This is a genomic window from Nocardia sp. NPDC049220 (genome assembly GCF_040647855.1).
Taxonomy (GTDB): Bacteria; Actinomycetota; Actinomycetes; order Mycobacteriales; family Mycobacteriaceae; genus Nocardia.
In genome coordinates this window covers 1-96,523 of record NZ_JBEZDA010000020.1, presented here as the reverse complement: position 1 = coordinate 96,523, position 96,523 = coordinate 1, and the positions used below count along the sequence as shown (strand labels likewise).

Below are 96,523 nucleotides of genomic sequence, written 5' to 3'. Positions count from 1 at the left end.
CAGATTTGGTCGGCCATGGTGATGTGGTCGGTGTCGGTGAGGGGGTGGTCGGTGAGTTCGGCGCGTTGGCGGAACAGGGCGAGGGCTTGGCGTTGTGGGAGTGGGGGGACGACGATGAGGTGTTCGTCGGTCCATCCGATGGGTTCGCGGCTGGTGGCGAGGATGGTCAGTGCTGGTACTGCGTCGAGTAGTTGTGCGATGAGGTGTCCGGCGCCGGTGAGGACGTGTTCGCAGTTGTCCATGACCAGGATTGTTTGTCGGGTGTGTCCTGAGGGGTCGGTTCTGGTCAGGGTGTCGATCAATGCTGTCCAGCTGGAGCGTCCGGAGAAGTCGGCTTCGACTATGGCGGCCGCGGTTTCTTCTTCGATTGCTGCTGTGTCGGATCCTTTGGCGAGTCGGGCCAGTCGTACCCAGAACACGGGGGTGTTTCTGGCTTTGCCGTAGCGGCGGAGGGTTTCGGTCGCGAGTCGTGTTTTCCCGATGCCGCCCGGGCCGATCAGGGTGATCAGTCGGGCCGAGCCCACCAGCAGGGCACTGATCCTGTCCAGTTCTGGACCACGGCCGACGAAATCATCCGTGGTCGTCACCGAACCCCCGGCACGCACGCGTCGCGTCGCCGACATAGCACCCCAGCGTAGTCGTCCCAGCTCTGTGGTCGAGGGGTTCCGCGTCGCGAAGGGGCCGGGAACTGGCTACGACGTGCTCTGGTCACCCGGGAGGAGGTGATCCGCGCTTGTACGATCTGCCTTCTGCGGGCCCTTCCCGAAGGCTTCCCCTGCATATCGGCAATCGGAGCGATGACCGCGGCGGTCATCCGACGCGATGCCCTCGTCGGACCGGGTCCACCCTCGCTGGAGGCTAGTTCAGTTGGTTCAGGCGCACATGAACACGGACGCGCCCTTTGTCATCGCGTCGGGCGACGGCATGTCCCGATCGGTCGGTGTTGTCCAGCTGCAGCGAGATGGGGCCGCCCGCCCCGAGAAAGTTGCGCCACCACGTCTTCTGGTCCGGGATGGCCACCATGATGGTGATCTCGTCGCCACTACGTCGAAAACTCACCGGGGTGCTGATCGTCTGTCCGGATCGTCGGCCGAGGTAAGTGATCTCGGTAATGGTCCGGCTGACCCGGGATCCGATCCATGGCGCTTTCATCAACGCCATGACCCCGGCGTTGACCACGCGCGCAACTGGTTTCAGCACCGTTCTCAGTTCCATCACATCTCCTGATTGCCGAACAGGTGTCAGCACCAACCTAACGGACCGCACGTCGATACAGCAGGTAGCGCGGTACCGGCTGACTCGTCTCCGGCTGGCTGGAGCAGAACTGGCCAGACGCTGACGAACCGGGTATTGCGTGATCTTTTGCATACGCCGAGCTCATCGCGATCACGGTAGTTGGGCGCTTCTCCAGGTGTATTGCCGATGCGGAGTCGGCTCCCTCGCCGCTGGCGAGTGTGACGTAGCGAACACCGTAACGGTGGCGCACCGAGTGAACCGGTGGTCGCGGCAGTTCGTAGTAAGGGTGACGAGATGCCAGTCTGCGCGGCATCGAACAGCGATGGAAGGTTCGAAACATGATTTCAGCCAAACGATTTCAGCGTGCCGCAGTCCCGCTCGCAGCGGCCGCGGTCGTTCTCGCCGGCCTGCTGAGCGCCTGTGGTGGCGACAAGAGCGGCCAGGCCGCGCCAACGGCCTCGACGGTGTCGACGGTGGCGCAGGTGGCATCGACGACCGCGGTCGTCCCGGCGCCGGTGCCCGCGGCAGGGCAGGCTCCCGCAGTGGCGAAGACGCAGGGTTGGCTGAAGGTCTACGGCGCAGCAGCGCCGACCGGGACCGTGAACGCGGTACAACTCACCGCGACCAATGACCCGAACATCGGGCAGTACGTGGCGGACGGGTCGGGCCGGTCGCTTTACCGGTTCGACAAGGACACCGCGAAGCCGTCGGTGTCCAACTGCGCTGGGCAGTGCGCCATGACTTGGCCGCCGCTGACCGTGGCCCGTGACCAGTCGGTCTATGTCTCGGGTGTCGATCCTCAGCTGGTCGGTTTCATCGAGCGTGCCGACGGTGCGTGCCAAATCACCATTGGAGGGTGGCCGGTGTACTTCTTCTCGAAGGACACGAAGCCCGGCGATCTGCTCGGTCAGGGCGTTGGCAACACGTGGTTCGCGGTGGCGCCGAATGGCGGCAAGGCCCTCTCCAGGTGACCGTCCGGTCACACATCTGATCAGTCGGCGGACCGGCGATCGGGCCGGTCACGGAGGTTCGAACACGGCAGCGGCTCGGCTGCCGTCGAGGCTCGGCGAATTCGTCTCCGGATTCGCCGAGCCTTCCTATCCGCGCGGGACGACGACTGCACATCGAGCGCGTTCAGAAACATCGCACCACCCGGGGGCCGACGCCAGTGACCGCGGAGGCTGGGGCAGCCTCAACTTCACGCTATCGTTCAACGATCTGGGTGAACTTTCGGGCGCGACGCCATGGGAAATGACATGAAACTCTCACATTCCAGAATCTGGCGACCGATCGACCTGGCACGCGAGCACGCGCTGTCCACCCAGGCAGTACGGAATTACGAGGACCTCGGTGCGCTCCCGTCGGCCGAACGCACCGCCAGCGGCTACCGCCGTTACACCGACCTGCACGACCAGGCCTTGCACACGTTCTTGGCGTTGCGCGCCGGCTACGGTCACCAAGCAGCCGTCGACCTCATGCGCAGCGCGAACCGCAACGACCGGGCTGGCCTCTATCGTCTATTGGACGAACTGCACGCGGGCTTCCTACAAGAACGCCGGACCCACGCCGAGGTCAGCGCAGCGCTCGAAGCCCTGAACAGCGTTCCGTCACCCCGGTATCCCTCCGAGCCGCTCACAGTCGGGCAGTTGGCGCGTAGCCTCGGCATCCATCCCGCAACTCTGCGGCAATGGGAGCGAGCAGGCATCACCGTACCGCCACGCCACCGAGCGACCGGCTACCGCACCTACAGTGCCGAAGCCGACGACAAGGCGTGGAACTACGAGTCGGTGCTGAACATCTACCGTCGCATCGAGGACTGGCATGGTGCACCCGACCCCGACTTCCGGGGAACCGGGGGGCCGGTCTTCGTCGAACCGGCGCCTGATCCCATTCCCCTCGTACCCGCCACGCTGGAGGCCGCCGGTTCGGTAGGGATTCCGACCTTCGAGAATCAGAACGGGCGCATGATGGAGAGCGCCGGCGGCATATCCATCGCGGATATCCGCGTCCGCAATGGATATCGCCAATCGGTATTCCGTTCTTATGTTTTTCCGTACCTGGATCGGCCCAACTTAACGGTGCTCACCGGCGCCTTGGTGACGCAAGTGACGTTCGATCGCAACGTGGCCACCGGCGTAAATTTCTCATACAACGGAACGATGCACCACGCCGCGGCCGGTTCCGAGGTGGTGCTCTCGTTGGGTGCGATCCATACACCCAAGGTGCTGCTCCAGTCCGGCGTCGGCGACAATGCCGAGTTGCAGCGGTTCGGCATCCCCGTGGTGCAGCATCTTCCGGGGGTCGGTCGAAACCTGCAAGACCACCCAGCTTTCGGCTGCATCTGGGAGTATCGGCATCCGCTGCCGCTGCGAAACAGCGGATCCGAGGCAACGTATTTCTGGAAGAGCGACCCCCGTCTCGACACACCGGACTTGCAGACCTGTCAAGGTGAATTGCCGATATACAGTGCCGAGACCGGTGCCCGATTCGATGTACCCGAATCCGGCTGGACGTTGTTCGGTGGCGTCGTTCGCCCCAAAAGTCGCGGCCATGTCCGTTTGACCGGCCCCGATCCCACCGACCCGGTAGAAATCGACACGAACATGTTGTCGCACCCCGATGACCTCGCGGCCGCGATAGCCTGCGTCGAACTCAGCCGCGAGATCGGCAACTCGGCGCCGCTCAGCCCCTTCGTGAAGCGCGAAGTCATGCCCGGCAATGTGCAGGGCGCAGAATTGGAGCGCTTCGTGCGCGATGCCGCCTCGAGCTATTGGCATTTGACGTGCAGCGCCAAAATGGGTCATGACGCCATGTCGGTGGTCGATGGTGTGCTGAAAGTCCATGGGATAGAAGGCCTACGGATTGCGGATGCTTCGATCATGCCTCGCGTGACCACCGGAAACACCATGGCGCCCTGTGTCATCATCGGTGAACGCGCCGCAGATCTCCTCAAGTCCGACCACACACTCTGACATCCGGACAGCGGCGATGACGCGTGATGAGCGCCCGCGCACAGACTGTCCCTCCGTACCGACCGAGTCGCAACCCAGTGGTGCGGCTCGGGTCACTGACGATTCATTGTCGGCTGACTGGACTTCGGGCGGGATGCCTCGCGGGTTGTCGGTACCTGCAGCCGTGCGCTGATCCGGGCCCCGGTAGCGCGGGTCGCTCCCAGCAGCCCGACCGGGGGTCGGCTCCCTGGAACGAGTGTGGTCACCGCTGCCACCTCACCGCCGAGCAGGGGAACCGTCACCGTGACGCAGCTGAGATCTGGCCGCACGGCCCCGGCATCCACAATCGGTCCGGGATGCCCGAATTCGATATGCGCGCGGGCCGGGGCAGATCCCGGTGGCACCATATTCCCCGGTTCGAGCATGGCAATCGGCAGTGGGACGCGAGCATCCAGTGTGTCCAGAAACACCAGATCATTCCCGATTCTGGCGCTGAGCCCTACGCCGGCGCCGGTGGCGGCGGCGAGTTCAGCCATCGGTCGCCGAGCGACGACGCGCAGCCGATGCTCGGGCGTCACCCGAGAACCCAGTCCCAACAAAGTCGCTCCGAGCCGGTACAGGGTGCCGTCGCGTCGCACGGCGTCCACCTCGATCAGTTGCTTGAGCAATCGGTGCACCGTCGGATGCGGGATGCCGGTTGCCTCCGCCAGGTCGACCAGCCGCGCTGGTTCCAATACGCCTACGTACTCCAACAGATCGAATGCGGTGCCGATGATGCTGCGACCGTCATTCTGCGGGCGGGGAGCAATATCTTCTACGTCCAGATCACGAGCCATAGCGTCCAACCGCTTCACCAGCATCGTCGGCACAGCTGACAAACCGACCCCGAAAATCATCACCGTACGTCGAGAGGACGAGGTCGTCGTTCTTCTGCGCATTCACTACATAGCACAAACGTGCGTCGGACGCGACTTGTTCCCTTCGGCGCCGTGGTGACGTGGTCGGAATTCACTGTAATCGGGCCGTATGGCACCGCGCACCACCGAGCCAAGCGCGTATGCCGCCGCGCGGAGTCGACTGCCCTGATTCGTAATTACGAAGTTTGCCCGGATTGTTCATTCGCACTGCGCACAACTGGAAAAGAATCCGAAGCGGCTAGTAGATCAGATCGCCGGCGACGGATGTCCGCACCGACGTGCCGGCTGTCCGGAGCAGCCGGCACGCCCAGCCGCCGATGACGGCTGGTGGAACGCGTCGTTCTGATCTCACAGCAATCCGAGCAACCGCAGGTTGCTGATGTACTTGAGGATGATCGCCGCCGAGACGTGCGGGATATCTTTGTCCGGGCCGATTTTCGCGGCCTGCACCGCGGAATGGAACCGCTTGGTCGACCCGATGGACCCGCGGATCGGCTTCTGGGGTTGTTGATAGCTCTGAATCAGGGGTAGGAGCGAATATTGACGCTGCGGTTCCGGCAGGGACCGCATGGTCGTCTCGAACCTCCGCAACCAGGCGTCATAGTCGGAAATCCGCTGGATCGAGTAGCCGCCTTCGATCAGCCAGTCGACGTATTCGTCGAGCCCGATGCCGTCGTCGTAGGGGTTCATCACGTGGAAGGTCTCGAACTCGTCCACCACCCCACCGAGAGTCGAGATCGCCTCGGCGATGAAATCCACGGGCAGTCCGTCATAGTGCGCGCGTTGACGATTGCCGTCCGCGTCGAGCTGGTAGAAGGAACCGGGTGCGATGCCGGTGGCAACCAGGCTCAACATCAGTCGGGTGAACATGTCCGGCACGTTGAGCTGGCCCTGATACTTGGTGTCCACCAGGATCAGGTCGCAGCGGAAGACCGAGGCCGGCAGACCGCACAGGTCGTGGGCCTCCCGCAGTAGCACTTCGCCCGCCCACTTGCTGTTCCCGTAACCGTTGGCGTAGTTGTCGTTGATCGCGCGCGTCGGGCTGATCACACGCACGTCGGCGTCCTCGACGAATGCCGAGGGCGCGATCTGATCGCCCACGCCAATCGTCGATATGTAGATGAACGGCTTCAGCTTCGTGGTGAGCGCAATCCGCACCAACTCGGCGGTGCCCACGACATTGGGGCCGAACAGCTGGCTGTAGGGCAGGACATGGTTGACCAGCGCCGCGGGGTCGACGATCAGATCGACCGTGTCGGCCAATCGCTGCCAAGTCTGCGGATCGAGACCGAGATTCGCCGCACCCTTGTCGCCGACAACGACCTCCAAGTGATCGGCGGCCATTTCCCGGTAGTGCCGCAGCAACTCCGGATCGCTGTCGAAGACCTCGTCGAGGCGTTCACGCGCCGCCTCGTCATCCTTGGCGCGCACCAGGCAGATCAGCTTGCCACCGACAAAGGACAGTCGTTCGAGCCACTCCAGCGCCAGGTGCCGCCCGAGGAAACCGGTCGCACCGGTCAACAAGACGGTCCGCACCGGGCCGGTCGAACGCGGCAGCGTCGCAGCGGCGGCCAGCGTCTTCGCGTCGATGAACTTGTCGAGGGTCAGATCACTGGCGTACACCTCGGTGGCATCCCGGCCATGGACCGTCGCGAAGGTCGGCCGCTCGGCGCCGGAGGACCGCTCTGCCTTGATGTAGTCGGCGAGGGCTCGCAGGTCGCTGGCCGGACTAACGATGACGTCGACCGGTACATCGATGTCGAAGATCTCATGCAGCAGGTTGGCGAACGTCAGCGCGGACAGTGAGTCTCCACCCAGGTCGGTGAAGTGCGCATCCGGGCGTAGATCGCCGGCCGCCGCACCCAGTAATGCGCCTGCGGCGCGGCTGACGGCCTCCAACACCGGAAGGTCTCGGCCGCTGTGGCGCAACACGCGCAGTTCGTTGCTCTGGGCGTCGGCCAGTTCGGCATAGAGCTGCTCTAGACGGCCGCTGTAGCGGTCTTTGAGAGTCGGCCGTGCCAGTTTGCGGACGCCGGTCAGCAGACCGTTCTCCGGCGTGAACGGCGTCGTCTCGATGATGAAGGCGCGCGGGATCTCATAGGACTGCAGCCCGGCTGTTTTCCCGACATGCTGCAAAGTTTTGCTGATCATCGGCTCGAGCGATGCGATGTCGCCGCCGCGCGACAACGCGTCTTCGGTGGGCACGACAACCGCGAGGAGGTAAGCACGTGCGCTGTTGCCGTAGACGTAGATCTGCTCCACCAATGGACTGTCGACGAATACCGCCTCCAACCGCGACACGGTGACGAACTCGCCCTGCGAGAGCTTGAGCACGTTGTTGCGGCGGTCGAGGTACACCAGATGGTCGGGACCGACTTCGGCCATGATGTCTCCGGTCCGGTAGTAGCCGTCCGGGTCGAATACCTCGGCGGTAACCTCCGGTCGCTTGTAGTAGCCGGAGAAGATGTCGTCCGATTTGACCAAGAGCTCACCGCGCGGATGCGGCCGGTCGGTGTGGAAGTAGCCCAGATCGGGCACATCGACCAGCTTGTAGTCGACCACCGGTGGGCGTCGTGTGCGCCCGTCGACAAAGACGACCCCTGCCTCGGTAGAGCCATAGCCGTCCACCAGATGCAGGTCCAGATAGGACTCGACGAACGTTTGCAGTTCGGCCGAGGTCGGCGCGGAACCGGTGAACGCCGAGACGAACCGTCCACCGAGCAAATTCTGTCGCTGCTCAGCCATGACCTCCGCCGCAAGCGCCGCTCGATCGGCGCCGTCGGACAACCGTCGGTCCAACTCGCTCTGGAACTCTTGGAACAGCATGTCCCAGATCCGCGGGACGAACGCCAACTGGGTGGGCCGCACCAACGCAAGGTCTTCCAAGAGCGTCGAGAGATCGCTCTTGGCCACGAAATAGGTTGTGCCGCCGAGGCCGAACGTCCCATACAGGATGCCGCGGCCCATCATGTGGCTCATCGGCATGAAGCTGAGGGTGATCCACGGCTCTGCGCCGTAAACGCCCAACGCCGAAATGAGTGTCCCGCGCCAGAAGTTGGCGACCAGGTGTTCCGGGTACACCGCGCCTTTGGGTGCGCCGGTGCTGCCGGAGGTGTAGATCAGCAACATCGGAGGATCGTCCCGCTCAGCGCGGTAGGGCACGGCGGGCAGCGACTTCCCCTGTTCGAGCACGTCGGCGAGGGTTTCCACCATCACCTGGCCGCCGGCGCGCGCCAACTGTGACCTGGTGGCCGCCAACGCCTCGCGGTGATCGTCCACCTCGGCGTGGTAGTCGAACACGATCAGTCGCTCGACCGTCTGTCCCGTCAACACAAGTTCGACTGCCTCGGCGAGGTAGTCGACGCTCGCGGCGAGCACCTTCGGCCCGGTCTCCGCGACGATGGGTCGCAATCGGGCGGGAGACCCGCTGTTCTGTAGCGGAACAGCCACCGCGCCGAGACGGATCAATGCCACATCGACGGTTACGTAGTCGACGCTGGCGAAGCCGAGGACGCAGACTCGATCGCCGGGCCGCACGGAATGCGCTGGATCGCCTGCCAAGGCAGCGGCGATCGCACCGGCGCGGTCCCCTAGTTCGCGGTAGGTGATGGTGTCGAACCGGGGCAACAACTCCAGTGCGGTACGACCGGTCTGCGGGTCGTCGACGAATTGCCGCGCACGCTGTCCGACCGCGGGACGGTCGGCGTAACCCTCGATGACGGTTCGCACGATCTCCGCCAGCCCTACCCCGGGGCGCCCGATCGCCTCGGTGATCGCCTCGTCAGGTCGGGCGGCCGCAAACTGTTGGTCGGTGGCGTACAAATCGGCGACGCGGCGTGCGAGCCGCTCTTCACGAATATCAGTAGACACTGCTAGGTCCTCCTCGTCCGGGCAATCGCGGATAAATTGAGGGTTGTCGTTCCACCCGACAAATACGACGTTAGAAGAACTAATATTATTTCCGGCGCACAGCGCCCGGGTCCGGGCTCGCGCTGCGCGGGGGGCGATCCGGGATGATGTGCGTCCGTCCGCGGAGAAAGTGTGCGAAAACGGACAGAACACCCGAATGATAGCGTGCATCGACAATTCGGAATTCTCGGAAATTCAGGGTGGACCCGACTTCCGCTCATGATAAGCGGAGAAATCGGCATCGTCACGCGGCGCCGTCCCGTTGTGATTGGGTGCGCAAGTGCATCCCGGCTGGAGCCGGACGCGCCTTGCTACGGCTAGATGAACGCCACGGCTCCGGTCGATGGCAGTACGAGGAACACGGCCGACCGGTACCCGGCGGCGTGTCCGCACAGAAGTGCCGCCTGCCCAACCTCGCGCGGGACGAACCGTCTGCCCTCGTCCACGAGGTAGGCGGCCGCCACTTCTGGGAACTCTCGGTGCGGTGGTCTGCCGAGCGCCTGGCGTACGGTTACCGGGCTGCAAGTCGGATATTTTTGCTGCGCAACCGAACGACTCGCGCGCGGGACCGTTTGCGCCGCCTGCGGCGAACGATTCCGCGCGGCGAGATGTCACGCGGCCATAAGCGGGCGTCGGTCGTGTTGCCGACTGTTGGAACGAGGGAAATGATCGCAGCCGCGATACTTGTGTGGGGCTTGGTTGCGGGCCTGTTCCACGCGATCGCCATGGTGGTGCTGTACGGAAATCCGTGGGTGGCGCGGATTCATGCGGCACGCGGTGGGTCGACCGCTGCCCCGCAGGGCAGGCGATCCGGACGTCACAATTTCACCATTCAATTTCTAGGCACCCAAATCGAGGTGTATGTCATGACGATCGGATATGTCTGGTTGCATCCCCTACTGCCATTGAATGGACTGCTCGGGGCAATTTTACTGGCCATGCTCTTCGCGGTATTGCGGGTGTGCGCCCCGGTCTGGGCACTCTGGATGCAGCACAGATACTCCAACAGCTACCTTCTGGTCGAGACAGTCGGTGGGTTCCTCGGCAGCATTGTCGTTGCGCTGACGCTTTATGTCCTGATGTGATGGGCATCGCGGCCGCTAGGCATTCGCACCACCTCGAACCGATTCGCGGCAGCGCACAGGGGTCTCGGTGGGAGCTGCGCACAACTGACCATCAGCGGCCGGTACATGGTCCGCGAACCTACATGGTCGTCTCGTTGCGGTTGGCGATCAGCGCTGGCAGGCTAATTGTTTGTGGACCAAGCGCCGGATTTGCCGGCCGCAGGCGATTCGCTCGATCGACAGTTGGACCGCCGAGAAGATCTTCGGATGCTGGCATTGAGCAACCTCGAGCGGCTGGACGAGGAGGTCGACTCGTTGGTCGCCCGTTTGCGTGATCAGATGCCGGAGTACGCGACCGTTCCGATTGCGGAAGTTCGGACCTACACGGCGGCAATCCTCCGGTCCGCCCTCGAGCAACTGACCGTGACGGCCACCGCTCCTGATGCCGGTCGCATCCGGGCGTTGTCGGAGCTCGCACGGCGGCGCGTGGCACAGGGCTTTCCGCTCGAAGCGCTCACCCGAAGCATCCAGCTCATCGCGCGGTTCGTGTTGGCCGCCTTCGATGAGGAAGCCGCGAAGCGCGGAATTGCGCCCCAGGTCGTTTTGGAAGCGCACGACATGGCATGGCAGTTCGCCACCGACGCCGCCGGAGTGATCGATCAAGTTCGGCACGAGATGGCCGTCGAGGCAGTGCTACGAGAAACCCAGCAGCGAGCCGACTTCCTCCATGCACTCCTGCATGGGCAGCTGTCGGCGGTGCGCGTGGCCGTCGAAGCCCGCACATTCGGTTTGGACCCGTCTGCGAAGTATCGACCCTTGTGCGCTCGGCCGGCCACCGAGCGTGACCGTGCCGCCCTGACCGCGGTGGTGCGCCGCACCAGCGCAACACCAGAACACCAGCCGCTTCTCGCCATCGTCGACGGGAATCTGGTGGCCGTGGTGCCGAGACGCCCGGTGGTCGGGGATCGATGGCTGGTCGCCGTCGCGGAACCAACAGTCCTCACCGACCTCGCCCCGTCATTCGACGAGGCAGTGTCGACCCTGGAAGTCGCACAGACCTTCGGACTGACCGGTGTGGTGACCATCGCAGACCTGGGACCGCTCCCCCTCGCCATGCTGGGAGCCGACACGATCGCCCAGCTCGAACGCCAACACCTGCATACACTCGACGACGGTCAACCCGGTCGCCGGGACGTGGAGAACACCGTGTGGAGATTCCTCGAGCATGATCGAAACCTCGACCAGACCGCGCTCGAGCTGCATGTCCATCGCAACACCGTGCGGTACCGGCTCACCCGCTTCCACGAGTTGACCGACCTCGACCTACGCCACACCCGCGATGTAGTACTGGCATGGTGGCTGCTTGCCCACCGCCGTGTCCGCAGCTCGTGACGGTTTTGGCCAATCGTGCTAAACAGACACCTCCACTCGCTGTCCCGCCGAACATGGTCCAGTGACGTGCCATCCAGGAGCATGGGGACATGCGCGCCCGATTTCAATCCGACATCAAGGCCGGCCTGTCCCAGCTGAAACGTGCTATCGGCAGCGACCGCACGGCCCGGACCGGGCGATGCGCACAGACTTTCACATCAGGTGAGCGGGCCGCCGCAACGACCGGCAATCAGATGCGAGAACCTGCGACGTCATCGGGTCGCACTCATGGCGAGCTGGTCGCCGAGTACATCACTGCGCTACAGGTCAAGAAGCGCACCATTACCAGCCCCAACTCCGCTGGATTCGCGGTAAGGATCGCTGACGGAACCAACCGCCACCGGTGGATATTGAGCTGGCTGCCCGATATGGTGCTCACCCACGACCAAGCGCTCAGTGCGATGGTTATCGACGAGATTCTCCTCGCCCGCGAGCTCGACAGCGCGACCATGTTGCAGATCATGAGTGACCTCGCCGCCGATCTCACGATGCCGCTGCACCAGATCCTCGGCCGCCTGTCTTCGGGCAAGAAGAATGCCGAACGGTACGGAATTGCGGATTGGCAACGTCGGGTCGATAGCTATCGGAGCACAAGCCCAACCGGCATCATCACCACCGTTGGTGCTGCCGCACGTCGTCGAAGCGCTTGAACTCCGCGGCGGCGTCGAGAATCCTCGGCGTGGGCCCGACGGCTCGGGAACCCGACTCGACTGTGTGAATGCCCCTCGCCCCGCATGCCGCCGAGGAGCACCGAGAGCAGTGACCTGGGGGTATGCCGGTGAGGTTGTGCTCATCCCAACCCGCTCGTCGATTTCGGTCAGGGTGGATACTGAGATGATGCCGGCAAGTTTGGCACGACTTCGGCACAGGACATGGATGCGCGGTCGGCCTTCGGGTAGCACCACTTACCGGGCTCTTCGGAGGTTGCGACTGCGGTGGCTGTGGCCGGTGGTACAGCGGCCGCAACGCCACCGCCGGGCGGCGGCAGCAAACACACAACCGCCGCGCACCGGCCTGATGTCGGTGTTGCTGCGTCCAAAGGCGCCGGCGCTGGCATTGGGGATCGTGGTCGCCACTGTGGCCATTGCACTCGAGACCGTCGTGGTGGGGCTGGTGCGGCAGCAATCGCCGGGTGAGACGATCGAACCGATCTATCTCTTGGGCATCATGGTGATCTCTACTATGTGGGGGTTGGGACTGGCGGTGGCCACATCCCTTGCCAGCACCGTCGTCTTGACCTACATCTATCACCGACCGGGCGAGCACTTCGTGCCTTTCGACCTCCAAAACGGCGTGATTGTCGTCGTCTTCCTGGCGGTGGCGTTGAGCACGAATATCTTCGCCGGATCGGCCCGAGCGCGTGAACTCGAAGCCCAGGGCACGGCGGCCAAGCTGGAGGAGAGTAGCGAGCGACTCAGGGCACTCGCCGAGCAGCAGGCGGCGCTGCGGCGGGTAGCCATACTGGTGGCGCGCGGCGTGCCGTCCTCCGAGGTCTTCTCCACAGTGGCGCAGGAGTTGGCGCGCGCGGTCGGCGCCGCCAACGCAGCGCTATGGCGATACGAGTCCGACGGCACAGCCACCCTCATCTCGGCTCACGACGACCCGTTGCAACGGACCGCGATGCCAGTGGGTTCACGCTGGCCGTTGCAGGGCGCGAACATCGTCGCGATGATTCGCGCGGACGGCTGTCCAGCCAGGATGGACACGCATGTGAACGCGCCCGGGTGGGCCGCCGCGCACATTCGCGAACTCGGCCTCTGTGCCGGAGTGGGGGTCCCGATTATCGTCGAGGGCAGTTTGTGGGGCGCCGCCGTCGTTGCCTCCGCTCAGCCCCGACCATTGGCATCCGATACCGAGGCGCGTGTCACCGACTTCGCCGATCTCGTCGCGACGGCGATCGCGAACGCCGAAACGCGTGCCGAGCTGACCGCATCACGCGCCAGGATCGTGACGTCCGCCGACGACGCGCGACGACGCCTTGAACGTGATCTGCATGACGGAGCCCAACAACGCCTGGTCACCCTCGGATTGGAACTGCGCTCCGCGCAAGCGTCGGTGCCGTCCGACCTCGGTGAACTCCGCGAACAGATCGACCACATCGTGACGGGCCTGGCCACGGCCTCGGAGAGCCTGCAAGAACTTTCGCGAGGAATCCACCCTGCGATTTTGTCGAGAGGCGGACTCGGCCCGGCGCTGAGAACGCTGGCACGCCGCTGCCCGGTTCCGGTCGACCTTCACATCGCTGTCGAGCACCGATTGCCCGGCTCGGTCGAGGTCGCCGCCTACTACGCAGTGGCCGAAGCGCTCACCAACGCCGCCAAATACGCTCACTCCTCGGAAATAACGGTCAGTGCGGTAACGGAAGGCGCCAATTTCTCGCTGTCTATTCACGACAACGGCGTCGGCGGAGCCGACTCCCGCAAAGGCTCCGGGCTCATCGGGCTCAAGGACCGTGTCGCAGCCCTCGGCGGTCACATGCAGATCGCCAGTCCGCAGGGAAGCGGCACCTCGCTGCACATCACCATCCCAGTGGAGCACTGACCGCTCGCGGGTCGCGGCCACGGAGCGATCTCGTCGGTTCGGTACCACGTCGCCTTGTCGACAGATCTCGACGGCATACTGTTGCGGTGGAATACACCGATCGGTTGTCACTGTCGTGCGGACCACCGCCATGCTCGCAATCGGTTCATTAATGCGCCGTTTCGGAGCAGATCGTCGGCTCGGTGGGTACATCGGAGGACCTCGCTCGTGATTCGCCGGACCACAGTTCGTCGAGTTGCGACCAGCTATGCGCTGCTACTGCCGAGTCTGATCGGGGTCGGCTTTTTTCTGCTGCTGCCGATCGTGGCAGTGCTGTGGTTGAGCGTGCACAGCTGGAACCTGTTGGGCCCCATTGATTTCGTCGGGATGCGCAATTGGCGGGCCGTGCTGAGCGATCCGCAGTTCGGTCACTCACTACTGGTGACGATCACACTCACCGCGATCGTGGTACCGGTACAGACTGCGTTGGGATTTCTGATCGCCACACTTCTCGCGCGGCCGATGCGCGGTGGCACCACACTGCGCGTGCTCTACGCACTGCCATGGGTGTGCGCTCCGGTGGCGGTCGGTGTGGTGTGGCAGTGGATTTTCGCGCCGACCGATGGTGCGTTGAACGCCGTACTCGGGCAGCGGATCGAATGGCTCACCGATCCTGGACTCGCGCAGCCCGCGGTCGCGGTGGTGAGCGTGTGGTCGAACGTGGGTTATGTGGCACTGTTCTTCGTCGCGGGAATCCGCGCCATACCGCAGGAGATCCTGGACGCGGGCGAACTCGACGGCGCCGCCGGTTGGCGGCGTACCCGTTGGCTTGTGCTGCCGTTGCTGCGACCGACGATGCTGTTCGTGCTGGCCACCGGGGTGCTCACCACCTTTCAGACCTTCGACACGGTGTATGCCCTGACCAAGGGCGGGCCCGACCATCGCACGGATGTGGTCGCCATGCGGATGTATTCCGAGGCGTTCGATGCCGCGCATCCCGGCCGGGCCGCGGTGATGGCCCTTGTCGTGTTCGCCGTGGTGTTCGCGATCACGGTGGCGCAGCATCGGTACTTCCGTAATAGGACAAGCTATGAATTCTGACTCGCGGCGCCTCACACTGCGGGCGACTATGACGTATCTGATCCTGATCGCGGGCGCATTGCTGACCGCGGCACCGCTGGTACTCAGCGCGCTCACTGCGGTGAAGTCTCCGGAGCAATTCGCGTCGGGCTCCGCATTGGCATTGCCGGCCCCGGCGTCGGCTACCAATTTCCACGTGGCGGTCGACGCCGGCATCGGGCGGGCCCTCCTGGTTACTGCCTTGATGACGGTGTTCATCACGTGCGGTCAGCTGATCACCTCGGTGCTGGCCGCGTACGCGTTCGCGCGCACCGAATTTCCGGGGCGGGATCTGCTGTTCTGGGTCTATCTCGGCACGATGATGGTGCCGACTGTGGTCACCTTGATCCCGTTGTATCTGATGTTCGCGCGGCTGGGCTGGTTGAACACCTTCTGGGCTTTGGTGCTGCCGTTCGTCTTCGGTTCGCCCTACGCGATCTTCCTGCTGCGGCAGTACTTTCGAGCCGTCCCGGAGGAACTCGTCGCCGCCGCGAGGGTTGATGGCGCGAACACCCTGGACATCATCTTTCACGTGATGGTGCCGATGAGCCGGCCCGTCCTCGCCACCCTGACGCTGATTACGGTCGTCTCGCATTGGAACAGCTTCATGTGGCCGCTCGTGGCCACCAGTGGGCGGACCTGGCAGGTACTCACAGTGGCAACGGCGAACTTGCAAACCCAATACAACGCCCAGTGGACGACGGTGATGGCGACAACGACGCTCGCGATCGCACCACTGATCGTGCTGTTCATCGTCTTCCAGCGCCAAGTCCTGCGCTCCGTCGCGTGGACGGGACTCAAATGAGGGATTCGACTCGTGCGGCGCTGGGCATGATCTCGGCCGCGGTGCTGCTGGTCGCGGCGGCGCTGTGGCTGCGCAATGACAGTGACGGTTCGGAGCACACCGTCGTGCGGTTGCGGATCTGGGACCAGAGCTTCGCACCCACCTATCGGGCCTCCCTCGATGCTTTCCAGGCCGCGAATCCGGACATCGAGGTGCGGCTCACGGTGGTGCCCTTTGCTGCCTATCCGCAAAAGCTTCGTCTGGACGTGGCAGGTAACACCGCGGACGACCTGTTCTGGACCACGTTGTACGAGGACTATGCCGACAACGGACACCTCCTCGATATCGGTCGGGAACTAGGGCCTGATGCCGCCCGCGGCTGGGATGCGTTCGCGGTCGCCCAGTTCACCCGCAACGACCGGCTCTGGGTGGTGCCACAATTCGTGGATGGCGGCAGTGCGGTGTTCTACAACCGCGACCTGCTGACCAAAGCCGGTATAGATCCCGCCGAACTCGGCACGGTGCACTGGAGCGCTGACCCCGATAGCGACACCTTCCGCCCGCTACTGCGGAAGTTGGCCGCCGTAGCCCCGTGGCCGTACAACGCGGCCAACGACTTCCAATCGATCGTCCTGCCGTACTTGGGTTCCGCCGGTGGTGAGTTCCAACAGGACGACCGATTCGTCTTCGACGGCCCAGCCGGTCGCACGGCGTTCAGTTACCTGGTCGGCCTGGTCGCAGACCGGCTCGCGCCTTCGGGCGCCGACACCACCAACAACAGCGACCTTGCCAGAAACGCTTTCCTGCAAGGAAAACTGGCTCTCTTGCAGTCCGGCACCTTCAACCTCGGACCGATCGAGCACGACGCGAAATTCCCCTGGGGCGTGGCCCTCATTCCCGAAGGCCCGGCTGGACGAGTGAGCGCCAACAACGCGGTGGGCGTCGCGGGAAACGCCGCCACCCGGCATCCCGACGCAGTGCGCCGCGTGCTGGCCTGGTTGGGCAGCGCGGAAGGCAATCGATACCTCGCAGCCGCCGGCACGACCATCCCGGCCGTCGTTTCCGAACAGCAGCGATACCGCGACCATTGGGCCCGTCGTGGTATCGACGTGTCCGCTTTCTTCGACGTGCTTCGTGGACGACAGCTCCGGCCCGGCGCAGGAGCCGGACTTCCAGCGGCGCTGCTGGCGATCGATCCGATCTTCGACGAAATGTTCCTCGGCCGGATCCCGGTGCCGGTCGCGTTGGACCGTGCGCGTGCCGCGGCGGACGAGGCCATCAATTCGCGATGACCGGCGAACGTGACCAGACCGGCGCGTCGCTGAAGCACTGTCACCAGCAGCTGCGCAGGGACTATTAGTTCAGGGGGCTGCCGCGCGTGACCTGAAGTCGGTGTGCGATCACAGCGTCCAGCGACCAGCGGCCGGGCCCGGCCCACAGCAGGAAGATCAGCCCGAGCAACATCGCGAAATCGGTGCGTGCGTCGTGGGCCATCCCCCAGAAGCCCTGCACGCCTCCGAATCCACCAGGGCGCAGTTCGGGGAACTTGGTCAGCACGATCGCCAGGCTGATATCGATCAGCAACGGCACCACCGCCAGCCGAGTCAGCAGACCGAGGACGATCAAGGCGCCACATGCGATCTCGATGACACCGTCGAGGTTCGCGAAGAACGTCGGCGCCGGGATCCCGATCTTGTCGAAGCGACCCGGCCCCAACGTGTTCGGGTAGCGGAACTTCTGGATCCCCTCGCTGAGGAATACCAGCCCCACCGACAGCCGGATGCAGATCACCGCCGCCGGGCCTTCGGAGCCCAGCATCCGCGACCACCGCCGCGTTCCCACCATCGGCACTCGCCTCCCGATATCGTCACCCGATACGGCATGCCCGAGCCTACCGGCGCACAGGCCTGTCCGCGTGGACTCCGTGGCAGGCCGATACCCACATGGCCGATAGGTGAACCTCTGTCCGCCGAGTCGGCACGGATGCCGATATCGAATATCGTGGCCGGTGTCCGGTCCCCGCCAGCCAGGAGGGTTGTGTCATGTCGTCGTCGAGCCATCCCGACACCCGCTTGCCACGACGACTCGGTGTCGGGGACGCGGTGCTGATCGGGCTGGGATCGATGATCGGAGCGGGTATTTTCACCGCCCTCGCCCCCGCCGCGGCGGCGGCCGGGTCCGGGTTGCTGATTGGGCTGGCGGTCGCGGCAGTGGTCGCCTACTGCAACGCCACCTCCTCCGCCCGCTTGGCGGCGCGCTATCCGACCTCCGGCGGCACGTACGTCTATGGGCGTGAACGCCTGGGTGAGTTCTGGGGATATCTGGCCGGGTGGGCCTTCGTGGTGGGCAAGACCGCCTCGTGCGCGGCCATGGCCTTGACCGTCGGCACCTACGCGTGGCCAGGGCAGACTCATGCGGTCGCGGTCGCCGCGGTGGTTGCTCTGACCGCGGTGAATTATCGCGGTGTACAGAAATCGGCACTGGCGACCAGAGTCATCGTCGCGGTCGTGCTCGCGGTGCTGGCCGCCGTCGTGGTCGCTGCATTCACCACCTCCGCGGCCAACGCCGGCCATCTCGCGATCGGGTCCGACGCCTCGGTCCGTGGGGTGCTGCAGGCAGCCGGTTTGCTGTTTTTCGCCTTCGCCGGATACGCCCGCATCGCCACCCTCGGCGAAGAGGTGCGCGATCCGGCCCGGACGATCCCCCGCGCGATCCCGGTCGCATTGGGTATCACACTGGTCGTGTACGCCACCGTCGCCGTCGCCGCGCTCGTAACACTCGGCCAGCACGGATTGAGTTCTGCCACAGCACCATTGGTTGACGCTGTGCGTGCGGCCGGGGCGACGGCCCTGGTGCCGGTGGTGCGGGTCGGCGCAGCGGTCGCAGCTCTCGGATCTTTGCTGGCGCTGGTCCTCGGTGTCTCGCGCACCACCTTGGCCATGGCCCGGGACCGGCATCTGCCGCACGCGCTCGCGACGGTCCATCCCCGCTTCGAGGTTCCCCATCGCGCGGAGCTGGCCGTCGGCGCGGCCGTGGCGGTACTTGCTGCCGTCGTCGACGTGCGCGGCGCGATCGGGTTCTCCTCTTTCGGTGTGCTGGCCTACTACGCCATCGCCAACGCCTCGGCGTGGACCCTGGCCCCCGGTGAAGGCCGCCCGCAGCGCGTAATTCCCGTTCTCGGTCTGGCCGGTTGCATAATCCTGGCCGTCGCCCTCCCCGTCAGCTCGGTCCTGTCCGGCGCCGGGGTTCTCGCCGCGGGCGGGGTGGTCTACCTCCTGCGCCGGCGACTTGCCCCGGCGCCGCGGTGAGTACGGCCCCCGCCCGAGCCACCGAGAGCGGCAGTGCAGGCGATGTGCTCACCGAACACCTCACCCGCCAACTCCGCCAACGCTTTCCGGTGGGTGGCCAAGGCCGCCAGCCCGTCCGGAGTCGCTCGAGGCAAGCAGCACCGCGATCATGGTGCGTTTCAGCGCGGGGCTGCCGGCCCGCTTGCCGGTGGCATGGGTGAAACAGTCAGGTAGCCCGGTGCGTTTGTCCAGCTCGATCAGCAGCGAGGGCCGAGCTGGCGCGAGATCTTGCGTCGATAGCAAGCGCGCTCTTTATCCGCGGCAATATGGCCTACGTGACCGATACTCGAGAATAGATGCTCGTCGACCGCGGTGATCAATAGGTGTTCGCATCGAATGAATCTGTTCCATTCGCTCTCATCGCCCGGGGCGGCGAAAGGAGACGCAATTGTTTTGCAGGCAGCCCTGTTTCGCGTACAGAGCTTCGAGCACCCGCGATTGACACTCGACTGTCATCCACTGATCTGTTCGGCCGCGGTTGTATCCGGCGCTCCCGCCGCGCACCGCGATCAATCATGGCTCGGAAAGCGGGTATCCACCGGCCGCGTCAGCGGTTTGAGGCAGTCCCGCGATGGCGCCGAGCGCGGAGATCATTCCTGCCACCGAGATGCGGGGATCCATCGTTCGGAACATCCCCAAACCGACACCGAGCGCGAGCATAGCGACGGCTGCTTCCGCCGGCGGGACCTGGGTATCGACATCATCCGTTGCCCGCAGCGCGGTACTGATCATGTCGACAATGGCGTTGAGCCTGGTCGCGAGCTCGACGCGGAGTTGGTCGTTGTGCCGCGCCTGGACGCTGAACTCCAGCTCCAACTGGGTCCAGTTCGGATCGTCGATGACATGTTCGGCCCATGCGGCGATCCGTTGCAGACGGCCGGCGGTCGTCGGCGCGGAGAGGATGTCGGCGATCTCGGCCACCCGCTCACCGCGAATCTCGTCGAGCACGGCCAGACACAGGCCGTCTTTGGTGCGGAAATTCGAATACACCGCCCCCTTGGTGAACCCCGCGGCCGCGGCGACCTTATCGATGGTTGTGGCCTGATACCCGTCCGCCAAGAACAGCCGCTTGGCGGTGGTAATCAGCACGGCGCGCGTTTGTGACCGGCTCTGGGCCCGGGTCGGTCGAGCCGAATGCGCGGATCGCAACCGTCGCCGATTCTCATACGGATTCACAGACACGCCGATTCTCATCCTGATTCGCAGACAACCGATACTTCTTACAGATACTCTCAGTATCCGATTGTAGATTCCGGCGGTATCCCAAATCGCAAGGAAGGATCGAATCGTGAGGAGCCGAATAGGCAGATTGGCCGCAGCTTTGACCGGAACCCTTCTCGTGGTCGGAGGCGGGGCGATCTCCGCACCACACGCATGGACGCAGCCGGCCGCGGATGCCGTGGATGCCGCAGGGGATTTCTACATACCGCCGCCAGCGCTGCCGGGTGGACCGGGCACTATCGTCCGCGCCGAACCGTCACACCTCGCACTGTCGGTCCCCGGAATGGGCGGAACGATCCCGGCGACGGCGACGCGCATGATGTATGTCAGCAGCGACACGCATGACTCGCCGACTGCGACGGTGGGAACATATCTCGAACCGGCCGCGCCGTGGACCGGCCCTGGCGAGCGACCACTGATCGCGTACGCGGTCGGCACGAAGGGGCAAGGCGATAACTGCGCGCCCTCGAAACTGCTGTCGCAGTTCGTCCAGTATCAGCCTCCGTTCGATGTCATCGTCGAATACGATGTGCTGGCGCTGTATACCCTGCTCGCCGCCGGTATGGCGGTAGCGGTGACCGACTACCACGGCCTCGGTACACCCGACGTTCATGACTATCTCAACCGGAAGTCCCAAGCCCACGCGGTGCTGGACGCCGCACGGGCCGCGCTGCGGTTGCCCGGCACCAGCCTCAACCCCCGTACGCCGGTCATTCTCTACGGCTACTCCCAGGGCGGCATGGCCTCTGCCGGCGCGGCCGAGTTGCAACCGAGCTACGCCCCCGATCTGAACGTGCGCGGCGCCTACATCGGCGGGCCAGTGGTGGACGACCAGTACTTCATCGGGTACAACGACGGCCGAGCCTCGTCGGCACCCGCCATCGCCTGGATCCTCAACGGCATCGCGGCCGATTATCCCGAGACCCGCCCGGTGCTCGACGCAGAACTCAACGACACCGGTAAAGCGATCCTGCGCGAGTCTCAGGACAAATGCGCCGTCCCGGTCGGACTGGCCCAGCAGTACCAGAACACGTCCCAATGGACAACGAGCGGACAACCTCTGACGGCCGTGATCGATCAATCGCCAGCGTTGAGGGCGGCTTTCAACCAGCAGCGAATCGGCACTCTCACGCCTGCGGTGCCCGTCCTCGTCTCGTCGGCCATGAACGACGAGGGAGCGCCGTTCCCGCCCATCCGCGACGTGGCCGCCGGTTGGTGCGGTAGTGGGGTGCCCGTTCAGCTGGAATCGAACGCCCAGATTCCCAGCCTCTCCGGAATCGCGATTACGCACGTGTTGGCCTTCTTCCCGTCACTGGCGGCCTCGCGGCAGTGGCTGACCGATCGGCTCACCGACAGTCCCGCGCCATCCAACTGCGCGGCGCTGCCGTAACGTCGGACACGCGGCCGATTTCGACACCGTCAGTATCCCGATCGGATCTCACGACGCCGGCCGCGGTTCGACCCAAAGTCGAACCGCGGCACCGGCCGACCTGCTCGAGTAGATCGCACAGCCCCGCGATGCGATGCCGCCGAGTTCGTCCAATGCCCCACCGGCCCGGGATTCCGGGTCGACCGATCATCGGCGAGCGATACCAGCGGAGACGCCGTCTGGTCAGGCGGTGGTTTTGTCAGATTGCTGGCTTGCAGCAAGGAAGCAGCTATTCTAGAGCTACAAGTTCAGCGCAACCGATTTCGGCGGGCCACACTCTCGATTGGGTGTGGTTCTGTTGAACGAGCGAGACGCCTATGACGATCTTCAAACACACGCAAGCTCGCGATCCCAAGCGCTACCTCTGGATACTCGGATTGATCGCCCCTGGTTGCTCACTGGTTCCCTCACAGCTGGTGGCTCATACCGGGCTGGAAGTCTTTTGGTGGATCGGTCCGATCATCGTGCTGGTCGCGATCCCGCTGTTGGACTGGGCGGTGGGAGATGACGGGAGCAATCCGCGCGACGAGGACTACGAAGCGCTGTCGAACGATCGCTACTATCGCTGGTGCACATATCTGTTCCTGCCGATCCAGTTCATCGGCCTGCTCATCGCGGGCTATCTTTGGTCCAGAGCGGAACTGAACCTGGCCGACAAGCTGGGACTGGCCGTGACCCTGGGGTTCGTGTCGGGCATCGGCATCAACGCTGCCCACGAACTCGGGCATCGGGCCGAGCACCTCGAGCGCTGGCTGGCGAAAGTCGCGCTGGCGCAGTCCGGATACGGGCATTTCTTTGTCGAGCACAACCGGGGCCACCATGTGCGTGTCGCCACGCCCGAAGACCCGGCCAGCGCACGGTTCGGCGAGTCGCTGTGGGCGTTCTTGCCACGCACCATGTTCGGCGGTTTTCGCTCGGCGCTGAAGTTGGAACGCGAGCGGCTTGCGCGTGAGGGAAAGCGCTGGTTCAGCCGCGACAACCATCTCCTGCAAGCATGGTCGATGAGCGTCGCGTTGTTCGGCACGATGATCTTGCTGTTCGGGCCGGTCGTCATCCCGTTCCTCGCGCTGCAGGCGCTGATCGGCGCGGGGCTACTGGAGACGGTGAATTATGTCGAGCACTACGGGCTGCTTCGCCCCCGCCGTGTCGACGGCCGCTACGCACGGTGCTCGCCGCGTGACAGCTGGAACAGCGACCGCCTGGTCACGAACTTGTTCCTGTTCCATCTGCAACGGCACAGCGATCACCACGCGAATCCTGGCCGTCGTTACCAAACCCTCCGCAGCTCCGATCTGGCACCTCAGCTACCAGCTGGCTATGCAACCATGGTTGTGCTGGCTGCGGTGCCTCCGCTCTGGAGAGCAGTGATGGATCACCGGGTCCTCGCCCACTACGGTGGCAACATCATGCTCGTCAATACCAAACCCCAGGGCCGTCGGCAGTGGTTCTTTCGCGGCCCGCAGGATGTGCCGCTTTCTGGTCGAGACACGAACTCCTTCCCCAAACCAAGCAGGCTCCGGGTGAAACCGCGCGTGTGAGTCCCGGGAAGATTCGACCGAACGATGTCGATCATCGCCCGCCGCGACACCGCCACTCGATGCCCATGAAACCCGCCGTCCCGGCACAATCGCGTGTTGACAACCGCCCGATCAGAACCGCCGTACGCGTTAACAGTGACTCGAAAGAGCATCTCGTTGCGCGCCACACGCTTCGGCGTGCGTTCTACACGGATTTCACGGCAGCTGGCTCGCGGACCAGAAGGTCGTGATTCGGTGTCGACTGTTCGGATACGCGCTGATTTGTCGGCAGTCACATCGAGCCGCGTGTCATTCGACCACCCGGACCGGTGCTGCTCCGCGAGATCGACCGATCCCCGCACCGGAAGCCGGACCCGCGACCGGAAACTGGGTCGTTCTACCTACTGGTGTGCTGATATGCCCTGCCGATCGCGTCGATTTCGCGCGCAGTCAACACCTCTTCGATCCGATCGAAGCCGTGGGGAGCACGGTCGGCCACCAACCGGAGAACGCGGTCCATCGGCATGTCCCGGTTGGCGAGCACGGTGGCGTTCACCGTGTCGCGTCGCGCGGTCTCGTAGGCGTCGAGTGCCACAGACGGATCGCTTCTCGCGGCCAATTCACGTGCCAGCACACCGGCGTCGATAATGGCTTGGGAACCGCCGTTGGAGCCGATCGGGTACATCGGGTGCGCTGCGTCGCCGAGCAGCGTAATCCGGCCATCGGTCCAGCGCGACAACGGGTTTCGATCGACCATGGGGTATTCGAGAATGGTCGCGCTCGCCGCCATGAGTTCGCTCACGTCCAAGCCGTCGAACTGCCAGCCCACGTAGTGCGGCAATACGTCCTCGAGTCGGCCGGCGCGGTTCCAGTCCGAGGCCTGTTCGTTAGTATCCGAAACCTTCACCTCCGCTACCCAATTGACGAGCGCGCGACCACGCCGCCGCGCGGCGGCGGAGATGGGGTAAGCGACGAACTTCGCCGCATGGTTACTCCCCGCGATCACCATGGACGCACCCGATAGAAAGGGCCGAGCGTCGGTTATTCCCCGCCACATTCGTATGCCATTCCAGAGCGGCGCGCCCTCGCCCGGTCGCAGGCGCGTGCGCACCACGGAATGTATTCCGTCGGCGCCGATCACGGCGTCGACGACCATCTCGACGACCGCCTCACGCATCCGGTCGTGGATCCGAACCCGCACGCCATCGGCGTTTTGCGTCGCGCTCTCGAACCGCATGCCGGTCCGCACCGTGTCTGGTCCGAGTCGATCGCATACCGCGTTCAACAGCAACATCTGGAACTCACCGCGATGCACCGAATACTGCGGCCACGTGTGTCCCGCGGCCAAACCGCGCGGCTCACGCCAGATCTCACTGCCGAAACGGTCGAGATGCACGCACTCGGCCGTCGGGATGGCAACGTCGGCCAGACTCTCGTACAGGCCGAGTTTCGCTAGTTCGCCAGTGGCGTGCGGCAGGAGGTTGATGCCTACACCGAGTGGACGCAGCTCGTTGACAGCGTCGATTACCGTGACGTGGATTCCGACGGCTTGCAGGGTCAATGCTGCCGTCAGTCCTCCGATTCCGGCGCCGACGATCAGGACCTTCATTCGCGGATTCCGTCCGGCACATGCGCAGGGTTGAACCGCTCACGAATGTGTGCCACCGCGGTCGATTCTTGGTCCAGCAAGATGTACTCCTTGTAGACACAACGAGCGCCGTCGGATCCGGTCAGCGGCCAGGTGGTCCACCCGGTGGCCAACACGGTGCGGCCGAGTCGGCGGTGCGCGGCAGCCAGCCCGTGACCGATCGGGATTCGACTGTGCGTCAGGATGTCGGTGAGCTCCTGATCCCGAGACGAGACGGTGACATCGTTGCGAGACACCGGAATTCCAGCGGCCGTTCGAAGAATGGATCGCCGCCGGATGACTTTGTCATCGGGCCCGCAGCCGAGCGCGGAGCACACCTCGGAGGACAGCTCGTCGGCGCCGGCGGTCCATTGGTCGACCAGATCAAGCGAAAGCGGTTCGTCCAGTATTGCTTCCAACAACAATGTCGTGGATCCGTCCGCGCGCAAGAGCATACGGGTGACGGGCGGCAGCGCCAATCCACCTGTGCCAGTGAATCTTTTCGTCACTCCGCAAAGAATACTGTTCACCTCGCCAATGCGCAGTGCGAGACCACGTACACGCATCGGAGGATGAGCAGCGGTCACGGGACACCGCGCGCAGCGATAGGATGTCGCTGGGGGCTCCGCTGGTCCGTTCCGCGTCCTGGTCGCCTGGAGAGCGCATCACGATCGCGCAACCCAGGTGCGGGATTCATACGCTACGGCTGGTAGTGAAGGCTGACGGATTTCCTCGCCAGGGAGTCGATGTCTAATCAGCCGCCGATTCGCTTCGGATCGTCATCCTCCTGCCTTGTGGCCCGCCGCAGCAGACCGCAGATACCCCGTCAGGCAGACAAGTTCGACGAATCGGCCCGCGCCATTTTCACCAACATGCCGTGCAGTACTTTTGCCAGTTCTCCGGCGCGATCCCCGGCTAGTTCTACTTCGGTGAACGCCTGAACCAATGCCTGGCGGGGCTCCAGCAGTCCATGGTCGACGCGTCCGCCAGCCCGAAGGGACTCGGCCATCAGCGCTCGCCAGGCTTCTTGCCGCGCCCGGAAGCCGCCTGCGATGTCGAGCGCTCCGGCGAATTCGCGAGCGATCGCTGTATACACCGACCGATCGGCGACTTGGTGGCGGCGCCGTCTCCCTCGCTTCTTCTGCGAGATCCCCTCTGACGGGACCGAGACTGTCAATGCGGCTGTGTCGAGGACGATCCACAACATTGGTGCGTCCGACCGCCCGGCTTCTGCCCGGCGGTCTCGCACCGAGTGGGTGGACGCACCCGTGGACCGGTCGGTGATCTCGATGCCGCGCAATGGGATCGGGTACTTGGCGAGCAGGTCATCGAGAGCAGCGGCTATCTCGTGAATGGTCGGGACGCCGACACCCGAGGTGTCGAATCCGACTACCTCCAGGCCGTGGCGAGTCGCCAATTCGCGTGCGATTCGAGCGATCTCGGAACCGGGGCTGATGTCGGTCTGCAGCCGGACAGTCTGCGCGTCGGGCGAACCAGAGACACCCTGCTGGTGCGGACCCTTCGATACCGGCGGACCGAGCGCCGCCTCCTGCTGAGGAACGTCCGACACCGGCGGACCGAACACCGCCTCCCGCTGAAGAGCCTCCGACACCGGCGAACCGAACACCGCCTCCCGCTGAAGAGCCTCCGACACCGGCGGACCGAACACCGCCTCCCGCTCAGGAACCTCCGACACCGGTAGACCGAACACCGCCTCTTGCTGAGGTACCTCCGGCTCCGGGCTGAACACAACCTGCCGCACACCCTCCGACTCCAGGCGACCGAACACGGCCTGCTGCTGAAGCACCTCCGACACCGGTGGACCGAATACAGCCCGCTGCCGATATGGCGACGAAAGCACCGTGGTCGGAACGGTTGCCGGCGACGGGGCCGCCGATACTCGGACCGGACGGTCGGGCGGAGGCGCACACTGCACAGTGCGACGCTTCGACCACGGTGTTGCCGCGGGTTTTCGAGACCATGGGGTAGGCCGTGGCGCGCGGCCGATGACGATGCGTTGTGTTGGATCGCTCGCTGTAGTCGGTCGCGCCGAAATCAGCCTCTCGGCGTGCCGATCGCGATGGTCGCTGTCGGAAGGCTCTTCGACTGGGACAATGGCGGCCTTCAGCGTGGTGACCGCTCGGGATGCCTCGGCGATGAGTCGTTCCAGCGTCGATATCATCGCGCGTAGTTCGCCCGGATCGACCCGCGGCGGCTGACTCACCGATGTCTCCTGCATGTCGTTACGGCGGTCCGGTCTTACCGAGCGCGCTGGCCTACGCCAACACATGGCACTCGCGAGTATGCGAGAACAGAGCGTGCTCAGGTTGATTTTCACCCAAATACACGGAACCTCCCTGGAATGGGAAGACTGGTCGAGGGCGGTGCGCCCGCCACCGCCACGGCGCTGCCGGTGACTTCCAGCAGGTGTGGTTGCCGACCACCCGAAAGAAGAGGAGATCTATCACATTTTCAGGAGTCCTTTCCCCCATGATGTGAGAATGGCCATTCCAGTCATACGGACCGAGCGTCCCGGGGTACCCGATAGCGGAATCCGAGCACGATAACGACGGCACGGCGCGAATATGACAGCAGCGAGAGCGTGAGCGATGACCCGGTCGCCGGTCTCGCCAGCCCTGCCGATGATCAACGGGATCGATAGACAGGGCTAGGCTTAGCCGTTCACACATGTGTCCCGTTGTTTTGGAAAGGAATGAATTCATGGCACGCAAGGTCGTTGTCGAGATGGTGGATGACTACGATGGCCAGTCCCCCGCGGAGGAAACGGTGACCTTCGCATTGGACGGTGTCGCCTACGAGATCGACCTGTCCGTCCTCAACGCCAACAACCTGCGCGGCGTTTTCGAGCACTGGACGCCGCATGCCCGCAGGATCGGGCGCGCATCGCGAGGAAAAGGTGGTAGGGGCCGTTCGGCAAACAGTAAGGAGCAGACCGCGGCTATCCGGGATTGGGCCCGCGGGAAAGGAATCGAGGTATCCAGCCGCGGACGAATCGCCGCCGAGGTGGTCCAGCAGTACAATCAAGAGTCCAGCGCCTTGTGACTCAACTGCGGGCGGGTTATCGAAAAGGTGCATCTCGGATTCGAGGTGCACTCGCGGCTGACTTCACCGTGTCGGCCGCGCTATCCGACTCAGCTCGACGGAATCGACTTATCCGCCGTAGGTGTGGCGAAGATCGCCGCCTTCGCCCCACACGCTCTCGGTCCCGCGACCTCTTGCCTGCGCCGTAGGTGTTTCACCAGGCCGCCCGTCGGTCTCCGGCCCGGGCGGGCGTCGCGGTTTCGGCCGGTCCAGGCAACGCCTGCGGTGATCGGCCCCGGGGCAGGGCGCCGAGGAGTTGGATGACGCGGGTGCTGGCGACGCAGTGTCCAGCCACGTCTCCGAACATCGTCGGCGACAACATGTTCGCGTTTCCGGTGTGAGCTGACCGAAGTCCCGCGGGAATGGACCGAGCGATCCTCGCCCACGGGACCAGCAACTGCGCCGCTGATGGATCGCTATTGGATGGCGAAGCGCAGTAGCGTCTGCTTGTCGCCCTGCTTGATCTTGCCTTTGCGGTCCAGGACTTCGAGTTGCCATTGACTCCCGTTACGAAAAGCCCGCGCAATGGCATTGGCATTCTCCGTACCGAGCAGCGAAGGCCAGATGTCGGCAACCTGCTGGCTGCTGCCTCCCGTGGCGTCGTAAATCTTGAACGAGATATTGTTCGCTTTCTCGAAGGTACTGCCCTTCTTGAAGGCCGCGGCGACAAAGACGATGGCGTCGATCGCTTGGGGCACCTCCGCGAACGTGACATGCACCGTCTCGTCGTCGCCGACGGCCGCACCGGTCTGCTCGTCGCCAGTGTGCAGGACCGAACCGTTGCCCAATGGATCCAACGAGTCCAGGCCCGCGAACCGAACCGGCTCACCGCCCTGCATCAGAATCGCGATCAGATCCAGGTCCACGCCACGCTTACGACGCGCCCAGCCCAACGCTCCCCCGCTCGCGCCGGCGGACGGATCCCAACTCACCCCCACACTCAACTTGGTGATGCCGCCGAGATCCGCGGCGCCGTCTTCTTTCCTGAGCGTAATCACGGACTCAGGCTACCTATTGTTCCTTAATACTGTGCAGCACAACCTCATTGATCGGATCGTCGACACCGCTGGTGATCTCGGTGGTCGGAGACCCGGGCCAGTGGGATTCGACGAGTCCGAGGTAGGTCCGGGCGTTTCGATGAAGAACGTGATTCCGAGCCTTCTCGGTGAGGAAGTCGGCAATGCGAGCGACCGGCGCCGCGGGCCGCTCCCCCAACGGATACGGTAATCGCTGCCGACCATGACCTGGTCTGATCCCATGGTGTCCAGCAGAAGCCGCAATGCCCTGATGTCGAAATTCACGGAATCGACACTGAATCGGTCGACATCTCGTGACGGCGGAAGCGCCGATGTGGCGATGATGTCGCTACGATCGTGCCAGGCGTTGTCGAGGTGCCCGAGCCAGTAGGCGAACGAACCGCCCCCATGTGCGAAAGCGATCCGCGGCTCGCGTCCGACGCGGTCGAAGAGCCGCCGAGATCATCGACAGATGTGTTTCGGCGGGCATCCCGTGAGCCAGGGGGCTGCTGCACGATCAGGTGACAGTAGTTACCCGACTCGAGTGACCGCTGGGGTCATGATGGTCGGTATGCAGAATGCAGCCGGCGACCTCACCACGGCGGGCGACAGCATTGTTCAGCGCGGTGACCGCGAGCCGGGACTGCGTCCTCGAGTCGATCGGATACCCCAAGATCCGGTTGGAGAACACGTCCTTGATCGCGCAAATATAGAGTTTGCCTTCACCGGTTCGGTGTTCGCCGATATCGGCCAGCCACAACCGATTCCGATCCTTCGCGGTGAACACACGAGGAACCAGATCATCATGAACCGGTGAATTCTGCCGCCCCGATTTCCCGCGGCGGCGCTCGCCGAACCTGCTCCACCAGTGATTCTGCGAGCAGATGCGCCGGGCTGCTCCGCCATCGACTCACCCGCGACACCGGCCTCATCGCGAGGAACCGATACCCGACCGAACAGACACCCCGCCCCACATCGCCGACTCACTGCTGCGGTTCTAGGGGGTAGTGGCGCATCCGGCCGAGATCCTGCGCTAACGCAGTGAGGCCCCAGGCATAGACCCAGGGCATCGCGAAAAGGTTGTGGCTGTTGTTATTTCTTGCCGGATGCGCCGGAGTTGGCCGCGGACTGGGCTAGGCTGGCGAACCCTGACGTCGCCGTGGCACTGCCCGGGTTGCGGCACCGGCGGTCTAAATCGCGGAGGCCCTGCTGGCGGTCAGCTTGCCGCCGCTGGCGTGGCTGCCGCCTTTGCCGCTCGACTTCGACATCGCGCTACCTACCTGATGGTCGACCCCGACACAGGCGAGGTTCTCGTCACGGCGGCCGACAAACGCGGGGTGACATCACAGTTCTGGGAGCACGTCCTGCCCTACGACGAGGTCGAGCTCACCATGACCAGCCGGCTCACCCTCAGCGGAACTGAGGTTCGGGAGCTGGCGATTCCTTTCTGTGGTCGCCGGGGTCTACATGGTGGAGACGCGGCCCGCGTGACAGGCCGGCCTCGATCATGAACGCCGAGAAAGAAGGGCTCATCGCCGATGAGTATTCCAGCGACCATCCGCGCGCTGCAGCAGACCTCCCTCAATGGCCCGCAGGATATGCGTCTTGATCACCGACGCGTTGGTACCGAGCCCAGGTCCGAGCGAGGTTCTGATCCGCGTCACCGCAGCCGGTGTCAATTTCCGCGACGTAATGCAGGCCCACGACACGTCGTCGGGTGGCCCGCAGCCACCATTTGTGGCGGGTTTCGAGGCCGCCGGCGAGGTCGTCGCGGTGGGTGAGGCGGTGACCAGCCCGCAGCCGGGGACTCGAGTCGTCGGCGTCGGAGACGGCGCTTTCGCCGAGTACATGGTGCTGCCCGCGGCTGCGGCGGTGCCGGTGCCACCCGGCTGGATGGAGCAGCAGGCGCTGGGGCTGATGGTCAACTGGCCCACCGCGCTGGCCGCACTCAAGCCCCTGGGCGGCATCACCGCCGGGCAGACCGTGCTGATCCAGGCCGCCGCGGGCGCGACCGGCCACGCCGCGGTCGCCATCGCCAAGTACTGTGGCGCGACAGTCGTCGCCACCGCCTCGCCAGCCAAGCACGAGACAGTGCGTGCTCTGGGCGCCGACTACGTTCTAGACTCCCGCCGGGGCGATCTCGCCGCCGAGGTGTTGAGGGTGACCGGTGGAGCCGGCGTCGATGTGGTACTGGAATCGGCAGGCGGTGCCACCTTCGAGGCCAGTCTGGCCGCCGTCAAGCGGGTCACCGGCCGGGTCGTCGTCTATGGCTTGGCGGGCGGCGAAGCCGCGATCACCAACTCGGATCTGGTATACAAGCATCAGGTCCACCTCATCGGTCTCAACATCGGCGCGCTGATCCAAGCCGCACCGCAGATCTTCGGCGAGGTCATGGGCGAACTGTCCACGCTGATAGCCGCCGGTGTGCTTGCCCCCGTCCAGCCCACCGCCTATGACTTGGCCGACGGACCGAAAGCGTTGATTGAACTGGAGGCCAGGGCCACCGTCGGCAAGCTTGCCTTGCTGCCCTGAAACCCGAATCTCATCCCGGTGGAGGTCGTGTCGGCTCGGCCACCGTCTACGCAGTACGGCTGGGCGACCGTGGCGGCACGTTCGCCGAACACGTCGCGACTGCTGCCGACTGCGGGACGGACGTGCCGCATCGGCTTGGAGGTGATCACGATGTCCGGTGCCGTTGTCGTGCGATACCGGACTGGGGCGGACCTCGCGGACCGCGACCAGCGGCTCGCCGTGCAGGTATGTGCCGAACTCAACGTCTTGGATCCCGGTGGACTGCATTTCCGTGTGTTCCGTCTCGAAGACGATATCGGTCTTCGGCACGTGGCCGCCTCCGACGGCACGAGCCAACGGACAACCGGCCGCCGTCGTGTACCACCGAGACGTGGACGGCACGCTGCGAGCCGATGGAGTTGTTGTGCTGGCACCCACCGCCACCGGTGTCTCCCACGTGATCAAGTTCCACGATCCGGCGCTGGTCGCAACGTTCGACTTCCCGGACACGCTCACGCACTGAGCCGCCGACATGGCTCGACCCTTCGCGACGCCGGCCGCGACCGCGTGTAGTTCCACTTCCAAGGAAGCCGCCACGGCGGCGTGGCCAGCACTTGACGATGGCCGAAGGCGAACCGAGTCTCTCGAGACCATGATTGGGGTTGGCGACGTCAGTTCGGCGGTTCGGACGGGCGGTCGATCTGGGGTGGGAGCGGACTTCCTTCGACCGAGTCGGATGCGAAGGGAGGTGTCGACCCGGACATGCTGAGGTATCCGTTCACACTCTGCGTGACGGTGAGACCGTACCCGGCGAAGGTTCGTGCGTAACCGGTGCGCGGGCGGGTATTCCGATCGGTTCGGGTCGTCCAGCCGTGATCACGCCAGGCACGGATCATCAGGTCGAAGTACTGGTCGGAGTTCGTGGGGGTGGCCCCGATCACCCAGTATGAGATATCGAAGAATTCCAAGACGGAGTCAGGATCGTCTTCATCGAAGGGGAGGGTAACGCCGTGGTGGAACCCTGCCACGGGAAGGTCCGGATGTCGTAGCGCCAGCGCTGATTCGGCGGGCAGTATCCGGAGTGTTTCGGTGAAGTGTCCCAGCAATTGTGCGCGGGCGGTGGCCTGGGTTGTTGGCGGTGGCATACCGTCCTCGTTTCGTCGATCCGTATGGGTTTCGGAAGCTGGGCGCGGTCTGTTCAGCGAAGCATGTCTCCGTGGCCGGTCATGATCAGCCCCAGACTCCGGTACGACTGGTTGTCGGAACCGAAGTAGTTCGTGGCCAGGTGATCCTGTGGGTTCCAGCCCAGCCGCGTCAGGCTGGGTGTGGAGTCGGTGCCGAATACCGTAGCGTTGAACTCGGGGTCGGTTGGTGCGGGACCGTGGGTGGCGGGCATCAATTGGATAGAGTCATGTTGGGCCATAGTCGCGTAGACGTGGTCACTGATGTGCGCGGGGTCGACGCCGGTTAGTCGGAGATCTCCGACGTTCGGTACTCCGGCGCCCCAGTTTCCGACGAATACCAGCTCGTCGGTGTCGAGTGCGTTCCCGTGTCCGGCCGAATGCCCACCGAGGACACCGCCGTAGGAATGTGCGATGGTGGTGTTGTGCGAGGGTGGGCCCTGATGCGTGGCCCGCAGCCCCTCGTGGTACCGACGCAACGCGTCCGCGCCTTCTTCCGCAGGTTTGGAAGACAGCGTCGCGACCAGCGAGTTCGGATTATCGTAGGCACCCCACAGAACTATTGATGTCTCTTTGGTTGGATCGACCGCCAGAGCTGCCTGCCGCAATTGTTTCAGGGATTGCTGAGCGTAGCCGACACCGCTGCGCCGCCGCAGCGCACCGACCAGGGCGATCCCCACATTATGGGCGGTATCGGGGTTGCCGATTGTGTACGCGTACCGGAGTTTGTCGTCGATGTACGACAAATAGTGGGGCGGTAGGCCCTCCTCGGTTGAATCGAGGAATTTCTGTATGTCGTCAAGCACCTTTATATGGTCCTCATTTTGCTCCCTAGCGGCTTTTTCTCGCAGCATTAAAAGAGTTTGCCGGTTGTACTTGTCGCGGTCACGCTGCGGGATTCCATCCCGGTTTCCGACGAACTGGTCCGCGCGATACCGGGCATCTTTCTCCTCTGCGGAAAGCCTCGACCAGAGCTCGTGCAGCTGGTTCGGATTCGTCGGGAGGCCGATGTCCGGCCCCCGCGAACTAGCTGGCGATAGCTGCATGTTCGGCGGCCATGTGAACCATCGTGCCCCGTTTTCATCGCCCCCGACGAGATTGCCTCTCGCGATCCGAAGGTCTTCGGCTGTCCTGCGGTACATCCCTTCACCGACGGATTTTGAGAGGTTCTTGAATGCCGACTCCAATCGATATACCAGGTGCGCTTTGAGGATCCCCCGATGAAATGGCAGGGATAGGAAATCGAGCGCGCCCGAATGGGGGCCCATAACGCTCACAGACCCGGGTCCGATACATGCTGAGTGCGCATCGAACGACCCCCATCGTAATCGGCACGTTGAACCGAAGCGCCCCCGTCGAGGCGAGATGGCCACGAACAGTGGAGTAACCGCTCGGCCGCCATACACGGACTCTCCACAGCCACTATACGTGTCAAGGGTGGGGGCATAGATCCGCGAAAATTCACGTTGAGCGGTTTGGCTATCAATCTGGGAGGGTGCGGCGGGCGTTATCGCAGATAAGTTCCGTAGTCGTCAGAGCATTGCGTGACCTGGCGACGCGGAAGGGGCAGGTGGGCTGGCAGTGGGCGGCCGGTCCTCGTCGTCAAAGGTCGCACACCCAACTCTCACAGAACGCGAGCCGACCCAGGACTGAGGCAGCCAGGAAATCCCGATCAGGGCGACATCATCGAGTGACCGGCCTGTCCGGCGTGGTTCCTTCGGCCGCTCGGCTGTCAGCAGGTTCGCAAAGACGGTATTCATCGCGTCTTTTCGGCTGGGGTCCCCACAGGCTGCAGATCGATTTCACCTCGATCTTCCTGGACACGTAGGTGCAGTGGTAGCTGGTGGTAGCCACCTGTGTTCACCGAGGGCAGGAGATCGCCGCTCCGGGCCGACCGCGCCGATCGACATGCTCACCACGCTCGCCGCACGGCTGGGTTCCGGCGCTCTTCTCGATTTCGACGCACCCGAGCCTCTACCCGCCAACTCGACTCCGCGGTGCGGTACCTACTCGGCCACGGTGCCAGCGTTCGCGCGATCGGCGACGACCAGCAGTTGGCTTCTGTTGCTGCCGGTGGCGTGATCCGCGATATCGCTTACACCGCCGGAGCCCTGTCCTTGAACCAGGTCATGCGGTTCACCGCGTGCAGCCAGTCTCGCGCTGCGCGAAGGCGATCCAACCGCGATCGCCCACTACCTCGACCTCGACCGCGTCCACATCGGCACGATCGGCGCTGTCATCGAGGGCGCCTTCTACGCGTGGGCCGCGGACACTGCCGCAGGCCGTGACGCGGTGCTGCTGGCACCGACCCGTGACCTGGTCACCGAACTCACGCTCTGGCAGCGGTGAGCGCCCTCGTGATGCTCAATGCCGTGGTGTGCACAGCCGGGCCGACCCGACGAATATCGACCTTGCCGATCCATCCCGACGCCGAGACCGCGGCGATGGGACGGCTGTCGAGCCGGATGGCGCTAGCAACGCAAGCCACACCTGGCGCTGACTCTTCGAACTCGTATGCCAGTCCGGACGCGGCGATACGGCGCAGTTGGCGGACCAACGGACCAGGCGCGGTGATTGTCCGAGGCCCGAGTCGGGTCAGCCCCGCGGCAACGACGGCGTCGAATGAGGCGGGAGGTGAGCCGGCGAGCAGAGCTTTTCCCACACCGGTCGCGTGCGCGGGAAGTCGGCCACCCACCCCCGACGGAAGCGGCGGCGCATCGCGGCCTCGCAGAATCTCGACATACACCACGTCGGTCCCGTCGAGAATCGCCAAATGCACTGTCTGCCTGGTTGCTTCGCGCAGATCCGCCAGGAATGGGAGAGCGATCTCACGAACCGAACGCCGCCTGGACGCCCGTTCCCCCAATTCGAACAATCGTAGACCGAGACCCACCTTCGTGCCTTGGCGCTCGAACAGGCCCACCCCCTCCATCTCCTTGACCAGCCTCGATACCGACGCTTTCGGAATGCCCGTCCGACGGGCCAGTTCGTTGATGCCGAGGTCGGTGTCGGTCGGGCCGAACGCTGACATCAGGTCCGACATACGTCGCACCACCGATGTCGGGTCCGAAGGCGAAGTGTTCCGTTCTTCGGGACTCATTCGTTGAGTATGACCGGATATACCGGCACAGTCCAAGTAGCAATTGTCGCTGCACCTCCACTGAACTCCCGCGCCTGAAAGCAAGAACTTCCTATGACCGAACTCGATCCCGCGTCGATCGCGAGGACTCTCCTGGCGGCTTACGACTCCGGTGAGCCGGTCGATCCGATTACCGACTGCTACCCGGGGATGCCTCTCGAGGACGCGTACGCGGTGCAGTTGCGGCAAGTTCGGCACTGGGTCCGTGTAGGCCGCCGGATCCGAGGTCACAAAGTCGGCCTGACATCAGCGGTGGTGCAGCGCGAACTCGGCGTCGTATTCGCGACTGGAAGATCACGATCGCTGTCCATCAGCGGGGTCAGGTCGTCGCGACCGGGGCGGGCGGCACAGCGTGCGGTCACCACTCAATGCGCTTGTCTGGCTCGCCAACACCGCCGGCCGACTCGGTGTCACTCTCGAAGCCGGTTTGGTCATCCTGCCGGGTTCGGTCACCGCGGAGATCCCCGTCGCAGGAGGCGACTCGGTCACAGCGAGGTTTGCCGGCCTCGGCAGCGTGACAGTCACATTCGCAGCATCTACTCGATCCAAGGAGAACTGATGGCGACCGCAGCAATCGTCGGTCCGGGAAATATCGGTACCGATCTTCTCGTCAAACTCCAGCGCACCGATGAATTCGAGGTTCGCTACATGGTTGGCGTCGACCCGGATTCGGATGGGCTCAGACGTGCGCGCGACCTCGGTGTCGAGGCGAGTGCCGGTGGGGTCGACTGGCTGCTGGCTCGATCTCGGCTGCCTGATTTCGTCTTCGAGGCCACCTCCGCGGCTGCGCACAAGGCAAACGCGCCGCGCTATTCGGAGGCGGGGATCACGGCGATCGACTTGACCCCCGCCGCGATCGGCCCGTTCCTGTGTCCCGCAGTCAACCTGGGTAGCAACTCGGATGCCGCGAACGTCAATATGATCACCTGCGGCGGCCAGGCCACCATTCCGATCGTGCACGCGGTGGCTCGAGTAACCGACGTGCCCTACGCGGAAATCATCGCGTCCATTTCGTCTCGCTCTGCCGGCCCGGGTACTCGGGCAAACATCGACGAGTTCACCGAGACGACGTCACACGCCATCGAATCCGTTGGTGGCGCGCAGCGAGGTAAGGCGATCATCATTCTCAACCCGGTCGAGCCGCCGATGATCATGCGCGACACCGTGTTCTGCGCCATCGACCCCGACTCGGACAAGGACGCGATCGCCGAATCGATCCACCGAATCGTCGCCGACGTGCAGCAGTACGTGCCCGGATACACGCTGCGCGCCGATCCTCAGTTCGATGACCCCATCGCCGCTTGGCACGGCAACGCCCGGGTAGCGGTATTGCTCGAAGTGAAGGGCAACGGCGACTACCTCCCGCCGTGGGCCGGCAATCTCGACATCATGACCGCTGCCGCGACTCGGTCCGCACAATTACTCGCCGCTGCCCGCAACGACAAGAAAGTGACGCTTCGATGAGTATCGATCGGATCGACGTCCGTCTCACCGACACCACCTTGCGCGATGGAAGTCATGCGGTCTCACACCAGTTCACCGCGACCCAGGTCCGTGAGGTGGTCCGCGGCCTCGACGCGGCGGGGATCCCGGTCATCGAGGTCACCCATGGTGACGGCCTGTCTGGCTCCTCGTTCAACTACGGATTCAGTGGTACCGACGAGATAGCACTGGTCACCGCAGCGGCCGAGGAAGCCAGGACCGCGAAAATCGCGGTGCTTCTACTCCCCGGATTGGGCACCGTCGCCGACCTGCGGCGCGCTCATGACGCCGGTGCTTCGGTGGCGCGGATCGCCACACATTGCACCGAGGCCGACGTATCGATCCAGCACTTCGGGGCAGCCCGGGACCTAGGCATGGACACCGTCGGATTCTTGATGCTGTCGCACCGCACAACTCCCGAGAACCTCGCCCGGCAGGCCCGGATCATGGCTGACGCCGGATGCCAGTGCGTCTACGTCGTCGACTCGGCCGGCGCGCTGCTGCCCGATGATGTAGCCGACCGAGTCGCCGCGTTGGTCGCCGAGTTGGGGACCGATGCGCAAGTCGGCGTGCACGCACACCAAAACCTCTCACTCGGAGTGGCGAACTCGATCGCGGGCGTTCGCGCTGGAGCGCGACAGATCGACGGCACCCTGTGTGCACTCGGCGCGGGCGCGGGTAACTCGCCCACCGAGATCATCGCCGTTGTTTTCGAACGGCTCGGAATCCACACCGGTGTCGACTCGGATGCCGTCCTCGCGGTAGCCGAAGAAATCGCGAAGCCGTTCATCCCCAGACTTCCGGTGGCGGACCGGAACTCGATCGTCCAAGGCAAGTACGGGGTGTACAACTCCTTCCTGTTCCACGCCGAGCGTGCGGCCCAGCGGTACGGCGTTCCGGCTCACGAGATCCTGACGCGTGTCGGTCAGGCCGGCTATGTCGGCGGCCAAGAGGACATGATCATCGACGTCGCGATCGAACTCGCCGCACGCGTGGACGGTCCGATCGGCCGCTGAGGTGCTGCTGAATGCCGAAGCATTCCGAACCGACCGACACCCGATCACCGAAGACTGGCCCGAACTCGACCTCGACATCGCCTACCAAGTGCAGGCGGAGTTCATCGCCGAGAAAGTGGCGCGGGGCGAGCAGGTGATTGGAATCGAACTCGCCCTGACCTCCCGCGCCAAACAGCAGCGGATGGGCATCACGTCCCCGCTGACCGCGGTCCGCACCGACCAGATGGTCCTCGAAATCGGTGTGCCGATACCGGGTGGCGGGTTGATTCATCCCCGCGTCCAGCCCGCGATCGTTCTGTTCTCGGCGAACGGCTGCGGGGGCCCGGTGCGACCGCGGCGACCGCGATGGCGGCGGTGTCTTCGGTCTACGCGCGAATCGAAGGGCTCGACAACCGCTACACCGACGTCAAGTTCACCCTTCCCGATGTGATAGCCCACAACGCATCGGCCGCCCGGTTCATCATCGGCGGTGTCGAGCTGGGTCCAACGCGATCTCGACGTCGCTCTGGAGGCGTGCGTGCTTGCGGTGGACGGCACTGTCGTCGATTACGCCACCGGTGCCGCGGTACAAGGGCACCCAGGTGAGGTGCTGGCACGGGCCGCGAACGCGCGCGCGGAACGCGGGATCGCGCTCGAGGCCGGTTGGATCGTCCTCACCGATGGGATGACCGACGCCGTCTTCGTCGAGTCCGGTCGACAAATCGTCGCCGAATTCACCCATCTCGGCACCGTGGTGGTGGCGGGCCAGGAGTGAGTCGGCTGACCGACTACCGAATCGGGGCGGACGCCCCGATGGTGCCGCCCGTGAGTTCGACGGACCGGACGCGGTCATCGATGTTCGTCGCGTGATGGGCGAGAATGAGCTCGTCGACGCTGGTAGCGGCGACGAAGTCGTCCAGATACGCCGAAACCTCGGTGGGTGTGCCGACGGCGGTATACCGGGTCATGGACGCCAGGTGGTGGCCGTTCGGCGAGGCCAGGAACGCATCGATTTCCGCGTCGGTGAAGTCGGCATTCCCTGCGCCTCGGGTCACCATCGCTCGTGCCCGGGCTCGGTAGGCGATCGTCTTCTGGGCGGCTGCCTCGCCGTGGTTCTCGGCGGCGAACACGTTGACACCGGCCATAGCGTATGGCTCGGCCAGCTGCTCCGAGGGCCGGAAACTGTCGCGGTAGACGGCGATCGCCTGGTGTAGAGCGTCCGGTGCGAAGTGGGACGCGAAGGCGTACGGCAGTCCCAGGTGCGCGGCGAGCTGCGCTCCGAACAGTGACGAACCGAGAATATAGAGCGGTACCACCCCTTCAGCCCGCGGAATCGCCTGTACACCCGACACCCGCGACCGCCCCGTCAGGTAGCCCTGCAACTCCAGGACATCCTGTGGGAAAGAATCCGCCGACGCCGGGTTACGTCGTAGCGCCAGCATGGTCTTCTGATCACTGCCGGGCGCGCGGCCCAAGCCGAGGTCGATCCGTCCAGGAAAGAGCGTCTCCAGGGTGCCGAATTGCTCCGCGATCACCAGCGGCGAGTGGTTGGGCAGCATGATGCCGCCCGCACCGAGCCGAATGGTCTCGGTATGTGCGGCGACATGACCGATGAGAACGCTCGTCGCACTAGACGCGATCGAGTGCATGTTGTGGTGCTCGGCGTACCAGACACGGTGGTAACCGCTGCGTTCGGCGGCCTGGGCCAGTGCGACGCTGTTGTCGAAACTATCGCGCGCTGTCTGGCCGGGTGCGATCGACGCGAGGTCGAGGATGGACAAAGCGGGAGGCATATGGCGCCGCCTTTCGTAATGTGTCAGAGAACGCGATGGAGTTGCTCGGTGAAGGCGCGGATGGAAGCTTCATCGCGGCGGTAGTACGTCCACTGCCCCCGCCGGGTGGCGCGAAGGAATCCCGCGCGCTGCAAGATCGCCAGATGCGCCGACATGGTCGATGCGGAGGTTCCCGCCTTCTGCTGAATGAGCCCGACACACACACCGAGTTCGACCGCCTCGCCAGCTCTTTCCGGGAAACTCGCATCCGGGTCCTTCAGCCACTCCAGGATGCGCAGTCGGGTCCCGTTCGCCAGAGCTTTGCACTCGTCGAGCACGGGTACCCTCCTTCGACATTTCGCTAATTGGCGAATTTACCCCGCGAGCTGGGTATCGGCACCATGACCCTGCTCACGCGCGACCGAGAGGAAAGACCAACTGGTCGAGTCGCCGGAGTTCCTGCCAGCATGGAGTGTGCCGCGGCGGCGACCCGCCCGACCAAGGGGGCACCTTCCCCACGCTCGCTTCTGGGTTGCGATCTCCAGGGTGAGTGACACCCCGGCTGCAATCTGCACCGACTGAGACGGTGGGAGACATACCGAAACGCACCGTACCGTAGACCTGAAGGGACCGAAGAGCCATGGACACCAATTCGACACGGGCGGCGATCGTCACCGGCGGTTCGCGCGGCATCGGCCGCGCGGCCGCCGAACGACTCGCTGCCGACGGGTTCGCGATCGTCGTCAACTTTGCGGGCAACACCGCCGAAGCGGATGCGACCGTCGCGGCGATCACCGGCGAAGGCGGCCGCGCGATTGCGGTCCGCGCCGACGTCGCCGACGAAGAGGCAGTTCAGAACCTATTCGACGTTACCGAGGAGAACTTCGGCGGTGTCGACGTCGTCGTGAACGCCGCAGGAAATATGGTGCTGGCACCACTCGCCGAACTGGACCTCGACGCGATGGATCGGATGCTCCGCACGAATATTCGCGGTACCTTGGTCGTCGATCAGCAGGCCGTCCGTCGAGTACGGTCCGGGGGCACGATCATCAACGTGTCCACGTCCATTATCGGCTTGGCGCTGCCCACATACGCCGCGTACGCCGCGACCAAGGGGGCGGTCGAGGCGACCACCTTGATCTTGGCACGTGAACTGCGTGGTCGAGACGTCACCGTCAATACCGTCGCCCCGGGCCCAACCGCTACGTCCTTGTTCCTGGACGGCAAGGATGACGCCACCATCGCGAGGATGGCCGCCCAGCCGCCATTGGAGCGTCTGGGCACGCCACAGGACATCGCTGAAGTGGTCGCGTTTCTGGCCGGTCCCGGTCACTGGGTCAATGGTCAGGTGCTCCGAGCCAACGGCGGAATCATCTGACATCGTCGGTCCAGCCAGAAAGTGGGCTGTCGTGGCCGCGAGCTGACACCATAGTGGTGGGTACCGCGTCTGAAAGCTTCTGACCACTCGGGCACCCGCGCCAAGTCGCCTGTATGGGTCTGCCGCGGGTCACCCGAAGATCATGGAGGTGATGACATGTGTCGCTTGTTCGGCCTCTCGGCCGCGCCGGATCGAGTCAAAGCCACATTCTGGTTGCTGGACTCACCGGACAGTCTCGCGCAGCAAAGTCGACAGGAACCCGATGGAACAGGCTTGGGCACCTTCGCGGCCGACGGGGCCCCGCGCGTGGAGAAACAACCGATCGCCGCGTACCACGATGCCCAATTCGGGCAGGAGGCCAGGGAACGCGAGTCGCAGACGTTCGTCGCACATATTCGCTACGCCTCGACCGGTGGCCTGAACCTGCGCAACACCCACCCCTTCGCTCAGCGTGGCCGCTTGTTCGCCCACAACGGGGTCCTGCAGGGTTTGACGGAGCTGGACGCCGAACTCGATGACTATCTCGAACTTGTTGCAGGCGATACGGATTCGGAGCGATTCTTCGCGTTGATCACGCAACGTACCGACCGGAACGACGGCGATGTCACGGCAGGAATCACCGACGCGGTGCGCTGGGTCGCGAACCGGCTACCCGTATATGCGCTGAATCTGGTGCTCACAACTGCGACCGAGCTGTGGGCGCTGCGGTACCCGGACACACATGAACTGTTCGTCCTCGAACGTGCCGCGGGCGGTGCGCACGGCGATCGGCATCTCGACCATGCCGGCCGACCCGGTACGGTCCGAGCACACTGCCGCCAATTGGCCGCACATCCGGCGGTCGTCGTTGCCAGCGAGCGGATGGACGCGGAGCCGGGATGGCGTGCGTTGGCACCGGGCGAGCTTGTGCATGTCGATAGTCAGCTGGACGTCCGGTCTCGGACCGTCATAGATTCCGCTCCCCGGCACATGTTGTCGCTCGCGCAACTGAGCCCCGGCGCTGCCGCATCCCAATCCGCACGGTGAACGCAACCGCACGCTGGCTTGCCCGTTGGGCTATTCATCCGCAGGGTGACCCGCTGCGAATGTAGATCAGTAGCCATCGTCTATCGGAATGAGGTCATCCATGGGCACTCACCGGCCCGCAGCTCTGGCGTATCACTGCTATCGGCGCGCTGCTTCTCTCATTGTCGTCGGCGCACTTCCACTGTCCGTCGCCGTGCTCAACGCAGCGCCCGCCACCGCTCAGCAGACACCGGGCCATGCCAGAATGTCGCAGACGCCGTTCGAACCAGCGGTCGTTGCCAGTGCCGATTCGGCAGCCCATGTCGACCACGCCCTCACCGTGCCCTGGACTTCGCCGATCCTCGGCGCCGCCGAGGTGGAATCGGATACCCCGGTGGCGGACACTGCCCACGGGCCCGGCGCTACCGATCGACACGGTATCGCCGAAACCTCCCCGATGCCGGACCACGGGGAAGCCGATGTCGCACGGACGCAGGTTCTGGACGACGTCGAGCAGTCGCGTCCCGACCAGATCGCGAACAGCGCCCTCGCCGGTGCCGCGATCGGTGCCGCGATCGGCGTGGCAGTCGTCAGCCCGCTCGCGATAACGAGCGGGGTGGTCGGCGCCGTCGCAGGCTTCATCTGCGGTATTCCATTCCTGCCCGGGGGCCTGGTGGTCCTACCCGTGTTGGGTGCTGCGATCGGCTTCGGCGTGATCGCCGCCCCGGCCGCTGCGGTCGGCGCTGCGGTCGGGGCAGGTGTCGGCGCTATAGTGGGTGCCGTCGCGCCGCCGACGATCACAGACGAACAGCCCATAGCCCCGGAGTAATGCTCAGCCCGACTCGGATGGCGGGTAACTGCCCTGGCGCTTGTCGACACCGACGACAGCGTTCGCGCTGTCGAGCACCTCCGAAAGCGACGGCCATAGTTCGTCCGGTCGCGGAGGTCGGATCCAATGCACGCTCCCCCGCGACGGGGGTTCCCAACAGGTGGGCAGGATGACATTCGATCTATGCGGACTCACCGACAGCCCATGCGCCGCAAGTCGCTCCATCAGGCCTGCGTCGGGGAACCGATCGAACATCGCCAAAAAGGTATAACGCTGCGCCAGCGCCAACACCGGTACCGGCGCAGCCCGCGAGATCAATTCGTCCAGCATTCGAATGCCGAGTGGCTCGGGAACATTCGCCGCGGCCATCTCATGTAGCGGCAGGATTACGAACCCTGGGGCTGTCGCGTGTACTCCGGACACACGCAGCTGTGCGCGATACATCTGAGCCCAGGCCTCGGGTGTGCGAGATTGGTCGGACAGATCCCGACCTGACGCGTCCAGGAGGTCGGGCGAGTTCGACGCAACCCGGGTATCGATGTCCATGTCGATCCCTCCATTTCGAAACTGCCAGTTTTGTTTTTCAGTTTAGCTCCACAACTGGCCACAGTGCCGATCGCGTGCGTGAAGTACAGCTCACATCGGGTATTCCTCTCCGCAGCAATTCGCATCGGCATGCCTGCTATGCAATTACGAAACCTTGCGTATACTTTTGTACAAAGTCGGGACTCGAAAACCCGGGAGGCGCAGTGGCGGCCGAAATGCCTATGAAACCGAAGCCGCCGACCCGAGCACTGACGCGACAGCGAATTGCGCAATTACCCGGGATCGACTGGCACGCCTGCGATCCCAGTTTCACCGAGCGGCGGCCACGGCAATCTCTTGTCACGAAGCGGCGACGGAGAACGGAGGCCGACAGGCCTGTTGTGACAGCGGGAGATGCCGCTCGCTCTGCATGGGGTCCTCCACGTCAGATCACCGAATCGACAATTTCGTTACCGCATTGTTGTCTGGAGGAAAGGTGAGTGCTGACATCACTACAGCCCGGCGTGGTCGACCGCGCAGCGAAAAGGCGCGGGATGCCATCGTGCACGCCAGCATAGAACTGCTACTCGAACGAGGCGTGGCCGCGACGACTGTCGACGCTGTCGCGGTAGCCGCGGGCGTCAGCAAGGCCACGATCTATCGATGGTGGTCGACGAAGGAAACCCTTGCCATGGACGCGCTATATCAGGAGTGGGCAACGACGTCACCTGCGGTTGACACCGGATCGGTGCGCGCGGATCTGCGCACCCTGCTGTGCCCATGGGCCGAACTCGCGGCACGGCGGCCCTACGGCCGGATCATCGCCGGTCTGCTCGTCGAGGTGGTGTCGAACCCGGATTTCGCCTTGGAATACCGAGCCCGCTTTCTCGAACACCGCCGCGAACAAGGGCGGGTGATTCTACAGCGGGCCATCCGTCGCGGCGAGATTCCTGCCGACACCCCCATCGAGATCGTGCTGGATATGCTGTACGGCCCGGTCTATCACCGCTTGCTCCACGGTCATGCCCCGATCGACGACGTCTTCGTCTGCCAAGTGATCGACACCGTGCTCGATGGGATCAAACCCGATCCCGCTGATCGCGCCGATGCCGCGTCCTGACGGCCACCGGAATATCGTGTGACACGCTGTCACGTACCGGACATCTTTCTCGCGCGTTATCGACGGGTTTATTCGATTTTTCGGCCTGACAAATCCAAGTTTTCGGCGCAGCGAATCCAACGTTACGACGTAGACATCGCGCAACCACGCGGCGTGAATGACTACACCTTAGAAACTGCACCACGCGCAGAACCGCTTTCACGATCGACGAATCCGCCGCAAGGTCGATGTCAGTGGTGAAATGCCGGCAGCGGACGGCGCTATCGGAAACCGACATGATGATCTTGCTGGGCCGCAGGTCATCGCAAGGCATGATCGATCCGAACGATCCGGACCCCGTGATCAAGGAGGACCCATGCGTAATCCGTCGATCCATGTCGCCTCGTTACTGGAGGGCGAAGAGGTTTATCGGGGCGAGCTCGGGTCCCTGACCAGACTGACTGCCGACAACTTTCCGATTCTGACCGGACTTTCCATCAAGCGCCTGATATTGACGCCCGGCGCGATCCGGGAACCGCATTGGCACGCCAACGCCACCGAACTGACCTACTGCACGGCGGGCACGGCGCTGGTGTCGGTGCTGGACGACGGCAGCAATTTCTCGTCGTTTCTCGTCACGGCCGGTGAGATGTTCCATATCGATTCTGGCGCTTTGCATCACATCGAGAACATCGGCGACACCAACGCAGAATTCGTGCTGGCCTTCCGCCACGAGCGGCCGGAGGACTTCGGGCTCGGTGCGGCGTTGGGGGCGATGACCGACTCGGTGCTCGGCAATACCTATGACCTGCCCGCCGCCGACTTCGCCAAGATCCGGCGCAGCACCACACCCAAGATCGTCGTGCGGCGCGATGGCGAACCCGAAGTTCCGTCGACGGCGCATTTCGGCGATCCCCACCATTTCGCTATCGAGGCGATGTCGGCGGCGGTGGATTCGCCGGTCGGATCAGCGCGGACAGCCCGCGAGCAGTTCTGGCCCGCGTTGCACGACATCTCGATGTACTCGCTGCGGATCAGGGAGGACGGTATGCGCGAACCCCATTGGCATCCCGTCACCGCCGAAATGGGCTATGTGCACAAAGGCGCGGCTCGGATGACGATCATGGATCCGGACGGGTCATTGGACACCTATACCGTCAACGAGGGCGAGGTGTATTTCATCCCGCGGGCCTACCCGCATCACATCGAGGTCCTCGACTCCCCTCAGACTCATCTGCTCATCTTCTTCGATCAGCCGACGCCGGCGGATATCGGCTACCGCGCCTCGATGAGCGCCTACTCTCGGAAGGTCCTTGCGGCGATCTTCGGTCTGGCGCTGGACGAGTTGCCGGAACTGCCGTTCACTCCGGTCGATCCACTGATCGTCACCCGTAACAACCCGCGCACCCCCTGACGAGCACGGTTGTCTGCGGGCACGCCGGGGATTGTCCGCATCGTCGATGGCTCCGATACCGATCCGACCGACCGAACCGGACGTATCGGCGGAATGGATCGACCGCGCGTCCACACCGGAACGCTTGCGGCCACATGTCTTCGAGGAGGACGTAAGGCGCGGACCTGGTCGCAGGCATGTTGCCGATACGTCAGCAACTCTCCGAGCGGTCGGGTCGACAGTTCGAGCACCGACGGAGCCCGACCGCAGTGCCGCATGTCTCCGTTCGCCGTCGAGGCTGATCGGACAAGTCGGCCCGATTGGATCGGATGCCGTGCGCAGAACTGATGTCGCCATCCGTAACGCATACTTCCTCGCCACCTATAGCAAGGTGTCGGTCTCCCCTGCGCCGATCGAGTCCGGTCGCCCGGCATCGTCGTGCTTCGCGTCCAGTAGTTCGGTCGCGACCATAGCCACGGATTCGACGCCGCGGAGTCGGCGGCGACCGCGCACCTCGGCCACGCGGAACGGCGTCGGAGGATGTTGTTTTCCGCACAGAACTGCATGTTTTCGGCGTCGAATGGGTACCCGTCGAGGTTTTCCCAACCGGGGCGCGCCCTTCGGATCACTATTCGCTAAGGTCCGTAGACGCTCGGGTCATGGTTCTCACAAATGCGGCACCGCTTCTGGCTCCATTGCCGAGCTGAAGATGATCGAGCCAGAGAGTGAACTCGCCACCGCATGACCGCCACACGTCGTTCCGCACGTCGCGCCCAGCATTCCCGATCACGCAATCTGCTGTTCTGCCAGTTGCTCACCGCAGCCGTCGACACGTCCTTCGACTCGGTCGCGCTCCGGTTCAACCCGACCGGCCATCCCGCCGATCAGCGCGAACTCAGCTACCGCGAGCTGGACGACGCGTCCTCGCAGCTGGCCCGTCACTTGATCGGGTGCGGCGTAGGTCCAGGAGATTTCGTCGCGGTGGCCATCACCCGGTCGGTCGAGTCGGTGTTGGCGGTATGGGCCGTCGCGAAGACGGGCGCCGCCTATGTCCCGATCGACCCGACCTACCCGGCAGACCGCATCGCACACATGATCTCGGACTCCGGTGCCGCGCTCGGCGTCACCACCTCGGCGCATCGACCCACTCTGCCGGCCACCGCGATCGAATGGATCGAGTTCGATGATCCGGTACATCGGGAACGGATCGCCGCTGCGCCCGCGCACCCGGTCTCCTATCTGGATCGGCTGCGCCCGCTGACCGAGCAGCACATCGCCTACGTTATCTACACCTCCGGTTCAACCGGCAGGCCGAAGGGCGTGACGGTGACCCACGCGGGCTTGGCGGGACTGGTCAAGTCCGAGATCGCCCGCCGTACGGTGACGCGAGAGTCCCGAGTCACCCACCTGTGCACGCCGAGCTTCGATTTCTCGGTGATCGAGATGCTGCTCGCGTTCTCCGCCGGCGCGACGCTGGTCGTGGCGCCGCCCACGGTATTCGGCGGCGTCGAGCTGGCCGATCTGTTGCGGCGTGAGCGAGTCACACACCTGTGCATCACGCCCGGCGCATTGGAATCGGTCGACCCGACCGGCCTGGACGACTTGCGGGCCATCCTGTGCGGCGGTGAGCGGTTGGGTCCCGACCTGGTCTCCCGGTGGGCGCACCAGGATCGGTCCGTCAACAACGTGTACGGACCGACCGAGACCACGATCTTCGCGACCGTCACCGATGCGCTGCCTCCCGGCGAACCGACGCACATCGGCACCGCGGTGCCGGCCATGGGCACCTACGTGCTCGACTCACGGTTGCGGACTGTGCCGGTGGGCGTGATCGGCGAACTGTATCTGTCCGGACCCGCGCTCGCGCAGGGCTACCTCCGCCGCCCCGGATTGACCTCCGAACGGTTCGTCGCCAATCCGTTCGGCCAGGCGACCGGCGGTTCCAGCACACGCATGTATCGCACCGGCGATTTGGTGCGACGCGCCTCGGCCGGAGTTCTGGAATACCACGGCCGGGTCGACTTCCAGGTGAAGATCCGAGGCCTACGAATCGAACTCGATGAGATCGACAACGCCCTGACCAGTCATCCCGACATCGACTACGCAGCCACCCTGGGGACGACGTTGCCCTCCGGCATCGAGGCACTGGTGTCGTACGTGCTGCCCCGAGCCGCGTCCACCGCGGACCCCGACGGCGGCCGGGTGACGCTGGACACCACCGCATTGTCCGAATTCCTCGCGAAGACCCTGCCCACGTACATGATTCCGGCCGCGATCACGGTACTCGACGAGCTTCCGCTCACGTCGGTCGGCAAACTGGATCGCACCGCGTTGCCGGAACCGGTGCTCACCGCCCGCGAGTTCCACGCACCTACGACACCAACCGAGCGTTTGGTCGCCGACACCTTCGCCGCACTGCTGCTGCCGGCCGTTGACGACAACACCGATCGGGTGGGCACAGACGACGATTTCTTCGAACTCGGCGGCAATTCGCTGGTCGCGACGCAAGCCAGCGCTCGGCTCGGTGCCGCGCTGCGGGTACGTGTTCCGGTCGCTCTGCTCTTCGAGGCGCCGACGGTGGCGAAACTCGCCGTCCGCCTGCATGAACTGACAGATTCGGCCGACACGGCCCCGCGGCCGATGGCGCGACCGGCGTCGGTGCCGCTGTCGTATGCCCAACAACGAATGTGGTTCCTGAATCGATTCGACCCGACCAGCGCGAACAACAATATTCCCCTGGCGATACGGCTCAGCGGACAGTTGGACGTGGACGCGTTGCGCGCGGCGATCCGGGATCTGGTCGGACGGCATGAGGTGCTGCGGACCAGTTATCCGGAATACGACGGTGCGGGCAGCCAACGGGTGCACTCCATCTCGGACCCGGACGCGGTGCCAGAACTTCCGGTACTCGATGTCACCGCGTCCGAGCTACCCGCGCGCGCCGTAGCTGCGGCGATCGAGGGCTTCGATGTCACGGCCGCGCCGCCGATCCGATTGCACTTGCTGCGCTCGAGCGAGACCGAGCACGTGTTGGTGTGCGTGGTCCATCACATCGCCGGAGACGGCTCCTCCATGAGCCCGCTGAGCCGCGACCTGATGGCCGCCTACTCGGCGCGGGTGAACGGTTCGGCCCCGACCTGGAAGCCGCTGCCATTGCACTACGCGGACTACACGCTGTGGCAACGCGAGATGCTCGGCGACGAGCAGGACCCGAGTTCGCTCCTCGCCCGACAGATCAGGTTCTGGCGGGAACGGTTGGCCGATCTGCCGGAGAGACTGGACCTGCCCGCCGACCGCCCACGTCCTTCCGTGTTCTCCGGCCGCGGCGCCGCGTACGAATTCCAGATCGACGCGCCGGTGCACGAGGCGCTGAACCGGCTTGCGCACCGGCACGACGCCACGTTGTTCATGGTCGTACACGCTGCGTTCGCGCTGCTCCTCGGGCGATTGACCGACACCCGCGACATCACGATCGGCACGCCGGTGGCGGGCCGCGGCGACGCCACGGTGAGCGATCTGATCGGCATGTTCGTCAACACCCTCGCCCTGCGCACCGAGATCGATCCCGGACGCACCTTCGCGGAGCTGCTCGACCACGTGCGCAACCGCGACATCGAAGCGCTCGGCCACGCTGACGTACCGTTCGAACGACTGGTGGAACTACTCGACCCGGTGCGGTCGAGCGCCCATCATCCGCTGTTCCAGGTGATGCTGACTTTCCAGAATTTCGCGCCGTCAGCACTGGAACTACCATCGCTGACCGTTTCCGCGTTCGACCTGGCGGTGCCCTTGGCGAAGTTCGATCTCGAGCTGACCATGGTGCCGCGCGAGGACGACCGGACACCGCTTGGCATCTCAGCTGCGTTCACGTACGCCACCGATCTGTTCGACGAGGCGACGGTTGCGGGATTCGCCCGACGGCTGTGCCGGATCCTTACGACCCTGGCCGATTCGCCCGATCGTGCGCTGGGCGAGATCGACCTGCTCGAGCCCGCGGAACGCACCGCGATCCTGATCGACTGGAACAACACCCGGCACCCGATCTCCGCGGGTCTGGTACTCGACGGCTACCGGCGGTCGGTGGCCCAGCATCCAGACGTCGTCGCGATCACGTACGCGGGGAACGAACTGACCTATCGTCAAATGGACGCGCGGGTCAATCAGCTCGCCAGGTTGCTGATCGACCACGGTGTCGGCGCGGAATCGTTGGTGGGACTGGCGGTTCGGCGTTCTTTGGACCTCGTGATCGGCATGTACGCGATCATCACGGCCGGTGGCGCGTATGTACCTTTGGACCCGGATCATCCGGCCGAGCGGATCGCGCACGTGCTCGATACCGCCCACCCGGTCTGTGTGCTGACCACGACCGCCGATGCGGTGTCGGTACCGGCGGACATTGCGGTGCTCCACCTCGACACCGTCCAGACGGACGCGAGGTCGGGCGCGCCGATCCGTGCCGACGAGCTGCTGCGCTCGGTCCGGCCGGACCATCCGGCCTACGTGATCTTCACTTCGGGTTCGACCGGACGGCCGAAAGGCGTGGCGATCTCGCACCGGGCGATCGACAACCAGATCGAGTGGATGCTCGCGCAGTATCCGATGGGTCTGGGGGATGTGTACCTCCAGAAGACCGCGACCACTTTCGACGTTTCGCTATGGGGCTACTTCATGCCACTGCGGGCGGGCGCGAAGTTGGTCGTCGCCGACCACGACGGGCACCGCGACCCGGCCTATCTCGCCGCGACCATCGCCGCGCACGGTGTCACGGTCACCGATTTCGTCCCTTCGATGCTCATGGTGCTCGCCGCGAACGTGGCTGCCGGAACCATTGCGACACTGCGGAATCTGTTCGTGATCGGAGAGGCGCTGCCGCCGGAGACCGTGCGCGCGGTCCGCGCCGTCGCCGATGCGCAAGTGCATAACCTGTACGGCCCCACCGAGGCCGCGGTCTCCGTCACCTACTGGCCCGCGGGGGCGGCAGAGGAGGCGACGGTACCGATCGGCAGGCCACAGTGGAATACCCAGGTTTACGTGTTGGATTCGCGTCTGCGGCCGGTGCCCGCCGGGTCGCCCGGGGAGCTGTATCTCGCTGGTGATCAATTGGCCCGCGGCTACGTGCGGCAGGCAGCGCAAACCGCTGGACGGTTCATCGCGAACCCGTTCGACAGCGGAACCAGAATGTACCGCACCGGCGATCTGGTGATCTGGCGCGCACCGAGCGCCGATGCGCCGCAGCGGCTCGACTACCTCGGCCGCACCGATTTTCAGGTGAAGTTCCGCGGCCAGCGCATCGAGCTGGGCGAGATCGAGACCGCGCTGCTCGCGCAACCCGCGGTCAGCCAGGCGGTCGCGGCGGTAGTGCCCTCGTCCGTCGGAGACCGGCTGGTGGCTTACGTGGTCCCACTACCGGGGCAGGTCGTCGACCAGCAGGAAATGCTGAACGCGATAGCCACGGTTCTCCCCGCGTACATGGTCCCGTCCGCGGTGGTCGCGTTGTCGGACCTGCCACTCAACACCAGCGGCAAACTGGATCGTCGAGCGCTGCCGGAGCCGGTGTTCGAAGTCGCGGAGTACCGGCACGCCCGGACGCCGGTCGAGCAAGCGATCGCCCAGGTGTTCGCCGACCTACTCGGTATCGACAAAGTCGGCGTCGATGACGACTTCTTCGCCCTCGGTGGCAATTCGCTCCTGGCGACGCGGGTCGTCGCCAGGCTCAATGAAGCGCTCAACTCTCAGGTCACCGTGCGTGACCTGTTCGAAGCAGGCCGTGTTTCCGCACTCGCTACCAGGACGATTCCTGGTAGCGCGACCGCCCGCGCGCCACTGGCCTCGTCGGCACGGCCCGACCGTATCCCGCTTTCGCTCGCGCAGCAGCGGATGTGGGTGCTCAACCGCATCGAGCCGAACTCCCCCGCCTACAACATGCCGTTCGCCATCCGGCTCTCCGGCGCACTCGACCTGCCCGCGCTGCGAAACGCGGTCCGCGATGTGCTGGAGCGCCACGAAGCGTTACGCACCCGCTTCCCCGCAGATCAGGACGAATTGCCGTACCAGGAGATCCTGTCGGTAGGCGCGGCACTCCCTGACGGCCTCGTGGTCGAGTACGACACCACCGATGTCATGGGCACAGTGGCCGGACTGATGTCCGCCGGCTTCGATGTCACCGAGTCCGCGCCGCTCCGGGTGCGGCTGTTCAGCTCCGGCGCCGATCATCTCCTCGTCATTGTGGTGCACCATATTTCTGCCGACGGAGCATCACTGGCGCCACTGGCCCGTGATCTGGTGACCGCCTACGTCGCCCGTACCGGCGGCGGTGCACCGACTTGGTCGCCTCTTTCGGTGCAGTACGCCGATTTCGCGATCTGGCAGCGCGGCGCCATAGGCGTGGCAGAAGACGCGAATTCCATTGCGGCACAACAGCTGTTGTACTGGCGGGACCAACTTGCCGGACTGGCCGGACCGCTGGAGCTGCCAACGGATCGCCCACGCACGGCGACACTGTCGACGGGTGGCGCGTCTACGGGCGTCACCATCCCGGCGCAAGTGCACGAGCAACTCCACCGGATCGCACGCGACCACCACGCGACGTTGTTCATGGTGGTCCACGCGGCCCTCGCAGTCCTGCTGGGACGTCTGTCCGGCGGCACGGACATCGTAGTCGGGACGCCGATCGCCGGGCGCGGCGAGCAAGCGCTCGACGATCTGGTCGGGATGTTCGTCAACACACTGGCCCTGCGCGTCGAGGTGGATTCCGCGACGACCTTCCATGCCCTGGTCGATCGGGCTCGCGAAACAGACCTTTCGGCCTTCGCCAACGCCGACCTGCCCTTCGAGCGAGTGGTCGAGGAGATCGATCCCGCGCGCACCGGAGCGCGCAACCCGCTCTTCCACGTGATGCTGTCGTTCCAAAACATCGAGCAGCCCACACTCGAGTTACCGGGCTTGACTGTCGCGGCGGTGGATACCGGCGAGATCACAGCCAAGTTCGACCTGCAGGTGATCGTTGAGCCGCGGCTCGACGACGACGGCACCCCCGCGGAGCTGGTCGTAGTGTTCACTTATGCCACGGCACTCTTCGACGAGTCGACCGTGCGTGCTTTCGGACGCCGGTTCGAGCGCATCGTCTCCGCGGTGGCCGAAGACCCCTCGAAAACGGTGTGGGACATCGACATTCTCGACGAGGAAGAGGCTGCCCGCCTACGTGCCCCCGGTCCGGCCGTCCTACAACCGCGCCAGGTCGAACAGTCCGGCGTCGTACTGCTGCCGGATCTGCTGACCGCCGCGGTCGAGGAAAATCCCGACGGTGTCGCGGTGATCTTCGCCGATGGCTCGGCAACATTGGCGCAACTGGACTATATCGATCTCGACGAGCAATCCACCCGGCTGGCACGGTTGCTGATCGCGCGTGGCGTCGGGCCCGAAGACCTTGTTGCGGTGGGGATCGCTCGATCGCTGGAGTCGGTGCTCGCGGTGTGGGCGATCGCGAAGACCGGCGCGGGATTCGTCCCGGTCGACCCGAACTATCCGCCGGACCGGATAGCGCACCTGGTCTCGGATTCGCGCGCGGTGCTCGGTCTGACCGTCGAAGCCGCGCGCGCCGATCTGCCCGATCAGCTCGACTGGTTGGTGATCGACACCGTCGGGTTTGCCGGCGAACTCGACGCCCAGCAGGTGGAACCGATCACCGACCGCGATCGACCACGGCCGCTGCGTCCCGAGCATCCGGCTTATGTCATCTACACCTCGGGCTCCACTGGTACGCCGAAGGGCGTGGTGGTCACCCATGCCGGATTGTCGAGCTTCTGCACGGAGCAGCGCGAACGGTACCGGGTCACCAGCAGTTCGCGCACTCTACACTTCGCGTCTCCCTCTTTCGACGCATCAGTTCTGGAGTTACTGCTCGCAGTCGGCGGCGCGGCGACGATGGTGGCGGCCGCGCCTACCGTCTACGGGGGTGCCGATTTGACCGAATTGCTGCGGCGCGAGCGGGTGACCCATGCCTTCGTCACTCCCGCGGCGCTGGCCTCGATGGACCCTGCCGGACTGGACCGGCTCCGGGTGGTGATCTCCGGGGGTGAGGACTGCCCGCCGGATCTGGTGCGGCGCTGGGTACAGCCGATCTCGGGCAAGCGGATCCGCGAGTTCTACAACGGCTACGGGCCTACCGAGACCACGATCATGACCAACATCAGCGATCCGTTGTCCCCCGACGAGCCGGTGACCATCGGCGGGCCGATTCGGGGGATGCGCGCGCTGGTACTCGACGGCAGGCTGCACCCGGTTCCCGAAGGTGTCGCCGGCGAACTCTATCTCGGTGGTGGCCAGTTGGCTCGCGGGTACCACAGCCGTCCCGCACTCACCGCGTCCCGCTTCGTCGCCGACCCTTACGGTGCGCCAGGTGCGCGGCTCTACCGCACCGGTGATCTCGTGCGTCGCCGCCGAATCAACGGTTCGACAATGCTGGACTACCTCGGCCGCAACGACTTCCAGGTCAAGGTGCGTGGTTTCCGCGTCGAACTCGGCGAGATCGACGCCGCACTGGCTGCCCGGCCGGAGATCGACTTCGCCGTCACTGTGGGGCGTGAATCGGGTTCCGGCGCGACCATACTCGTGTCCTACGTGCTGCCCGCGCCGGAGGCGGCTGTCGACACCGCGGCGATCGTCGATGATCTCAGCAGGTCACTGCCCTCGCATATGCTGCCGACGGCCGTCGTCCTGCTCGACGAGATACCGCTGACGCCGGTAGGCAAACTCGACCGGCGCGCGTTGCCGGAGCCACGGTTGCAGACCGCGCAGTTCCGACCGCCATCAGGTCGTCTCGAACAGGCTGTCACCGAGGTGTTCACCGAACTGCTCCGCCCCACTCGGACGCTCGGCGCTGATGACGACTTCTTCCAGCTGGGCGGGAACTCACTGATCGCGACCCAGGTCGCAGCGCGGCTCGGGGCCGCGCTCGACACCCAGGTGCCGGTTCGGCTGCTGTTCGAGGCCTCGACGGTCGCAGCGCTCGCCGCGCGGATGTCTGAGTACGCCGACACGGGAGACCGCAGGCCACTGACGGCACATCGACGGCCCGAACACATTCCGCTGTCGTCGGCCCAGCAGCGAATGTGGTTCCTCAACCAGTTCGATACCCGATCGGCGGCCTACAACGTGCCGATCGCGGTGCGACTCGCCGGGGCCCTCGATGTTGCCGCGCTGCGTGCCGCCGTCACGGATGTGGTGGGCAGGCATGAGATTCTTCGCACGATCTACCCGCGGTTCGAACAGGGGCCCGCGCAGGTGATCCTCCCGCTCGAGCAGGCGGTCCCGAGGTTCGATGACCACATCGTGACACCCGAGGACGTCGAATCCGCAGTAGCCGCACTGATTTCGACTACCTTTGACGTCACCGTCGAGGTCCCGCTCGCGGCCGCACTGTTCCGGATAGTCAAGCAGGACGCCACCGGGCCCGCCGAGTACGTGCTCGCCATGGTGGTGCACCACATCTCTGGTGACGGTTCCTCGATCCGGCCGCTGACCAGGGACCTGATGACCGCCTATGCCGCGCGGGCGGGGGGTCGGGCGCCGGACTGGACGCCACTGCCGGTGCAGTATGCCGACTACAGCGTCTGGCAGCGCGAACTGCTCGGCGACGAAAGCGACCCGAATTCCCTGGCCGCCGAGCAGATCGCCTACTGGCAGCGGAGCCTGGCCGGGTTGCCGGATCAGCTGGACTTGCCCACCGACCGGCCGCGTCCGGCCGTGCAGTCCTTCGCAGGCGGCAAGGTGGACGTGCGCGTCGACGCCGCGACCCATCAGGCCCTGGTCGATCTGGGCCGCGACCACAACGCAACCTTGTTCATGGTGGTCCACACCGCGCTCGCGGTACTGCTCGCTCGGCTCGCGCAGACCGACGACATCGCCATCGGCACCCCGATCGCAGGCCGCGGCGAGGCAGTACTCGACGACCTGATCGGCATGTTTGTCAATACCTTGGTCTTCCGCACGCGGATCGATGCCGGCGAGCCGTTCACCGAACTCCTCACCCGCCAGCGTGATAGTGATATTCAGGCGTTCGCCAACGCCGATGTGCCGTTCGAGCGGCTGGTCGAGGTGCTCAACCCGGTCCGCTCGACCGCGCGGCATCCGCTGTTCCAGGTGGGGTTGTCGTTCCAGAACCTGACCACAGCCGCCCTGGAATTGCCGGGACTTGTGGTATCGGACGTCGGTATCGACACCGGACTCTCGCAATTCGACCTGCATCTGATCGTCGCCGACAACTACGACGAGGCGGGCGCGGCGGCAGGTATCAGTGGGTTCCTCACCTACGCCGACGCCCTGTTCGACGCCTCGTCGGCGGTCACCATCGCGACCCGACTCTCCCGGCTCCTGGAGGCAGTCGCGGCGGCCCCGAAGACCGCGGTCGGGGAAATCGAGATCCTGGCGCCGGCCGAGCGCGCGGACATCGTGTTCCGGCGCAACGCCACCGATCGTCAGGTCGATACCGCGGCGACACTGGTGTCGCTACTCGACACCACTGTGGCGAAATCCGCGAAGGCCACCGCCGTAGTCGCCGATACGCTGGACGGCACCACCGAACTGACGTATGGCGAGCTGGATGCCCGGGTGAATCGTCTCGCTCGCTTGTTGATTTCGCTCGGTGTCGGCCCGGAATCGCGGGTGGCGCTGGCGTTGCGGCGTTCGGTGGATCTGGTGGTCGCGATGTACGCGGTGGCAAAGGCCGGCGGTGCGTATGTGCCGGTCGATCCGGATCAGCCTGCCGAACGCCTCGATTACATCCTGGAGGCTGTCGCTCCAGCGTGCGTGCTCACGCACACCGCAGCCGAATTCACCACTACATCGGCACCGTTGGTGTCGCTGGACCATCTCGATCTCGACGGGATCGACGACGCTCCGCTCACCGATGCTGACCGGACGGCGCCACTGCTGCCACAGCACACCGCGTATGTGATCTTCACATCCGGGTCGACCGGCCGCCCCAAGGGCGTAGCCGTTTCGCATTCGGCGATCGCACACCAATTGCTCTGGAAAATAACCGAATTCGGCCTGGATGCGGCCGATGCGGTGCTGCTGAAAACCGCAGCGACCTTCGATCTGTCGGTGTGGGAGTTCTGGACCGCCGCTGCCTGCGGTGGTCGGCTGGTGATCGCCACCCCGGACGGGCACCGTGACCCGGCCTACCTCGATGATCTGATGGCGCGGGAATGGGTGACAACTCTGCACGCCGTACCGTCCATGCTCGACGGCCTACTCACCGCGGGTCTGCCCGATTCGCTGTGGCGGGTGCTGGCCATCGGTGAAGAGCTGTCCATCGCGCTCGCCCAGCGGTTCCAGCGCGAACATCCGCGCATCGAACTGTTCAACCTCTACGGCCCCACCGAGGCGGCGGTGTCCATCACCAGCCATCGGGTCACCGCGACCGACGAGGTCGTGGTGCCGATCGGTGTACCCGCATGGAACAGTCGAACATACGTGCTCGACGGTCGCCTGCGGCCGGTGCCCGACGGTGTCGTCGGTGAGCTGTATCTGACCGGTGCGCAGGTCGCGCGTGGGTACTTCGGGCAGGTCGAGCTGACCGCGCAGCGGTTCGTGGCCGACCCGTTCGGGTCCGGTGAACGCATGTATCGCACCGGCGACCTGGCCGTGTGGAATAGTGCCCGCGAGCTGGAGTACCGCGGGCGCAGCGACTTCCAGATCAAGCTCCGGGGCTTCCGCATCGAACCCGGCGAGATCGAGGCTGCGCTCCTGGCCCTGCCCGAGGTCGCACAGACCGTCGTGACCGCACAATCCGACCCGCGGACTGGCGATCGCTTGGTCGCCTATCTGGTGGCTTCCGAGGGCACGGCCGGTATCGATGTGACGCAGGTGAAGTCGTCGCTGGGTGCGGCGCTGCCGTCGTACTTGGTGCCGTCGGCGTTTGTCGTGCTGGACATGTTGCCTTTGACTGCCAACGGCAAACTCGACCGCGCCGCGCTGCCCGAACCAGAATTCACGGCCAGGGAATTCCGGGCGCCCTCGACACCCATCGAAGAGATCATCGCCGGCATCTATCTCGAGGTGCTCGGCGTCGACCGAGTCGGCGCCGACGACGACTTCTTCGCTCTCGGCGGCAACTCGCTGCTGGCCACCCAGGTTGCGGCACGGATCGGTGCCGCACTCGAGACCACGGTGCCGGTGCGCGCCCTGTTCGAAGCGTCCACGGTGGCTGGACTCGCGGTGCTTGCCGAACAGCACGTGGGCGTCGGCAGCCGCCGCGCGCTGGTGGCAGGACCGCGACCGGAACAGATTCCGCTGTCGCCGGCTCAGCAGCGGATGTGGTTTCTCAACCAATTCGACACGTCCTCCGCGGTCGACAACATCCCGGTCGCGGTCCGTCTGACCGGCCGGCTCGACGTAGCCGCCCTCCAACAGGCCGTCATCGACCTTCTGGGCAGACACGAGACACTGCGAACCGTCTTCCCGCAAACCCCGGGCGGTCCGATACAACATGTACTCGAATCGTCCGACATTCTGATCGACCTCCGGCCGATCCGGATCGTCCCCGCTGATCTCGGCGACGCGATTCGCCGCATCCTCACCGATGGTTTCGACGTCACCATCGAACTCCCATTCCGCACCACCCTGTTTCAGCTGTCGGACACCGAGTACGTGCTCGTCTTCGTCGCGCACCACATCAGCGCCGACGGATGGTCGATACGACCGCTCACCCGCGACGTGATGCTCGCCTACGCGTCGCGCGCGGAAGGCGTAACACCTGGCTGGGTACCATTGCCGCTGCAGTACGCGGATTACAGCCTGTGGCAGCGCACTGTGCTCGGCTCGGAGAGTGATCCGGACAGTCGCGTCTCGGCGCAGATCGGCTACTGGCGCGCGGCCCTCGCCGGATTGCCCGACGAACTGCCACTCCCGGCCGATCGCGCCCGGCCAGCGATGCAGTCCTTCGCTGGGGGGCGCGTCCGATTTTCGGTGGACGCTGAGCTGTACCGGGCGTTGCGGAGCATGGGTCGCGAACAGAACGTGACACTGTTCATGGTCGTGCACGCGGCCTTTGCGGTGCTACTGGCGCGCCTGTCCGGCACGGACGACATCGCCATAGGCGCTCCGGTGGCTGGTCGCGGCGAGCCCGAACTCGATGACATGATCGGCATGTTCGTCAACACACTCGTGCTGCGCACGCAGGTGCCGGGGCGGCTGACCTTCCAGGAACTGCTCGCCCAGACCAGGAGCGCGGACCTTCAGGCATTCGCCCATGCCGAACTGCCCTTCGAACGCCTGGTGGAACTGCTCAACCCGGAGCGCTCGACCGCCAGGCACCCGCTGTTCCAGGTGTCGTTGACCTTCGACAATCTGCCCGAGAAGAGCCTGGAACTACCCGAATTGCGGGTCGAGACGATCGATTACGAGGTCGAGACCGCAAAATTCGATCTGTCGCTGTCCATTAGAGAGAACGCTGCGGCACGGGAGGCCGACGAAGACTCCCTAGCCGAAGCAGGTATGTACGCGGAGTTCTCCTTCGCCACAGACTTGTTCGATTACGAGACCGTGCAGAGTTTCGCCGAGAGGTTCGGTCGAATCCTGGCAGCGGTGGCCGTCGATCCGACAGTGCCCGTTGGCGACATCGATCTACTCACCCCGTCCGAGCGCGCTATCGTGCTGCGCGAATGCACGTCACCCTGCGTAGCCAGCGCCGCGACGACGCTGCCCGAGTTGATCGGAGATCAGGCCAGACGTCGCCCGGGCGCGCCAGCTGTCCTATTCGACGACGCCACGCTCAGCTTCGGCGCACTGTACCGGCGCGCGAACCAAATCGCCCGTGGGTTGATAGCAGCCGGTGCCGGACCAGAATCCATTGTGGCCGTTGCTGTTGCACGCACCGAAGAACTGCCGATCGCGTTACTCGGTGTACTCGTCGCGGGAGCGGCGTACCTGCCGATAGATCTCACCTACCCGCCACAGCGACTGACGTTCGTGCTGGCCGACGCGGCCCCGGTGTGTGTCTTGACCACAGTTGATCAACGCGCCGCCATCCCGGACACCGACCTGCCGACGGTACTGCTCGAACAGACAGCGCAATTCGCTGAGGGGCCGATCACCGACGCCGACCGGGTGGCACCGCTGCGGCCGGACAATCTCGCTTATGTCATCTACACGTCGGGCTCCACGGGTGTGCCGAAGGGCGTCGGGGTGACGCATCGCACCGTGGTGCAACTGTTCACCAATACTCAGTCGCTGTTCGAATTCGACGAGACCGATGTGTGGACGCTGTTCCATTCGTTCGCGTTCGACTTCTCGGTATGGGAATTGTGGTGTGCGCTCGCGACCGGCGGCAGCGTCGTCGTCGTCGACTACACGGTGTCGCGCTCACCGGAGCTGTTCCGCGAGTTGCTGATCCGCACGCAGGTAACGGTGCTGAACCAGACGCCGTCGGCGTTCTATCAGCTCGCGGCAGCCGACCGGGACATTTCGGATCCGACCGGAGAATTCGCGCTACGGTATGTGATCTTCGGAGGCGAGGCGCTGGATCTACGGCAGTTGCGACGCTGGTACGAACGTCATCCCGTGGACGCGCCGCGGTTGGTCAATATGTACGGCATCACCGAGACCACCGTGCACGTCTCCTTCCTGGAACTCGATGAATATCTGGCGGATCAGCCGGCCAGCCTCATCGGCCAGGCACTGCCCGGACTCGACACTTATGTGCTCGACATCCGGTTGCATCCAGCACCATTCGGCACTCCCGGCGAGATCTACGTCGCGGGCAACCAGCTCACCCGGGGCTATCTCGGTCGACCGGGACTGGCGGCGACACGATTCGTCGCCAACCCGTTCGGTCCGCCCGGCGCACGAATGTACCGCTCAGGTGACATCGCGCGCTGGGTGCGGTCCGATGGTGCAGCCGGGCTCGCCTATGCCGGGCGCGGCGACCAGCAGGTGCAGTTGCGCGGTTTCCGGATCGAACTCGGGGAAATCGAATCAGCGCTGCTGCGCTGCCCCGGCGTGCGCCAGGCTGTCGCGTTGGTCCGCACTAGCGCGGCACTCGGCGATCAGCTCGTCGGATACGTCGTGCCGGCAGCCGACGCACACCTCGATTCAGCCGAATTGCGCAACCAGGTCGCCGAATTCCTGACCGGCTACATGGTGCCCGCCGTCATCGTGGTGATCGACTGCATGCCGTTGACTCCCAATGGCAAACTCGACCGTCGCGCACTGCCCGAACCCGAGTTCCGAGCACGGGGATTCCGTGCGCCCACCACCCCTGTCGAGGCAGCCGTGGCCACCGCCTTCGCCGAGGTGCTCGGCGTCGATCGCTTCGGTATGGACGACAATTTCTTCGAGCGTGGCGGAAATTCGCTGATCGCGGCGAAGTTGTCCGCTCAACTGTCGTCGGTGCTCGGCACGAAGGTTCCGGTGATGCGGGTGTTCACCGCACCGACTCCCCGCGAGTTCCTTGCGGATATGGCCCGCCGCACGGACGGTACTGTCGAATCCGAGGCGGCCTTCGATATGCTCTTGCCGCTGCGCACCACAGGTTCGGCCGCGCCGCTGTTCTGTATCCACCCGGTATCAGGAATCTCTTGGTCGTACGCGGGTCTCGCCGCCTACCTGGATTCGGACCGACCCATATACGGCGTGCAAACCCCGGTGCTTGCCACGGATGCGGCGTTGCCCGACTCGATCGAAGAATGGGCGGCTCACTACCTGGAACTGATCCGCTCGACCCAACCGAACGGGCCATACCATCTGCTCGCCTGGTCTTTCGGCGGCGTCATCGCACACGAAATCGCAGTCCAACTACAGCGCGCCGGAGAACACGTCGCGGTGCTCGCTGTGATGGACAGCTACATGGCGGACCCACCCGGAACAGCCGCAAGCGATGCCGGGCAAGTGCCGGTGGCCGAACTGATCGGTGGGCTGCTCGGCGAGCTGGCCGGCAACCTCGGAAACGTGTCGGATGTGGATTGGACCACACTCCCCAAGCTCCTTACCGAGCTTCCGGAACCGTTCGCCTCCTTCGGCGCCGACCGGGTCAGTCGAGTACTCGACGCGGCAGTGCACTCGGTGGTTCTGCGCGGCGCCTACAATCCCCCGACCTACCACGGCGACGTCATCTACTTCACCGCTGCACTCGACGACCCGACCGGTAGCGTCGGCGCGTCGATCTGGAGTGAGATCGTCGACGGCACAGTACACAACCACGCCGTGTCGACCACGCACTGGCAGATGACGGTGGCTTCGGGGCTCGCCCAGATCGCCGAAGTGCTCACGGAAGTCTGGCGAGACGCCGCGACGGGCGAAGAGTGAGCGCTACTCGTCGATCGCACCGAGAATCGGTTTGAGAAACACCGGAGGTGGAGTCTGGGGTTTCGGGCTGGTCGCTCACCTCCCGGGAGACCCGCGACTTGGCGCGGTGGCGTTGTCGGTCGAACCGCGACTCGGCCTTTCGGGTCGGAGACACCACAGTGTTGACTGTCTGGCATGTCGAACCCGAATTCCTCTGTCCCGCAGCCGTCACTGGCTCAGCCGCAGGCGAATGCCACACCGTCCCGTGCCGGCAACCTTCTGTTGGCGACCGCAATCCTGGTCGCTGGTTTCGGGGGAGGCCTGCTGGCGTGGCATCCGTGGGAGAAGGACACAGTCGAGCAGCCGCCCAAAGACCCACAGCACATCACTGTCCAAGAAGTCGGTGACCAGTACGAGCCGGGGAACTCCGATACGACACGATCGGTCTACTGCATGACCAACGAAACCGGCGGCCTGTACTGCATGGTGATGCCCAGCCGCTACAGCCGTATCCGGCCATCACGGTAAGTGCGGTCCGGAACGAGGTCAGAGTCTGCCGACGGTACCGCAGAGCGATCAACCAGCGGATGGCACCGCCGCGAGCAGGTGCTCGAGCGGTGTCGGCTCGAGGCAAGTCGCGGCAGAACTCACGGCAATCGGGCTGTGCTGGTGCGCATCGCGCATCGCGCGTGAAGACCGTGAACCGAGTTCCGGTCGACGACGATCACAGTTCGAGGACACAGGCGTTCAGCCATACCGCTGCGGATTATTCGCGGAGTCGGCACCATGGAGCGGTGTCGATGACATCAAACGTGGCTCCTACCAAGTTCTTTCGCATGATGATGGCGTCATCGTGGCAGATGCGTTCAGCACAGCATCTATCCGATGATGGGTGACAGACGCAACGATCCCCGCGGAGAAGGACATCATGACAACTAGCCGAATTACCGGACCAGTCGACGAGGTTATCCGACGGATGCGCGCCATCAAGGACGAACTCGATCCACATGACGGAGTTGCGAGCTTCAACAACATGTACCTGCGCGTCACCGAACTGGTGGGCCAGCAGATCACCGAAGGATTCTTCGCGGACTCCGAATTCGTCGAACGCCTCGATGTGATCTTCGCACAGCTGTATTTCGACGCGGTCGACGCCGCCAAGCTCGGCAAGCAGCCCAACACGGTCTGGAAAACGGTCTTCGATTCCCGGTCCAACCGAACCGTGTGGCCATTGCAGTTCGCGCTGGCGGGTATGAACGCCCATATCAACCACGATTTGGCAGTCGCGGTGGTCAAGACCTGCAAGGAGCGAGCCACCACGCCCTACACCGACCCGGTGCATGCCGATTACCTCGAGGTCAACGAATTGCTCGCCAAGATCGAGGCGGAGGTCCGGGCGGAATACGAGCCCGCGCTGTTCGCGCTGGCCACCAAGGATGCCGAGACACTCAAACATATCCTGAGTAGCTTCAGCATCGCCGGCGCCCGCGATGCCGCGTGGGCCACCACGAAGGTGCTGTGGGGACAGCGCGACAACAGCCTGCTCCTCGCAACGACGCAGCTCGCCCTCGAGGAATCCGTGGCCACCGCAGGGCGCATGCTCCTCACACCGGTAGTTCCGCCACCGGAATAACGATCTACCCAGCCTTGGTCAGGGCCGGCCACGATGCCCGCGGGTAAGCCGGCTACGACACGTCATGGTTCAGTACAGCTTCGGCGTGATCCAGTCATCCGTTACCGTCAGATCGTGTTCGGCGATCTACCGCAGTGCCGACGAGGTACTGCGCAAGAGTGGCCGTCCCTGGACAGCCCTGGATTTCGACCTCGACCTGGGCAGGTCGACAACCTGCCGCGGTAAGCCGTGATCGGAGTCATCCTCGACAACGAACCCGCAGCGTGCGGACAGCCACCGTTCAAGTCGAACTGCCGCGAATATTTCACGGATTGGGCATCATTGGGCCGTGATCACGACATCGAAGTCGACTGATACCAAGCTCTTTCGTATGAGCGTTCAGCGCAGCGTCCACCCGATGAGATGTGACCGACGAAAGGATCTTCGCGGGGAGCGACATCATGACATCTAGCCGAATTACCGGACCAGTCGAAGACGTAATCTGGCAACGGTTGACCTCGGCGTCGATGCCGCAGGTGTTTTTCACTCCCATGGCGGAAGGGATCGCCTGGACGCACGACCGGAACGGGGAGCTGATCCGTTGTTTGCGCTGCTGCTGGATCTGAGGTGTTTCCAGAAGATGGCACGATTCTGTTCGCGCCGGGCGATCCCCGAGGTCGTCGTCGACCATGTGCGTCGCTGCTTGGTGCCGTCCGACCCGGCGCTCACCGAGATCGACCTCACCACCTTCGATCTCACTGCCTGAAAGCCCGGTCACAGCGACAAGAAACCTTGATGGATAGGTCGGGCGTCGGCAAGATCATCGCGAAAATGCAGGAGGCAGCCAAACGCCTCACCGATGCGATTCGTGACAAAGCCGGCCCGAAAATAGCGGAAACACACCATACATTCCCGCAGGCGATACGAGACGGTCTCGGTAGGATCCAGCACGAAGACGAGCGGCACGCACCCGGGATCGGCAAGGTCGGTCTTCCGGAACCCACGGACCGCAAGGCCGACGGCGAACACCCGCAATACGGCGCAGGTGCGCAGCGATCGGTCCACGGACCGGACCCTACCGCTGACAATGGATTTCTGGACTTGCCCATCGAGGAGCAGATCCGTCGACTCGAAAAAGCGCACGGGATCCGGACCGACGCCGACCGGGCACTCGAAATCAGCCTGTTCATGGAGGACAAGTTCCGCGACATCGCCGTCATCTCCCGACAGGCGCGGCCGGAAACGATCTTCGACGGGCCCGACGGGTGGGCGAGCTGGCTCGATGCCCGACTGTTCGCCAAACAGAATCTCGATCGCGAGATTTCGATGGACCTTATACAGAAAGTCCACCGCAGGCTACAAATTCGGCACAATCCGTAGAATGCCGGGCGGATGCAAGCGGGCTGGAAGCTGGGAATAGGTCGTCTACCTCGGCCAATATCACAGCACGAGTTGGCCGCCCTCGAGGAGAACCCACTACTCACCCATATACCGGGGCCGTTCCGCACCGAGCCCCATGGAGTCGTGTTTCAACCCAAGGTCGAGGGCCAGCCCGGCGCACGGGATGTGCGCAGGCTGGAAGCACCACTCACGGATGCGGAACTCGCCGCCATCATAAGCGATCCTTTGACGGCATATCATCCGCCAGGATGGTTTGACGGCCAATACGGCCTGATCCGATACAGGATCGACCACGGGATGATTATTTACCCTCATTTCGGCAGCGTGGGCGGTATGCGCGAATTCCACGAGTCGTTGTGCGACTGGTACAACAACGCGAGAGGGGAACCGGGACACAACCCGTATCAGCTTGCCGCCGAGTTCCAGAAGCGGTTCGTTTCCGCACACGCCTGGCCGGGTGACTTTCATGGCCGGCATTCGCGGATCCTGATGAATTTCATATTGGAGCAGGCGGGTAAGCCACCGAGCGCCGTCGCCGAGTTCGACAACGACATGTTGATCTCCTCGTCGCAATGGGCGCATGAGGTCGAGGCCGGAGGGGACCGCTACGGACGGTGGCACGACAAACTCGAACAGTCGGGCGGAGACATCGATCCGCTGGACCTGTTCGATCTGAGACCGATGATGCGGCGGTATCAGCAGATGGGTGGCGAGCTTTCCCCGTTCACACCGGGAGAGCTACACGACACGGTGAAATATGAGCGGCTGCACGCGCAACTACGCCCGGGAACCGATCCTCCAGATCCGCAATGGTAAATCACCTGTACCAGAACGCATCCGAACCTGATCACGAAGCCCGGCCGGAGCATAGGGGCTGCCGTTGATCAGGAGCCAGGTGGAGGATGCTGTCGCCGCGGTGGAAGGCGGTGCATCGCGATCGGAGCCGTCGAAATAGTAGGCGGGTCGGACGGGTTGCCGCTCGCATAGACGCCGATGTACTGGCTCACATCTCCGCCCGCGCATAGCGAGAAGTCAATCTCTTGCGCGCGTTCGAGGTCGGCATCGACGCTGAACTGGCCGCGCTCGGCCCCACCGGTTACCGGCCACTGCGCGTCCGCGACACCCTCTTCTGATCCTTGTCGTGGATCCGGTCCCCATGGCCGGGAATAAGTGTCGGGTGCTGCCACGATGGGTCGCGAGCAGCGGACGACGCGGGCGTTCGGGCCATCTTGGCAACCTTTCCGTTGTGGCGCTGTCAGTCGGAGAAAGGTTCGAGGTTATGCAGGGGCAGTTACGGTTCGGGGGGAAGATCGGCCCGGGCAAGTTCGAATCCGCAGTCGTCGCAGCGCGCATCATCCCGCTGTCGGAACTCATGCAGATCCCCGGATTCACCGATCTCACGCCGGAGCAGATGTGGCATGTGACCCACACGCCAGCAAATATGCAGTGGGTGTCACGGCCGGTGCACTGGATGCAACGCGGCCGCAGTGCCGCAACGCTGACAGGGATCGACCCGGACTACCAGGTCGAGCAGGTGCAGTTGGAGAACAGGGTGCGTTCGGACCTGCACCGCGCAGTTTCATCGGCCGCCACGGGCGACGCGCGGTTGCTCGACCAGCTCGAAATCGGTGCCCCATCGATGGTCTCGGGCACCCACAATCTCGAGGAACTGTTGGGTGGCGATCGAGGCGACGGCCCGATCGTGTTCATGTTCGACGTGCCGGACGCCCGCACGACCGAACCGTTCCACGAGATCGACACGGCAGGCGATCGTGAGGAACGGGTACGGTTGGCGCTGCGACGCTGGAATTCCGATTTCCTGGACCTGGTGCCGAAGTTCGCCTCCGAACTGCATGCCAGACTGCGTGATGTGCACGTCTGCCGATGGCACGCGGAGGGTCAGGCTCTGCTCTACTTCGTCGAAGACGCCGACGGCAACACGGTGGTGTGGGTGGGGTGGGATCCGCACACCTTCACCGAACCGACGCCGCCGTTCTGGGAGACATTGCCGCCGGCGGTGCACCGGTTTCTCACGGATGTGCACCCTGGGTTCACCATGCTCGACGGCGAATCCTACGGCCTTGCCCAGCCGTCGTATATGTCGACTTTCGCAACATGGGCGGGCTGGCTGGGTGCCATCCCCGACTGGAACCGCGAGGATGTCATCGGCTCGACATCGATGCTGTGGTTGACAGGCAACGGTTTCGACACCGCCTTGTGTTCGTCGCCCGAACTGGCTGTCGGTGAAGTAGCAGTGCTCTTCGAGGATCAGTTCGACGTCAGCGAACTGGGCAAGGAATTGGACACTTTGATGCTCTCGGCGCTACGCCTGTAGCCTCCGCGAGGGTATGGCCAAGGCCCGCGCGAAGGGTCGACTCGAGGGCAAGCAGCCGAAGCTGCCTTTGGCAGCACGGAAAACGATCCACCGCCGGTATCACGACCCCGACGACAACGCGAGTCTGGCCGACCTCGCCCAGGAATACACTGTCGGCCGCTCCACCATCCACCGCATCGTCAGTGGAACCGTCCCGCGTGTGTAGCCCCCATCAATTCAGAAGTGGAAACCCGCCATCTCTGCTGGTCGAGGTAACTTCGTTGTTTTCCGCGCGATTACTACCGGTAACCCGCCGCGCTGCAGGATTGTTCGTCGCGCAGCACTGCGACGCGGTCACGCAACGAACGCGCCCCACTTGGTCGTGGGTGACGTAGATCGTGGAGGTGCCGAGCGCACCGACCAGGTTCTTCAGGTCGGCGGTGAGACGCCGCGGCGGGAAAGCAGTGAGTCCCACTCGGCGCCAGCGGATGTCTCGTGAACAATGCTTCCGATCCTCGTTGAACTGCGCGGTCAGTGGCGGGTCAGTGTGGTGACGGCCGGTCGGGTCGGTGGGCGGAAGCAGGTTGCGATCTGGTCCCGCGCCGTTGTGGGGCCAGCGGCCGTTGCGGCACCGACTCCACGTCGCCCTCGTCGTATCAGTCGCCGATACATGGATCCGCGGAGCCCAACTATCCTGCACGCGCACCGTTCCACCATGCCTTGACCTGTCGGAGCATGACGGCGGCTCGCCGCTTGGTCGCTGGCCTCACCATTCTCCCTTGGCGATCTCCGTCATGACTGGTAGCAGGTTGCTCGACACGCGGCATGTCCGCGCATGACGAAAGGCCGACACCATCTCTGCCCGTTGATCTTCGGGGGTGGTGCGAGTCACTGTCGGCGTGTGGTCGGAAGCCGTGCGGCGAGGAGTGTCGTTCAGTGGAGTTCCTCGACCAGCCCGATGATGATGCCGTCGGGGCCGCGGACGTAGCAGTACCGGTAGATGTCTTCGTATTGGGCTACCGTGCCCACGAGTTCGGCGCCACGGGCGCGCAGGCGGTCGAGGACGTCGTCGACGTCGTCGACGACGAACGTCAGGCGAGGGATGCCCGGGGTGTTCACTGGCGCCGTCGGCGCACTGCTGGTGGTCACTGGCGAGTGGAACGTCGAGAGTTCGACCCGGCCATAACCGTCCGGAGTCCGTACTACGGCGATGTCTGCTCGGACGCCGTCCAGTCCGAGGAGGTCGTCGGCCCATTGGCCCCCGACCGTCGCCTCGCCCTCCAGTTCCAGACCCAGTTCGACGAAGAACGCGATAGCAGCCGTGAGATCCTCGACCACGATGCCGACATGATCCATCCGGTGGATCGTCATTGAGATTTTCCTTCCGTTTCGTTACGGCCTATTCGTACCGGGTTGATGGTTGAGGCGCGATGTCGCTCGGCCCGCCGCTGGATCGGCTCCTCGACCGCGGTGGGCCGCGTGGTTTCGAAATCGTCAGCCTCATGCGTATGCATCGCGCGATCATGGGACGAATCGTAGGCACTTCCCCCATGTCCCGCTGGGTGGAAGTCCTGGCAGAGTCAAATCACTTTCACAGAGGTGCTGTCTACATGGAGACTGCTCGAGCAGTATCGGTGCTGTTATGAGAATGACGTCCAATGCGCAATCCCCTTCAGCGGCTGTCCAAGGATGTAGTCGACAGCTTGTGCCGAGTCACTCAGCAGTGGGCCCGAGCGTATCCGCTGAAACCGACGAGTAGAGAGGTCGCCGACGGAGCGGAACGATCCCGCTGCGCAGACGACGGAAGCGCGCACAGCATCGGCGCCGCAGGTGATCCGCCGCAAGCCGGTGGCCCGCGGACGCAGAATCAGCCCAGCGACCAGCTCGCCCAGATCCAGTACCAGATCAGCGCCGCCGAGCGAGCCATGAAGAACCAGCGTCTGGTGGAACCAGAAAATTGGGAGAGTCTGTCATCGAACAACGCGGTATACCTGCTGCGTTCCACGGATGGCGCGCTGAACATCTACAAGCCGATCTCCGGTGAACGGCTTGGCCGATACGGCATACCGAACGTCCATGGTGAATATGCGAAGCGGGAGGTCGCCGCCTTTCGGGTGGACGAGATACTCGGCTTCGGGCTGGTGCCGCCGACAGCCATGATCGACGGTCCCAGAGGACGCGGGTCCCTTCAACAGTTCGTCCCGTCCACCGAAGCGCGGGCACCATGGCATTACGAGGAGCTCCAGCGACAGCAGATGGCTGTATTGGACTACATAATCGGCAATACCGACCGTCATTCAGGGAATTATCGAACCTGCCTCAACGGCCGTCTCCTCGCTACCGACCACGGATCCTCATTTCCCGAGAAGCTGAACCACTTCTCCAGTGACTTCCTCCATATGTATAAAAACAAGTCGTTCGATGCGGACGTGATGAAACGCCTTGGTGCCGTCGATCCAGATCACTTGCGCCTCGCCCTGGAAGAAGTCGGCCTGAGTCGGACTGCGATCGACGGGGCACTCGAGCGGTTCTACCAGGTACGCGGGGGCGGCATCCCCGATGTCGAGGTGGTGACGCACTACATAGTCCCCTAGGGCCCTTGTCTCCGGTTGGGTCGTTCGTCCGCGAAGACAGTGCTTAGTCCGGATGGGTCACTGCTCCAACCTGGGTGTCGGCTTGCGCGGAGCCGCGGAGTAGGTGGAGATGCCGGCTACTCCGCGCTGCCGGGAGAGCGTAGTAGCCGGTCGACGCCACCGCTGATCCCCAACAGCAAGCCGGTCTCCGGGTCGTACCAGCGACACGCTTCTGGTGGCAGGCGGAGGTTGAGCGTGTTTCCCTGCGCGGCTCGAAAGCTGGACGGCGCTTGAACCTTCACCGTCTGGCCGCTGACATCGATGGTCAGCAGCGTCGACGAGCCGAGCGGTTCGAGTACTTGCAACTCGCCGCGCACCGAATCGGCTTCACGACCTCGACCGTCGCTTACTTCGATGACTTCGGCTCGGATGCCGAGCTCGAGTTCCTTGCCGTCGAACGACGAGAGTTGCGGCGGCATGGCGAGCGACTGCCCGCCGAGGTCGATGCGTGGCGCGGCGTCGGCCACCTCGACCGTACCGGTGAGGAAGTTCATCGGCGGACTGCCGAGGAAGCTACCGACGAACTCTGTCGCGGGACTGTCATAGACGTCGGTCGGCGTGCCGCACTGGACGATCTTTCCATCGCGCAGTACCGCGACACGGTCACCCAACGAAAGCGCCTCCACTTGGTCGTGGGTGACGTAGATCGTGGTGGTGCCGAGCGCACCGACCAGCTTCTTCAGATCGGCACGGAACGACAGTCGCAGTAGCGCGTCCAAATTGGACAGTGGCTCGTCCATCAGCAGAACGTCGGCGTCCATCACGATCGCGCGTGCCACGGCCACGCGCTGGCGTTGTCCGCCGGACAGCTTCGCCGGGTACCGGTCGAGATACGGCGTCAGTTGCAGCAGTTCCGCCGCCCAATCGATCTTGCGCCGAATCTCCGCTGCGGGCACACCGCGCATCCGCAGCCCGAAGCCGATGTTGTCGGCGACCTTCTTGTGTGGGAATACCGCGTAGGACTGGAACACCATCGACAGGTTGCGCCGCCTCGGCTCGAGGTAGGTCACGTCCTTGCCGCCGATCACGATCTGTCCGGAGTCCGGGGTTTCGAGGCCGGCGATCATGCGCAACAGGGTCGTCTTTCCGCAGCCGGACGGGCCGAGCAGCACCATGAATTCGCCGTCGGCGACATCAAGCGACACCTCGTCTGTTGCGCGCGCCGTGCCGCCGAGATATGTCTTCGCCACATCGCGCAGAACCACGTCAGCCATAGCAAACCCCTGTCATCTGAGCGTCGTCCCCCACATGTTCACGAGGTAGCGCCGCATCACGACGATGAACACGAGCGCTGGAATGATCAGCGCGAAGCCACCGGCGAAGCGGTACGGGGCGGACCCCTCGGCGAGCGACGTGAGCACCTGTGCCGGGAGGGTGCGGTGCCCGAGCGTCACGATCGTCGCCCCGAGGGTCTCGTTCCATGACAAGACGAACGTGAAGATCGACGACGCCGTGAGCCCTGGAAGCGCCATCGGCACAACGATCTTGCGCGCCGCCTGCCAGCGGGTGCAGCCGAATACCCGCGCGGCCTCCTCGACGTCCACCGGCACCGCGACGAAAATGCTGGCTGTGATGAGTACAGTGGTCGGCAGGGCGAGCGTAGTGTGCACGAGCGTCACGGCGAGCACCGTGTCATAGACGTCGATTCGCAGGAACATCGTGGCCAGCGGTACTGATAGCACCACGATAGGCAACGCCCGGATCAGCAGAATGAACACCTGATAGGTGTCCTTGCCGCGGAACACACAGCGTGCCAGCGCGTATCCCGCCGGTGCGCCGACGACGAGCGACCAGAACATCGTGTAGACGCCGACGAGCAAGGAGTTGGCGAACGCCGGAAACGCCCCCGTGGCTCGGAAGAACGCGGACAGTGTTTCGGCGGAGAACTCGGCAGGGATCAACGGTTTCGGAAACTCGTTGAGCGCGGCGCGCGATGATACGGCGGCGAAACCGATCAGGACCATCGGCAGCGCCATGAACAGCGTCACCGCAACACAGGCGACCTGTGTCCCCACGGCCCGACAGCGGCGTCGGCGAAGCGGGGCCCGGTCGATCGGCGGCAAGGTGGGACCGCTCATCGCGCCCCCTCCGGCTGCCGGACCATCCGCAGGTAGAACACCGCGGTGGCGAGCGAGATCGCGAGCACAACCAGCGAAACGGCGCTGGCAACCGCGGGATTCTGCAGATTCGAGTACCACTGGTAGGTCTCGCCGACGAGTAGCGGGAAGTCGCGCCCGGTGAGCGCCTGTGCGACGGCGAATGCCTGCAACGCGAGAATCGTGCGCAGAATCAGGGCCACTCGCAGGCTCGGACCGAGCATCGGCAGGGTCACGTGCCGCAGCCGCTGCCAGAACGTCGCCCCGAATACCTGTGCGGCCTCGTCGTAGTCGCGCGGAATCATCTGCACGCCCGCGATCACGATCACGAACACGAGCGCGGTGGCCCGCCAGATTTCGGCGATCACCACGGCGAGCAGCATCGTGCCGGTGTTCTGATAGTTGAGCCACTGCACCCCGTCGTGCGAAAGACCCAGCCAGACCAGCAGCGAGTTCAAGTAGCCACGGTTGCCGAAAATCGACAGCCACACCAGACCCGCGGCCAACTCGGAGATCGCGAGCGGGAGACACCACAGGTAGAAGTGACCGCCTGCGAATTTCGGCTGTGCCTGCATGAGCAGGGCCATGGCGATCGCGAGCACGAGTTGGATCGGCACGACGATGACGATCAACAGCAGCGTGTTCCGCAGCGAGGCGAAGAAATAGGGATCGTCGAACAAGCGCTGCCAGTTCGTGAGCGTGAAACCTTGACCGTCGCGAAACGCCGTGAGCACACCCTGTACTAGCGGCCAGCCGAACAGCGCCGTCATCAGCGCGATCGAGGGCAGCAGGAGAATCCAGGGGGAACGCAGTCTCGACGTCATGTCTACTCCACCCTGCACATCGCCGCGGCCGGGTCGGGAGCCCAGCACGGCACCTTCAGATCGTCGAGAATGCCCTTCAGCACCCGCGCCTGCTGGTCCACAGTGGATCGAATGTCGGCTCCGCCGAGCACGATCGAACGGAAGCTGTCCTGGAACACCTTGCTCACCTCGCCCTCCCGCTGGCCGAGGCCGACCGGCGGCAGCGAGAGTATGGCGTCCGGTGCTTGCTGCTGTCGGCGCACGGCATCGGCCTCGAGCCCGACGGCAGGCGGAAGGTCGTCCGGGATCTTCGCGTCGACGACGGGGAAGAATCCGTTGGAGCGCAGCAGTGCGGTCTGTGTGTCGGGACGCGTGAACGCATTGATCGTCCGCTGCGCGAGGTCGGGATCGGTACTGCCCCGCGGTATTGCGAGACCCGCGAGCACGGCCATGTAGCCAAGCCCGTGCTCGCCGCGCGGCGCGGGCAGCATGCGCCAGTTCTGGGGGTCACGTTCGGGCGCGTGCACCAGTCGCACGACGTGATCCCATGCCACGCGCACCTCACCACTGTCGAGCGGCTCCTGCATGAAATCGTAGGTCGTGCTCGACGGCGCGCAGTTGGCCCACAGCTCCCGGAAGTACTGCCATGCCGTCACGGCCTCGTTCGAACGAAACGTAGTGATCTGGCCGCCGGTGAACGACGGCAGCAAGTAGCCCTGCGTGAAGCGGTGCAGCAACCCTTTGGGGCCCGCGGGCAGGCCGAGTACCGGGCGGTTGCCATTGGCGCGGCGAGCGGCGATGGCCCAGTCGAGAAACTGATCGTAGGTGAGCGAGGTGGCGTCGACGCCGGAAGGCAGGTGCTCCAGCGCATCGGCGTGCGCTGCGAGGACGTAACTCGCCGTGGCCCACGGGATGTACCACGTGCGGTCGGTACCGGCCTTCGCCAGCTGCAGATAGTCCGCGGACCAACCACGGTCGCCGAGGTCGGCGAACAGTCCGGTGAGGTCTTCGAGGTAGCCTCCGGCCAACGGCGCAAGGTCGCCGTGCAGGCCACCGAGCAGGCCGATCTGCGTCGAGCCCGCGCCGACCTGGCTGCGCACCTGGCTCGCGAACGGGCTGTCCTCGATGGTCACGTAACTGACACCCGGGGCGGTCCCTGCGAGAAGATGGCGAAAGCGCTCGGCCTCGTCGGCGGGCCGGAACTGCGTGGACAGGAAGATCATGCCGCCGCTTCCGCTGGTGGCGAACCCGGTGCAGGCCGCGGCGGTCAGTGCGGTTGCGCTGATCCCCACCGCGTGGAGAAGGGATCTGCGCGTCAGACCAGATGCCGACATTCATGGCCCCTTGCCGCCCGAACAGTGATGATCAACACTTGTGCCGAAGCGGTCAACATAAGTGGGGTCCGGGCGATTGTCAATGGCACGGGACAACGATCTCGGCCGTCTTCGTCGAGCTTGTCGATGATCGATCTGTGCATCGCATTGCCTTTCGCGCAACGCCTTTCACCGCGTAGGTCGCGCACGTCGATCGCGCTGGAAGCGAGTGCGGTGAACCGTTGGTTCAGCTGGTTGCTCGGTGGCCGCCGCATCGTAGGCGGAGGTCAGACGCTTCGCGGTGGGTTCGCCGGTCACCGGGCGGTGGATGCCGAGAAGTCGTTCACGCAGCTCGGCCCCGAACTCGTCGCAGAGTTCGGGCCGAGATTATGGGGCGCAACAAGTTCGGACCACAGCGCGGCCCGTGGACCAATCACGATGGCAGGACTGGTGGGGCGGCGAACCGCCGTTCCACGCAGCGCGAACCGCCGCTCCCACGGCCCGGTCAGTCGGCGTTCTGCACGACCCGCTCGGCGTAGGACACAAGCCGACGCGCAGTCTGATCGAATGTCTCGGTCGGGTTCGCTCGATTGTATTCACGGACTCGGGCGAAGGTGTCCGCGAACGGCTCCCCCATCAGCGCCGACAGACGCAGAATGTTCGGATTCGGTGGCATAGATCTCCTCCCCCGCGAAACACAGTGCCCCACCACGCTAGCCGATCACCGCGAATTCGTCCCATGACGGCAGGCAGGATGGATCCGCCCCGAGCGGATTCCGACCATTCGCCGCAGTTCAGAGCGTCTCCCTGAGCGGTATCCAGCGGCGGCTCAGGCTCGAGGCGTACCCCGGTAACTAGGTGATCCGGACCGCGGCCTGGATGCCGAAGATGCGAAATTGCATTGCGCGATAGGGATTACCGGACTCCGCCCACTCGCTCACGATCATGCCGAACGCGCCGTCGAACCTGCTGTCCGGGTGGATATAACAGCCGTACAGGCGGGGCACGATATCCGGTCCGCCGAGGACCCACGGCGACCCTTTCACCGGCCGGTACGTTCTCGCTGTCCGCCAGTTGTCAGTGATGTTCCCCGCCACCTTGACGAAGGCGCCATAAGCGCCGGCGTCGAAACCGGACATCACCCAGTTGCCCTGGATCCGGCGAAGACCTATTTCACCCAGCCTGGTCCCGTCTGCCAAGATGCCCAGTCGTGGGTCACCGCCCGGATCTCGGCCCCAGCCCCAGTTCTGCCCATTCCAGCCCCACCCCTGCCAGGCGGCCGGGTTGGTGAGGTCGGCATGATTTTCGCGTACCCGCCACAGGAGCATGTTCTTGTTGCGCGCGAGTCCTCCGGTGGAAATGATGTACACGTAGCCGTCACCACCGCGATCCCACGAAATCATGGTGCGTTTGCCACCGAACATGCTGGTCGACCACCGGATATCGGTGTCGGTCCAACTGTCCCCGTTGTCATCGGAATAGTGGATCTCACACCATCTTTCGTTGCCAAGCCCCTGGGTTACCATGACCCACAGATAGATCCGGTTGCCGATGCTTATCGCGTCACAGGGCAATACCGTGGAGAACTCCGGGTTGTCGTGGACGTAATCCCACAGTTGGCGCGCGCCTCGTGCGACCGACTGGAACTCGATTGGTCTGCTCAGATCATGGGTGTTGCTTCGCAGCAGCATGGGCGAGCGCCAGTTCGGTCCACCCACCGCGGGCTCGGTGCCAGAAAAGGTGTCACCGGCGACGAACCCGATGTCACCGCTCGGCAGGCGGAAGGGGATGAATAGATCCGAGCCACCGATGTCGGCCATCGGAACCGGGTTCAGATTCTTGATCTTGGTCATCACGTGATCCTGTTGAATTGTGTGTTACATCCCGGATCAGCGCGTCGGGAATAGCGAGGCATACCGCACGGCGGGTATCACTATCGGTGACAGCCGTGTCGTCCAACTCTTCCTCCGTCCCCCGTTCTCGTGGCATCGAAAGCTTCTCCGCAGATCGCGCATATCGGCGTCGAGGCGAGCGATATCGAGCATCCTTTCGAGCATGACGAAATTTCGACGGTGTCCGCACATCGCGAAAAGTCATCGGAATGACAACTGAGGCACCGGGTAGTTTCGACCACGGGTCGTCACGTCGCCTCCTGAATCAGATGGCAGGCCGGAGAACTCGGGTATAGATTCTCGGGGCACTGGTCCCGCCTGGTGTACTTGCAGTGACATCGACCGGACCAGCAACTCCGGGCGGAGCGTAAGCAATGATCTTGCTGTCGGAAGTGACGGTGAACGATGCGGGTGCCGTGCCGAACAGCACTGCGCGCGTCGACACCAGGTTGGCTCCGGTGACGGTGACCGCGTTTCCACTGGAAGTGGCTCCCTGAGCCGGATCAAGACTCGTAATGATCGGCGCCGCCTGGTAGGTGTACGGATATCCATCACTCGTCCCACCAGCGGTGGTGACAGTGATACCAACCGTTCCTACTGTTCCGGTCGGGGCTATGGCAGTAATTCGGGTATCCGAAACCACGGTGAACCCGCCGGCAGCGGTTGACCCGAAACGCAGCGAAGTGGCCTCTAGGAGGTGCGCGCCGGTCACAGTGACGGTGTTCCCGCCCGACAGTGGACCCGAGTCAGGGGTAACAGCGGTGAGCACCGGAGCGTTTCGGAAAAAGTAGGAGTTGCCCAGAATGCTTGTGCCGCCCGGGGAGATGACGATGATGTCGACAGTCCCCGCGATCCCCGCAGGAGCCACGGCTGTGATCGATGTTGCGGAGTCGACGGTAAAGGACATTGCCGGAGTGGTGCCGAACCGCACCGCAGTGGTCCCGGCGAAGCCGGTGCCGATAAGGACGACTGAGGTACCCCCGGCCATCGGACCTGATGACGGGGAGAGGGAAGCGATGGTCACGAGAAGCTCCTTGGCGGGCGGGCCGGAATCTCTACCTGCGCGCGGGGCGGAGGGTAGTCCGGGTTGATTGTGGTGAGTGCTGCCGAACCGACGCCCGGCCAGGAGTAGTGGTTGCCCGTTGCGCGAGTGCATTATTCGGCGGCCGAGCGTCGTCCCCCCCGCTCATATGTCGGGCCCGGCGACATAGGTGAACGCACTGGCCGCGGCGGCACCTCCCCCGGTAGTGCGGACCACGACGTCAACGGCACCGGCGGTTCCCGGCGGGGTGACCGCGACAACCACCGTGTGGGAGATTACGGCGAACGGCGCCACGACACCACCGAACTCGACCGACTGGGCGGTCGTCAGATCGATACCGGGGATCGTGACCGAAGTGCCGCCGGACGTCGGGCCGACGGCGGGGGTCGGCGTTCCCAGAGTGGCTGCCTCGATGTAGCTGTAGAACACGCTATCGCTGGTGCCACCGCTGGTGGTGACAGTGACCGGCACCTGACCGGCCCCGGCAGGTGCGACCACCGTGATCTGTGTGTCGGAGACGACCGTGAAAGAGGCTGCCACTATGGCACCGAAGGTAACCGCAGTGACTCGTGTGAGGTTGGTGCCGGCGAGGGTGACTGTATTGCCCCCGACCGCAGGACCTGACATCGGACTGACGACGATCAGGGCAGGGACCGCGACGTACGAGTAACGAACACCGTTGCTGGCGCCGCCCGCCGTGGTGACGGTGATCTGCACCGTGCACGTGCCGGTCGGCGCGACAGCCGTGATCTGCGTAGCCGAATCCACCGTGAACGAGATCGCCGCCGTGGTATCGAAAGACACCGCCGTAGCACCGGTCAGGTTGGTACCGGTCAGCGTGACACTCGTGCCACCGGCGCTGGGGCCTTGATCAGGACTCACACCATTCAAGGAAGGACCCGCGAGAAAGGTGTAGGGAACACCGTTGCTGGTTCCACCGGCCGTGGTGACAGTGACCTGCACTATCCCCGTCCCTCCCGGCGCAACTGCCGTGACGTGGGTATCCGAGACGACCGTGAACGAGATCGCCGCAGCGCTGCCGAACGACACCGCTGTCGTGGCCGCAAGGCCCATCCCGGCGAGGGTGACCGTGGTGCCCCCAGCCACCGGACCTGCAATCGGACTGACCGACGTCAAAATCGGAATCGCGACATAGGTGTAGGAGACCCCGTTGCTGGTACCACCCACTGTGGTGACTGTTACTTGCACTGCACCCGTTCCGGCCGGAGCGACCGCGGTGATCTGGGTAGCCGAGTTCACCGTGAAGGAAGTCGCCGCCGTGGCACCGAAACTCACCGCCGTAGCGTCGGTCAGGTTGGTGCCGGTCAGCGTGACACTCGTCCCACCCGACGTAGGCCCCTGCGAGGGGCTCACACCGGTCAACGTCGAAACCCCGACATAGGTGTAGGCAACGCCGTTGCTGGTGCCACCCGCGGTGGTAACGGTGACCTGAGCCGTTCCTGTCCCGGCTGGAGCGATCGCCGTGATCTGGGTAGCGGAGTCCACGGTGAACGACGTCGACACCGACCCGAATCGCACCGTGATGGCGCCGGTGAACCCGGTACCGGTCAGCGTGACACTGTTGTTCCCCGAGGCAGGCCCTTGATTGGGACTGACCGAAACCAGAACAGGAACCGCAACATACGTGTAGAAAACCCCATTGCTCGTGCCACCCGGACCAACGACTTTCACCTGTACGGAGCCCGTTCCGGCCGGAGCGACCGCGGTGATCTGGGTAGCCGAATTCACCGTGAAGGAAGTCGCCGCCGTGGCACCGAAACTCACCGCCGTAGCGCCGGTCAGGTTGGTGCCGGTCAGCGTGACACTCGTCCCACCCGACGTAGGCCCCTGCGAGGGGCTCACACCGGTCAACGTCGAAACCCCGACATAGGTGTAGGCAACGCCGTTACTCGCCCCGCCCGTAGTCGCGACGGTGACCTGCACCGTACCTGTCCCGGGAGGGACAATGGCCGTGATCTGCGTGTTCGAGTCGACCGTGAAAGTGGTCGCCACCGTTCCGAATCGGACCGTGAGGACATTGACGAATCCGGTCCCGGTCAGCGTGACACTGTTGTTTCCCGAAGGCGGCCCTGCGGCCGGCGACACGGAAGTGATGGTCGGGACTACCAGGACCTGCAGTTGCCCACCGGACGGCGTCGACGATTGCGGGTGACGGTTCACGAATACGTTCCTTCGAGAGTAGGTCCGAACCCGGTCCGACCGTCGGGCACAGATCGTGTGTTTGTGGGGGATGCCGGCCTCGAGCAGTAACGAGCACCTGCCCGGGGCCGGCGCGGTGTGGCAGCCCGGTCAGATGCCAGGTCCGGCGACGTAGGTGAAGGCGTCAGCAGCCGTAGCGCTTCCCCCTGTCGTAGTGACCACGACGTCAACGGCACCAGCGGTTCCCGGCGGGGTGACGGCCACGACCTCCGTGTCGGAGTTGACGGAGAACGGCGCCGCAACGCCGTCGAACGTCACCGACTGGGTGGTTGTCAGGCCGGTACCGGGGATCGTGACCCCGGTACCACCGGAAGTCGGACCGGCGGCGGGGGTCGGAGTGCCGAGGGTTGGCGCGCCGACGTAGGTGTAGGACAGGCCGTTGCTGGTGCCGCCCGCGGTCGTGATGCTCACGCTCACCGACCCCTCCGCCGCGCCGGCCGGCACGGCGACGGTCAGCACGCTGTCACTGACTACGGTCGGGGTCGCGGAGTTGCCGCCGAAGTCGACCGCGGTCGCAGTCGACAGGCCGGTTCCGGTGATCGTGACCGTGTTTCCGCCTGCGGTGACACCCGAAACCGGTGACAGGGTCGCCTTGAACGGCGGGCCGACATAGAAGAACGACAGCGGGTTGCTGGTCCCGCCTGCGGTCGTCACGGTCACGCCGACTGTGCCTGTTCCGGACGGAGAGGTCACTGTGACCGAGGTAGGTGTATTTGCCGTAATGGTGGCCAGTTTGGCGCCGAAACGCACGGCCGTGGCACCGCCGAGGTTTGTGCCGGTGATAGTGACGGCGGTCCCGCCTGCGGTCGATCCCTGGGAGGGAGAGATAGGCATGATGATGTCTTCCTTGTTGATGTGGTGAGCGGACATCACCAACCGAGGCCGGCGGCCGTAGGCGCCGCCGAGCATGACGGTGGTTGTCCGATGAAGTCCCGGCTCATATGTGCTGAGGCAGCCGACCGTTCGCCGGTGCAGTTCGGCGGGAGGCACGCTGACGGGACGTAGTTATTCCGAGGTGTTTTCGGCAGTGTCAGCCCGCACGGCCACGCCATACACCGCGTATGCCGCCGCTATGCGCGATATTGCCGATAGCGTTTGCGTGTGGCCGGTAATACAACTCACGTTGCCGGTGGCGGGATTTCGAGCGAGAAGGCTGTCGCCGAGCGCTTTTGCGACTCGCCCATAATTCAGATTACTTCATTTCCCCCTAGCAAATTTGATCGAATCCGACCTATCCGCCAAGATACATCGCAGGAAAGCCAGAGCGCAATGGAATCCTCGGACCAATTCCGCGAGTCCGAGCGGATCCGACACCGACATCGTTCCTTTGTGCGCGAAATTCAACGGCATCTTACCGCGAATTTCGACGGCGTTTTCTCATGAACTAAGACGGCATTATCACCAATTTCGGCAGCGTTTTCGTTCCAGTTGATCACCAATTCATTCGCGTCGGCGAAGCGAAGTGGTTAGACCGCGACAGGTGCTCTCTGGCAAACCAGAAGAGTGGCCGGCAAATGCTTGTCGAGTAATTCGACATGGCGGGATCGACGGCAGTTTCGACAATGACCGCGATCGGGCAGTTCAGTGGGGTCTTTCGGTGGATGCTGTGCCCTTGGTGTGAGCTAGTCGATAGCTTCGAGTGCCGGTCTCGATGATGGTGCCGCCGAATGTCAGTTGGTCGATGACAGCAGCGCGGAGCCGAGCGTCAGCAAAGGCTTTGGACCAGCCGGAGAAGTCGCGATTGGAGGCGATCGCGACAGACTTCCTCTCCTGACGTTCGGTCAGGACCTGGAACAGCAATTCAGCGCCGCGTCGATCCAGTTCCGTGTAGCCGAGTTCGTCGATGCAGAGTAGGTCCGCGCTGTCATAACGCGCAATGGTCCTGATGAGCCGCTTGCCATCGGCAGCTTCGATCAGCTTGTTCGCCAGCACGGCGGCGAGTGTGTATCTGACGCGATATCCAGCTTTCGCCGCTTCGATGCCCAGGCCGATGAGCAGATGGGATTTCCCGGTGCCGGAGTCGCCGATCAAGCAGAGCTGCAGCCCGTCCTTGACCCAGTCGCATGCGGCGAGGGTGCGGATCACGGCAGGGTCGATATTGCGGTTGGCATCGAAATCGAAGTCGCGCAACGCCTTATGGCGAGGAAACCCGGCAGCTTTGATGAGTCCTTCGGCACGACGATGGGCAGGCATCTGTTCCATTCGCAGCCGCGGTCTGCGTTCGCGCACATAGGCGCTGACTCGCTGATACGACACGTCCATCATGCCGCGCTCCTGGAGCAAGCGCTGATAGATCCGAGTCGCCGTGTGCCGCTGCCCGCGAGGCACATCCATGTCAGCACGCAAGACGTCGTCGATGAACGGCTTGTAGGGATCCAGTTTCTGCGGTCTCGGCGGATACTCTTTGCGTGGCTCCGGCCACACGGACTCGGTCGCTCTGGCCACCGTGCGCCACCCGACGCCGTATTTGCGCTCGATGGCCCGCTTGGACAGACCCGCGTGAAGATCGCGACGGATCGCCGCGTACAGCTCAACTTTCGACATGTCAGACATCGGCACGCTCCCCTCGCCCCGCACCCGTAATTCCACTATAAACCGACGGTGATGCCCGAATTCGTGAACATCGATCGCACCACGCGCCGTCGCGATTCGTGAGCAATCTCCGCCGCGAGCAACGAACGAAACGAGTGCCCGATGGCCCCCGATACCGTTCCTCCCGCGCCAGTCGAAACCGACCGCGCAGCGTGGTTCAACGTCCGCCCCGAAGCTCGAGTCCCGCAGTGTGACGGCGATCTGATCGTGCCCGACGAGCGCATTGTGGCGACGCAGCCGTGATGCGCTCCGGCGACAATTCGCGGCACCCCGCGGCGAATGACGGCGGCAGGGCGGGGTCCGACAGCTCCATGGGCCGCTCTACCAGCGGCTGACGGGGTCACCAGAGGTGAACATGTCACCGACGATGCGTTGCCGCGGCATGCAGCGCCAGAATCTCTGCGGCGCAGCTCAATTCCGTGTCGGCCAATACGGGACCGATTCCGGATCGCGGGCGGGGGCGACGGGCCGCTCATCGACATCGGTGATGCCGATGTGCAAGAGCAGCAGCATGGTGATCATGCTGACGCTGACCATGAGCGGGGTCAGCACCTCTGTAGCGCCTGCTCCCGTGGGAAGGTGCGTGTGCTCGTGCGCCTGTGCGTGCATCGCGAACATGCCGGTGTAGTGCATCCCGCATACCGCCACCCCCATCACCAATGCCGCGCAGACAGTGACGATGACGCCCCGCACGTGCAGAACGAACCACAGCGCCGCAGTCGCCGCGGCCACCGCGATCACGACCGACAGTGCCACGACCCGAATGTCGTACTCGATAACGGCGTCCGAATTCATCGCGTACATGCCCGCGTAGTGCATCCCAGCCACTCCGAGTCCGGTAATCGCCCCACCAGCGGGGAGGGCGAGTGGTCGCCATGCCGTCTCATTTGCGACATACAGCCCGACCCACACCACCACCATCGCGAGAACCGCGCTGACCAGCGTGACCGGCACGTCATAGCGAATAGATGCACCGCGAATGGAGAAGCCGAGCATGGCGATGAAATGCATAACCCAGATGCCGGTGCCACCGATGGCGACTGCCGCGGCGACAAGCCAACCGCGGCTTCCCGATTCCGCCCGGGCGGCACAGCGAAGCCCGAGCAGCGAACCGACGACGGACATGATGTAGGCGATGGCAGGTGTTAGCCAGCCGTAGCTGAAGTGGTCGATTTCTAGCATACAAACTCCACGAATCAGGGGACCTTCAGCGACGTTCGAGCACGGACGCTACAGCGGTACCAGCAGGTACGCAATAAATAGTATATTTCTCCGGAAAATATACAGACGCTTGGGATCCGCTGCCCGGTTGATGAGGCAGTCCGTGCTGTCGAGTAGCGGTGGTAGGATCCTTCGCCTCGATCGAGCCGGTGCGCGTGAAGCCCAACACCACCCAGGAAGCCCTCAGCTCACCGGCCGAACGCACGAAGGACTGCACGTATCGGCGCTGCCGCAAAACCACTCCGCGAACACGCACTCCACGGTCCGAACTGCCGGCCGAGACGAAGGAACAGTCGCGATCGAGCCGACCGGAAGATCGCACAATGCGGCTCCGCCGCAGAGCTGCCCAAGTATCGGTGACGCCTCGAAAGCGCACGGGCCCACGGGATCCGCGCCGGCGCCGTACGTCCGGTTGCCGGCAGCAACATCGCGTCGATTGCTCCAGCCGCACTTCGTTATGTTGGGCGGTAAGTTGTTTCGCTGTGTCGATGGATGAGGATCTGGCTGTGTGGGTGGCTGGGTTGGATGATTTGTTCGGGCGGGTGAACGGCCGGTTCTATCGGGCGGAGCCGCGGTTGCGGGCGCGGGCGTATGTGCGGGGCTTGCTGGCGCCATTGGCGGGGAAGAACGGTTGGACCTTGGCGGAAGCGGCTGGTGACTCAACGCCGGACGGGATGCAGCGCTTGTTGAACAAGGCCGCCTGGGACGCCGACGGGGTGCGTGACGATCTGCGCGCCTATGCGGTCGAGCATCTGGGCGATCGAGATGCTGTTCTGGTTGTCGGTTCGACCGGATTCCCGAAGAAGGGCGTGAAATCTGCTGGCGTGCAACGTCGATACTCCAGTTCGGCCGGGCGGGTCGAAAACTGTCAACTCGGTGTGTTCTGCGCGTACACCAGCAGCAACGGGCGAACGTTGATTGATCGGGAGTTGTATTTGCCAAAGTCGTGGACCGAGGATCGGCAGCGCTGCCGCGGGGCCGCGGTCCCGGACGAGGTCGTCTTCGCTACCGAAGCGACGCTGGCCAAACAGATGCTGGCACGGGCGCTGGACGCCGGGGTGCCCGCGCGATGGGTGACCGCCGGCGAAGCCTACGGCGGCGAGTACAAATTCCGGTCCTGGCTCGAACAGCGGCACATTGGTTATGTCGTCGCGGTGCCACACAGCCAGATCATGCCGCTCACCGCGGGCCGCATTCGGGCAGACCACCTTGTCGCGCAGGCCCCTTCGCGATCATGGCGGCGGCTCGACTGCAGCTCTGGAACGGGAAGGCCGCGCATGTTCGACTGGGCGATGGCATCGTTACCGACCTCCCCGGGGACCACTGCTGTCCAGTGGAGCCGATGGTTGCTGGCACGGCGCGCGCTCGGGCCGAGCAACACAGGCGAACTGGAAGTCGTCTATTACCTCTGCTGTGGGCCCACCGGTACCCAGGACGAGGAAATGATCCGGGTCGCCGGCGCCCACTGGGCGATCGAAGACTGCCTCGAGACCGCGAAGACCGAGGTCGGACTCGACCATTACCAGGTCCGCCGCTACGATGCCTGGTACCGCCACATCACTCTGGCCATGCTCGCCAACACCTATCTGGCCGTTACCTCCGCCATCGCTCCAAAAGTGATGGCAGTGCGCCCATCCCGTGCACATTTGGCGGAATCTGGCGTCTATTGGCACATGTAATCACACACCTGCTCCACCACGCGCCAGCATCACGGGGTTCCAGTAGTAATCGCCGAGAATCCAACGAAGTTCGTGAAACCGCTGGTAAACGGGGTTGGGGATGACCTGGATGAGCCACCGGAAGGGCGCGATCGGCGGGGCGCAGTGAGACGATATGTGTGTTGCGCAACGGATTCCGGAAGCTGGCGAGGCGTAGTCGCGACCGGACGCCGGTAAGTAGCACCTCCCGTAACTGCTCGACCGCCAACCGTAATATTCGGTGGTCCAAACGATCACCGCGTTCGTGGCGTCGCCCCGACAACTCAGCCTTCGGCACACCGACCAACCTCATCGGCAGCCAAGCACGAGGGCGCTCGATACATAACGAAGTGCTGCTGGAGTGCTGAATGTGACTTGCACCGTTACCTTCTGGTCAATTCCATTGCGATCGACGACAACCCGTCTCGTCGATGCTGTTTCTCGGGGTTCCGGTAGTAACCGCCGAAAAACCAACGGATATGGCGTAGCTGCTGGTCAGTGGCGATTGGTGTCTGGGCCGAGTAGTGCGGTGAGGTCGCGCATCGCTTGCGGGGATGGTTTGAAGTAGCGGCGCAGGTTCTCGGCTTTGCGGTGTCGGGACTTGGCCATCAGTTCCAGGAGGCTGGCACCGGATTCCCCGAGGTGGGTCAGGCCGGAGTGGCGTAGTTCGTGGAGGTCCCAGCCGGTTCCGGGTCCGTCGAGGGTGGTGGCGGCGTCGAGTAGGTCGCGGGCCTGGTCGTAGGACAGCCGGGCAAGGCTGGTGTCGGGACAGACGTCGCGGTCGGCGAGGTACTTGCCGGGCCCCGGTCGGCGGTGGGTCACGAACACGGGGCCGCGGGTGCGGTCGCGGATGAGCCGGGGAAGCAGGCGGGCGGTGCCCGCGTCCCAGTACACGTGTTCGAGGACGTGTTCGTGGTGGGTGGCGCCTCGTCGGCGGGTGCGGGGTTTGGCGCCCTTGGATTTCACCGCCGCGGTGCGGCCCGCGAGGTCGAGGTCTTCGATGTTGAGCTGGAGCAGTTCTTCTGCGCGGGCACAGGTTTCATACAGCATCCGCCACAGTGTCTTCTCCCGGACGTGGATCTCGCGGCGGGCGATGAGCCGGTCGATCGCGGTGCGCGAGCGGACCGGGGTGTCGGAGTCCGGCGGCGTCGACCGCCCGGCCGAGGCCGGGATGCTCGGTGCGGTCCAGCCTTGCTCGGCGCACCAGGAGAGCCATTTGCCGACCGCGGCGCGGCGCGCGTTCCAGGTGTTCACCGCCGCGTTGCCCCACAGGGTTTCCAGTGCGGCGCCGACTTCGGCGTCGGTGACCGAGTCCAGGGCACGGCTGGCGCCGATCAGCCTGTCAGGGCCGCGGCCGTCGAGTTGGTCGGCGGTCTTGACGATGGCGATGCCGTAGGCGCGGCGGGTGTTCGCCGAGCCGATGGTGTCGAGGAATGCTTCGGCGGCGGTGCGCAGGGTGCGGGTTGGGGCGGTGCGTAGCCGGGTCACCTTCGCGGCCATCGGTTCCCCAGTTTCTGCTTGCCCCGGATAACGGGGTCGCTTCGTGTACGCGCCGGAATGGGTCCGCCGCAGGTCGGGTCTCACGATATCCCGGATAACAGACCGTTATCCGGGGTATCACTGCAATCATTGAGCGGTCACGGCCAGACGCGTACCGCCGTTCGCCGCAGTCACCGATGCCCACGCCACCGGATGACAGAGTCGGCCAAGGTCTCTCGGGGCCCGCGCAATGAGCAATGCCGTCCTGCCTACCGGTGCCTCCACCCGGCCGGGTGGAGGCACCTTCGTCGTTCCCGGGTAGCGCAGAGTCCGCCGCGATCATGGAATATCGTGCCGGGTCATGACCACGGATGACTGGTTGGCCGACACCCGAACCTCTTATGACACGGTCGCGGTCAGCTATGCCGACCAAGTGCGCGGCGCCCTCGCCGGACACCAGTACCTCCGCGCGGCTCTGGCGTTGTTCGCCGACAGCGTGCGGACCGCTGGAGGCGGACCGGTCGCGGACGTCGGCTGCGGCCCCGGTGAAGTCACCGCCCACCTGCATGAGCTCGGTGTCGACGCCTTCGGTATCGACCTCTCCCCGGCGATGATCGACGTGGCCCGGCGCGACCACCCCGGCCTGCGGTTCGAGGTGGGCTCGATGACGGAACTGAACCTGCCCGTCACTTCGGTGGCCGGCCTGCTCGCCTGGCAGTCGTTGATCCACATCCCAGACGACGAGGTGCCGACTGTATTCGGGCGCTTCCACCGAGCATTGCGTCCCGGCGGACCGTTGCAACTCCTGTTTCACGTCGGCGACGAGTCGCTGTTGAAGACGGAGGGCTACGGCGGTCACCCGATGAAGGTCCATGTCCACCGCCGTCAGCCGGACCAGGTGGCATCCTGGCTGCACGATGCCGGATTCGTGGTCGAGGCCCAGATGCTGCTCGACCCGGATGCGAAAGCTCAGCAAGCGATTCTTTTCGCACGCAGTAAGTCCTAACTTCTGCATATATCGGGCTCGCCACTGGCCGGGTGTGGCGGGTGATCAGTTGGCACTCCGGACGCCAGTGGGCGGGCAGCACCCGCCGACAAGCTGCGGATCGGCGTCGAGGGCGCTCCCTACGCCCTCGGCTACGTCGCCAGACCGCACTACCCGCGAGCCTGGGACCACGACTGGACCCAGGACGGACGATCCTGTGCGGACCTGATCCCGGACATGACGACCACCGAATGGCTCGACAGCGAGCGCACGAACCGGGCCCTGGGGTAACGCCGGGACCGGTCAGAACAGGGTGTCGCGCACCCGCAGCGGCCGGTAGCCCGTCGGGCCGAGCGCGGCGAGTTCGGCGTCGATGTCGACTTCGATCGCGCCGAAGAAGTTGATGTTGGCGCTGTGCGCGGGGGAGATGTGGGCCAGGACCTCGTCGTCGATGCGGTGGCCGGCCCGGCGCATCTGGGCGACCGCGAGGCCGTAGTACTCGGTGGTCCAGGCGATCACGGCGTTGGTGGCCAAGGTCAGACACCACGCCTGCTCGGTCTGGTCGGCGAGCTGGCGGGCCCGGATCGTGCCTTCGTGGGCGTAGAGCAGATCGCGGCGCAGCGCGTGCAGGGATTCGCCCTTGTTGAGCTGGCGGGTGATCTTGCGCCGGTAGCCCGGATCGGCCAGGTACTTCGCGGCGTAGATCGTGCGCCGCAGCGCCCCGTACTCCTTCAAGGCAGCGGCCAGCGTGTTCTGGCGCCCCGACGCCGAGAGCTTGCCGACCAGCAGGGAGGCGGTGGCGTGCCCGAACTTCAACGACCCGGCCAGCCGGAGCAGGTCGTCCCAGTGCCCGGCGATCAGATCGAGGTTGGCCTTGCGGGTCAGCAGCGGGCCCGCGTGCGGGAACCGGGCCTCGGCGGTGCCGCGCGGGCCCGGCCGGTAGAGGGTGATGCGGCCCAGGTCCCGGATCCGCGGGGACAGCTGCATGCCGAGCAGGTCGAACAGGCCGAAGTTGACCAGGGTGACTCCGTGGGTGTCGGTGGCGTGTTCGGTGATCGGCAGATCAGTGGCGTTGCCGAGGATCTCGTCGAGCACGTAGTGAGCTTCGCGGCGCGTGGCGACGATGATCTTGGTGCCGTACGTGGCGTGGGTGTCGGTGACATGGGTATAGGTCGACAGGCCCTCGTTCGCGAAGTAGCGGCTCATCGGCCGCGCGGTCGTGGACTTCCCGCGTGTCGGGAAGCGCTGCCCATCGCTCGACGACAGTGTCCCGGTGCCGAACACCGGGGTCAGCGGGAGCCGCTGGTGGTAGCCGATGATCACCAGGTTGGCCGCGCGCAGCGTCTCCTCGCGCACATACCACTCGTCGGTCCAGGACAGGATGTCGTAGGAGATGCCGCAGGCCTCGGCCATCCGGGTCAACCCGAGGTTGGTCGAGTGCGCGAGCAGCACCGCGATCAGGTTGCGCTTCAGCTCCGGCGTCCGGGTCGCCTGGCCGCCGGCGTGGGTGAAGCAGTCCAGGTAGCCGGTGCGTTTGTCCAGCTCGATCAGCAGCGACACGATCGGCGCGAACGGCAACATCTCGGTCAGCTCCGCCTTGAGCGCGACCGCCTCGGCCGGAACATCCTCGGCGGTCAACGGCGAGATGACCAGCTCCCCGGACTCACCGTCCAGCCGCACCGGGCCCTCGCCCTCGGCGAGCACCGCCTCCAGCTCACCCACCGCGGTATGCAGCTCCTCGACCACGGCGGCCAGGGCGATGCCTGGATCGGCCGAGCGCCCGACCAGGCGGCAGAACTCGCCCCGATGCGGTTCCCACTGCTCGCCGGTGAGCAGGTAGGCGGCCGGGTCGGCGTAGCGGCGCGAGCCCGGCACGTACACGTCCCCGCTGCGCAGCCCATCGCGCAACCCGAGCAGCACGCACAGCTCCCAGTAGTGCCGATACGCCGTCGCGCTGCCGGACTTGCGCGCCGCATCGAGGTAGCCACGCCACTTCGCGGGCACGAACCCGGTCGGGGCCTCCTCGAAGACCTTCCGGCGCCCGGTCGCGTTGAGCTCGCGCAGCATCGCCACCGCGATCAGCAACTCGGACGCGGCGGTCCCGCCGGCGAAACCGACCGTCGACAGCACCGCGGGGGTGAACTGGCGCAGGTAGTTGTAGGAGGAGTCCAGCGCGGCCAGATGCCCGTGATCACGCGGCAACCGGGGTTTGGCCTGCGCGATCGCCGCCCGCAGGCGCTCCCACCCGATCGCATCGCCGCGGATCAGCGCGCCGATCTCCTCATCGGCCACCGCCGGGTCGGTGACGATCGCCAGCAGGTCGTCGAGCAGCGCTTGGCGGTCCTCCCCCGTCTTGCCGCGCTCGGCCAGCTCCTGCTGCATCCGGCGCTCCGCGGCACCGAACTTCGCCGAGATCGCCTGATCGAACAACGCCACGACCTCGTCGAGCACGTCGGTACCGGACTGGGCCAGCACGGTCAGCAGGATCGGGTACCGCCGCTGCGGATCCCGGCGTTCCAGCGCCTGCGGGGTCAACCGGCGCCCCATCGTGGCCAGAAACCGCCGCCGCTCGGCCGGGAGCACCGACATATCGAGGCGATCCGCGCCCAGCCCGCGCAGGAACGCCAGCTTGTCGACCTCCGCGCACCGCGGCCGCCGACGCCTCCACCGGCCCGCTCGCCAGCCACCGCAACCGCGACACCCCCAACGAGGCATCGGTGACCAGCAGCGCGTCGAGCTCGGCGCAGCGGGCCGGGGTGAACCCGTGGACCAGCCGGTCATAGGTCTCGCGCTGGGCCTGCTCACGGGCATGAGCGATCCGCTCGACCATGCTCACCGGGCCGGGCCGGATCACCCGCGCCGAGATCAGATACTCACACCCCAACCGGAACAGCAGAGTCGGGGAATCGTGCTCCATCGCCCGCGCCAGCAGGAACTCGTCGAGCTCCTTGACCTCGAGCGCACCGGCCGCCCGCCAGCCCAGATACTGCGCGACCAGGCGCAGATGATCGGTGCGGGTCTGGGCGCGGCGGCCGTAGGAACGGATCTCGCTACCGTCGAGGCGCAGCTGCTCGGCCAACCTGGCCACCGCGACCGGCGGGGCGCTCACCACGCGATCGGGCACGAACCCCAGCCACGGCAACGTGCACAACGCGATCGCGATACCGAGCCGATCAGCCGGACCACGCCCGCGCCCCGGATCGACGAACGCCAGATCCGCCGGCGAAAGCGTGAAGAACCGGAACAGCTCCTCACGGCCGATCTCCGGGAACTCCCGCAGACGCGCCAACTCCTCATCCGCGAACACCCGCGTCGCCACGAAACCGACCTCCCACACCAACCAATAGCGCTGGGAGCCAAGCCAACCAGCAGTCCGCCTCCACCGCAGGCCGAACCGGACCTCACCAGCGGTCGCGCTGCGGCTACGCCATATCCGTTGGTTTTTCGGCGGTTACTACCGGAACCCCTTCTCACGAGACGTCGATCTCGCCAGGCCCGATTTCGGTAGGCACCATCTCGGGCCGGGAGCCTCACCGCCATGAAAGGTCGGGTCGTGACCGGGCAGCGGGGATGCAGTTGCGTGGCGCAGTCGCAGGCAGTCCTCCGCAGGACTGCCTGCGACCAGCACAGATACGGATGTCAATGATTGCATCGGACTATTTCGACATCAGTCCATATACCTCTCGAGGATCGGGCCGATGATGGCCAGCGCGAACGTGTGCGCCAACTCGAGGTGATTCGCCTCGACGACCGTGTTGTGGATATCGCCGGTGACATACGGCCGCCATGTCCGCGCGATGGCGTCGTGGTCCGCGCGATCTTTTCCTGCGGTGAAGAACACCACATCGCCATCGAAGACTCCCGGTTGGTAGTCATGCGCGATGTCGCCGGCGGTCTCGAAGCTTTCCATCACCCGGTCGGCCTGTTCGGGAGTGAATATTCCAGTTCGAGTCACCTGCTCACGTATGACGGCCCACGCTTGCTCGTGGGTGTCCACTGTCACCTCGTCCTCGAGGTCGAACAGCTCTCGCCAGCCCCCGAGCAGGTCGGCCATCAGTTCTCCTGGCGCGGGTTCGTCTGCGGTAGTGCGCATCGACTCCTCCGGAGAGCCGACACCACTGTCCAACATGGCCAGCATTCCGACCGAATCACCATCCCGCTGGAGCCGAACCGCCATGGCATGCGCGATCTCCCCGCCCAACGACCATCCGAGCAGGTGATAGGGTCCGGCCGGCTGTACTCGGCGAATCTCGGCCACATAGCGTTCAGCCAGCTCGTCCACGGACTCCGCGCGCGGTTCGTCCGCGACGACATGGGGATCCTGCAAGCCGTACATCGGCCGATCCTTGTGCAGATGTTCGACCACGCCACCGTAGAACCACGCCAATCCGCCCGCGGGATGCACACCGAATACCGCCGGCTTGGCTCCGCTCGCGCGCAGCGGAAGCAGCACCTGCAGACCAGAGCTACCTTCCGCGTCGTCGGCCCGGGCGGCCAGCGCCTTCGGCGTCGCATCATCGAACATCCACGGCAACGCGATCGTCACACCGCGAGAACGCAGCTCGGTCACCACCATCGTCGCCAGCAGTGAATTGCCGCCCAGGTCGAAGAACCCGTCCGATGCTCCGACCCGCTCGACGCCCAGAACCTGCTCGTAGACGTCGCTGATCATCTTCTCGGTGTGCGTTCGCGGGGCGACGAACTCGTGCACCGATACGTCGAAATCGGGCGCAGGCAATGCCTTCCGATCGAGCTTGCCGTTCACCGTCAGCGGCAGTTCGGGCAATACCATGATCGCCGACGGCACCATATAGCTCGTCAACACCTCAGCGGCGGCGTCCCGTATTTCGCCGGGATCGATCTGCTGCTCGTCGACGGCAACGACGTAGCCGATCAGCTGGTCTACGCCACGATCGTGGCGGTGCACTGCTACCGCGGCCTGGGTCACGCGCGGATGCCGCAACAGCGCGGACTCCACCTCACCCATCTCGATCCGGAAACCGCGCAGTTGCACCTGCGCGTCGGCGCGACCGACGTACACCAACCCCAGCCCGCTCGCCGACGCCCGCCACCGGCCGAGGTCTCCCGACCGATACAACCGACCGCCATCCGGGTCGAACGGATTCGCTACGAATCGGCCCGCGGTCAAGGCCGGAGCTTCGAGGTAGCCGCGCGAGAGTTGTTCACCGGCCACATAGATCTCCCCGGCGGCGCCGATCGGTACCGGGTGCAGTCGATCATCGAGCACATACACCCGCAATCCTGGCAGCGGCGATCCGATCCCGGCCACGCCCACCGAATCGATCTCGGAGAACGTCACATGCACGGTCGTCTCAGTAATTCCGTACATGTTCACCAATCGCGGTGACCCTGGCTCGTGCGCCGCGAACCAGCCGGTCAATCGCGACGCGTCCAATGCCTCGCCGCCGAAGACGACATACCGCAATGCGAGAGCATCAGCGGCAGTCCCGGATTCCCGATATTCGCGCTCCGCATCGACAAACCCGTAGAACGCCGACGGGGTCTGGCTCAACACCGTCACCTGCTCTCGCGCGACCACGTCCACGAACGCCTCCGGCGACCTGGATGTGTCGAAGTCGACCACGACCAGCTTGCCGCCCGACAGCAATGCTCCCCACATTTCCCACACCGCGAAATCGAAGGCGTACGAATGGAACATCGTCCACACGTCGTCGGGGCCGAAGTCGAATCGCTCGGCCGCATTGCTGAACAATGTGACCACTTCCCGATGGCTGACTGCCACCCCCTTGGGGCGGCCCGTCGAACCCGACGTATAGATCACGTAGGCGATGTTGTCTGGGCGCACCCCCGACCCCACCGGGCCAGAACTACCAGCGAAGACGTCCGCACAGTCCTCGACGAGCAGCACCGGCGCCGCGCACTCCGGCAGCGCCGACGCCATAACGGTCGACGTCAACACGGCTGCCGGAGCTGCGTCGTCGAGGATGAACCGCAATCGCTCCGTCGGATACGCCACATCCACCGGCAGATATCCCGCGCCCGCGCGCACCACGGCGAGCAGACCCACGATCAGCTCGGTCGACCGCGACAACGCCACAGCCACCAGTGATTCCGGCCCAACACCATGCTCGGTCAACCGAGCGGCCACCACAGCTGCGCGACGATCCAACTCCGCGTAGGTCAGCTGAGACTCGCCGTCCGTCACCGCGACCGCGTCGGGCTGGGCAGCAGCCCGGGCAGTGAACAGCTCCGCGAGCGTCGCGTCCGCGACTGCGACGCCGTGATCCCCAGCTGCGGTCAGCAATTCGCGCCGCTGCACTGGATCCACGATGTCGATGTCGCCGACAGTTATCCCCGGATTCGCGGTCACCTCCTCCAGGATCCGCACGAACGCCTGCGCGAACCGACTCATCGACTCCTCGACGAAAAGGTCGGTGGCAAACGTCAGCCGACCCAGCATGCCGGCTGAACGCCCCTGCTCATCGAACCGCTCGACCAGCTTCACCGCCAGGTCCGCCTGCGCCTGCTCGAAGCCGTTCTCCACCGGCTCGACGATGAGACCCGGCAGCCGCAACGCGGCCTTGCTCAAGTTCTGGACGTCGAGCGTCACCTGGTAGATCGGAAGGTGGGCGGTGGACCGTGGCGGGTTCAGCGTCTCTACGACCTGCTCGAAGGGAACATCCGCGTGCGCGAACGCCGCCAGATCGGTCTCGCGCGTCGCGTCGAGCAATTCGGCGAAACGCTGCTGGGATGCCACCCGCGACCGCAACACGACCGTATTGACAAACATGCCGACCAGATCGTCGAGTTCACGCTCCCCACGGCCGGCCACCGGTGTGCCTATCGCGATGTCGTCGACGCCGGTCATCCTCGACAGCAGGATGCTCATCGCAGCGTGCAGGACCATGAATGTCGTCGCGTTCGCGGCACGCGCGACCGTGTCGATCCGCGCCCGCACCTGAGCCGGAACCTCGAAGTCGACAGCGCGACCACGCATGGAGGCCACTGGCGGGCGCGGCAGGTCGGCCGGCAATTCGAGCAGTTCGGCCAGCCCGCCGAGGGTGTCCTTCCAGAATCGCAACTGCCTGGACATCACCGAGTCGGGATCGTGTTCATCGCCCAGTATCTCGCGCTGCCACAACGAGTAATCCGCGTACTGCACCGGAAGGACCGGCCATATCGGCGCTGTCCCCCGCCTACTGGCCTCATACGCCGCTGCCACATCCCGCGCGAGCGGCATCATCGATTGTCCGTCGGCACAGATGTGATGCACGGCGATCACCAGAACATGATCCCGAGCATCGAGCGAGAACAGCTCGATCCGCACCGGAGGAGCCTGCGTCACATCGAAACTCACCGAGACCGCGGCGGTCGCACGCTCCATCAGTTGGGCTTCCTCGACCCGGACCGGAGTCAGTGCCGACACGACCTCCTCGACGGCTACCGCGACCTGATGCGGCATTCCGTCGGTCATCGGGAACTTGGTGCGCAGTGACTCGTGCCGGCCGATGACCAGTCCGCACGCGCGGCGCAGCGCAGCGAGGTCCAGTTCACCCCTGAGCCGAACCACCAGCGGGATGTTGTACGCGCCGACCGAAGTGTCGAATTGATTGAGGAACCACATCCGCTGCTGCGCAGGTGAAAGCGGCACCAGCGCAGGACGGTCGCGGGGTACCAGTGGTGCCCGAACATTCCGGTCGAAATCGGCCAGACGCGTGGCGAGTTCGGCAACTGTCGATGCTTCGAACAGGTCCCGGACACCGATGCGCAATCCGAGTGCCCTGCTCAACTGGGCAGTCACTCGGGTAGCCGACAGCGAGTTGCCCCCGAGGTCGAAGAAGCTGTCGGTTGCCCCGATTCTATCGACGCCCAAGACGTTTTCGAACACTTCCGCGACAGACCGCTCGGCATCGGTACGCGGTGCGATCCACTCCCCGCCGTCCGAGACATCCGGCGCGGGAAACGACCGGCGATCGAGCTTGCCGGTCGTGGTGAGCGGGAGTTCGGCGAGTTGCATCACCACGTCGGGCACCATGTGCGCGGGCAATCGCAACCGTGCCGTGGCCAGGACGGTGCTCGGATCCAACTGCTCGTCGCTGACGAGGTAGCCGACGAGCCGGTCTATTCCGCGTTCGTCGGGCTGCAACGCGACAACCGCGTGCGCTACGCCCGGGTGTGTGGCGAGGACGGTTTCGATCTCGCCGAGTTCGATGCGCTGACCACGAATCTTCACCTGGAAATCGCTACGACCGAGGTATTCGAGGGTGCGATCGGTGGTCCAGCGTGCCAGGTCGCCGGTGCGGTACATGCGCGCCCCTGTCGCTCCGAAGGGGTTCGCTATGAACGCCGCCGACGTTGCCGCCGGTCGGTTCATGTATCCGCGTGCCAACTGCACACCCGACACATACAACTCCCCCACCACACCCACCGGCACCGGCCGCAACCACTCATCCAACAC

At 64.6% G+C, this 96,523-nt stretch carries 66 protein-coding genes and 3 pseudogenes; 35 read left to right on the top strand and 34 right to left on the bottom strand.

Annotated features, from left to right (window positions below):
* The coding region (locus AB0C34_RS28110) for an AAA family ATPase (RefSeq protein WP_357079283.1) at nucleotides 1–623 on the bottom strand (623 nt) is incomplete at its 3' end.
* Between the two features lie 235 nt (nucleotides 624–858).
* Entirely contained in the window at nucleotides 859–1,215 is a 357-nt protein-coding gene (locus AB0C34_RS28105) for a hypothetical protein (RefSeq protein ID WP_357079280.1), read from the bottom strand.
* Between the two features lie 359 nt (nucleotides 1,216–1,574).
* Between AB0C34_RS28105 and AB0C34_RS28100 the strand changes: the two genes are divergently transcribed.
* On the top strand, nucleotides 1,575–2,207 hold the full coding sequence (locus tag AB0C34_RS28100; protein ID WP_357079277.1) for a hypothetical protein: 633 nt from the start codon (nucleotides 1,575–1,577) through the stop codon (nucleotides 2,205–2,207).
* A gap of 285 nt (nucleotides 2,208–2,492) precedes the next feature.
* Complete coding sequence (locus AB0C34_RS28095; protein WP_357079274.1) at nucleotides 2,493–4,208, top strand: GMC oxidoreductase; 1,716 nt, start codon at nucleotides 2,493–2,495, stop codon at nucleotides 4,206–4,208.
* A 92-nt stretch (nucleotides 4,209–4,300) separates the two neighbouring features.
* On the opposite strand, the gene AB0C34_RS28090 is transcribed toward AB0C34_RS28095, so the two are convergent.
* Both AB0C34_RS28090 and car read right to left on the bottom strand, forming a co-directional pair.
* Nucleotides 4,301–5,083: a helix-turn-helix domain-containing protein gene (locus AB0C34_RS28090; protein ID WP_357079271.1), complete on the bottom strand. Its 783-nt coding sequence runs from the start codon at nucleotides 5,081–5,083 to the stop codon at nucleotides 4,301–4,303.
* Between the two features lie 369 nt (nucleotides 5,084–5,452).
* Nucleotides 5,453–8,974, bottom strand: a complete 3,522-nt coding sequence (car, locus tag AB0C34_RS28085) for a carboxylic acid reductase (protein ID WP_357079268.1) — start codon at nucleotides 8,972–8,974, stop codon at nucleotides 5,453–5,455.
* A gap of 704 nt (nucleotides 8,975–9,678) precedes the next feature.
* Here car and AB0C34_RS28080 point away from each other — a divergent pair.
* The 7 genes from AB0C34_RS28080 to AB0C34_RS28050 all read left to right on the top strand — a co-directional run bounded on the left by AB0C34_RS28080 (nucleotide 9,679) and on the right by AB0C34_RS28050 (nucleotide 17,223).
* Nucleotides 9,679–10,098, top strand: a complete 420-nt coding sequence (locus AB0C34_RS28080; RefSeq protein ID WP_357079265.1) for a hypothetical protein — start codon at nucleotides 9,679–9,681, stop codon at nucleotides 10,096–10,098.
* A gap of 246 nt (nucleotides 10,099–10,344) precedes the next feature.
* Nucleotides 10,345–11,469, top strand: coding sequence for a helix-turn-helix domain-containing protein (locus AB0C34_RS28075; RefSeq protein ID WP_357079262.1), 1,125 nt, complete (start codon nucleotides 10,345–10,347; stop codon nucleotides 11,467–11,469).
* Nucleotides 11,470–11,558: 89 nt separating this feature from the next.
* The gene (locus AB0C34_RS28070; RefSeq protein WP_357079259.1) at nucleotides 11,559–12,158 is read left to right on the top strand and encodes a hypothetical protein; all 600 of its coding nucleotides are present in this window, start codon (nucleotides 11,559–11,561) and stop codon (nucleotides 12,156–12,158) included.
* Nucleotides 12,159–12,456: 298 nt separating this feature from the next.
* Complete coding sequence (locus AB0C34_RS28065; protein ID WP_357079256.1) at nucleotides 12,457–14,049, top strand: GAF domain-containing protein; 1,593 nt, start codon at nucleotides 12,457–12,459, stop codon at nucleotides 14,047–14,049.
* Between the two features lie 210 nt (nucleotides 14,050–14,259).
* Complete coding sequence (locus AB0C34_RS28060; RefSeq protein ID WP_357079291.1) at nucleotides 14,260–15,129, top strand: sugar ABC transporter permease; 870 nt, start codon at nucleotides 14,260–14,262, stop codon at nucleotides 15,127–15,129.
* A gap of 28 nt (nucleotides 15,130–15,157) precedes the next feature.
* A complete protein-coding gene (locus AB0C34_RS28055; protein WP_357079253.1) occupies nucleotides 15,158–15,952 on the top strand; it encodes a carbohydrate ABC transporter permease in 795 nt (264 codons plus the stop codon).
* Nucleotides 15,949–17,223 (top strand): sugar ABC transporter substrate-binding protein, encoded by a 1,275-nt coding sequence (locus tag AB0C34_RS28050; protein ID WP_357079250.1) that lies wholly within the window; start codon nucleotides 15,949–15,951, stop codon nucleotides 17,221–17,223. The genes AB0C34_RS28055 and AB0C34_RS28050 overlap by 4 nt, the downstream gene beginning before the upstream one ends.
* 64 nt (nucleotides 17,224–17,287) lie before the next feature.
* Here the strand turns inward: AB0C34_RS28050 and AB0C34_RS28045 are convergent, their stop codons facing one another.
* Entirely contained in the window at nucleotides 17,288–17,746 is a 459-nt protein-coding gene (locus AB0C34_RS28045; protein WP_357079288.1) for a DoxX family protein, read from the bottom strand.
* 227 nt (nucleotides 17,747–17,973) lie between these two features.
* Here AB0C34_RS28045 and AB0C34_RS28040 point away from each other — a divergent pair, with 227 nt between their 5' ends.
* Nucleotides 17,974–19,239 carry an APC family permease gene (locus AB0C34_RS28040; RefSeq protein ID WP_357079247.1) on the top strand — a complete coding sequence of 422 codons (1,266 nt, stop codon included), beginning with the start codon at nucleotides 17,974–17,976 and terminating at the stop codon, nucleotides 19,237–19,239.
* A 60-nt stretch (nucleotides 19,240–19,299) separates the two neighbouring features.
* On the opposite strand, the gene AB0C34_RS28035 is transcribed toward AB0C34_RS28040, so the two are convergent.
* On the bottom strand, nucleotides 19,300–19,521 hold the full coding sequence (locus AB0C34_RS28035; protein WP_357079244.1) for a hypothetical protein: 222 nt from the start codon (nucleotides 19,519–19,521) through the stop codon (nucleotides 19,300–19,302).
* A 270-nt stretch (nucleotides 19,522–19,791) separates the two neighbouring features.
* Complete coding sequence (locus tag AB0C34_RS28030; RefSeq protein ID WP_357079241.1) at nucleotides 19,792–20,367, bottom strand: TetR/AcrR family transcriptional regulator; 576 nt, start codon at nucleotides 20,365–20,367, stop codon at nucleotides 19,792–19,794.
* 199 nt (nucleotides 20,368–20,566) lie between these two features.
* On the opposite strand from AB0C34_RS28030, the gene AB0C34_RS28025 reads away from it, so the two are divergent.
* Nucleotides 20,567–21,889: a lipase family protein gene (locus AB0C34_RS28025; protein WP_357079239.1), complete on the top strand. Its 1,323-nt coding sequence runs from the start codon at nucleotides 20,567–20,569 to the stop codon at nucleotides 21,887–21,889.
* A 356-nt stretch (nucleotides 21,890–22,245) separates the two neighbouring features.
* A complete protein-coding gene (locus tag AB0C34_RS28020; protein ID WP_357079236.1) occupies nucleotides 22,246–23,466 on the top strand; it encodes an alkane 1-monooxygenase in 1,221 nt (406 codons plus the stop codon).
* 376 nt (nucleotides 23,467–23,842) lie between these two features.
* Here AB0C34_RS28020 and AB0C34_RS28015 read toward each other — a convergent pair whose 3' ends face one another.
* From AB0C34_RS28015 to AB0C34_RS28005, 3 genes are all read right to left on the bottom strand, one after another.
* The gene (locus AB0C34_RS28015) at nucleotides 23,843–25,054 is read right to left on the bottom strand and encodes a flavin-dependent oxidoreductase (protein ID WP_357079232.1); all 1,212 of its coding nucleotides are present in this window, start codon (nucleotides 25,052–25,054) and stop codon (nucleotides 23,843–23,845) included.
* Nucleotides 25,051–25,581, bottom strand: a complete 531-nt coding sequence (locus AB0C34_RS28010; RefSeq protein WP_357079230.1) for a hypothetical protein — start codon at nucleotides 25,579–25,581, stop codon at nucleotides 25,051–25,053. The genes AB0C34_RS28015 and AB0C34_RS28010 overlap by 4 nt, the downstream gene beginning before the upstream one ends.
* Nucleotides 25,582–25,898: 317 nt before the next feature.
* Nucleotides 25,899–26,888: a hypothetical protein gene (locus AB0C34_RS28005; protein ID WP_357079228.1), complete on the bottom strand. Its 990-nt coding sequence runs from the start codon at nucleotides 26,886–26,888 to the stop codon at nucleotides 25,899–25,901.
* A gap of 905 nt (nucleotides 26,889–27,793) precedes the next feature.
* Between AB0C34_RS28005 and AB0C34_RS28000 the strand changes: the two genes are divergently transcribed.
* Complete coding sequence (locus AB0C34_RS28000) at nucleotides 27,794–28,135, top strand: Lsr2 family protein (protein ID WP_357079225.1); 342 nt, start codon at nucleotides 27,794–27,796, stop codon at nucleotides 28,133–28,135.
* Between the two features lie 455 nt (nucleotides 28,136–28,590).
* On the opposite strand, the gene AB0C34_RS27995 is transcribed toward AB0C34_RS28000, so the two are convergent.
* Together AB0C34_RS27995 and AB0C34_RS27990 are read right to left on the bottom strand one after the other, a co-directional pair.
* Nucleotides 28,591–29,172: a TerD family protein gene (locus AB0C34_RS27995; protein ID WP_357079222.1), complete on the bottom strand. Its 582-nt coding sequence runs from the start codon at nucleotides 29,170–29,172 to the stop codon at nucleotides 28,591–28,593.
* 583 nt (nucleotides 29,173–29,755) lie between these two features.
* Nucleotides 29,756–30,001, bottom strand: a pseudogene (locus AB0C34_RS27990) (DDE-type integrase/transposase/recombinase); the annotation flags it as partial.
* A gap of 794 nt (nucleotides 30,002–30,795) precedes the next feature.
* Here AB0C34_RS27990 and AB0C34_RS27985 point away from each other — a divergent pair.
* Nucleotides 30,796–31,722: a zinc-binding dehydrogenase gene (locus tag AB0C34_RS27985; RefSeq protein WP_357079219.1), complete on the top strand. Its 927-nt coding sequence runs from the start codon at nucleotides 30,796–30,798 to the stop codon at nucleotides 31,720–31,722.
* Nucleotides 31,723–32,372: 650 nt separating this feature from the next.
* Here AB0C34_RS27985 and AB0C34_RS27980 read toward each other — a convergent pair.
* Together AB0C34_RS27980 and AB0C34_RS27975 are read right to left on the bottom strand one after the other, a co-directional pair.
* Nucleotides 32,373–32,846, bottom strand: a complete 474-nt coding sequence (locus AB0C34_RS27980) for a hypothetical protein (RefSeq protein ID WP_357079217.1) — start codon at nucleotides 32,844–32,846, stop codon at nucleotides 32,373–32,375.
* Nucleotides 32,847–32,899: 53 nt separating this feature from the next.
* On the bottom strand, nucleotides 32,900–34,150 hold the full coding sequence (locus AB0C34_RS27975; RefSeq protein WP_357079285.1) for an alpha/beta hydrolase: 1,251 nt from the start codon (nucleotides 34,148–34,150) through the stop codon (nucleotides 32,900–32,902).
* Between the two features lie 588 nt (nucleotides 34,151–34,738).
* Here AB0C34_RS27975 and AB0C34_RS27970 point away from each other — a divergent pair.
* On the top strand, nucleotides 34,739–35,170 hold the full coding sequence (locus AB0C34_RS27970; protein ID WP_357079214.1) for an AAA family ATPase: 432 nt from the start codon (nucleotides 34,739–34,741) through the stop codon (nucleotides 35,168–35,170).
* A gap of 41 nt (nucleotides 35,171–35,211) precedes the next feature.
* Here the strand turns inward: AB0C34_RS27970 and AB0C34_RS27965 are convergent, their stop codons facing one another.
* Nucleotides 35,212–35,925, bottom strand: coding sequence for an IclR family transcriptional regulator (locus AB0C34_RS27965; RefSeq protein ID WP_357079211.1), 714 nt, complete (start codon nucleotides 35,923–35,925; stop codon nucleotides 35,212–35,214).
* A 654-nt stretch (nucleotides 35,926–36,579) separates the two neighbouring features.
* On the opposite strand from AB0C34_RS27965, the gene AB0C34_RS27960 reads away from it, so the two are divergent.
* From AB0C34_RS27960 to AB0C34_RS27945, 4 genes are read left to right on the top strand one after another with little or no spacing between them, the layout of a single operon-like run.
* Complete coding sequence (locus AB0C34_RS27960) at nucleotides 36,580–37,485, top strand: acetaldehyde dehydrogenase (acetylating) (RefSeq protein ID WP_357079208.1); 906 nt, start codon at nucleotides 36,580–36,582, stop codon at nucleotides 37,483–37,485.
* Complete coding sequence (gene dmpG / locus AB0C34_RS27955) at nucleotides 37,482–38,519, top strand: 4-hydroxy-2-oxovalerate aldolase (RefSeq protein ID WP_357079205.1); 1,038 nt, start codon at nucleotides 37,482–37,484, stop codon at nucleotides 38,517–38,519. Before AB0C34_RS27960 ends, dmpG begins: the two co-directional genes overlap by 4 nt.
* Before the next feature lies 1 nt (nucleotide 38,520).
* Nucleotides 38,521–38,949 (top strand): hypothetical protein, encoded by a 429-nt coding sequence (locus tag AB0C34_RS27950; RefSeq protein WP_357079202.1) that lies wholly within the window; start codon nucleotides 38,521–38,523, stop codon nucleotides 38,947–38,949.
* 39 nt (nucleotides 38,950–38,988) lie between these two features.
* Nucleotides 38,989–39,273 carry a hypothetical protein gene (locus AB0C34_RS27945; RefSeq protein ID WP_357079199.1) on the top strand — a complete coding sequence of 95 codons (285 nt, stop codon included), beginning with the start codon at nucleotides 38,989–38,991 and terminating at the stop codon, nucleotides 39,271–39,273.
* 13 nt (nucleotides 39,274–39,286) lie between these two features.
* Here AB0C34_RS27945 and AB0C34_RS27940 read toward each other — a convergent pair whose 3' ends face one another.
* Both AB0C34_RS27940 and AB0C34_RS27935 read right to left on the bottom strand, forming a co-directional pair.
* Entirely contained in the window at nucleotides 39,287–40,291 is a 1,005-nt protein-coding gene (locus AB0C34_RS27940; protein WP_357079197.1) for an LLM class flavin-dependent oxidoreductase, read from the bottom strand.
* 23 nt (nucleotides 40,292–40,314) lie between these two features.
* Nucleotides 40,315–40,608, bottom strand: coding sequence for a metalloregulator ArsR/SmtB family transcription factor (locus AB0C34_RS27935; RefSeq protein WP_357079194.1), 294 nt, complete (start codon nucleotides 40,606–40,608; stop codon nucleotides 40,315–40,317).
* A gap of 302 nt (nucleotides 40,609–40,910) precedes the next feature.
* Between AB0C34_RS27935 and AB0C34_RS27930 the strand changes: the two genes are divergently transcribed.
* The 3 genes from AB0C34_RS27930 to AB0C34_RS27920 all read left to right on the top strand — a co-directional run bounded on the left by AB0C34_RS27930 (nucleotide 40,911) and on the right by AB0C34_RS27920 (nucleotide 43,482).
* A complete protein-coding gene (locus tag AB0C34_RS27930; protein WP_357079191.1) occupies nucleotides 40,911–41,648 on the top strand; it encodes an SDR family oxidoreductase in 738 nt (245 codons plus the stop codon).
* Between the two features lie 156 nt (nucleotides 41,649–41,804).
* Nucleotides 41,805–42,674: a class II glutamine amidotransferase gene (locus tag AB0C34_RS27925; RefSeq protein WP_357079188.1), complete on the top strand. Its 870-nt coding sequence runs from the start codon at nucleotides 41,805–41,807 to the stop codon at nucleotides 42,672–42,674.
* A 100-nt stretch (nucleotides 42,675–42,774) separates the two neighbouring features.
* Nucleotides 42,775–43,482: a hypothetical protein gene (locus AB0C34_RS27920; RefSeq protein WP_357079185.1), complete on the top strand. Its 708-nt coding sequence runs from the start codon at nucleotides 42,775–42,777 to the stop codon at nucleotides 43,480–43,482.
* A gap of 3 nt (nucleotides 43,483–43,485) precedes the next feature.
* On the opposite strand, the gene AB0C34_RS27915 is transcribed toward AB0C34_RS27920, so the two are convergent.
* Nucleotides 43,486–44,028, bottom strand: a complete 543-nt coding sequence (locus tag AB0C34_RS27915; protein ID WP_357079183.1) for a hypothetical protein — start codon at nucleotides 44,026–44,028, stop codon at nucleotides 43,486–43,488.
* Between the two features lie 475 nt (nucleotides 44,029–44,503).
* On the opposite strand from AB0C34_RS27915, the gene AB0C34_RS27910 reads away from it, so the two are divergent.
* The 6 genes from AB0C34_RS27910 to AB0C34_RS27885 all read left to right on the top strand — a co-directional run bounded on the left by AB0C34_RS27910 (nucleotide 44,504) and on the right by AB0C34_RS27885 (nucleotide 65,161).
* Complete coding sequence (locus tag AB0C34_RS27910) at nucleotides 44,504–45,127, top strand: TetR-like C-terminal domain-containing protein (protein WP_357079180.1); 624 nt, start codon at nucleotides 44,504–44,506, stop codon at nucleotides 45,125–45,127.
* Between the two features lie 355 nt (nucleotides 45,128–45,482).
* Nucleotides 45,483–46,520, top strand: a complete 1,038-nt coding sequence (locus tag AB0C34_RS27905; RefSeq protein ID WP_357079177.1) for a cupin domain-containing protein — start codon at nucleotides 45,483–45,485, stop codon at nucleotides 46,518–46,520.
* Between the two features lie 720 nt (nucleotides 46,521–47,240).
* The gene (locus AB0C34_RS27900; RefSeq protein ID WP_357079174.1) at nucleotides 47,241–62,804 is read left to right on the top strand and encodes an amino acid adenylation domain-containing protein; all 15,564 of its coding nucleotides are present in this window, start codon (nucleotides 47,241–47,243) and stop codon (nucleotides 62,802–62,804) included.
* A 174-nt stretch (nucleotides 62,805–62,978) separates the two neighbouring features.
* Entirely contained in the window at nucleotides 62,979–63,311 is a 333-nt protein-coding gene (locus tag AB0C34_RS27895) for a hypothetical protein (RefSeq protein ID WP_357079171.1), read from the top strand.
* A 364-nt stretch (nucleotides 63,312–63,675) separates the two neighbouring features.
* Nucleotides 63,676–64,416, top strand: a complete 741-nt coding sequence (locus tag AB0C34_RS27890; RefSeq protein WP_357079169.1) for a DUF5995 family protein — start codon at nucleotides 63,676–63,678, stop codon at nucleotides 64,414–64,416.
* Between the two features lie 619 nt (nucleotides 64,417–65,035).
* Nucleotides 65,036–65,161 carry a hypothetical protein gene (locus AB0C34_RS27885; protein ID WP_357079166.1) on the top strand — a complete coding sequence of 42 codons (126 nt, stop codon included), beginning with the start codon at nucleotides 65,036–65,038 and terminating at the stop codon, nucleotides 65,159–65,161.
* An 8-nt stretch (nucleotides 65,162–65,169) separates the two neighbouring features.
* Here AB0C34_RS27885 and AB0C34_RS27880 read toward each other — a convergent pair whose 3' ends face one another.
* Entirely contained in the window at nucleotides 65,170–65,745 is a 576-nt protein-coding gene (locus AB0C34_RS27880) for a hypothetical protein (protein WP_357079163.1), read from the bottom strand.
* 348 nt (nucleotides 65,746–66,093) lie between these two features.
* Between AB0C34_RS27880 and AB0C34_RS27875 the strand changes: the two genes are divergently transcribed.
* The 3 genes from AB0C34_RS27875 to AB0C34_RS27865 all read left to right on the top strand — a co-directional run bounded on the left by AB0C34_RS27875 (nucleotide 66,094) and on the right by AB0C34_RS27865 (nucleotide 68,336).
* The gene (locus AB0C34_RS27875; protein WP_357079160.1) at nucleotides 66,094–66,612 is read left to right on the top strand and encodes a hypothetical protein; all 519 of its coding nucleotides are present in this window, start codon (nucleotides 66,094–66,096) and stop codon (nucleotides 66,610–66,612) included.
* A gap of 463 nt (nucleotides 66,613–67,075) precedes the next feature.
* On the top strand, nucleotides 67,076–68,131 hold the full coding sequence (locus AB0C34_RS27870) for a hypothetical protein (protein WP_357079157.1): 1,056 nt from the start codon (nucleotides 67,076–67,078) through the stop codon (nucleotides 68,129–68,131).
* A gap of 13 nt (nucleotides 68,132–68,144) precedes the next feature.
* Nucleotides 68,145–68,336, top strand: a complete 192-nt coding sequence (locus AB0C34_RS27865; protein ID WP_357079154.1) for a hypothetical protein — start codon at nucleotides 68,145–68,147, stop codon at nucleotides 68,334–68,336.
* A gap of 707 nt (nucleotides 68,337–69,043) precedes the next feature.
* Here the strand turns inward: AB0C34_RS27865 and AB0C34_RS27860 are convergent.
* Nucleotides 69,044–69,481 carry a VOC family protein gene (locus AB0C34_RS27860; RefSeq protein WP_357079151.1) on the bottom strand — a complete coding sequence of 146 codons (438 nt, stop codon included), beginning with the start codon at nucleotides 69,479–69,481 and terminating at the stop codon, nucleotides 69,044–69,046.
* 554 nt (nucleotides 69,482–70,035) lie between these two features.
* Here AB0C34_RS27860 and AB0C34_RS27855 point away from each other — a divergent pair.
* Complete coding sequence (locus tag AB0C34_RS27855; protein WP_357079148.1) at nucleotides 70,036–70,704, top strand: hypothetical protein; 669 nt, start codon at nucleotides 70,036–70,038, stop codon at nucleotides 70,702–70,704.
* Between the two features lie 116 nt (nucleotides 70,705–70,820).
* Here the strand turns inward: AB0C34_RS27855 and AB0C34_RS27850 are convergent, their stop codons facing one another.
* From AB0C34_RS27850 to AB0C34_RS27835, 4 genes are read right to left on the bottom strand one after another with little or no spacing between them, the layout of a single operon-like run.
* Entirely contained in the window at nucleotides 70,821–71,957 is a 1,137-nt protein-coding gene (locus AB0C34_RS27850; RefSeq protein ID WP_357079146.1) for an ABC transporter ATP-binding protein, read from the bottom strand.
* Nucleotides 71,958–71,969: 12 nt separating this feature from the next.
* Complete coding sequence (locus AB0C34_RS27845; protein WP_357079143.1) at nucleotides 71,970–72,758, bottom strand: carbohydrate ABC transporter permease; 789 nt, start codon at nucleotides 72,756–72,758, stop codon at nucleotides 71,970–71,972.
* 59 nt (nucleotides 72,759–72,817) lie between these two features.
* On the bottom strand, nucleotides 72,818–73,663 hold the full coding sequence (locus tag AB0C34_RS27840) for a sugar ABC transporter permease (protein ID WP_357079140.1): 846 nt from the start codon (nucleotides 73,661–73,663) through the stop codon (nucleotides 72,818–72,820).
* Nucleotides 73,664–73,665: 2 nt separating this feature from the next.
* Nucleotides 73,666–74,976, bottom strand: a complete 1,311-nt coding sequence (locus AB0C34_RS27835; protein ID WP_357079137.1) for an ABC transporter substrate-binding protein — start codon at nucleotides 74,974–74,976, stop codon at nucleotides 73,666–73,668.
* A 347-nt stretch (nucleotides 74,977–75,323) separates the two neighbouring features.
* Between AB0C34_RS27835 and AB0C34_RS27830 the strand changes: the two are divergent.
* Nucleotides 75,324–75,427: pseudogene (locus AB0C34_RS27830) on the top strand (deaminase); the annotation flags it as partial.
* Nucleotides 75,428–75,460: 33 nt separating this feature from the next.
* Here AB0C34_RS27830 and AB0C34_RS27825 read toward each other — a convergent pair.
* From AB0C34_RS27825 to AB0C34_RS27795, 7 genes are all read right to left on the bottom strand, one after another.
* Nucleotides 75,461–75,631 (bottom strand): hypothetical protein, encoded by a 171-nt coding sequence (locus tag AB0C34_RS27825; RefSeq protein ID WP_357079294.1) that lies wholly within the window; start codon nucleotides 75,629–75,631, stop codon nucleotides 75,461–75,463.
* Between the two features lie 178 nt (nucleotides 75,632–75,809).
* Nucleotides 75,810–76,808, bottom strand: a complete 999-nt coding sequence (locus AB0C34_RS27820; protein WP_357079134.1) for a DUF4185 domain-containing protein — start codon at nucleotides 76,806–76,808, stop codon at nucleotides 75,810–75,812.
* 304 nt (nucleotides 76,809–77,112) lie between these two features.
* On the bottom strand, nucleotides 77,113–77,871 hold the full coding sequence (locus AB0C34_RS27815) for an IPT/TIG domain-containing protein (RefSeq protein ID WP_357079131.1): 759 nt from the start codon (nucleotides 77,869–77,871) through the stop codon (nucleotides 77,113–77,115).
* A 162-nt stretch (nucleotides 77,872–78,033) separates the two neighbouring features.
* Nucleotides 78,034–80,070, bottom strand: coding sequence for an IPT/TIG domain-containing protein (locus tag AB0C34_RS27810; RefSeq protein WP_357079129.1), 2,037 nt, complete (start codon nucleotides 80,068–80,070; stop codon nucleotides 78,034–78,036).
* 129 nt (nucleotides 80,071–80,199) lie between these two features.
* A complete protein-coding gene (locus AB0C34_RS27805) occupies nucleotides 80,200–80,943 on the bottom strand; it encodes an IPT/TIG domain-containing protein (RefSeq protein WP_357079126.1) in 744 nt (247 codons plus the stop codon).
* Nucleotides 80,944–81,690: 747 nt separating this feature from the next.
* Nucleotides 81,691–82,392, bottom strand: coding sequence for an IS21-like element helper ATPase IstB (gene istB / locus AB0C34_RS27800; protein ID WP_357079123.1), 702 nt, complete (start codon nucleotides 82,390–82,392; stop codon nucleotides 81,691–81,693).
* A gap of 720 nt (nucleotides 82,393–83,112) precedes the next feature.
* Complete coding sequence (locus tag AB0C34_RS27795) at nucleotides 83,113–83,883, bottom strand: MHYT domain-containing protein (protein WP_357079120.1); 771 nt, start codon at nucleotides 83,881–83,883, stop codon at nucleotides 83,113–83,115.
* A 527-nt stretch (nucleotides 83,884–84,410) separates the two neighbouring features.
* Here AB0C34_RS27795 and AB0C34_RS27790 point away from each other — a divergent pair.
* On the top strand, nucleotides 84,411–85,601 hold the full coding sequence (locus tag AB0C34_RS27790; RefSeq protein ID WP_357079117.1) for an IS701 family transposase: 1,191 nt from the start codon (nucleotides 84,411–84,413) through the stop codon (nucleotides 85,599–85,601).
* Nucleotides 85,602–86,114: 513 nt separating this feature from the next.
* Here AB0C34_RS27790 and AB0C34_RS27785 read toward each other — a convergent pair.
* A complete protein-coding gene (locus tag AB0C34_RS27785) occupies nucleotides 86,115–87,119 on the bottom strand; it encodes a site-specific integrase (protein WP_357079114.1) in 1,005 nt (334 codons plus the stop codon).
* A gap of 340 nt (nucleotides 87,120–87,459) precedes the next feature.
* On the opposite strand from AB0C34_RS27785, the gene AB0C34_RS27780 reads away from it, so the two are divergent.
* Nucleotides 87,460–88,104 (top strand): class I SAM-dependent methyltransferase, encoded by a 645-nt coding sequence (locus AB0C34_RS27780; RefSeq protein WP_357079111.1) that lies wholly within the window; start codon nucleotides 87,460–87,462, stop codon nucleotides 88,102–88,104.
* A gap of 282 nt (nucleotides 88,105–88,386) precedes the next feature.
* Here AB0C34_RS27780 and AB0C34_RS27775 read toward each other — a convergent pair.
* Both AB0C34_RS27775 and AB0C34_RS27770 read right to left on the bottom strand, forming a co-directional pair.
* Nucleotides 88,387–91,402 (bottom strand): annotated as a pseudogene (locus tag AB0C34_RS27775) (Tn3 family transposase).
* Between the two features lie 348 nt (nucleotides 91,403–91,750).
* A complete protein-coding gene (locus AB0C34_RS27770; RefSeq protein WP_357079108.1) occupies nucleotides 91,751–96,373 on the bottom strand; it encodes an amino acid adenylation domain-containing protein in 4,623 nt (1,540 codons plus the stop codon).
* Between the last annotated feature and the right edge of the window lie 150 nt (nucleotides 96,374–96,523).

Coding starts and splice junctions, on each gene's coding strand:
- AB0C34_RS28105 (WP_357079280.1), bottom strand. CDS start 1,215: ATGGAACTGAGAACGGTGCTGAAACCAGTTGCGCGCGTGGTCAACGCC.
- AB0C34_RS28100 (WP_357079277.1), top strand. CDS start 1,575: ATGATTTCAGCCAAACGATTTCAGCGTGCCGCAGTCCCGCTCGCAGCG.
- AB0C34_RS28095 (WP_357079274.1), top strand. CDS start 2,493: ATGAAACTCTCACATTCCAGAATCTGGCGACCGATCGACCTGGCACGC.
- AB0C34_RS28090 (WP_357079271.1), bottom strand. CDS start 5,083: ATGATTTTCGGGGTCGGTTTGTCAGCTGTGCCGACGATGCTGGTGAAG.
- AB0C34_RS28080 (WP_357079265.1), top strand. CDS start 9,679: ATGATCGCAGCCGCGATACTTGTGTGGGGCTTGGTTGCGGGCCTGTTC.
- AB0C34_RS28075 (WP_357079262.1), top strand. CDS start 10,345: ATGCTGGCATTGAGCAACCTCGAGCGGCTGGACGAGGAGGTCGACTCG.
- AB0C34_RS28070 (WP_357079259.1), top strand. CDS start 11,559: ATGCGCGCCCGATTTCAATCCGACATCAAGGCCGGCCTGTCCCAGCTG.
- AB0C34_RS28055 (WP_357079253.1), top strand. CDS start 15,158: ATGACGTATCTGATCCTGATCGCGGGCGCATTGCTGACCGCGGCACCG.
- AB0C34_RS28050 (WP_357079250.1), top strand. CDS start 15,949: ATGAGGGATTCGACTCGTGCGGCGCTGGGCATGATCTCGGCCGCGGTG.
- AB0C34_RS28040 (WP_357079247.1), top strand. CDS start 17,974: ATGTCGTCGTCGAGCCATCCCGACACCCGCTTGCCACGACGACTCGGT.
- AB0C34_RS28020 (WP_357079236.1), top strand. CDS start 22,246: ATGACGATCTTCAAACACACGCAAGCTCGCGATCCCAAGCGCTACCTC.
- AB0C34_RS28015 (WP_357079232.1), bottom strand. CDS start 25,054: ATGAAGGTCCTGATCGTCGGCGCCGGAATCGGAGGACTGACGGCAGCA.
- AB0C34_RS28000 (WP_357079225.1), top strand. CDS start 27,794: ATGGCACGCAAGGTCGTTGTCGAGATGGTGGATGACTACGATGGCCAG.
- AB0C34_RS27980 (WP_357079217.1), bottom strand. CDS start 32,846: ATGCCACCGCCAACAACCCAGGCCACCGCCCGCGCACAATTGCTGGGA.
- AB0C34_RS27975 (WP_357079285.1), bottom strand. CDS start 34,150: ATGGGCCCCCATTCGGGCGCGCTCGATTTCCTATCCCTGCCATTTCAT.
- AB0C34_RS27965 (WP_357079211.1), bottom strand. CDS start 35,925: ATGTCGGACCTGATGTCAGCGTTCGGCCCGACCGACACCGACCTCGGC.
- AB0C34_RS27960 (WP_357079208.1), top strand. CDS start 36,580: ATGGCGACCGCAGCAATCGTCGGTCCGGGAAATATCGGTACCGATCTT.
- dmpG (WP_357079205.1), top strand. CDS start 37,482: ATGAGTATCGATCGGATCGACGTCCGTCTCACCGACACCACCTTGCGC.
- AB0C34_RS27940 (WP_357079197.1), bottom strand. CDS start 40,291: ATGCCTCCCGCTTTGTCCATCCTCGACCTCGCGTCGATCGCACCCGGC.
- AB0C34_RS27930 (WP_357079191.1), top strand. CDS start 40,911: ATGGACACCAATTCGACACGGGCGGCGATCGTCACCGGCGGTTCGCGC.
- AB0C34_RS27925 (WP_357079188.1), top strand. CDS start 41,805: ATGTGTCGCTTGTTCGGCCTCTCGGCCGCGCCGGATCGAGTCAAAGCC.
- AB0C34_RS27920 (WP_357079185.1), top strand. CDS start 42,775: ATGGGCACTCACCGGCCCGCAGCTCTGGCGTATCACTGCTATCGGCGC.
- AB0C34_RS27915 (WP_357079183.1), bottom strand. CDS start 44,028: ATGGACATCGATACCCGGGTTGCGTCGAACTCGCCCGACCTCCTGGAC.
- AB0C34_RS27905 (WP_357079177.1), top strand. CDS start 45,483: ATGCGTAATCCGTCGATCCATGTCGCCTCGTTACTGGAGGGCGAAGAG.
- AB0C34_RS27900 (WP_357079174.1), top strand. CDS start 47,241: ATGACCGCCACACGTCGTTCCGCACGTCGCGCCCAGCATTCCCGATCA.
- AB0C34_RS27895 (WP_357079171.1), top strand. CDS start 62,979: ATGTCGAACCCGAATTCCTCTGTCCCGCAGCCGTCACTGGCTCAGCCG.
- AB0C34_RS27885 (WP_357079166.1), top strand. CDS start 65,036: ATGGCACGATTCTGTTCGCGCCGGGCGATCCCCGAGGTCGTCGTCGAC.
- AB0C34_RS27875 (WP_357079160.1), top strand. CDS start 66,094: ATGATTATTTACCCTCATTTCGGCAGCGTGGGCGGTATGCGCGAATTC.
- AB0C34_RS27870 (WP_357079157.1), top strand. CDS start 67,076: ATGCAGGGGCAGTTACGGTTCGGGGGGAAGATCGGCCCGGGCAAGTTC.
- AB0C34_RS27865 (WP_357079154.1), top strand. CDS start 68,145: ATGGCCAAGGCCCGCGCGAAGGGTCGACTCGAGGGCAAGCAGCCGAAG.
- AB0C34_RS27860 (WP_357079151.1), bottom strand. CDS start 69,481: ATGACGATCCACCGGATGGATCATGTCGGCATCGTGGTCGAGGATCTC.
- AB0C34_RS27855 (WP_357079148.1), top strand. CDS start 70,036: ATGAAGAACCAGCGTCTGGTGGAACCAGAAAATTGGGAGAGTCTGTCA.
- AB0C34_RS27850 (WP_357079146.1), bottom strand. CDS start 71,957: ATGGCTGACGTGGTTCTGCGCGATGTGGCGAAGACATATCTCGGCGGC.
- AB0C34_RS27840 (WP_357079140.1), bottom strand. CDS start 73,663: ATGACGTCGAGACTGCGTTCCCCCTGGATTCTCCTGCTGCCCTCGATC.
- AB0C34_RS27835 (WP_357079137.1), bottom strand. CDS start 74,976: ATGTCGGCATCTGGTCTGACGCGCAGATCCCTTCTCCACGCGGTGGGG.
- AB0C34_RS27825 (WP_357079294.1), bottom strand. CDS start 75,631: ATGCCACCGAATCCGAACATTCTGCGTCTGTCGGCGCTGATGGGGGAG.
- AB0C34_RS27820 (WP_357079134.1), bottom strand. CDS start 76,808: ATGACCAAGATCAAGAATCTGAACCCGGTTCCGATGGCCGACATCGGT.
- AB0C34_RS27805 (WP_357079126.1), bottom strand. CDS start 80,943: ATGCCTATCTCTCCCTCCCAGGGATCGACCGCAGGCGGGACCGCCGTC.
- AB0C34_RS27795 (WP_357079120.1), bottom strand. CDS start 83,883: ATGCTAGAAATCGACCACTTCAGCTACGGCTGGCTAACACCTGCCATC.
- AB0C34_RS27790 (WP_357079117.1), top strand. CDS start 84,411: ATGGATGAGGATCTGGCTGTGTGGGTGGCTGGGTTGGATGATTTGTTC.
- AB0C34_RS27785 (WP_357079114.1), bottom strand. CDS start 87,119: ATGGCCGCGAAGGTGACCCGGCTACGCACCGCCCCAACCCGCACCCTG.
- AB0C34_RS27780 (WP_357079111.1), top strand. CDS start 87,460: ATGACCACGGATGACTGGTTGGCCGACACCCGAACCTCTTATGACACG.
- AB0C34_RS27770 (WP_357079108.1), bottom strand. CDS start 96,373: ATGTACCGCACCGGCGACCTGGCACGCTGGACCACCGATCGCACCCTC.